Origin of the sequence: Ensifer sp. LC384 (assembly GCF_001695865.1) — a bacterium.
GTDB lineage: Bacteria > Pseudomonadota > Alphaproteobacteria > Rhizobiales > Rhizobiaceae > Ensifer.
In genome coordinates this window covers 1-112975 of record NZ_MBST01000014.1, presented here as the reverse complement: position 1 = coordinate 112975, position 112975 = coordinate 1, and the positions used below count along the sequence as shown (strand labels likewise).

Sequence of the window (112975 nt, the reverse complement as noted above, 5' to 3'; positions counted from 1 at the left end):
TGCAGTCATCGATTGAACGGGCTTCGACGTGCGGGAAATAGAACCCGTCGTCAGCTCCTTCTTCGGCTGATTGGCGCAGCCGGCCATGGACAGGGCGACTATCGCGATTGCGGCGCCTTGCAGCAGACGGCTGGCTTTTAGGGATGAGATCGTGCGTTTGGCCATCGGCGGTGTCCCCAGCATGCATTCGCGCACCAGAACTCCAAACAACATCGGCGCAACTTTCACTCCAGCAATAATCTGTTAACCCTAACAGAGCGTTAATTGCGCGAATCCATCACTGTCAGCCGAGGACTTCCATGGCCCCCTATCAATTCATCGAACGGCCGTCGCCGTTCAACACCAGCGCAGGCAAGACGCTGCCGATCTTCGCGGTCACGCCGGCGCATATCGAAACGGGAGCCATCGATCCGATCGCGCTTGATTGGGCGCGCAAGGCCGGTTTCAAGGCTGAATCGGGCGCTGTTCTTCTGATCCCTTCCGCCGATGGGCATCTGGGCGGCGCACTCTTCGGCCTGGGCGGCAACCCGTCCGAAGCGCCGTTCCTGACCGGCAAGCTGGCGCGCGCCCTGCCTGCGGGCAAGTGGCATATCGAAACGGCGCCGTTGACCGCCAACCGGCTGGCGCTCGGTTATGGTCTCGGCTCATACCGCTTCGAGCGCTACAAATCGGCAAAGGGCGAGCCGCCGACCTTGCTGATCCCGACCGATGCCGATGCTGCCGACATCAAGCGGCAGCTTGCCGGCGTGTTTCTTGCCCGCGACCTGATCAACACGCCGACCAACGACATGGGCCCAGAGGCGCTCGAGGCGGCATTCCGCGCGCTCGCGACGCACTACAAGGCGGATGTCTCGGTGATATCGGGCGAAGCCTTGCTGACACAGAACTTCCCGCTTGTGCACACCGTCGGCCGCGCGAGTGCCGAAGCCCCCCGCCTTCTCGAACTGCGCTGGGGCAAGAAGGGCCACAAGAAGGTAACGCTGGTCGGCAAGGGCGTCTGCTTCGACACCGGCGGCCTCGACATCAAGCCGGCTTCCTCCATGCTCCTGATGAAAAAGGACATGGGCGGTGCCGCCAACGTCATGGGCCTCGCGCTGATGATCATGGATGCGAAGCTCAAGGTCGATCTGCGGGTCATCATCCCGGTCGTCGAGAACTCGATCTCGGCCAACGCCTTTCGGCCCGGCGACATCTATCGCAGCCGCAAGGGCCTGACGGTACAGATCGACAACACCGACGCCGAAGGCCGGCTCATCCTCGCCGATGCGCTCGCCTATGCCGACGAGGAAAAGAACGACCTGCTCGTGGACATGGCAACGCTGACTGGTGCAGCCCGCGTCGCGCTCGGCCCCGACCTGCCGCCGTTCTTCACCGACGACGCCGAGCTGGCGCACGATCTCTTCGAGGCGAGCCTCAGCGTCGACGATCCGATGTGGCGCATGCCTCTGCACATGGGCTACGACAAGGATGTCTCCGCGCGCATCGCCGATCTGACGAACGCGCCTTCGGGCGGCATGGCAGGCTCGATCACCGCCGCACTCTTCCTCAAGCGCTTCGTCACCAACACCAAGAGCTGGGTGCATTTCGATATCTTCGGATGGGCGCAGTCCGAGCGGCCGCATTCGCCGGTCGGCGGCGAGGCCCAAGCCATTCGTGCGCTCTATCAGCACATTGGGCAGATCGCCAAGTAACGCTCGCACGAACACGGCCGGCGCTGACTACAGCGCCGGTCGCCAAAAAAAGAAACGCTTGCGTAACGGTGCGCAGCTATGGTGGCAAACGATCCACAGCGCCGGGCTTCCCTTGGAGGCGCATTGGTCGCTGTAGCCCTTTGGCTGTTTGCTTGAATCCTCGAACCGGAGAACGATCCGAGAATTCATGCGGTTGCGCAGGAGTTGTCATTGCCGGTCGAGCTTACGCCCTCTCAGGCCCTTGGGCTCTGGCACACGGTATCGCTGGAACAGGTGCGGGTCGACGGTCGCGACCTGACGCTGCGCCAGATGGCGATCCTCTTGCAGATCTATCTCGTGCCGCCACCCCACACCGTTCGTGGCCTTGCCGCCACGCTCGGCGTCACCAAGCCGGTGATCACGCGCGCGCTCGATACCATGGGAGCCCTCGGCCTCGTCGACCGCGCCCGCGATGATCGGGATCGACGCAACGTCGTCATCAAAAGAACGGTCGACGGTGCGCTTTATCTTGAAAAATTCGGCGATCTGATCATTGATCAGGGCCGTAAACAGCCTAAGTGAGTTGACATGTCGACACTTCCCGATCGCCGCCTGAATGCCTATAGGGCCGACCTCGCTGAGAGCCGCCTTCGCGGCGTCGTGGAGGCCGAACGCTATGTCGAGGGAAGCGTTGCACGCGTCTCGGTGCCGGTGGCGCCGCTCAGGGCAAAGCCCGACCTCGCCTGCGGTACCGATACCGAACTGCTGCTCGGCGAAACCGTTCGCGTGCTCGATACCAATGAGAGCTGGTGCTGGGTGAAGGCCGATCTCGACGGTTATGTCGGCTACCTCCCGGAATATTGCCTTGCGCCGGTGGTCAAGAGCCCGACGCATATCGTGTCAGTACCGCGCACCTTCGTCTATTCCGGTCATGATCTGCGTTTTCCGACGGTCTATCCGTTGTCGATGGGCAGCCGTCTGGCGGTCGTCGACGAGCGCGAGACCCGCGGCACCCGTTATTTCCTGCTCGACGGCGGCCAGGCGGTGATCGCCAATCATTGCATCGAGGTCGGCAGCGTCGTACCGGGCGATTATGTCTCGGTGGCCGCCCGGTTTGTCGAAACCCCCTATCTCTGGGGTGGACGTTCCGGTTTCGGCATTGATTGTTCCGGCCTTGTGCAGCTGTCGATGATGATGGTCGGCAAGCTCGCGCCGCGCGATTCCGACATGCAGGCTTCTGGTTTGGGAATGCCGATCGCACGTGAAGAGCTTAAACGCGGCGATCTCGTTTTCTGGAAGGGGCACGTCGCCTTGATGGAAGACGACGAGGCGTTGATCCACGCTAATGGCCACACGATGACCGTGGCGCGCGAGGGCCTGGAAGCTTCCATAAAGCGCATTGGTTGGCTCTACGACCAGCCGACGGGCTATCGCAGACCTTGATGGATCAGTAGCCGGCTAATTTGTCCACCACGTGCTGCAGCGGCAGGCCGCCTTCGAGGCGGGCGATCTGCTGCTCGACGTGGCTGAACAGGGCCTTGACGTCCGACGACGCGGCGACATGCGGCGTCACATAGACATTCGGCATTTGCCAGAAGCGGCTTTCCGGTAAAAGCGGCTCCTGCTCGAAAACATCGAGCGAAGCTGCGCCAAGCAAGCCGGAATCGAGTGCGCTGAGGATATCGGCCTCGACCTGGCTGCCGCCGCGGCCGCCGTTGATGAAGATGGGCGCGGCAAACGGGCCGTTGCGGCTCAATTTGGCAAAAAGCCCGGCATTGAAGATGCCTTTGGTATCCGGCGTCAGCGGCAAAAGGCCGACCAGGAAATCCGTGCGTGCCAGGAAGGTGTCCAGTTCGTCGCCGGCATAGGTCTCGATGCCGTCGACCGCCTTCTTGCTGCGCGACCAGCCGACGACGTTGAAGCCCAAGACCGAAAGCTTGCGTGCTGCATCCTGACCCAGCACACCCATGCCCATGATGCCGACGGTAAAGTCCGCCGCTTCGGGCTGGGAAAGATCCCGCCACTCCCGCTTTGCCGCAAGCACTTCGTAGGCTCGGTGCTGGCGCAGATGCATGAGGCATTGCATCACCACCCATTCGCTCATGCGTGTCGTCAGGCTGCGATCGACGAAACGAACAAGCGGCACGTCGGGCAGACCCGGCAATGTCAGAACGTGGTCGACGCCGGCGCCGCCGGAGAAAACCACCTTGAGATCCGGTGCCCTCTCGAAGAGGTCCGGTGCCGATTTCCACACCACCGCATAATCGATCCCTGAGAGATCGCGATTGTGATGGATGGTATCGGCGCGGTTGATCACCTCGCGATCCGGGAAGGCGCCTTTCAGTGCCGCTTCCACTTCTTCCGGAATGAACTTCAGATCGACGATGACGGGGCTTTTCGAGGGCATTGCGAGAACTCTACTGGCGGATGGCGGACAGGTTGACGGCTTCGAGATTGAACGCGGCCGCCATCAGGGCCTTGGTATAGTCTTCCAGCGGCGCATTGAAGATGCGCTCCGCCGGACCCTGCTCGACGACCTTGCCCATGCGCATTACGATCATCTCGTTGGCCAGCGCCCGCACGACCTTGAGATCGTGGCTGATGAAGAGATAGGCAAGGTCGTGCTTTTGCTGCAGGTCGCGCAAGAGGTCGACCACCTGCGCCTGGACGCTCATGTCGAGCGCCGAGGTCGGCTCGTCGAGCATCACGAATTTCGGCTTCAGCACCATTGCGCGCGCTATCGCGATGCGCTGGCGCTGGCCGCCGGAGAACTCGTGCGGGTAGCGCCAACGGGTGGCGGGGTCGAGCCCCACCTCCTCAAGCGCTGCGGCAACGCGTTGATCGCGCTCGTCGTCCGACAGCGCGCGCTCGTGGATCTTCAGCCCTTCGGCGATGATGTCGGCAACCGACATGCGCGGGCTCAGCGAACCGTAAGGATCCTGGAACACCACCTGCATCCGGTTTCGCAGCGGCCGCATCTCACGGAAGCTGTAGGCGGCGATGTCCTTGCCGACGAAGGCGATCCTGCCCTTGGAGGAGATCAGCCGCGTCAGCGCCAGGCCCAGCGTCGTCTTGCCGGAGCCTGATTCGCCGACGACGCCGAGCGTCTGGCCGGCGCGCAGCTTGAGATCGATACCGTCGACCGCCTTCACATGGTCGACGACCCTGCGCAGGAAGCCGGCCTTGATCGGAAACCACACCTTCACATCAGCCGCTTCCATGACGATCGGCTTGGAGGCGTCTGAGGGCGGCGGGTTGCCCCTTGGTTCGGACGCGAGCAGATGGCGGGTATAGGCATGCTGTGGATTGGCAAAGATCTCGGCGGTTGGCCCGGTCTCGACGATCTTGCCCTTGGTCATCACACAGACGCGATCGGCGATCTTGCGCACGATGCCGAGGTCATGGGTGATGAACAGCATCGACATGCCGTGCTGATCTTTCAGCGTTTTCAAGAGTTCGAGGATCTGGGCTTGCACGGTGACGTCGAGCGCCGTCGTCGGCTCATCGGCAATCAACAGCTCCGGTCGGTTGGCGAGCGCCATGGCGATCATCACGCGCTGGCGCTGGCCGCCGGAAAGCTCGTGCGGATAGGCGCCGAGCCGCTTCTCCGGCTCGCGGATGCCGACCTGGTTCAAGAGCTCGAGTATTCTCGCGCGCGCAGCAGTACCTTCGAGCCCTTGGTGCAGCTCGAGGATCTCGCCGATCTGCCGCTCGATCGGGTGCAGCGGGTTGAGCGACGTCATTGGCTCCTGGAAGATCATCGTGATGTCGTTGCCGCGCACATGCCGCAGCTCCGCATCGCTGGCCTTCAGGAGGTCCTTGCCGTTGAAGCGGATCTCGCCGCCCGGGTGGCTAGCCGAGGGGTAGGGCAGCAGCTTCAGGATGGAGTTGGCGGACACGGACTTGCCGGAGCCGGACTCGCCGACAAGCGCAACCGTTTCGCCTCGCTTGATGTCGAAGGAAATGCCGTCGACCGCAAGCGAGGTGTTGCCGCCCTGATGGAAGGCGACCGACAGATCGCGGACGGAAAGAATGGGATCGGTCATCGTCGCGCTCACCGGAATGTCTTTCTCGGGTCGAAGGCATCGCGGGTCGCCTCGCCGACGAAGATCAGCAGCGACAGCATCAGCGACATGACGCAAAAGGCCGTCAGCCCGAGCCAGGGCGCCTGCAGGTTGGATTTGCCCTGCGCGATCATTTCACCAAGGGAAGGCGACCCGGGCGGCATGCCGAAGCCGAGGAAGTCGAGCGAGGTCAGGGTGGTGATAGAGCCGGACAGGATGAACGGCAGGAATGTGAGGGTCGCCACCATCGCGTTCGGCAGCAGGTGACGGTACATGATCGTGCCGTTGCCGACGCCAAGGGCACGCGCGGCGTTCACATATTCGAAGTTGCGTGCCCGCAGAAACTCGGCGCGCACGACGCCGACGAAGCCGACCCAGGAAAACAAGAGCATGATGCCGAGCAGGATGAAGAAGCCGGGTGGCAGGATCGCGGCGATGATGAGCAGAATGTAGAGCACCGGCATCGACGACCAGATCTCGATGAAGCGCTGCATCAAAAGGTCGGTCCAGCCGCCGAAATAGCCCTGCACCGCGCCGGCCGTCACGCCGATGATCGCCGAGGCGATGGTGAGCACCAGCCCGAAGAGCACCGAGATGCGGAAACCGTAGATCATGCGCGCCGTTACGTCCCGCGCCTGGTCGTCGGTGCCGAGCCAGTTGAGGTTGCCGGCGATGCAGTTGCGGTCGGCGGTGCCTTCCGGATAGGCCGAGCAGCGCTCATCCTTGCTCATCAGCCAGAAGGGCTTTGTCGGTGCCGAATGCGGAATGTTCGAGTTGACCGTCTGGTAGGAGTAACGGATCGGCGGCCAGATCATCCAGCCGTTTGCCTCGATCTCGTCGCGGATGAAATCGGAGCGGTAGTCGGTCTCGGCAAGGAAGCCGCCGAACTTCTCTTCGGGATAGTTCACCACGACCGGGAACAGGATCTCGCCTTTGTAAGAGGCGACGATCGGCCTGTCATTGGCGATGAATTCGGCAAAGAGGCTCAGCGCGAACAGCAGGAGGAAAAGCCAGAGCGACCAGTAACCGCGCCGGTTCGCCCTAAAATTCTGCCAGCGCCGCTTGTTGACCGGCGACAGCCAGCCGCGCGGCGGGGCGGTAACCGGGGTGGGTGCGGTGGTGACGGTGCTCATCACACGTCCCTCCGCTCGAAATCGATGCGTGGATCGACCCAGGTGTAGATCAGGTCGGAAAGCAGGCTGACGAGCAGTCCCATCAGCGAGAAGATGAACAGCGTCGCAAAGACGATCGGATAGTCGCGCTTGACGACGGAATCATAACCGAGCCGCCCAAGGCCATCGAGCGAGAAGATGTATTCGATCAACAGCGAACCGGTGAAGAAGGCCGAGATGAAGGCGCTCGGGAAACCGGCAATGATGATCAACATCGCATTGCGGAAGACGTGGCCGTAGAGCACCTGGCGGTCCGTCAGGCCCTTGGCACGCGCCGTCGTCACATATTGCTTCTTGATCTCGTCGATGAACGAATTCTTGGTGAGCAGCGTCGTCGTCGCAAAGGCCGAAAGCAAAAGCGTGATCAGCGGCAGCGTCATGTGCCAGAAATAGTCGAGGATCTTCTGCCACCAGGGCAATTGCCAGAAATTGTCCGAGACGATGCCGCGCAGCGGAAACCAGTCGAGGAACGATCCGCCGGCAAAGACGACGATCAGCAGGATGCCGAAGAGGAAACTCGGAACGGCATAGCCGATGATGATGATGCCTGATGTCCACACGTCGAAGGCCGAGCCGTCCGATACCGCCTTCTTGATGCCGAGCGGGATCGAGATGGCGTAGGAAAACAGCAGGATCCAGAGGCCGAGCGAGATCGAGACCGGCATCTTCTCCTTGATGAGGTCGATGACCGAGGTGTTGCGGAAGAAGCTTTCGCCGAAGTCGAAGCGGATATAGTTCCACATCATCGTGCCGAAGCGCTCGAGCGGCGGCTTGTCGAAACCGAACTGCTTTTCGAGCTTGGCGATGAATTCCGGATCGAGCCCCTGGGCACCGCGGTACTGGCTGCCTTGTTCGCCACCGGCCTGCATGAGGTCGCCGCCGCTGCCGCTCAGGCGGTCGGAGCCGCCGGCGTTCGTCAGGTCCGAAATCACCTGTTCGACCGGTCCGCCCGGCGCGAACTGAATGACGGTGAAGGAAATCGCCATGATTCCGATGATCGTCGGGATCATCAGCAGCAGTCGTCGCAGGATATAGGCACCCATCAGGCCAGCCTCTCGATCGACGTGTTGCCGGTGGCCCGGACCCGCGAAGCGTCGGCGTGCGCCCTATGCTGTCTCAATCCTCACGTCTCCTTGCGGCTTTCAGGCCCAAGCCGGGCCTCTATTCGTTTTCAGTGATTCGGTTTTCTGCATTTGGAATCGAGACAGCATCGGAGTGCAAGGGCTTCATTTGGCCGTGGCTGCCTTCGACCACCAGATGTCGGGAAAGCCGATCGCGTATTTCGGTAGCTCTGCCGGTCGCTCGAACTTGTCCCAGTAGGCAATCGTCGCATTGTTCTTGTAGTAGAGCGGCACGACGTAGTGGTGCGCCAGCAGCACGCGGTCGAGCGCCTTGGTCGAGGCCACCAGTGTTTGCCGATCCTTCGCGAAGATCACCTTTTCGATCAGGGCGTCGATGCCAGGATCGGCAATGCCGGCATAGTTTCGCGAGCCCTGCTCCTTGGCCGCCTTGGAACCCCATAAATCCAGCTGCTCATTGCCGGGGCTGAGTGTCTGCCCCCAGACGATCCAGGTCATGTCATAGTCGAAGGCGCGCGTGCGGTTGGTATATTGCGAGGCATCGACCGTTCGGATGCGCGCCTCGATGCCGATCTTCTTGAGGTTTTGCGCGTAGGGCAGGGCCACGCGCTCGAGGGTGGCGCTGCTCAACAGGATTTCGAAGGAGAAGGGCTTTCCGGATTTGGCTTCGACCATCCGGTTGCCTTTCAGCTCGTAGCCGGCCTCCTTCATCAGAGCGATCGCCTTGCGCAGGTTGTCGCGTGACGTCTGCGGTGAGCCGCCGACCGGGTTGGCATAGGGTGTCGTGAAGACTTCAGCCGGGACCTTGTCCTTGATCCCCTCCAGGATCGCCAGCTCATCGCCCTGGGGCAGGCCCGAGGAAGCCAGCTCGGTGTTCCAGAAATAGCTGTCGATGCGGGTATACTGGTTGTAGAAGACCGTCCGGTTCATTTCCTCGAAGTCGAAGGCGTAGTTCAGGGCCTCGCGCACGCGCTCGTCGTTGAACGGCGCGCGCCGCGTGTTCGGAACCATTGCCTGCATGATGCCGGTCGCCCGGTAGGGGTTGGGCAGGCTCTCGCGCTTGATGCGACCGTCCTTCACCGCCGGAAAATCATAGCCTGTCGCCCAGCGGCTCGCCTGGTTCTCGGTCCAGTAGTCGGTGTTGCCCGACCGGAAGGATTCGAACTCGACATCGCGGTCGCCGAAGAGCGTGTAGCTGATCGCGCCAAAATTGTTCTGCCCGACATTGACGTTCAGCGTCTTGCCCCAATAGTCGTCACGCAGCTCGTATCGCAGCGTTGCTCCGGCCGAGAACGAGGCGATGCGATAGGCACCCGACCCCATCACCGGTTCCAGCGTCGTTCGCGTGATATCGCGAGACTTTCCGTCCGGACCTTGCCCCTCCCACCAATGTTTCGGCAGAACGAGGAACTGGCCGAGGATGTGCGGCAGTTCCCGATTGTTTTTCTGGTCGAAGTGGAAGGTGACGTCGCGCTCGCCAGTTTTTTCCGCCGAAGTTGCGTGCTTGTAATAGTTGGCATAGAGCGGATTGAGCTCCTTGACCTTGTCGAAGCTGAAGATGACGTCTTCCGGCGTTACCGGTTTTCCGTCCGCCCATTTTGCTTCCTGCCTCAGGCGGAAAGTGGCGGACGAAATATCGTCTGGGTATGACACGCCTTCGGCAAGCAGGCCGTAGGCGGTTGAAATCTCGTCGTCGGCCGATTTCATCAGGGTATCGAAGACAAGCGGCAGCCCGGCGGCTGCGTCGCCCTTGTCGAGGATCGGGTTGAAGGTGTTGAAGGTTCCGGTCTGCGAGAGTTTCAGTTCTCCGCCTTTCGGCGCATCCGGGTTGACATAGTCGTAGCGCTTAAAGCCGGGTGGGTATTTGGGCTCGCCGACGAGCGAGAGGCCGTTGCGGAAGACCAGCTGTTCCTGGGCGTAGACTGCAGGTGGGAGAAAAAGCGTCGCCGCCAGAAGTGAGGCCGCCAGCCGTGCTCTTGCAGTCCTGCCAACATCCAGCATCCAATCAGTACCCCTTATATTTCAATGTTCTTTTGCGAGAGAATAGGCGAAATCGGGCCAAATGACAGGCACTGCCGCAAATCAGGCGAAATTTTTGCGTCACATCCCGGTGATCCGCAAGGCTGAGGCAAAGGCAGCGCCTTAGGATCGGGGGATATCGGGCATCTCGCACCCATTGCCGGTGCGGTTCGCCGTCGGGGAATGAACGGAACGGAATTGGACATGGTTGCTGCAATACGACGCTGTGGCTCGGCGCTTCTGGCGCTTTTGCTCGGAACGAGCTTCTTGATCGCCGATGTTGCCAGGGCCGACGACACGCCGGCAAAGGCGCTCTTCGGCGCCAAGGCGCTGCCGGCGCAGATGGCGCCTTCGTCCTACGGTTTTTATGCGAAGGGCTGCCTTGCCGGCGGCGTGGCCATCCCGACGGATGGCCCCACCTGGCAGGCAATGCGATTGTCGCGCAACCGGCGCTGGGGCCATCCCCAGATGATCGCGCTGATCGAACAGTTCTCCCATGACGCTGCGGAAAAGATCGGCTGGCCCGGCCTGCTCCTCGGCGATATCTCGCAGCCGCGCGGCGGGCCGATGCTCTCCGGCCACGCCTCGCACCAGATCGGTCTCGATGCCGATATCTGGCTGACCCCGATGCCGCAAAGGACCCTGACGGGCCGGGAGCGCGAAGACATCTCCGCGACGTCGATGCTGCAGAAGAACAAGTTTCTGACCGTCGATCCGTCGATCTGGACGCCGGCGCATGCCCGGCTGATCATGCTCGCCGCCAGCTACCCTGAGGTCGAGCGGGTCTTCGTCAATCCGGCGATCAAGAAGAAGCTCTGCGACACCTGGAACGGCGACCGTTCGGCGCTTGGCAAGGTCCGGCCGATCTATGGTCACGACTACCATTTCCACATTCGCATCAAGTGCCCGGCCGGGTCGACGACCTGCAAGGATCAAGCTGCGGTTCCCGCCGGCGACGGCTGCGACAAATCGCTGGCCTGGTGGTTTACCGATGAGCCCTGGGCAAAGCCGAAGAAGAAGCCTGGCGAAAAGCCGGTGAAGCCCCGGTTGACGACGATGGCCGATCTGCCGAAGGCCTGCACGCTGGTGCTCAACGGACCGGCGCCCGCCTCCGAACAGGAGGCGACCTACGGCATGGCCTATCGCGCCGCCTCACCGGCGCCGGCCGAGCAGGGCATCGAACAGGTGATCGGCGATGCGGCGACCGATCTGCCGCCCGCCGACATTCCCGTTCCCTCGGCGCGCCCGACCCTGCAGTAACTGTCACGGCTTGCGCCTTTTCAATCTCGATAGGCTCATGTATACGGCCATCAAATCGATTTAAATTTGATGGCGGGGATACGGCATGGCGGATCGGAAATGCGTTGCCCTGATCGCTCACGATCAGAAGAAGGACGATCTCGCCGCCTTTGCCAAGGCCAACGAGGCGGTCTTTTCGCAGTGGAAGATCGTGGCCACCGGTACGACCGGCGGCCGCGTTCTCGATGTCTGCCCCGGTCTCGACATCACGCGGCTGAAAAGCGGCCCGCTTGGCGGCGACCAGCAGATCGGCGCGATGATCGCCACCGGCGACATCCAGCTTCTGATCTTCTTCGTCGATCCGCTGACGGCGATGCCGCATGATGTCGACGTCAAGGCCTTGATGCGGCTTGCGATCGTCTACGATATTCCGATGGCGCTCAATCGCGCCACGGCCGAGCAGTTGATCGACTTCAACCACAACTGCTACTGACTAATTCCTTAAGTCGGATCCGATCTCAAGGAATTATGCAGCAAGTTTAAGTGCTACAGCGTCCTTTGCGCGTCATATTTGACGCGCGGCGCTGTAGAGAATTCGAAACCTCACGGCGACGATCAGGATGGACAGTGTGATGCCCGGTGCGAGTGACAACAGCTTTTCCTTTCCGATCCTGATCGGCGATATCGGCGGCACCAATGCCCGCTTCGCCCTGCTGCTCGATGCCTTTGCCGAGCCGAAGCAGTTGCCGCCGATCAAGACAGGCGATTTCGAGACGATCGAGGAAGCGATGCAGAAGAGCATCCTCGACAAGACGTCCGTTCAGCCGCGCTCGGCAATCCTCGCCGTCGCCGGCCCGATCAGGGGCGACGAGATTCCGCTGACCAACGCCGGCTGGGTGATTCGCCCGAAGGACATGCTTTCCAGCCTTGGGCTGGAAGACGTCCTCATCATCAACGATTTCGAGGCACAGGCGCTGGCCGTCGCCGCCCCCGCGGCCGAAGATCTGGTCCAGATCGGTGGCGGCAGCGTTCGCCCGCTGACCTCCCGCGTCGTTCTCGGCCCGGGCACGGGCCTGGGCGTCGGCGGCCTGGTCTTTGCGCAGCACACCTGGTTTCCGGTGCCCGGCGAAGGCGGTCACGTGGATATCGGTCCACGCACCGAGCGCGACTACCAGATCTGGCCGTTCCTGGAGCCGATCGAGGGGCGCATGGCCGGCGAGCAGATCCTCTGCGGCCGCGGCATCATGAACCTTTATCGCGCCGTCTGCGCCGCCAGTGGCGAAGAGTCGGTCCTGAATGATCCGGCCGAGGTCACCACAGGTGCGCTTGCCGGCAACAATCCCGCTGCGGTGGAAACGATATCGCTGTTCTCGACCTATCTCGGCCGGGTTGCCGGCGACATGGCGCTGATCTTCATGGCGCGTGGCGGCGTGTTCCTGGCTGGCGGCATTTCGCAGAAGATCCTGCCGGCGTTGCAAAAACCGGAGTTCCGCGCCGCCTTTGAAGACAAGGCGCCGCATTCCGCGCTGATGAAGACCATCCCGACCTTCGCGGTCATCCATCCGATGGCGGCACTGTCCGGTTTGGCGGCTTTCGCGCGCACACCGAGAGACTTCGGTGTTGCTACGGAGGGACGTCGCTGGAGAAGCTGATGGCGGCGGCGCGCGCAAAGACTCGCCAAAGCCGCACCAAACCACTATAGAGCCCGGGAAAGGTAGTGTCGGCGTTCGACCTACCATGCAGGCTCAGGGAAGACAGGCTTTTTGAGCGCCAACGATAAAAAACAGCATGCTGTCGATTCCGACACCATCACCGGAATCTTGAAGCGGGTCATCGCAGAAAACGGCCGTGACCATATCCGTGGCTATCTCTTTGCCATTGCCTGTCTGGCCGTCGTCGCCGCGACGACCGGCTTTACTGCCTCGATCATGGAGACCGTGATCAATGAGGCATTTGCCAACAAGAACGCGAGCATCGTGCTTTTGGTCTGCGGCTCGATCTTTGGCGCCTTCGTCTTGCGCGGTTTTGCCACCTACGGCCAGGCCGTCGCCCTGTCGAAGATCGGCAACAATATCGTCGCACGCTATCAGAAGCGGCTTTACGCACATCTGATGGCGCTCAGCGTCGGCTACTTCAGCGAGACACGGTCGGCACAGCTTGCAGCCCAGATCAGCCAGAACGTCAGTGGCATCCGTGACGTCCTCAATCTAACCGTCACCTCGATTGCCCGCGATCTGTTGACCCTGATCGGTCTGATCGGCGTGATGTTCGTCAAGGACTGGCTGCTGTCGATCATTGTGTTTGTTACCGCGCCGCCGCTGTTGCTCGGCCTGCGCTATGTCTCCAAGCGGCTGCGCTCGGCAACGCGCGAGGCCATCGAGGTCAACAGCCGCGTTCTTGGCGCCATGCAGGAGACGATCCAGGGCATCTCCATCGTCAAGGCGTTCACGATGGAAAGTGAATTGCGCGGCAAGGTCGAGACGATCGTCAACCGGGCGGAAAACCGTGCCAACCGGATCGCGCGCTTGAGCGAACGCACGGCACCGATGACCGAGACCTTTGCCGGCCTCGCCATCTCCTGCGTACTCGCCTATTCCGCCTTCCGCGCGATCTACAACGATGTTCCGCCAGGTGCCTTCTTCGCTTTCGTTGTCGCCCTGTTGATGGCCTATGACCCGGCGCGACGTCTGGCGCGCCTGCAAGTGTCTCTGGAACGCGCTGCGGTCAACGCCCGCATGGTCTACGAGATTCTCGATACCGTTCCGCATCAGCGCGACAAACCTGATGCGAAGCAACTCACCTTTGACACTGCGACCGTGGAACTGCGCGACGTTCGTTTCCGCTACGCCAATGGCGACGAGATCCTGAAGGGCGTCAGCTTTGTCGCTGAAGGCGGCAAGACGACGGCGCTCGTCGGCCCGTCCGGCGCCGGAAAGTCGACCGTCATCAGCCTCGTTCCCCGGTTCTACGATCCGACCTCGGGCCAGATCCTGATCGACGGGCAGGACATAGCCGATGTCACCAAGCAGTCGCTGCGCAATGGCATCGCCTATGTCTCGCAGCAGCCCTATCTTTTCGAAGGCTCGATCCGCGACAATATCCGCTACGGCCGCCCGGATGCGACGGATGCGGAAATCGAGGAGGCCGCCCGCCTGGCCTATGCGCATGACTTCATTCTCGCCCAGCCGCAGGGTTATGACACCGCGGTCGGCGAGAACGGGGTAACGATGTCCGGCGGCCAGAGGCAGCGCCTGTCGATCGCCCGCGCGCTCGTGCGCAATGCACCGATCCTGCTGCTCGATGAGGCGACCTCGGCACTCGACACCGAATCGGAAGCCGCGGTGCAGAAGGCGCTGGATCAGGCGATGACCGGTCGCACCGTGATCGTCATCGCCCACCGTCTGTCCACGGTCGTCAACGCCGACAAGATCATCGTCATGAAGGATGGTCTCGTCGTCGAGGAAGGCACGCATGAGGGCCTTGCGCGCTTGCAGGACGGTCTCTACGCTCGCCTGCACAATCTCCAGGGCAAGGCCCCCGAGGCGCCGGTCGACGCCGAAATCTGAACATGAGCAGGAAGGAAAATCGCCGATGAGCACAACGGACATGAAGCTTGTGGTCGTCGGCGCGGCCGGTCGCATGGGTCAGACGCTGATCCGCATGGTTCATGGCATGGACGGCGTCCGCCTGCATGCGGCGATCGAACGTCCAGGCTCCCCCTTCATCGGCCGTGATGCGGGCGAACTGGCCGGGCTCGGACCGATCGGCATCGTTGTCGCCGACAAGCCGCTCGAAGCCTTTGTCGAAGCCGAAGGCGTGCTCGATTTCACCTCGCCAGCCGGCTCCGTCGAATTTGCCGGCCTTGCGGCCCAGGCGCGCATCGTGCATGTCATCGGCACGACCGGTTGCTCGGCAGACGACGACGCGAAAATCCGCGCGGCCGCACGCCACGCCCGCGTCGTCAAGTCGGGCAATATGAGCCTCGGCGTCAATCTTCTCGGCGTCCTGACAGAGAAGGCGGCGCGTGCCCTCGGCCCTGCCGCATGGGACATCGAAATCCTCGAAATGCACCATAAGCACAAGGTGGACGCCCCTTCCGGCACGGCACTGCTCCTCGGCGAAGCTGCGGCGAAGGGCCGAAGCATCGCTCTGTCGGAAAATTCGGTGCGCGTGCGCGACGGCCACACCGGCGCCCGGCCGCAAGGCACGATCGGTTTCGCGACGCTGCGCGGCGGCTCGGTGATCGGCGAACATTCGGTCATTTTCGCCGGCGAAGGGGAGCAGGTAACCCTTTCCCACAGTGCCGCCGACCGCTCCATCTTCGCGCGCGGTGCCGTCACCGCAGCGCTCTGGGCGCGCGACCGGAAACCCGGTTTCTACTCCATGCTCGATGTTCTCGGGCTCAACTGACACCATCTCTATCGTCTCAAGGGGAAATCATATGAGCGGCACCCTCGTCCTTGTCCGGCATGGCCAGAGCGACTGGAACCTGAAGAACCTGTTCACCGGCTGGCGTGATCCTGACCTGACCGAGCTTGGCGTCGAAGAGGCCAAGGCTGGTGGCAAGGCGCTCGCCGACTACGGCATCAAGTTCGACATCGCCTTCACCTCGTCGCTGATCCGCGCCCAGCGCACCTGCCAGTTCGTGCTCGATGCCGTCGGCCAGTCGTCGCTGGAGACCATCCGCGATCAGGCATTGAACGAGCGCGACTATGGCGACCTCTCCGGGCTCAACAAGGATGATGCCCGCGAGAAGTGGGGCGAAGAGCAGGTGCATGTCTGGCGCCGTTCCTACGACGTTCCACCGCCGGGCGGCGAAAGCCTGCGCGACACCGGCGCCCGCGTATGGCCCTACTACCTGACGGACATCCTGCCGCGCGTGCTTGCCGGCGAGAAGGTCCTCGTGGCCGCCCACGGCAATTCGCTGCGCGCGCTGGTCATGGTTCTCGACCGCTTGACCAAGGAACAGATCCTGAAGCTCAACCTCGCGACCGGCGTGCCGATGGTCTACAAGCTCAACGCCAATTCGACGGTCGCTTCCAAGGAAGTGCTGGGCGACATGTCGGCCGCGCACTAGGCTGAGCGTGCATCAATAAGCAAAAGGGGCGCCTGTCGCCCCTTTTTTCGTTCTCAGGCCTTGCCGGCTTCCCATCCGAGGATCGCGCGTTTGCGCGTCAGTCCCCAGTGATAGCCGGTGAGATCGCCGCTCTTGCCGAGCGCGCGGTGGCAGGGAACGACGAACGAGATCGGGTTGCTGCCGACCGCTGCCCCGACCGCGCGCGAGGCGGTTGGCTGGCCGATGTTGCCGGCAATCGTCGAATAGGTCGTGGCCCGGCCAAGCGGAATCTTCAACAGCGCCTGCCAGACACGGATCTGAAAATCGGTGCCGATCAGGAAGATGCGCAATGGCTCCGCCGCACACCAGCGCTCCGGATCGAAAATGCGGGCTGCGTAGCGGGCCGTTGCCGCGCTGTCTTCGACATAGCTGGCGTTCGGCCAGCGATGCGCCATGTCCTCGAAGCTCTCCTGCTCGCCGCCGCTATCGGCAAACGCAAGACCTGCCAGGCCCCGGTCGGTGATCATCACCAGCGCCGTGCCGAAGGGGGAGGGATGGTAGCCGTAGCGGATGGTAAGGCCCGCACCGCGCGCCTTCCATTCGCCCGGCGACATCGCCTCATGGGTGACGAAGAGGTCGTGCAGCCGGCTCGGGCCGGAAAGCCCGACCTCGATGCTGGTTTCCAGCAGCGGCATGTCTTCCTGGCGCAGGAGCCGTTTGGCGTGGTCGAGCGTCACCGCCTGCAGGAAGGCCTTCGGAGACAGGCCGGCCCAGCGGGTAAAGACCTTCTGCAATTGCGTCGGCGACTGTTTCAGCCTCCGGGCGATCGCTTCGAGCGAAGGCTGCTCGCGATACTCTTCGGTGAGCATTTCGATCACGCTTCTCACCGTGTCGTAATCGGTGCCCTTCGGCGTGATGTCGGTGGGCAGGGTTGTCGCTATGTTCATCGGTCATCTCCTGTCATGACACAGGTAACCATGCCGCCAGTGTCGTTGCCACCCGAAACTTGATTGGCCCCGTGTCAGCGGCGGCGCACCGTCGCAAGCGCTAGGGAAAACGCGGTGGCGAAGGTTTCGCGGTCGTCGCGATTGAGAAAGGAACCGACATCGGTCCGTTGGCCGCGGTCGCTGACGCTCATCGAGACGATGCCGATCTCCTGATGCCTGGCGATGCTGAAGCGCGCCCAGAATGGATTGAAGCGATGTTCGATCATCCGGCCCGACGGTGCGAACTTGCGGACCGACACGTCGGTTCGCGAAACGCGCACTTCTTCGCGCGAGCGCGCCGAGCGGTAGTTCAGCCAGAAAGCGCCGAACAGCAGGGCGAAGTCCAGTCCGAAGAAGAATACGATCGGCCAGGCACCGATCACCATGAACACGACCGCATGGACCAGGCTGAGCAGCCCGGCGATCAGGAAAAAGACCTTGAATCCCCTAAGGCCCAGGGATCGATAGGGGGTCAGTTCGGCGCTGAACACCGGCTCTTCGCCGCCAAGCGTCTGATCGTTGCCATTCGTCATGACCAATGACTATAGATGCATCATGAAAAACGTGAAGCCGAAATTGCCGAACAAGCCCGCGAAAACGACGTCGGCGGCAGGCCGCCGCACCCCGCGAACATCAGGTGTCTACAGCCGCGAAGACATCGCCGAGATCTTCCGGCGCTTCTCGATTCAGCGGCCGGAGCCGAAGGGGGAACTGGAACACGTCAATCCCTTCACCCTGGTGGTTGCCGTCGCCCTGTCGGCGCAGGCGACCGACGCCGGTGTCAACCGGGCGACCCGGGCGCTTTTCGCCGTCGCCGACACCCCGGAAAAGATGTTGGCGCTCGGCGAGGAGAAGGTGCGCGACTACATCAAGACCATTGGCCTCTTCCGCAACAAGGCCAAGAACGTCATCGCGCTCAGTGAGAAGCTGATCACCGATTTCGGCGGCGAGGTCCCGCGCACGCGCGAGGAGCTGGTAACGCTGCCGGGCGTCGGGCGAAAGACCGCCAACGTCGTGCTGTCGATGGCCTTCGGCCAGGCGACGATCGCCGTCGATACCCATATCCTTCGCATCGCCAACCGGCTCTGTCTGGCGCCGGGCAAGACCCCTGATGAGGTCGAGGCGAAGCTCGCGCGCATCATTCCTGATCAGTATCTCTACCACGCGCATCACTGGCTGATCCTGCATGGCCGCTATTGCTGCAAGGCGCGCAAGCCGGAATGTGAGCGCTGCGTCATTGCCGACATCTGCAAGGCACCGGAAAAGACCTGCGATATCCCGGCGCCTCTGGTCGAACTGCCGCAGCAGATCCTGCCTGTTGCCGGCTGATGCGCGCGGCCCAAACATCTGCGACGCGCGCGACCGGGCTGGGCTTGGCTCAGGCGCAGATCAATCGATCGATCAGGTGGCCGATCGCTTCGACGTAGAGGTCCGTCGGCGCGCCTTCGGCAATCTCCAATGCGGCGCGATCGAAAGCCGCTGACAGCAGCGTCGCCGTTGCCGTCAACGCGGCCTGATCATAGACCTTCGGCGCCATCGCTTCCGCCAGGCCCTCTTCCAGCGTTCTCTGGGCATTGGCCGCATCGATCGCGGCCATCGTTCGCGTGCCGAGCACGGCCGGACCGTCGAGCAGCAGAATGCGTATCCGGCCGGGCTCCGCCATGGCGTCGAAGAAGACGCGTGCCCCTGTTATGAGCGCCTCGCGCGGGGTCAGGCCGTCGAACGTCGCCGCTTCGATCCTCGCCGCCACCGCGCTGGCCTCCCGCTCGGCAACCGCGCGAAACAGCGCCTTCTTGTCTTCGAAGTGATGATAGAGCGCGCCGCGCGTCATGCCGGCGGCAGCCACGATGTCCGGCGTCGACGTCTCCGCATATCCCCTCGCGACAAAAAGGCCGTGAGCGGCGTCGAGGATCGCAGCACGCGTCGTGTCGGAACGCTCACGATTGGACCGGCGAGGGGATTTCAATTGCATGCATTCAGCCTGTATGTTAATTGGAAAATACATGCAGATTGTATGATAATGCGACCGTGAGGGAAAGCCATGAAATCGACGAGCTACTATCCAGTGATCATGACATCAGACGTTGCAGCAACCGCGGCATTCTACATCGACAACTTTCGCTTCCAGGCGCTGTTCACCAGCGATTGGTACGTGCATCTGCAGTCGACGGAATCCGAGACGGTGACGCTGGCCGTTCTCGATTATCGCCATGAAACGATCCCGGAAGAGGGCCGGGCGCCGGTCAGTGGCCTGCTCCTCAACTTCGAGGTCGAGGATCCCGATGCGGTCTATGCCGATTGCCAGGCGGCCGGGCTGCCGATCCTGAAGGCGATCTGCGACGAAGACTTCGGCCAGCGCCATTTTATCACCGCTGACCCCAATGGCGTGCTGATCGACGTCATCAAGCCGATCCCGCCGAGCGCCGAGTTTGCGGCCGCCTACGATGCAAGCGCCTTGCCGACGGAATGATCGCTGGCGTGCGTGTTTTGTCTTCCAAATGGCTGGAAAACCGCTATTAACGAACACCGGCCTTTAGGGAAACTGGACGGAGTTCATGACAAAATACGACGTGCTGACGATCGGCAATGCGATCGTGGATATCATTGCGCGCTGCGATGACGGCTTTCTGAGTGAGAATGGCATCATCAAGGGCGCGATGAACCTCATCGACGCCGACCGTGCGGAGCTGTTGTACTCGCGCATGGGTCCTGCGGTGGAAGCCTCCGGCGGCAGTGCCGGCAATACCGCGGCCGGCGTCGCCAGCCTTGGTGGACGCGCGGCCTATTTCGGCAAGACGACCAACGACCAGCTCGGCGAGATCTTCGCGCACGACATTCGCGCCCAGGGCGTCTATTTCCAGACCAGGCCGCTCGAAAGCGTGCCGCCGACGGCGCGCTCGATGATCTTCGTCACCGAGGACGGCGAGCGCTCGATGAACACCTATCTCGGCGCCTGTGTCGAGCTTGGCCCGGAGGATGTGGAAGCCGACGTCGTCGCCCAGTCCAAGGTCACCTATTTCGAAGGCTACCTCTGGGATCCGCCGCGCGCCAAGGATGCGATCCGCGAGGCCGCCAAGATCGCCCATGAAAACGGCCGCGAAACCGCAATGACCCTGTCGGACAGTTTCTGCGTCCACCGCTACCGCGACGAGTTTCTCGACCTGATGCGCTCCGGCACCGTCGACATCGTCTTTGCCAACAAGCAGGAAGCGCTGGCACTCTACGAGACCGAGAATTTCGATCTGGCGCTGGAAAAGCTGTCGAAGGACTGCAAGCTTGCAGCCGTCACCTTGAGCGAAGAAGGCTCCGTCGTCGTACGCGGCACAGAACGCGTCCGCGTCGGCGCGACACCGCTTGCGCAGGTGGTTGATACCACCGGGGCGGGCGATCTCTACGCCGCCGGCTTTCTCCACGGATATACGAGCGGGCGGTCGCTCGAAGATTGCAGCAAGCTTGGCAACCTTGCAGCCGGTATCGTCATTGGCCAGATCGGCCCGAGGCCGATGGTCTCGCTTGCCGCTGCCGCCAGGCAGGCCGAGCTCGCCTGAGGCGAGGGGGAGCATTTCCTGGAAAAGTGCGAAGCGGCTTTCCGTCAGGAATACGTAGAAAAAGAGATAGAGCGTTTCTGCGACTCCGTTCAAACCGGAAACGCTCTTGCCTTTTCTTCCTATGTTAGAGTGGGCTTACAGCGCCGCGCGTCAAATATGACGCGCTAAGGACGCTGTAACACTTTGAGTTGCTGCATAATTTTGTCCTTAAATCGATTCCGATTCAAGGAACTATGCAGCAGCCTTTATTTAAAGGCTTCGCCGGGATAGGCGCCCCAGATCTCGCTCTGGACGATCCAGCCTTCGACACCCTGGGTTTCGATGTGGCACCAGTCGCCGTTGCATTCACCGACGTGGATGACGACGCCGGGCTCCATGCGGGCAACGATGGCCGCCGTGCTCTGCGGTTCGCGGCGCAGATTGACGAAGACGCCTTCGCCCTTGCCGCGCATCCATGGCGCGGTGACGGCGGTGCGGTCGCCCGACAGAAGGGCCTGGTTCACCCAGCCTTCGGTGCCGTCCGCATCGCGGATGCGCCGCCAGTTATCGTATTCCTGGATGATCTCCACCGGCACGCCGGGCCTGAGGTAACGGAACGCCACCGCGTAATCGACGCTCGGGCCGATGCGCAGGTTGACGCTCTTGGCCTTCAGGCTGACGAATCGCGGCAGCGGCAATCCGCTGGCCCCTTTTGCGGCCTGGGCATGGGCGCCCGAAGCCGTGATGACCGCGCCGATGCAGGCGGCGATCAACGCTGACGAGAGTTTGGAAATGACGTGACGCATGACGAAGCTCATTTTCCGTGGCAACTTGCAGGCGCAATTCACCCAAGGCTCTTGGCCGGGGCGTAAATCGCGGGGACGACGCAGCGAGTTTTGTTTGTCTTCCCGACCGGGTCTGGTAGAAATTGCGGCTACAGGGAGAAAGTATCGCCCAACTTGGTTAAGGACCCGTCAACGAGGCCCATCGCAGCAATGACAAGCAAGAAGAAGCCCAAGGTCTACATCACCCGGAAATTGCCGGATATCGTCGAAACCAGAATGCGAGAGCTGTTCGACGCCGAGCTGAACATCGATGACACGCCGCGCAGCCAGCCGGAGCTTGTGGCGGCGGTGAAGCGCGCCGACGTACTCGTGCCAACGGTGACCGATCGCATCGACGCGGCGTTGATCGAGCAGGCCGGGCCGCAGCTGAAGCTGATTGCGAGCTTTTCCAACGGCGTCGACAACATCGACGTCGACGCGGCCGCACGCAAGGGTATCACCGTCACCAACACGCCGAACGTGTTGACCGAGGACACCGCCGACATGGCGATGGCGCTCATTCTCGCCGTGCCGCGTCGGCTTGCCGAAGGTGCACAGATCCTGACCGACCGCAAGGGCGAATGGGCCGGCTGGTCTCCGACCTGGATGCTTGGCCGGCGCATCGCCGGCAAGCGCATCGGTATCGTCGGCATGGGCCGCATCGGCACCGCGGTCGCGCGCCGCGCCAAGGCCTTCGGCCTGTCGATCCACTATCACAACCGGCATCGGGTCAAGGCCGAGACCGAGGAGATGCTGGAGGCGACCTACTGGGACAGCCTCGACCAGATGCTTGCCCGCGTCGATATCGTCTCGGTCAATTGCCCGTCGACGCCGGCGACCTATCATCTGCTTTCCGCCCGTCGCCTGGCGCTGATGCGCCCGGAAAGCTATATCGTCAACACCGCGCGCGGCGGCATCATCGATGAGACAGCGCTGATCAAGTGCCTGCGTGAAGGCAAGATCGCCGGTGCCGGTCTCGACGTCTTCGAGAACGAGCCTGCGGTCAATCCCAAGCTCATCAAGCTCGCGGGCGAGGGCAAGGTCGTGCTGTTGCCGCATATGAGTTCGGCGACGCTCGAGGGCCGCATCGACATGGGCGACAAGGTGGTGATCAATATCCGCACCTTCTTCGACGGTCACCGGCCACCCGACCGGGTGCTGCCCGGTCGCGATTGATCCGTGACTGATCAGAGCGTCTTGCGCATCTCGATGGTGGTGGGGCGGGTAAAGCCCGAGTGAGCAGTCCTGCCGGTTTCGACAAAGCCCCAGGCCGCGAACGTCCGGTGGTTCTCGATCAGTTCGATCCGGGTCTGCAGCCTCAGAGCCGGCAGGCGGCGGTTGCGCGCTGCTTCTTCGGCGCTTGCAAGCAGCAGCCGGCCGACGCCTTTTTTCTGGTAGGCTGCGGCGACCGCAAGCTTGCCGATATAGAGACAGTCGATCTCCGGCTTGCAGAAGATGCAGCCGGCAAGCACTGAGCCGTCGACGGCGACGAAGCCGATTTCTGCCGACGCTTTTTTCTTCAGCCCTTCATTTGTCAGCGCATGCGCCGAGGACGGCGGATCGATCCGCCCGTCCATATAGGCGAAGGCATGCAGGATCAGCGTCAGCAATTCATCGTAGCGATCGAAGGTCGCATCGATCCGGACGATCTGCATCAGTCCGCCCGCTCGCTCTTGCGCCGGTGATAGCGGATGGTGCTGAACTGCGCCGAAAGCGCGTCATACATCAACAGCCGGCCGACCAGCGGTTCGCCAATTCCTGCAATCACCTTGATGGCTTCCATAGCCTGCAATGTTCCGATAATGCCGGTGAGGGCGCCGATGATGCCTGCCTCGGCGCAGGAGGGGACGACGCCGGGCGGCGGAGCTTCCGGAAAGAGATCGCGATAGGAGGGGTTCGGTTCCCCATCCTTGCCCGCGCGATAGGGCATCAGCACAGTGAGCGAACCGTCGAAGCGGCCGACCGCACCGGTCACGAGCGGTATGCCGATGGCGGAGGCCGTATCGGTGGCGAGATAGCGCGTGTCGAAATTGTCCGATCCGTCGATCACCAGGTCATATTGACGAAACAGTGCCTCGGCATTGTCGGCCCCAAGGCGGAACGGATGCGTTTCGACGGTCACATGTGGATTGAGCGCACCAACGGCATCAGTGGCGCTTTCGACCTTCGACCGGCCGATATCGGCCGTCCGGTGGATCACCTGCCGCTGCAGGTTCGACAGGGAGACGACGTCATCATCGACAACGCCGAGCGTGCCGATGCCGGCGGCGGCAAGGTATTGAAGAACGGGAGCGCCGAGGCCGCCGGCGCCTATGACGAGAATGCGCGCCGCCTTGAGTTTCTGCTGCCCCGCACCGCCGAGTTCCGGCAGGATGATGTGGCGCGCATAGCGGGCAATTTCCGATGGGTCGAGGCTGGTGTTTGTCATGCGTGGATACTTTCCATGATCGGCTCCATCATCCCGAAACGCTTCCGTGCTCCACCGTCAGGAACCGGCCTCGATCGCCGAGCGCGTCGAACATCGCACGGTCCGTGCCGGTCATGAAGGCCTGGCCGCCGAGCCCGTCGACGAGATCGAAAAGGGCGGCGCGCCGGCCCATGTCGAGATGAGCGGCGATTTCGTCGAGCAGCAAAATGGGAGCATGGCCGGTCATGTCGCCGACAAGGCGCGCATGGGCGAGAACCAGGCCGACAAGCAGCGCCTTCTGTTCACCCGTCGAGCAGCGCTCGGCCTCCATGTCCTTTTCGCGGTGGCGGATCAAGAGGTCGGTGCGATGCGGCCCGTCCAGCGTGCGTCCGGCGGCTGCATCGCGGGGCCGACCCTCGCGCAGCATGGTGAGATATTGCTCCTCGAGGTCGAAGGCCGGCCTGTGGCTCTCCTCGTCGAGGAAACCCGCAAGCGCCAGGCGGGCGGACGGAAAGACGCTGTCGCCGGTGTTTCTTTCGACAAGCGCCGTCAGCAGGCCCAGCATCTCCTGCCGCGCCAGCGCCATCGACACGCCGAGCCCGGCCATCTCGCGTTCGATCGCGGTTAGCCAGGCAGGATCAGGGCGAAACTCACTCAAGAGCCGGTTGCGGCTGCGCATGGCGCGGTCGAATTCGCTGGCACGTCGCCCATGCTCGGGATCGAGCGAAAGCACGAGCCTATCGAGGAAGCGGCGGCGATCGGTCGATGGGCCGGTGAAGAGCCCGTCCATGGCCGGCGTCAGCCACAGCACGCGCAGATGGTCGGTCAGTTCGTCGACCGCACTCGCTGTCGTGCCGTTCAGCCGCAGGCGTCGCGACTGGCCCTCACCGGTGCCGGCGGTGCCGGTGCCGATCTCGACCGGGCCTTCCATGCCCATCACTTCGGCAAAGACCGAGAAGCCGTCGCTTGCGCCGACGCGGGCGACATCGGCATAGGCCGCACGCCTGAGGCCACGGCCGGGAGAGAGAAACGACACCGCTTCCATCAGATTGGTCTTGCCGGCGCCGTTCTCGCCGGTGAGCACGATGTGCCTCTCGTCGAGCGCCAGCGACAGCGCCGCATAATTGCGGAACTCGCTTAGCTTCAGGCGATTGAGAAAAACCTTTTGTGGCATTTCGGGTCCGGATTCGACTTCGGCGCCAGCTACAGCGCCGCGCGTCGAACAGGACGCGCAAGGGACACTGTAACACTTTAAACTCGCTGCATAATTTTCGCCTTAAATCGATGCCGATTTAAGGAACTATGCAGTAGGACGAAAGCGGTCGCCAAGGCAAGACGAAAGGCGGCCTGTGCCGTTGCCGGGCAAAATTGCTCCATATCGGCGGGGAAAGCCTTACGATCCCTGCAGTTCGGCGCTTTTCTTGATGGCTTGCGTACAATATGACAGCCGCATGACAATCCACGAACGGACATATTTGTGATGCTGGCTTGGTTCCGCAAACTCCTTCCCCGCGAAGACCGCTTCTTTGATCTCTTCGCACACCATTCGCGCACGGTCGTCGGTGCCGCCGACGCGCTCGACAAGCTTCTGGCCGGCGGCGACGACCTCGAGAAGCACTGCGACCGGATCGTCGCGCTCGAAGACGAGGCGGACAACATCACCCGCGACGTGCTTTTGGCCGTTCGCCGCTCCTTCATCACGCCGTTCGATCGTGGCGACATCAAGGATCTGATCCAGTCGATGGATGATGCCATCGACATGATGCACAAGACGGTCAAGACCATCCGGCTCTTTGAACAGAAGACCTTCGATCCGGGCATGAGGGAAATGGGCGCCATCGTCGTCCAGGCGGCGCATCTGATCGCAGAGGCCATCCCGCTGCTCGACCGCATCGGCGTCAACCACGGCCGGCTCATCGCCATTGCCGAGGAAATCACGCGCATCGAAGGCCGGTCCGACGAATTGCACGACCAGGGTCTGAAGGATCTCTTCCGCCGCCACGGCGCCAACAATGCCATGGCCTATATCATCGGCAGCGAGATCTACGGCGAGCTCGAGAAGGTCGTCGACCGCTTCGAGGACGTCGCCAACGAGATCAGCGGCATCGTGATCGAGAACGTCTGATGGACGCGACGCTCGCCCTGCCGCTGCTGATCGCACTGATCGCGATCGCACTGTTCTTCGATTTTCTCAACGGCCTGCACGACGCCGCCAACTCGATCGCAACCATCGTTTCGACCCGGGTGCTCCGGCCGCAATATGCGGTCATGTGGGCGGCGTTCTTCAATTTCATCGCCTTCCTGTTCTTCGGCCTGCATGTGGCCGAAACGTTGGGCAAAGGCATTATCGATCCCACCATCGTAACGCCGCTGGTGATCTTTTCGGCGCTGATCGGAGCGATCGTCTGGAACATCGCGACCTGGATCTTCGGCATCCCATCGAGCTCGTCGCACGCGCTGATCGGCGGCCTGGTCGGCGCCGGCCTGGCGCGCACCGGCGGTGATGCCATCGTCTGGACCGGCCTGTTGAAGACCGTTGGCGCCATCTTCATGTCGCCGATGATCGGCTTCTTCCTGGCGCTGTTGCTGATCCTCATCGTGTCCTGGCTGTTCGTCCGCCAGACGCCGTTTGCCGTCGACCGTACCTTCCGGGTGATGCAGTTCATCTCGGCCTCGCTCTATTCGCTCGGCCACGGCGGCAATGATGCGCAGAAGACCATGGGCATCATCGCCGTGCTCTTGTTTTCACAGGGCTATCTCGGTTCCGAGTTCTACGTGCCGTTCTGGGTGGTGATCACCTGCCAGGCAGCGATTGCGCTCGGTACGCTGTTTGGCGGCTGGCGCATCGTGCATACGATGGGCTCGAAGATCACCAAGCTCAATCCGATGCAGGGCTTCTGCGCGGAAACCGGCGGCGCCATCACGCTGTTTGCCGCCACCTGGCTCGGCATTCCGGTCTCGACCACCCACACGATCACCGGTGCCATCATCGGCGTGGGTGCCGCCAAGCGTGTCTCGGCGGTGCGTTGGGGCCTTGCCGGCAACATCGTCATCGCCTGGTTCGTGACCATGCCCGCCGCTGCGGCGATCTCGGCGCTCACCTACCTCGCAGTCGATCTGTTCCTGTGATCCTATCCGCCTCCGGCCGAATGCCGGGGGCGGAACACTTCTGAAATCGAGGCGCGTCAGTCGCTCACGCGCGGTGCCGGGCTGTCGTGCCCATTCTGATGCAGTGTCAGCCGCGCTGCGCGCGCACCGGCCGGTACCTCGAACGTCAACTGCGCATCGACCGACTTTGCAAAGAAGCGATGCTCTGCCTCCGGGAAGATTTCGACCCGCCCCTGGCCCGTTGCCTGCGCAAACAACCGATCGCCGTCGCGAAAAACCGTCAGATCGAAATCGGGCGCCAGCCGATAGGTGCCGACATAGCTATCGTAGGCCGCCGGCTCGAGCGAGATCGCGACGCGTCGAACCGGCGCGGGCGCAAGTGGCCTCTCTCTGTCGAGCAGATGCACGCCGATATCGTCGACGCCGACCTCCGTCGCCGTGTTTGACAGGACAACCACGCCGACGCCGGTCGCCGGACGGAAGCCGACGAACGATCGGTAGCCGCCGGTGCCGCCATTGTGCCAGACGATTTGTTTCTCGCCACGGCCGGAAATCAGCCAACCGAGCGCCTGCTCTGCGTTGCCGTCGCCAAGCGGCTGCCGTTCGGCGAGCATGGCGGTAAACGCGGGCGTCAGGGCTGAGGACTTCCTGCCGATCGCCGCCTGCAGGAAGACCAGCAGGTCGTTCGCTGTCGAGCGCAGCGCCCCGGCCCCCTGAAGCGCGCCGAGATCCCAATCGTTTGTCGGCTCCAGGCCAGCGTCATGGCCGGTCGCTCGCCGCCCCTTCCATTCCACGCGCGGGGTGATCGCGGTATCGGTCATGCTGAGGGGGACCGCGATGCGCTCGCTGACGAGCGCATCGTAGGCTAGGCCTGACTGCAATGCCAGCGCATGGCCAAGCAGACCATAACCGGGGTTGGAATATTCGTGCTGGACGCCGGGTTGCCGCGTCGGCTGGTGACCGGACAGGAAGGCATAGAGCTTGGCGATGTCATAGTCGGCATAGGGGTCGCTGTCGTCGGCCGGTACCAGATTGTCCGGCAGCCTCGGAAGGCCGGACATGTGCGTCGCCAGATGTTTCAGCGTGATGGGTGCGCCATCGGTGGATTTGATGGCTATGCTTTCCGGCAGCAGCTGCGATGCGGGCGTGTCGAGCCGGACAGATCCACGTTCGACCATGTCGGCAAGCAGCAGTGCTGTGAAGACCTTGGTCACCGAGCCGATCTCGAACACTGTGTTGCCATCGACGGGGCGCGGATCGTCCTTGGCCAGGCGGCCGTGCGCGACGACTCGTTGTCCGCTCGCATCGATAATGCCGACAACGATCCCGACCGACTGCTTCTGGTCGTCGATACGTTCGGCCAGTATCTCGCGAATTTCGTCGTCTCTTGCGGAAAGAGGCTCCGCTTGGGCGGTGGCGCCGAGCGTCATGAGCATGATCCAGGTGAGAAGGAAGTGTCGCATTGGGGGCGAGATAGGCATCCAATTTTGGGTTGCAAGGCGCGTCCGGCACATGTCACGCCTTGATGGTCGAGACTTGGTCAAGACCGGATCAAGATGTGGCGGAAGGTTGGGGGCGTTGGCTGTCACGCCCGAGATGCCCCGGCGGCTCACGGATCCCAGTGCGGAGGATCGCCAAAGGCCTTCTTCAGATGTTCGGCAATTGCCCGCAATTTGGTCGAGGTCCGCCGGCCCTCTGGATGGGCCATGTAGATGAACTCCGGTTCCGGGCGAAAACCGACATCGATCTCGCGCAGTCGACCGTCGCGCACCGCGGGACCACAGATGAAGGCCGGCAGCAGGCCAATGCCAAGCCCGGCGACGGCGGCGTCGTGGATCATGTCGCCATTGTTGATCCTGAGCGCCATGCGGGCGCGGATGACAGTCGAACCGGTCGGTCCCTCGAACCGCCAGTCGGAGGCGCCGCGGTTGGTGTAGAAGATGCCGCGGTGATCATTGAGTTCGGCAAGCGAGGCCGGCACGCCGTTGCGCTCGAGATAGTCGGGCGAGGCGACCAGCAGGCGCCGGCTCCTGGCAAGTTTCCAGACGATCAGTCGTGAATCGGCGATGACCCCGTGGCGCACGATGGCGTCATAACCTTCCGAGGCGACGTCGACGCGGCGGTCGTCGAGATCGAGCGTCAGTTCGATTTCGGGATGCGCCGCCAGAAACGGATAGAGCGCCGGCCCAAGATGCAGACGGCCGAAGCTGACGGGGGCGGCGATCCGCAGCGGCCCGGTCAGCGTTCCGCGGCGCTCGGCCAGATCGCTGGCGGCGGCCTGCACCTCGCCGACGATCCGCACCGCGCGCTCGCGAAAGGCGATGCCATCCTCGGTGAGCGTCAGCTTGCGCGTGGTGCGATGCAAGAGTGTTGCGTTCAGGCTGCGCTCCAGCTCGGCGACCCGTTCGCTGATCACGGATTTCGACAGCCGCAGCCGGCGTGCCGCCTCGCTGATCGAGCCGGCTTCCGCGACGGTGACAAAGGCAGCAATTCCTTCGATCTTCAGCATCGTTCGGCATTTCCGAATTCGAGTTCCATCATTGGCAGACTAATCCGAACGGCGATCTTCGGCCATATCTATCGGCATCGAAGGACAGCGGTCGATGGAAAGAAGACCGGTCCCAAGCCAAACCCAACAGAAGGAACTCCATCATGTCACGTTTGCAGAACAAGACCGCGCTCATCACCGGCGGTACCAGCGGCATCGGTCTCGAGACGGCGCGCCAGTTCATCGCCGAGGGTGCAAGGGTCGCGGTTACCGGCACCAATCCGAAGAACATCGCCGAAGCGCGCAAGGTGCTCGGAGACGGCGCCGTCATCATCGAGGCGGATGCCGGTAACGCCGCCGGACAGACCGGGGTTGCACAAGAGTTCAAGGCTGCCTCCGGCCATCTCGACATTCTTTTCGTCAACGCCGGTATCGCCAAGCTCCAGCCGCTCGAAAAATGGGATGAAGCCAGCTTCGACCAGACGCTGAACATCAACGTCAAGGGTCCGTTCTTCCTGATCCAGGCGTTGCTGCCGATCTTTTCCAAGCCGGCCTCGATCGTGCTCAACACCTCGATCAACGCCCATATCGGCATGCCCACCTCCAGCGTCTATGCACTCAGCAAGGCAGCGCTCCTGTCCCTCGCCAAGACGCTTTCGGGTGAACTCATCGGTCGCGGCATTCGCGTCAATGCCGTCAGCCCCGGCCCGATCCGGACGCCGCTGCACGACGGGCACGGTGCGACGCCGGCGGAGAACAAGGAGATTGTCGCGTCGATCGCCGCACAGATCCCGCTCGGCCGCTTCGGCGACGCCAGCGAGATCGCCAAGGCAATCGTCTTTCTCGCCTCCGACGAGGCCGCGTTTACGGTCGGCGCCGAACTGATCATCGACGGCGGCATGGCCACGCTCTGACCGTTGCTTGTCGCCGCCGCCCGCCGTTCAGCGTCGGGCGGCGGCGACGGCCGTCCCTGGCCGCAGGCACGCCGCCTCCGGCGTTGGCATAGGTCACCGACAAGAGTATATTTTTTTTCATTCTAATGAATTGCCGTGCATTCGAGGAGAATGAAACAGATCCCACACCGATCAGATCCCGGAGGAGACGATGACGAGTGTCAGATGGACGATCAAGGGGCGAGAATTCATTCATTGCAATTGCGCCTATGGCTGCCCCTGCCAGTTCAATGCGCGACCGACCCACGGCAATTGCAGCGCGGTCGGCGGGTTTGAAATCGAAAGCGGTCATCACGGGGAAACGCGCCTTGACGGGCTGAAATGCGGGATGATCGCCGCCTGGCCCGGCGCGATCCACGAGGGCAGGGGGCAGGTCGTGCCCATCGTCGACATCCGCGCCACGCCGGCGCAGCGCGAGTCCCTGCTGCGCATCATGAGCGGCCAGGATACGGAGCCGGGCGCGACGTTCTTCCAGGTGTTTGCCACCACCTTCGAAACTTTTCACGATCCCGTCTTTGCCGATATCGACTTCGACGTTGATGTGCGTGCACGGACAGCGACGCTGAATGTGCCCGGCTGGATCGAGGCGCGCGGCGAGCCGATCCTGAACCCGGTCACCGGCAATCCGCATCAGGCACGCATCAACCTTCCGCAGGGCTTCGAATATGATCTCTGCGAGGTCGGCCGCGGATGGGCCGATACGAAGGGGCCGCTGACGCTGTCCATCCCGGATTCGCACGCCCATTTCGCCAGCATGCATCTGACCGAAAGTGGCGTGGTTCACTGACGCCCATGGTCGACACCGCGCTCGAAACGCTTCTAAGGCGCGACCGCGTCATCGTCGCGGTCGCGCTGTTGGCACTGACCGGGGTTACCTGGCTCTATATCCTTTGGCTGGCAACCGGCATGGATGCCATGGCGGTCATGCCACCCTCAAGCGATGGCATGAGCGGCGTCATGACCATGGATATGGGCGCCGGTGACGACATGGGCATGGACATGTCGCCGGGTGCCATGGTCTCGATGGCCGACGTTAACCTCCGCCCCTGGAGCGCTTCGACCTTCGCCTATGCCTTTGTCATGTGGGCGATGATGATGGTGGGCATGATGACGCCTTCGGCGACGCCGATGATCCTGCTCTACGCCCATGTCGGGCGGCAGGCGGCGCTCGACGACAAGCCGTTTGCCGCCACCGGCTTCTTTGCCGGCGGCTATCTCTGTGCCTGGATCCTGTTCGCTCTGGCGGCAACGCTCGGGCAATGGCTGCTGGAGGCCGCCTTGCTGCTGACGCCGATGCTGGCCAGCGCCAGCCGCATTCTCAGCAGTGTCATCCTGATTTCGATCGGGCTGTTTCAATGGACACCGCTGAAGGACGCCTGCCTGCGGCAGTGCCAGGCGCCGCTCATGTTCATCCAGAACCATGGCGGTTTTCGCCGCGACGCGGGCGGCGCCTACCGGCTCGGACTTCTCCACGGTCTTTATTGCGTCGGCTGTTGCTGGGCGCTGATGGCGCTCCTGTTCATCGGCGGGGTGATGAACGTCCTGTGGATCGCGGCGATCGCCATTTTCGTGCTTGCGGAAAAGGTCGTGCCCGGCGGCCGCATACTGTCCCGCATCGCGGGCGCGCTGATCGTCATGGCCGGGCTGTGGCAGCTTGCGGCCATGACGTGATCTTGGGGTGACCGCTCGGCGTCAGTCGCTCAGCGTGTCGAAGAAATCCTTCATTCGGGCGAAGAAGCCGGCGGATTCCGGGTTGTTGTCCTTCGACGAGATCTGCTCGAATTCCTGCAGCAGCTCGCGCTGGCGCTTGGTCAGCTTCTGCGGCGTCTCGATCTGCATCTGGATGTAGAGATCGCCGGTCTGGCTGGAACGCAGCACCGGCATGCCCTTGCCCTTCAGGCGGAACTGCTTCCCGGCCTGGGTGCCTTCCGGCACGGTCACGCGCGACTTGGTGCCGTCGAGCGTGGTGACGTCGAACTTGCCGCCCAGCGCCGCCGTCGTCATCGAGATCGGCACGCTGCAATAGAGATCGGCGCCGTCGCGCTGGTAGAACTCGTGCGGCTTGACCGAGAGGAAGATGTAGAGATCGCCCGCCGGTCCGCCGCGCAGGCCCGCTTCCCCTTCGCCGGAGAGGCGAATGCGGGTGCCGTCTTCGATGCCGGCCGGAATGTTGACGGAGAGCGTGCGCTCCTCAGTGACGCGGCCGTGGCCGTGGCACTTGGTGCAGGGATCGGTGATCGTCTGGCCACGGCCGCCGCAGGTCGGGCAGGTGCGCTCGATCGAGAAGAAACCCTGGGCGGCGCGTACGCGGCCGGAGCCCTGACAGGTTCCGCAGGTCTTCGGGCTGGTCCCGGGCTTGGCGCCGGACCCGGTGCAGACATCGCAGGTGATCGAGGTCGGCACCCGGATCTGTGCGGTCTTGCCGGAATAGGCCTCTTCCAGCGAGATTTCCATGTTGTAGCGCAGATCGGCGCCGCGCTCGCGGCCACCCGACGAACGCCGCTGGCGCCCGCCACCCATCATCTCGCCAAAGATGTCTTCGAAGATGTCCGAGAAACCGCCGGCGCCGCCGGCGCCACCGCCGAAGCCGTTGCCCATGCCGCCTTGCTCGAAGGCCGCGTGGCCGTAGCGATCATAGGCCGCTCGCTTCTGCGGGTCCTTGAGCGTCTCGTAGGCTTGGTTGATTTCCTTGAAGGTCTTTTCCGAGGCGGCGTCGCCGGGGTTCTTGTCCGGATGATACTGCATCGCCAGTTTGCGGAAGGCGCTCTTCAGCTCCTTCTCATCCGCGTTCTTGGCAACGCCAAGCGTTTCGTAAAGATCACGTTTCATTCTTCAAAGATTGTCCTGTTGACAAGGCGTGCCAGCGCGGGGGCCCGGCGGCGGCCTGGTTACCTTGCCACTGGATTTAGTAAACCTTGAAGCGCGATACCATAGCCCATCGGGCCGCGGACGCGGTTTTTTGTCGGAAAAATGACGTTTGTGCCGGTCTTGCACCGTCTTGGCTCCATTTGGCAGCGCCCATGTCGGCGACATTGCCCTGTGGTGGCAGTCTCAGCAACGTGGATCGTCGGGGGCTGGTGCCCATCACAAGCCGCCTGGCGCGAGCTTGCGAGGGATGGGAGCAACAAAAAAGCCCGGGTCACCCCGGGCTTTTCCGTCTCTAGGAGAGAGCGACTTAGGCCGACCGCTTACGGTCGTCTTCGTCGTTGACTTCTTCATAGTCCGCATCGACGACATCGCCGTCGCGGGCGGCGTCAGCGGCGGCGTCCGCATGGGCGGCGTCCGTCTGCTGGGCCTCATAGATCGCCTGACCAAGCTTCATGGAGACTTCCATCAGCGTGTTGGTCTTGGCCTTGATGTCTTCGGCGTCCGGCTCGGAGGCCTCGACAGCGGTCTTCAGCGCGGCAATGGCCTCGGAGATCGCGTTGCGGTCGGTTTCCGAAACCTTGTCGCCATAGTCCTTCAGCGACTTTTCCGAAGAATGGATCAGGCTTTCGGCCTGGTTCTTCGCTTCCACGCCTTCGCGGCGCTTCTTGTCGGCTTCGGCATTGGCCTCGGCGTCCTTGACCATCTTCTCGATGTCGGCGTCGGACAGGCCACCGGATGCCTGGATGCGGATCTGGTGTTCCTTGCCCGTACCCTTGTCCTTGGCCGAGACCTGCACGATGCCGTTGGCGTCGATGTCGAAGGTCACTTCGATCTGCGGCATGCCGCGCGGTGCCGGCGGAATGCCGACGAGATCGAACTGGCCGAGCAGCTTGTTGTCGGCTGCCATTTCGCGCTCGCCCTGGGAGACGCGGATCGTCACGGCCGACTGGTTGTCGTCGGCGGTCGAGAAGGTCTGCGACTTCTTGGTCGGGATCGTCGTGTTGCGTTCGATCAGGCGGGTGAAGACGCCGCCGAGCGTTTCGATGCCGAGCGACAGCGGGGTCACGTCGAGCAGCAGGACGTCCTTGACGTCGCCCTGCAGGACGCCGGCCTGGATCGCAGCACCCATGGCCACGACTTCATCCGGGTTCACGCCCTTGTGCGGCTCCTTGCCGAACAGCTGCTTCACGGTTTCCTGGACCTTCGGCATGCGGCTCATGCCGCCGACGAGAACGACTTCGTCGATTTCGGCAGCCGAGACGCCGGCATCCTTGAGCGCGGCCTTGCACGGAGCAACGGTGCGCTGGATCAGGTCGTCGACAAGCGCTTCGAACTTGGCGCGGGTCAGCTTCATCGTCAGGTGCTTCGGACCGGAAGCGTCCGCCGTGATGAACGGCAGGTTGATTTCGGTCTGCTGCGACGAAGACAGCTCGATCTTGGCCTTTTCGGCAGCCTCCTTGAGGCGCTGAAGAGCGAGCTTGTCGTTCTTCAGGTCGATGCCCTGTTCCTTCTTGAACTCGCCGGCGAGATATTCGACGAGACGCATGTCGAAGTCTTCACCACCGAGGAAGGTGTCGCCGTTGGTCGACTTCACTTCGAAGACGCCGTCGCCGATTTCGAGAACCGAGATATCGAAGGTGCCGCCGCCAAGGTCGTAGACGGCGATCGTCTTGCCGTCCTTCTTGTCGAGGCCGTAGGCGAGCGCGGCAGCGGTCGGCTCGTTGATGATGCGCAGCACTTCAAGGCCAGCGATCTTGCCGGCATCCTTGGTTGCCTGGCGCTGGGCGTCGTTGAAGTAGGCCGGAACGGTGATGACGGCCTTCTCGACCTTTTCACCGAGGTAGGATTCGGCGGTTTCCTTCATCTTCTGAAGGATCATGGCGGAGATCTGCGACGGCGAATAGTCCGTGCCGTGCGCTTCGACCCAGGCGTCGCCATTGTCGGCCTTGGTAATCTTGTAAGGCACCATGGCCTTGTCTTTTTGCGTGGTCGGATCCTGGAAGGTGCGGCCGATCAGGCGCTTGATCGCAAAAAGCGTGTTTTCCGGATTGGTGACCGCCTGGCGCTTGGCCGGCTGGCCAACGAGACGTTCGCCGTCTTCGCTGAATGCCACCATCGAGGGGGTCGTGCGCGCGCCCTCGGCATTTTCGATCACCTTCGCGTCTTTTCCGTCCATGACGGCAACGCAGGAGTTGGTCGTTCCCAGGTCAATACCAATAACTTTAGCCATGTCGTTCTCTCCTTGCAGCGGACTGTCGGAACCCGGTCAGGCATTCGTGAGACAGCCCCTAACGGGATGGTCTTTGGATTTCTTCGCAGCGGTGGCTGCGCCGATGCGGCGTATATAAGGACCGGCGTTTCGGACTGCAAGGCATTCTGCGGGGCGATTGGGGGCAAAAGCAAGCCTGCGTTTTTGGAACGCGGCGCGCAACAGGCGCCCGGCCCGCCGCGGCGGCGGCTCCAAACCCGCAGGACGGCGCCGTTTGCGCCGCCTCAGCCGCCCGTCAGGATATCGAAAAGCGTCGTGCGCTTGGTGGCGCCGGTGGTCTCGCCGACATCGGCCGGCGGCACCATGCCGCCGTTACCTTCAGGCAAGGGCCGGGTCTGCTGTACAGCGATCGAGCCGTCGACTCCATCAGGCGGTTCCGGAAACGCGTTCGGATCGCCGGAAAGCATGTCTCCCGTCGCGGCAGGCGGCGCCCCGCCGTCGTCGAAGACCGGCTGCACCCCTGTGGTGCCGAACAGCGGCGAGGGCGAAAGCCCTTCATGCGCGGCCACCATAAAGTCGTGCCAGGCCCTGGCGGGCAGGCCGCCGCCGGTGACTTTTTTCATCGACTTACCGTCGTCATTGCCGAACCAGACGCCGGTGGTGAGGTTCGAGGTGTAGCCGACGAAGAGCGCATCGCGGAAGGATTGCGTCGTTCCGGTCTTGCCGGCCGCTTCCCAGCCCTTCAGATGCGCTTTCTTGCCGGTGCCGTTGGTCAGTACCCGCACCATCATCTGGTTCATTTCGCTGACGATCGCCGGGTCGAGCACCCGCGGCGGGTTGTCGTAGGTGTTTTCGTAGAGCACCGTGCCGTCGGCCTTCGAAATCCGGCGGATGACATGCGGCGTCGCCTTGAAGCCGCCGTTCATGAACGGCGCATAGGCCGAGGTCAGCTCGACGAGGCTCACTTCCGAGGTGCCGAGCGCGATCGAGGCATTGGCCTGCATCTCGGAATCGATGCCGAGGCGATGCGCCACCTTCACCACGTTCTGCGGGCCGACCTCCATCACCAGCTGCGCGGCGATGGTGTTCAGCGAATTGGCCAGCGCGTCGGCGAGTGTGACTTCGCCACGGTATTTCTGGTCGTAATTCTCGGGCGTCCAGTTGCCGATCCTGACCGGGCCGTCGTTGCGGATCGACATCGGCGTGCGGCCGATCTCGAGCGCTGCGGCATAGACGAAGGGCTTGAAGGCCGAGCCCGGTTGACGCTTCGCCTTGGAGGCGCGGTCGAACTGGCTCTCGGCGTAGTCCTTGCCCCCGACCAGCGCGCGGATCGCGCCGGTGCCGTCGATCGACACCAGGGCTGCCTGCGAGGCATCGAGCTTGGTGCCGTCAGCAGCAAGCGTGGCGCTGATCGCCTCCTCCGCCTTCTTTTCCAGATTGAGGTCGATGGTGGTGTCGACGATCAGGTCTTCTTTGACGTCGCCGATCATGCCGGGAAGCTGGTCCATCACCATGTCGGCAACATAGTGTTCGGCACCCGACCAGTAGCTCTTGGCCTTGGTCGGCGTCTGCGACATTGCCGTCTTGATTTCGCTGTCGGTGACGAAGCCTTCCTCGCGCATGGCGCCGAGAACGACCTGGGCGCGCGCTTCCGCAGCCTTCGGATCACGGGCGGGCGACAGGCGGGAGGGCGCCTTCAACAGGCCGGCCAGCAGCGCCGCTTCGCCGAGGTTCACGTCGCGCGCCGATTTGTTGAAGTAGCGTCTCGATGCCGCCTCGACGCCGTAGGCGTTCGAGCCGAAGAACACCCGGTTGAGATACATCGCCAGGATCTGGTCCTTGGAGTATTTCTGCTCCAGCCAGAAGGCGAGCAGCACTTCCTGAACCTTTCGCTCCAAGGTCCGCTCCGGCGACAGGAACAGGTTCTTGGCAAGCTGCTGGGTCAGCGTCGAGCCGCCCTGAACCATCCGGCCGGTGGTGACGTTCGTCAGCATGGCGCGGGCGAGGCCCAGCGGGTCGACGCCGAAATGCGAATAGAACCGGCGGTCCTCGATGGCGATCACCGCCTGCGGGATGTAGGGCGACATGTTTTCCAGCGACAGCGCTTCGCCGCCGGTCGTGCCGCGGTTGGCGATGATGTCGCCGTTGACGGAAAGGATCTTGACGTTGGGTGGACGCTCGGGGATCGACCAGCTTTCAGCGCTCGGCATGCGCGCGCCATAGTAGAGCACGAGACCGCCGACGCCCATCGCCCCCCATATGCCGAGCACGATGCACCAGTAAAACAACGTGCGCACGAGGCCGATGAAACCGCCACCATTGCCGGAGCCGCGTCGTGTTCCGCCGCGCTTGCTGCGCTGCGTCTTCTTCTTGGGCGCAGGAGCCGATTTGCCTCGGGCGGCCGGTTTGCGGCTGCCGCCGGTCACGCGATCGCTGGCCTCGATGCGAAAATCGTCATCGTCGTTGTCGGCACTGCCGCCGAACGAGGGTTCGATCCGTTGTCCTGACTTGCCGCTTGCTGCCATGCCGTTTGGATTTACCCCTCATGCCGCATCGCGGGCGCCCAGTCGTTCGCCCCAGCGGCGAACGCAATCTCAAAGGCGGGGGAGAGTTGATCGATCGACCCGCCACGGCGATGCGGTGAACTTTAAATGCGGCAATTTAAGGGGGGGTTAAAAACCGGTTTGTAAAATATGCATGGTCTTCAACAACTTGCCGGATTTGACCTCACGAGGCGTTTCCGCTTCGTTCGCCCAATGCCGCCCTTCCGGAATCCGCGAGTGGTTTGAGCGGGCGAGGCGCGTGGAAATAGATACCCAAGACCTATCGCGCGAAGCCACTCTCACACGGCGGCTTTTGGCATCTTCGGCAGCCACGCCATTCGGCCGAGCGAAGTCCGGGGTGTAAACGACACCGGCAGTTGCGGCGAGCTGGCTGCAGGAGCCGGCGTCGCGCTCGCGTCGATGTTGGGTCTACTCGGCGGTCTTTTCATCCTGAATTACGCGATCGGTCTTTTTCAAGAGCACCATTTCTTCGGATGCCGGCTGGCTTTCCGTCGTTATGCTGGCGGTCGTTGTTGCGGTGTCGATCGCTGCGTCGGTCTTGGCGTGATAGGCGCATTCGGCAAATGCCGCGGAGGCGGACAGGCCGGCGGCGGCCAGAGCCACTAGAAGCGTCTTCATGATCGTCTCCTTCTCGCTCACCGGCGAAATCCTAACCCGCAACGCGATCCGCCCGAAATCACGATTTTGTTTCGGGCGCGCTGCGTCGGGCGCGGGAGGTAGATCGTAGGCTGTTGTTCTACTCGATCGAACTCCGCAGCGGTGTTTCGCCGACGAGCTTCGCCTGCTTGCTGAGATCCGGATCGGTGTACTCGTAGAGCCACTGGCTGTAGGGCAGTTGCAGCAGGACGGTTTTTGCCAGCTTGTTGGTCGCGGTCGCATCGCAATCACGCGCCGGATGCGCCTGTCGAGTGCACATCGCCTGCGGACTATCGACCAGGCGATAGCCGTGGCCTTGAAAGACCAGCGCTGTCATCGCAGTCAACTTGTAAGAGCCGGGCGGCAGAACAACCAGGCGCAAGCTGGCAAGCCAGGTCGTCAGAATCAGGAGAACGATGACCGCGGTCGGGATCTGGAGCAATAATTTCATGAAAGGACCTGCAATTCCTAAGTGCAATGACATCTAAGGAACCACAGAACGGCTGCATGTCGAGGAAGATGTGCGTTCGCCGTTGGATTATCGTTGGTTGTGGTTTACAACCTTTAATATTAGTCTGTCTTAATGAACGCAACCGACAAGGGTCGGTTGGTGCAATTTTCGGACAGATTGTGCGACGCAGCAAATCTCCCCTTGAAAATATTGCGGCGCATGATTATCATATGACTTATCGAAGCGCTGCACCTCCTCCCGCGGCGCCCGATGCGGATCGGTGGCACTCCTCCTCCCAGTCACCGGTCAAGTTTGAGAGCCCCGTGCACCTCCTCCCGCGCGGGGCTCTTTTCATGTCCGGACCCTTGCGCCCCGAACAAATCCATCTGAACGGCGGCGATTCTGCTGGTCCTATAGCTCCTGCGGGTGTATCGGCGCGGTCATGGGCTCCAAGGCAAACGGTTATATCTACGCGCTCCTCGCCATCGTCATCTTTGCGATCCAGGACGGCATCTCCAAACATCTCGGCAGTATCTATCCGCCGGTCTTCGTGGCGATGATCCGCTATTGGGCCTTTGCCCTGTTTGCCGTGGCGCTGGCAGCTCGCGCGTCGGGCGGGCTCAAGGTCACGGCGACCACCAGGAGGCCGCTGCTGCAGGTGCTGCGCGGGCTGCTGCTGCCGCTGCAGATCGTCATGGTGATCACGTCTTTCACGCTGGTGGGACTGGCGCATTCCCAAGCGATCCTTGCCGCGACGCCGCTGTTTGTGGCCCTCCTGTCGATGCCGCTTCTCGGCGAGCGCGTCGGCTGGCGCCGATGGCTGGCGATCTCGGTCGGGCTTGCCGGCGTTCTCCTGATCCTGAAACCGGCCGAAGGCCTGTTCGAGATGGCATTCCTGTTGCCCTTGGCAGCAGCGCTCGTCTTTGCCCTCTATGTCATCGTCACCCGGCTGGTCAGCCGCGACGATCCGGCGATGACGAGCTTCTTCTATACCGGTGTCGTCGGTGCCCTGGCGATCAGCCTTGTCGGGCCGTTCTTCTGGACGACACTGTCGCCTCCGGATTGGGGCTGGATGCTGCTCTTATGCATCACCGGAACCTCGAGCCACTATTTTCTCATCCGCGCCTATGACGTTCTGGACGCGGTCGCCGTCCAGCCCCTGACCTACCTGCAACTGGTCTTCGCCTCGGCCATGGGCGTCAGCATTTTCGGTGAGACGCTGACCACCAACATGATTGCCGGCTCGGTGCTCGTGGTCGCGGCCGGCATCTTCACGGTTTGGCGCGAACGGGTCGTTGCCCGCCGCAAGGCCGGCCTGCCGCATGCCTGATCGGCGATATCGATATTTTGGCGAATCCTGCTATGGCTTCGCCTTGATGTTGTGCTCGGTTGGCTGCCGCAAAAGCCGATGTGGAGGAATGCCATGAAGTTTCCGTCCGCCGCCGCGCTGGTGCTTTCCACGCTCGCCGTGAATTCCGAAACTCTGGCGCAAGACAATGTCGGCTATATCGACGACCGCTCGGATGGTGCCGCCCTCGTTCGCTCGTTCTATAACGCCATCAACCGCAAGGAATATGCGCGCGCCTACGGCTATTTCGGCGAGACGAAACCCGTCGGCGGTTACAAGGTTTTCACGCGCGGTTATGACCGCACCGTTTCGGTCGAAGTCAGGCTCGGCAAGGTCAAGGCCGAGGCGGGCGCCGGCAGCATCTATTCGGCGGTACCGGTGGCGGTGAAGTCGATCGAGAAACGTTCGCGCGTGCGGTTCTTCGCCGGCTGTTATGTGACCCGCATCATCAACCCGTCGCTGCAGGTGCCGCCGTTCACGCCCTATCAGATCGAAGCCGCGCGCCTCAGGGAGGTGAAGGGACCACTGGAGACGGCGCTGCCAACTGTCTGCAACGCACCGTGACGACCCTACAGGGCGATTTTCACTGAATAGGCCCGCGCCGCTCGGCGAGGAACCGCGATCGCTCGAACACCAGGATCACGGCGAGCGCCATGACGAACGGAATGACGAGGTAGAGGATCCGGAAGATCGCCATCGCTGCCAGCACATCGGCCGGATCCATTTCCGGCAGTGCGGCGATGAAGACGAGCTCCAGCACGCCAAGCCCGCCTGGCGCGTGCGAAAGCAGCGCTGCCGAAAACGATGCCAGAAAGATCCCGAGAATGACGACGAAGCCCGGATTGCCGGCTTCCGGTAGTGCGAAATAGATGATCCCGGCTGCCCCGATCAGCTCGACCGGCGCAATGACCAGCTGCCGCAGCACGATCGACGGCTTGGGATAGTGCAGATGGAACCAGCGTGTGCGGATGGACGGGAAACCGACGAGGCTGCCGATGACATAGAGTGCGATCGCCAGCAGGATCAGCACGCCCGTCGTCAACGACATCTCGACCGGCAGGAATTCGGCGAACCGCTCGATGATCTCCGGTTTCACCAGAAGCACGATCGCCGAGAGCATCAGGGTGCCGAGCGTGAAGGTGAACGAGCAGAAGGCGACGAGCACACCGACTTCGCCGGCAGTCAGTCCTTTCGATCGGTAGGCCCGGTAGCGCACGACAGCCCCCGAAAAGACCGAGGCGCCGAGATTGTGCGAGAGCGCATAGGTGGTGAACGAGCAAACGGTGATGAACCAGAGCGAGATGCGGTGGCCGAGGTGATCCAGCGCCAGCCGGTCGTAGCCGGCAAGCGCTGCATAGGCGACCAGCGTCGCGCCGATCGCCAGAAGCCAGCTTTTCAGCGAAATCGCCGTGAAGCTGGCAAGGAATTCGTCCAGCGAGAGACCGCTCAGCTCGTGATAGAGCGCATGCACCGAAAAGATGATCGCGGCTAGCCCAACGATGGGCCAGAAATACGCGCGCAACCTGCTCATGCCGGCGTCGCGATCGCTGCCGCAAACCTGGCCGAAGGCTCCGTCGACGGCGTCGCCTTTATCTCGGGACGCATCTGTTCATGAACCTGGCCGCCATCGCGGCTCCCGCTCGTCACAGTTTCGCGTCCGCAACGCGACGTCTCGGTCCTCAGACTTGCCAATGATCCAATTTCCCATTCTGATTTGTTTTGCAAAAGGGAAGCATCTGAGGCCGGGCAGGTCAAGGATCGATGCCCCGGCAGAGGCCGGTGTCTGGTCAGGAAATCGGGAAGACGACACGGTAAAACGGAGGCGGGCAGATGCAGAACGACGAGGAAAAGCCGATCGAGCCGGTCTTTCGCAATGGAACCGTGACCGTCGTCGGCGTGGTGCTGTCGTTTTCGCTGGGCTTTCTCACCCAGTGGGCAGCCAATCCGGTGCCGTGGAATATGGGCGATCTTCCCGCCGCCATCCTGTTGGCGATCGCGTGATCGCCGTGGCGGGCTGACCCGCCACGGCCTCGTTCGTTATCAGGCGGCAAGCGCGTTCAGGATGCGGATCCAGGAACGAATGCCCTTGTGATAGGACTGCAGCTCGTATTTTTCGTTGGGCGAATGGATGCGGTCGTCCGAAAGGCCGAAGCCGACGAGCAGCGATTCCATGCCGAGCATCTTCTGGAAGTCGCCGACGATCGGGATCGAGCCGCCCATGCCGATGACCACCGCCGGCTTCGGCCACTCGTCGGAAAGGGCGAGCTTTGCCGTGTTGAGCAGGTTCGAATCGTAAGGCAGCTGGATGGCCGGCGAACCGCCATGGGCGTGGAATTCGACCGTGCAATCCGCCGGCACCTTCGAGCGCACATAGGCGCGGAAGGCTTCGCGGATCTTTTCCGGGTTCTGGTTGCCGACCAGGCGGAAGGAGACCTTGGCGGAGGCCTGCGCGGCGATCACCGTCTTGAAGCCTTCGCCGGTGTAGCCGCCGGTGATGCCGTTGATCTCGGCGGTGGGGCGGGCCCAGGTCAATTCGAGCACCGAGCGGTTCTTTTCGCCCGACGGGATCGAAAGACCGATTTCGCCGAGGAACTTTTCCGCGGTCTGGCCGAGGGTTTCCCATCCGGCCTTGATCTGGGCCGGCGTTTCCTCGACGCCTTCGTAGAAGCCTTCAAGCGTCACGCGGCTGTTTTCGTCGTGAAGCCCGGCGAGGATGCCGGTGAGGATACGGATCGGGTTGGCGGCAGCGCCGCCGAAATAGCCCGAATGCAGGTCGCGGTCGGCGGCCTTGATGATGACTTCCTCGCCGACAAGACCGCGCAGCCCCGCCGAGATCGCAGGCGTGTCCCGGTCCCACATACTGGTGTCGCAGACAAGCGCATAATCGGCTTTGAGTTCCGCCGCATTGGCTTCGAGGAACGGTTTCAGCGACGGCGAGCCGGACTCTTCCTCACCTTCGAACAGGATGGTGACACGGCAGGGCAGCGAGCCGTGGACTTCCTTGTAGGCGCGGGCCGCCTCGACGAAGGTCAGGAGCTGGCCCTTGTCGTCGGCGGTGCCGCGGCCGGTGATGACCTTGCGGCCGGGCTCCAGTTCCTTGACGCCCGGCTCGAACGGATCGGTATCCCACAGGTTCAAGGGATCGACCGGCTGGACGTCGTAATGTCCATAGAACAGCACATGCGGGGCATCGGCGGTGGCGCCGGCGTGATGGGCGACCACCATCGGATGTCCGGGGGTGTCGCGGATCGAGGCGGTGAAACCGAGACCGTTCAGTTCCGCGACCAGCCATTCGGCGGCCTTGCGGCAATCGGCCCTGAAGGCCGGATCGGTCGAGATCGACTTGATGCGCACGAGGTCGAAAAGCCTGTCCAGGCTCTTCGGCAGGTTTGCGTCTGCGCGCTCGAGAATGGGGGTGATATCTGCCATCATGCATATCCTTGCTTCAAGTTTTGCCGGAACCTACTGCATGACGTCGCAAATCGGAATCGATTTCAGCAGCGAAATTACGCAGGTCGTTCAACGGGCGGCAGTGGCTTTGGCGTGTCCGAACGAACCCGCTACTGCATAATTCCTTAAATCGGAATCGATTTAAGGAGAAAATTATGCAGCAAGTTTAGGGTGTTACAGCGTCCTTAGCGCGTCATATTTGACGCGCGGCGCTGTAAGGTTGCTTTAGAGCCTCAGGCGGATGGGTTTAAGCCAAATCTTTTGATGGAACGATCAGAGGGTGTTGCCCGCCTCATGCGGCGCCGCCATCGCGCGCGGCATGGGCAAGCGCCATGCGCATATATTCGAGCATGAGTTCGCGTTCGAATTGCCTAAGGCCCGATAGCAGCGACTGGTCGGCGGCAAGCGCCGCCTCCTTGGCCGCCGCCTCGATTTCCCTCGCCCTCTCGGTCAGGAAGATCTGTTGCGAACGCTTGTCCTGCGGATGTTTGCGCCGGACGATCAGCCCATCGCGTTCCATCCGCGCCAGCGTGTTAGCCATGGTCGCCTGTTCGATGTCGAGCCTGTCGAGAAGCTGCTTCTGGGTCAGGCCTTCCTCGGCCCATAATTCCAACAGGACAGGAAATTGACCGGGCGCGAAGCCGAGCTTCTGACCGCGCTCCTGAAGGGCACGCGAGAAACTTTTGGCCAGCAGGCTGGCCAAGTAGGTCGCAGATTCCATACGATTGAAGGCCATGCCCCAATGGGTACGCTCGAAGCGGCGCGAAGACAAGTTACAAAGCACGCGATGGACTTGAAAGCCTTGTCTCACAAGGATTTGACCCGACCAACGAGAAACCGCCGCGGCGCGGAGGCGGCGCCGTGGCGGTTCTCTGAAAACGGGACAAAGGCCCGGAGAGGGGGATAAGGCCTTTGTCCTCATCTGGTGCGGGCGGGGGACAGGCCAATCACCAGAAGACGGCATCACTCGGTGCCGTTGACTAAGATTTGAGGAGTCAAATGTGGCTTTTCAAGGATTGGGCCAAGGAATCGCACATTACAAATGCGTAACGTTTCCGTGAAGCTTATGGACGCATCCGAAGGCTTTGGCGCCGCATGCCGAGACCGAACAAGACGTGCGATCGCGAGCATCATCATAGCCTTGAACACCACGCACCGCATCGTTGCGCTGAGCCGATTTGTCGCCGCTTGAGATAGGCGCCGACCGCCCAACTCGCAGGCAGCGAGATCGGGCCCGGTCCGATCTTGAGGGTAGCCGAAGCACCGTGTGGTTCGTGCAAGGGCTGGCCGTCGTCGAGCGTGGCCGGATCCCGCGCAACAATGGGGTGAGAATGTCGTGCGTGCGGAAAACCGCAATGGACGTTTGGCTCACCCCGCGCTATCCATTTGCCCATGAAAAACGGTGATCACCTCTTCCTCGTCGACGGCTCTGGATTCATCTTCCGGGCGTTCCACGCCATCCCGCCGCTCAACCGCAAATCCGATGGCCTTCCGGTCAACGCGGTGTCCGGATTCTGCAACATGCTGTGGAAGTTGCTCACCGATGCGCGCGACACCTCCGTCGGCGTCACGCCGACGCATTTCGCCGTCATCTTCGACTATTCCTCGAAGACGTTCCGCAACGAACTCTACGACCTCTACAAGGCCAATCGGACGGCTCCACCGGAGGAGCTCATCCCGCAGTTCGGGCTGATCCGCCACGCCACGCGCGCCTTCAACCTGCCCTGCATCGAGAAGGAAGGGTTCGAGGCCGACGACCTGATCGCGACCTATGCGCGCCTTGCCGAAAAGGCGGGTGCCGGCGTCACCATCATCTCCTCCGACAAGGACCTGATGCAGCTCGTGACGCCGAACGTCTCGATGTACGACAGCATGAAGGACAAGCAGATCTCGATCCCGGAAGTGATCGAGAAATGGGGCGTGCCGCCGGAAAAGATGATCGATCTCCAGGCGATGACCGGCGATTCCACCGACAACGTGCCCGGCATTCCCGGCATCGGCCCGAAGACCGCGGCGCAACTGCTTGAGGAATACGGCGATCTCGATACGCTGCTGGCCCGCGCGGGCGAGATCAAGCAGGCCAAGCGCCGCGAAAACATCATTGCCAATGCCGACCTCGCCCGCCTGTCGCGTCAACTGGTGACGCTGCGCACCGACACGCCGCTCGACGTCCCTCTCGAAGACTTTCAGCTCGAACCGCAGGATGGACCGCGTCTCGTCGCCTTCCTGAAGGCGATGGAGTTTACGACGCTTACCCGTCGTGTGGCCGCTGCCACCGACACGGACGCCGATGCGGTCGAGCCGGCTACCGTGCCGGTCGAGTGGGGCGCGGATGCGCGCGGTCCGGATCTCGACAAGGCAGCGGTTGCCCCGGCGCCGTCCAGTGCCGGAGAGGCGGCACCTGCGGTCAGGGTCCAGCCAGTCTCCACGGGCGAGGCCGCCGAGGCGACGCCGGAGGCACTCGCGCAGTCACGCGCAGCCCTTTTCGCTAGCTCCGCCATCGACCATTCGCGCTATGTGGCGATCCGTGACCTGCCGACGCTCGACGCCTGGATTGCCGACGCGAAGGACGCGGGCCTCGTTGCCTTCGACACCGAAACGACGTCGCTCGACGCCATGCAGGCAGAGCTCGTCGGCTTCTCGCTCGCGCTTGCGGACTATGCCAAGGACCCCTCGGGAACGGTGATCCGTGCCGCCTATGTGCCGTTGATCCACAAAACAGGGGTTGGCGATCTTCTCGGCGGCGGCCATGCCGAAAACCAGATCCCGGTGCGCGAGGCGTTGAGCCGGCTGAAGGTGCTGCTCGAAGATCCGTCGGTGCTGAAGGTCGCCCAGAACCTGAAATACGATTATCTCGTCATGAAGCGGCACGGCATCACCGTGCAGGGCTTCGACGACACCATGCTGATGTCCTACGTCGTCGATGCCGGCAACGGCACGCACGGGATGGATGCGCTGTCGGAGCGTTGGCTCGGCCATAAGCCGATCGCCTACAAGGATATGACCGGCAGCGGCAAGTCGTCGGTGACCTTCGACTATGTCGATATCGACCGCGCCACCGCCTATGCCGCCGAGGATGCCGACGTCACGCTGCGGCTCTGGCACGTGCTGAAGCCGCGGCTCGCAGCCAAGGGGTTGGTGCGCGTCTATGAACGGCTGGAGCGCCCGCTCGTGCCGGTGCTGGCTCGCATGGAGGAGCGTGGCATCACCATCGATCGCCAGATCCTGTCGCGGCTTTCCGGCGAACTGGCGCAGGGTGCCGCTGCGCTGGAAGATGATATCTACAAGTTAGCCGGCGAAACGTTTACCGTCGGTTCGCCCAAGCAGCTTGGCGATATCCTCTTCGGCAAGATGGGGCTGCCCGGCGGCTCGAAGACCAAGACCGGCCAATGGTCGACCTCGGCGCAGGTGCTCGAGGACCTCGCCGCCGAGGGCCACGAGTTGCCGCGCAAGATCGTCGACTGGCGCCAGATGACGAAGCTGAAGTCGACCTATACCGACGCCTTGCCGGGTTTCGTCCATCCGGAAACCAAGCGCGTCCACACCTCCTATGCGCTGGCGGCGACGACCACGGGGCGTCTGTCCTCGTCCGACCCGAACCTGCAGAACATTCCGGTGCGCACCGCCGAAGGCCGCAAGATCCGCACGGCCTTCATCGCCACAGCAGGCCACAAGCTGGTTTCGGCCGACTACAGCCAGATCGAGCTGCGCGTGCTGGCCCATGTCGCCGACATCCCGCAGCTTCGCCAGGCCTTTGCCGACGGCGTCGACATTCACGCCATGACCGCCTCGGAGATGTTCGGCGTGCCGGTCGAGGGCATGCCGAGCGAAATCCGCCGGCGGGCGAAGGCCATCAACTTCGGCATCATCTACGGCATCTCCGCCTTTGGCCTTGCCAACCAGTTGTCGATCGAGCGCTCGGAAGCGAGCGACTACATCAAGAAATACTTCGAACGCTTCCCCGGCATTCGCGACTACATGGAAAACACCAAGGCCTTCGCCCGCGAGCATGGTTATGTCGAAACGATTTTTGGCCGGCGTGCCCACTATCCCGACATTCGCTCGTCGATCCCGTCGCATCGCGCCTTCAACGAACGCGCTTCGATCAATGCGCCGATCCAGGGGTCTGCCGCAGACATCATCCGCCGCGCCATGGTGAAGATCGAGCCGGCGCTGAGCGAGGCGAAGCTCTCCGCCCGCATGCTGCTGCAGGTGCACGACGAACTGATCTTCGAGGTCGAGGATGCCGAGGTCGAGCGCACCATTCCGATCGTCGTGTCGGTGATGGAGAATGCCGCGATGCCGGCGCTCGACATGCGCGTGCCCCTCAAGGTCGATGCCCGCGCCGCGATGAACTGGGACGAGGCGCACTGAGGTTTCTCTGAGGGATTCCATCAGTAGCCCTACATCGACAGCTGCGGTTATTCTTGCAGAAGGCGGCCAGCACGGCCGCCTTCTGCCTGTCTGCGTATCATGATGATAGAAAGCGCATGCCGACGCGGCCTCAATGGTTGCGGCCGCATTCGTCTCCCCCTAGGCAGCCACTGGAGGGGCGCAAGCGCGCCCGGCAGAGCCGCCAATCGGAGGAGACCATGGCCACCAACACCTTCATTCTTGTGCTGTCCTGCGATGACAAGCCCGGCATCGTTGCCGCCGTCACGACGGAGCTGGCCGGCCTTGGCGCCAACATCGCCGAGAGCAGTCAGTTCTGGGATCGGCACACCAACAGCTTCTTCATGCGCATCGCCTTCCAGGCGCCTGACGGCATGGCACGGGATGATGTCGAGAGGGCGTTGCAGCCGGCCGTCGACCGGTTCCAGATGCGTATCACGCTGACGGAAGCCGCGCGCAAGCCGAAGATCGTCATCCTGGTGTCGAAGTTCGACCATGCGCTTCTGCATCTGCTCTACCAGATCCGCGTCGGCTGGCTGAACGCCGAGGTCGTCGCCATCGTCTCCAATCACGAAGACAGCCGAAGGACGGCGGAGCTCGAGGCGATCCCCTATCATCATTGGCCGGTATCGAAGGCCAACAAAGCGGAGCAGGAGGAGAAGCTGTTGCGCCTCGCGCAGGAGACCGGCGCCGATCTGGTGATCCTGGCGCGCTACATGCAGGTCTTTTCAGACAATCTGTCGAAGCGCCTCTATGGCAAGGCGATCAATATCCATCACTCGTTCCTGCCGTCGTTCAAGGGGGCCAGGCCCTATCACCAGGCGCATGAGCGCGGCGTCAAGCTGATCGGTGCCACGGCCCACTACGTCACCTCGGATCTCGACGAGGGGCCGATTATTGAGCAGGAAACCGAACGCGTCAGTCACGCGCTGACGGCGGAAGACTTCGTCGCCAGCGGCCGCGACATCGAAAGCCGCGTGCTGGCTCGCGCCGTCAAGCTGCACCTGGAACGGCGCGTCATGCTCAACGGCCACAAGACCGTCGTTTTCAGCTGACGGTGGACAGGGTGGGACGGGCGGCGGACGGCGTGCGAAAGCTGGAAAACAGTCGCCTCAGCCCGTCACGCCCTTCCTGGACGATGTCGAAGCCGCGACCGAAGAGCAGCCACTGGGTGCACAGACCGAGCATCATCCAGTGAAGCGTGCGGGTCGCTGACGTGGGCGTCCAGCTGTCCTGCATGTAGCCCTTGGCAAGGGCGCGGGAAAAGGCCAGTTCGAGCAGGGCATTGTGGTGTTCGTCGAGCTCCTTGTGCCGGGTCAGGACCTCGCTCATGTCGCCGTCGTAGTTGGTGCGCAGCATGATGGTGAGAATGCGCTGGCGCTGCTCGTCGGCGGCCAGAATATCGATCCAGGCGCCCATCGCGTCCTCGACGATTGCCAGTGTATCGGCCGCCTCAGCCTCGATTTCCTGGGCGATCATGTCTTCCTGGGGCAGCGGCACGGCATCGTGCAGAGCCAGGAAAAGATCGGTCTTGTTGGCGAAGTGCCAGTAGATGGCGCCGCGGGTCACGCCCGCTTCCTTGGCCACTTCCTCCAGAGTGGTGTTTGAAACACCCTTTTCGTAGAACACGCGTTCGGCGGCGTTCAGGATCTTCTGCCGCGTTGCCTCCGCATCGGCTTTCGTTCTGCGCATTCATTCCTCCTTGCAGAACGGCCCGCCGTGAGGGCGGGCCGTCGATTGTCATCCTATTCGGCCGGCGTCGCGGTCTCGGTTGCGGCCGGTGTGGCTTCTGCCTTCTTGCGTCCGAACAGCTTCGCGACGAACACGAAGAACACCGGAACGAAGAAGATCGCTAGCACCGTTGCCGAGATCATGCCACCCATCACACCGGTGCCGATGGCGCGCTGGCTGCCGGAGCTTGCGCCCGTGGCGATCGCCAGCGGCAGAACGCCGAGCGTGAAGGCGAGCGACGTCATCAGGATCGGACGGAAGCGCAAGTGCGCTGCCTCCAACGTCGCATCGATCAGCGACTTGCCCTGCTCACGCAGCTCCTTGGCGAACTCGATGATCAGGATGGCGTTCTTCGCCGACAGGCCGATGATCGCGATCAGGCCGACCTTGAAGTACACGTCGTTCGGCATATCGCGCATGGTCACGGCGAGCACCGAACCGATGACGCCGAGCGGAACCACCATAATGACCGCCACCGGGATCGACCAGCTCTCATAGAGCGCGGCCAGGCACAGGAAGACGAGCAGGCACGACAGCGCGATCAAGAGAGGCGCCTGGGTACCCGACTGGATTTCCTGCAGGGACTGGCCCGTCCATTCGTAGCCGAAGCCAGCCGGCAGCTCGCCCGCGAGCCGCTGCATTTCGTTGATCGCGTCACCGGAGGAGTAACCCGGAGCCGCTTCACCGCTGATGCGCACCGACGGGTAGCCGTTGTAGCCGATCGTCTGGGTCGAGGCCTTGACCCACTCCACCGTCGCAAAGGCGGAGAGCGGGACCATGCCGCCATTGGTGTTGCGGACGTTGAGGTTCAACAGATCCGCCGTCTGCATGCGCTGACCCTCATCCGCCTGCACCGTCACGCGCTGCATGCGGCCGGCATTCGGGAAGTCGTTGACATAAGACGAGCCAAGGTTGGTCGAGATCGTCGAGTTGATGTCCGCGAAGGTCACGCCGAAGGTATTGGCCTTTTCGCGGTCGATGGTCACGCTGACCTGAGCCGCATCGGGCATGCCTTCGAAGCGAACCCCGGTGACGATCTTGCTCTCAGCCGCAAGGCCGAGAAGCTGGTCGCGCGCCTGGGAGAGCGCCGCTTCGCCGAGACCGCCGCGATCCTGCAGGCGGAACGAGAAGCCGCCGGTGGTGCCGAGGCCCTGGATTGCCGGCGGCGACAGCGCGAAGCTGATCGCATCCTTGATCTGGCTCATGGCCATGGTGGCACGCATTGCGATCGACTGGGCGGCGTTGTCGGCGTCGCGTTCCTTCCAGTCCTTCAGCGTCACGAAGGCGAGCGCTGCGTTCTGTCCGGTGCCGAAGAAGGAGAAGCCGTTGATCGCGATGATGCGTTCGACAGCCGGCTCCTGGCCGAAGATCTTTTCCGCCTGTTCCACCACCTCGGTCGTACGGTTGCCCGTCGCCTCGGAGGGGAGCTGCATCATGACGATCACGAAGCCCTGGTCTTCGTCCGGAAGGAACGACGACGGCAGCTTCATGAACAGCCAGCCGAGGCCGGCCAGCACGGCGATGTAGACGATCATGTAGCGACCGGTGCGGTGGACCAGGCGCTTCACGATGCCGCTATAGCCGTGCGAGGTCTTGTCGAAGCTGCGGTTGAACCAGCCGAAGAAGCCGCGCTTGGCGTGGTGGTGGCCCTTCGGAACCTGCTTCAGGAAGCTGGCGCACAGCGCCGGCGTCAGCGACAGCGCGAGCAACGCCGAGAACAGGATCGACACGACCATGGTCAGCGAGAACTGGCGATAGATCACACCGACGGCGCCCGGGAAGAAGGCCATCGGAATGAACACCGAAGCCAGCACCAGCGTGATGCCGATGACCGCACCGGTGATCTGCTTCATCGCGTTGCGGGTGGCGTCCTTCGGCGTCAGCCCCTCTTCGGACATGATGCGTTCGACGTTCTCGACGACGATGATCGCATCGTCGACGAGGATACCGATCGCCAGCACCATGCCGAACATGGTCAGAACGTTGATCGAAAAGCCCATCGCCAGCATGACCGCGCAGGTGCCCAGAAGAGCGACCGGCACGACGAGCGTCGGGATGATGGTGTAGCGGATGTTCTGCAGGAACAGGAACATCACGATGAAGACGAGCGCGACCGCTTCAACCAGCGTCGACAGCACCTTCTCGATGGAGACGGCAACGAACGGCGAGGTGTCGTAGGGAACCGAATATTCGAGCCCTTCAGGGAAGAACTTCGACAGTTCGTCCATGCGCTCCTTGATCGCCGCCGATGTCGACATCGCATTGCCGCTTGGCGACAGCTGGATGGCGATAGCCGCGGACGGCTTGCCGTTCAGGCGGGTCGAAAACGCGTAGCTTTCGCCGCCGATTTCGACGCGGGCGACATCGCGCAGACGAACGGAGGAGCCGTCCGGATTGGCGCGAAGCACGATGGCGCCGAATTCCTCGGCGCTCGACAGCTGACCCTTGACGACGACAGGCGCACTGATCTGCTGCGTGATCGGGTTCGGTTGCGCGCCGATCGAGCCGGATGCGATCTGGGCGTTCTGGGCCTGGACGGCATTCGTCACGTCGGCGGCCGTCAGGTTGAGGCCGAGCATCTTGTCCGGATCGAGCCAGACGCGCATCGAGCGTTCGGTCGCAAACAGCTGCGCACGGCCGACGCCGGGCACACGCTGGACTTCGTTCAGCACGTTGCGGCTGAGATAGTCGCCGAGACCGATGGCGTCCATCGAGCCGTCGGTCGAGGTGAGCGCGACGATCATCAGGAAGCCCGACCCCGCTTCATCGACCTGAACGCCCTGGCGCTTGACCGAATCGGGCAGGCGCGGTTCGACGCGGCGAACGCGGTTCTGGATGTCGACGGCCGCCTGTCCCGGATCGGTACCGGGCGCGAAGGTGGCGCTGATGTCGACCGAGCCGGAAGCGCTGGAGGTCGATTCGAAATAGAGCAGGCCTTCGACGCCGTTCAGCTCGTTTTCGATCAGGCGCGTGACGCTCTGATAGGTGTCCTGCGACGACGCGCCGGGGTAGCTCGTGTTGATGGAGATCTGCGGCGGTGCGACATCAGGATATTGCGATACCGGCAAGAGCGGTATCGCAATGATGCCGGCGAGCATGATGAAGATCGCCACCACCCAGGCAAAAATAGGCCTGTCGATGAAAAAACTAGGCATTAATCAGCACTCACTTTGTGGCTTCAGCGGGCTTTTCTTCGGCCGCCGCGGTCGTCTGGGCTGCTTCGGCCGCAGGCTTGGCGTTCGGGTCCCAGTCGGTCGGTTCCACCGGTGCACCGGGGCCGATCTTCTGGAAGCCTTCGACGATGATCTTTTCACCGGGCTTCAGCCCGGAGGTCACCTGCCAGCGGGTTCCGACAGTCCGTCCAAGCGTGACGTTGCGGAACTCGACCTTCTTGTCGGCGGCCACGACATAGACCTGCGACTGGCCGGCATTGTTACGCTGGACAGCCTGCTGCGGCACGGTGATCGCTTCCTTCTCGACGCCCTGCTGGACAAGCACGCGGACATACATGCCCGGCAGCAGGTCGCCGTCGGGGTTGGGGAATTCGCCGCGCAGCGTCACCTGTCCGGTGGTCGCGTCGACCGCCGCTTCCGAAAACAGGAGCTTGCCCTTGTGTTCGTAGGGCGTGCCGTCGTCGAGGATCAGTTGAACCTCGGCCTCCTGGTCGCCGCTCATCATCTGGCCATCCTCGAGCGCCTTGCGCAGGCGGATGAGATCGGTCGCCGACTGGGTAAAGTCGGCGTAGAGCGGATCGAGCTGCTGGATCGTGGCAAGGTTTTCCGAGTTGTTGGCGCTGACGAGTGCGCCTTCGGTAATCAATGCACGGCCAATCTGGCCGCTGATCGGCGCGGTCACGTTGGCATATTGCAGATCAAGCTTCGCCGCCGCGAGGCCCGCTTCGGCGATGGCAACGTCGGCGGCTGCGGCAGCATGCAGGGCGGCCGCATCGTCGAACTGTTGCGCGGCGACGACATTTGCCTTTTTCAGCGCATCCTGGCGGGCGGCCTTCTGCTCGGCCTGCAGGCGCACGGCGTTGGCGCGGCGTAGCGTCGCCTCGGCCTTCTCGACCTGAACCTGGAAGGGAGCCGGGTCGATGCGATAGAGCACGTCACCCTCCTTGACCTTCGAGCCCTGCTGGAAGACGCGTTCGACGACGATGCCGGAAACGCGCGGGCGAACTTCGGCGACGCGCGTCGCGGTGATGCGGCCAGGCAGTTCGTTGGTGATCGGCAGCGTCTCGGATGCTGTCGTGAAGACGGCGACGGCCGATGGCGGGAAGGCGGGGGCGGCCTGTTCTTCTTCTTTCTGGCAGCCGGAAAGGAGAATCACGGTTGCCAAGGCGGCGGCCAGTGTCGGTCGGTTCATGCGCATAGCGATGTCCATATTCGGTGACCGTGCGCAGCCAGTGCATATCGAAGGGCTGCGCGGTCCGGAAGTGAAGGGAAGCAAGACCAGTATCGGGATCGGAAAATACCGGAACGCTAATATACAAACACAAATGTATGTTAATTTGCGCCGCAGTGCAACACCGTGATGCAGCGCGTTCTTTCGATGAAAATAATCAGCCGCCGCAGTGCTTTCGGCACCACGGCGGCTGATCATCACGCAGGTGTGATCCGGCGATGTGCCGGATGGGTCGTATCAGGCGAGGATGCGATCGTCCGCGCCGAACCGGTGCATGCTGCCGACCATCGGCGTCGCATGGACGATGTCATCGGGGGCGTAGCGGTGCTCGCCGAACAGCCGAACGGTGATCAGGCCGACCTGATCGGACTCAATATAGACGATGGTGTCGGCCCCGAGGTGCTCGACATGCACGACCTTGCCCTTCCAGTCGCCGTTTTCGCGCGACAGGCCGATATGTTCCGGCCGGATGCCGATCGTCTTGGCGCGTGTATCGCCGAGGCGGGCGCCGTCGATGAAATTCATCTGCGGCGAGCCGATGAAGCCGGCGACGAAGACGTTGGCCGGCCGGTTATAGAGATCCATCGGCGAGCCGATCTGTTCGATCTGGCCGGCGTTCAGCACCACGATCTTGTCGGCAAGTGTCATCGCCTCGACCTGATCGTGGGTCACGTAGATCATCGTTGCCTTCAGGCTGCGATGCAGCCGGGCGATCTCGAGCCGGGTGTTGACGCGCAAGGCCGCGTCGAGGTTCGATAACGGCTCGTCGAAGAGGAACAGCTTCGGTTCGCGCACGATGGCGCGGCCGATGGCGACGCGCTGGCGCTGGCCGCCGGAAAGCTCCGCCGGACGCCGGGCGAGATAGGGGTCGAGCGACAGCATGTTGGCGGCCTTGCCGACCTTGTCTTCGATTTCCACCTTCGGCTTGCCCGTCTGCTTCAGGCCCAGGCCCATATTGTCCTTCACCGTCAGGTGCGGATAGAGCGCATAGGACTGGAACACCATGGCGATGCCGCGCTTGGCGGGCGCGACGTGCCCGACTTCGACGCCGTCGATCTGGACGCTGCCGGAGGTCGCGTCCTCGAGGCCGGCGATGGTGCGCAGCAATGTCGACTTGCCGCAGCCGGAGGGACCGACGAAGATGACGAACTCGCCGTCCTTCACTTCCAGGTCGATGCCCTTGAGAACCTCATGGCTGCCATAGGCCTTGCGGATGGATTTGAGTTGAAGTGATCCCACCTGATTGCCCCTCTTAAAGTTTGACCGGCTGGCCGGTGCGGACGCTTTCATCAGCCGCAAGGCAGATGCGCAGCGACTGGACGGCGTCGTTCATGTGGCGGTCGAGATTGATATCTTCGCGGATGGCCTTCAGCACATAGGCCTGCTCACGATCGCAGAGTTCCTGATGGCCCGGCTCTCCGTCCATTGTCAGGTCTTCGTCCGGCTTCAGGAAGCGGCCGTTGGGGCCGGTTTCCGCATTGTGCACGCGAATGACCGAAGTCTTGGTGTGGGTGTCGATATCGTCCGACTTGGCATTCGGATCCATGACGATCGATACGGAGCCCTTCGGCGACATCACGTCCTTCACGAAGAACGCGGTCTCCGAAATCATCGGACCCCAGCCGGCCTCGTACCAGCCGGCCGATCCGTCTTCGAAGATCACCTGCAGATGGCCGTAATTGTACATGTCCGAAGCAATTTCGTCGGAAAGACGCAGGCCCATGCCGCGTACTTCCACCGGCTTGGCATCGGTGATCTGGCACATGACGTCGACGTAATGCACGCCGCAGTCGACGATCGGCGGGGTCGTCTGCATCAGCGACTTGTGCGTTTCCCAGGTCGGGCCGCTCGACTGCTGGTTCAGGTTCATGCGGAAGACATAGGGACCGCCGAGCTTGCGGGCTTCGGCAATCAGGCGGATCCACGACGGATGATGGCGCAGGATATAGCCGATGATCAGCTTGCGGCCATGCTGCCTGGCGGCGGCGACGACCCGTTCGGCGTCGGCGACCGTCGTTGCCAGCGGCTTTTCCACGAAGACGTCGCAGCCGGCCTCAAAGGCCATGACCGCATAGTCCGCATGGCTGTCCGAATAGGTGCAGACCGAGCAGAGCTCGGGCTTCAACTCCGCAAGCGCTGCCTTGAAGTCCGGATGGATTTCGTAGCCGCGAAGCTCTTCCGGAAGTTCGACCTTGGAGCGATTGACCAGGCCGACGATCTCGAAGCCGGGATTGTTGTGGTAGGCCAGCGCATGGCTGCGGCCCATGTTGCCGAGACCCGCGACGAGGACCCGGACCGGTTTGCTGTCTGAATTCACTTGACTGCTCCTGCGGTGATGCCGCGGATCAGCTGCCGCGAGAAGATGACATAGAGGACGAGAACCGGGAGGATGGCGAGCGACAGGGCCGCAAGCACCGCATTCCAGTTGGTGACGAACTGCCCGATGAAGATCTGCGAGCCGAGCGTGACCGTCTTGGTGGTTTCCGCCGGCGCCAGGATCAGCGGGAACCACAGATCGTTCCAGATCGGGATCATCGTGAACACGGCAACGGTCGCCATCGCCGGCCGGATCAGCGGCAGCACAAGGCGGAAGAAGATCGAGTATTCCGACAGCCCGTCGATGCGGCCGGCATTCTTCAGGTCATCGGAAACCGTACGCATGAACTCCGACAGGATGAACACCGCCAGCGGCAAGCCCTGCGCCGTATAGACGAGGATCAGCGCCGTCAGCGTGTTGACGAGGTTGGTCGCGACCATGCCCTGAAGGATGGCGACGGTGCCGAGCCGTATCGGGATCATGATGCCGATCGCCAGATAGAGACCCATCAGCGTGTTACCGCGGAACCGATACTCGGAGAGTGCAAACGCGGCCATGGCACCGAACAAGAGCACCAGCGCGATCGCGACGATCGTGACGATGAAGCTGTTCTGGAAGTAGGTCGCGAAATCGCCCTGGCTAAGCACCGTCTGGTAGCCGATCAGGCTGAAGGTCTGGGGCGTGGGCACCGTCAACGGCGCCCGGAAGATCGCGTTGCGATCCTTGAACGAGTTGATGATCGTCAGGAACACCGGAAACAGCGAGATGAGCGTATAGGCGATCAGCGCGAGGTGGACGAAGCCGGTGCGGAAAATGGAATGGCGTGCTTGCATCTCGGCCTCCCTTAGAACTGATAGCGGCGCATGCGGCGCTGGATGACGAAGAGGTAGAGCGACACGCCGGCGAGGATGATCAGGAACATCACCGTCGCGATCGTCGCGCCCATCGAGCGGTCGCCGAGCTGCAGCTGGAAGCCGAAGAAGGTGCGGTAGAGCAGCGTGCCGAGAATGTCGGTCGAACCATCAGGGCCGGCAAGTGCGCCCTGCACCGTATAGACCAGGTCGAAGGCGTTGAAGTTGCCGACGAAGGTCAGGATCGAGATGATGCCGATGGCGGGCAGGATCAGCGGCAGCTTGATCTTCCAGAACTGGCTCCAGCCGGTGACGCCGTCGCATTCGGCGGCCTCGATCACCTCATCGGGAATGTTGAGCAGCGCGGCATAGATCAGCATCATCGGGATACCGACATATTGCCAGACCGAGATCAGCGACACGGCGACGAGCGCCGAGCCCGGCTTGCCGAGCCAGGGTGCAAACATCGACTTCAGGCCTACGAGGTCAAGCATCCCGGGCGCAACGCCCCATATCGGCGAAAGGATCAGCTTCCAGATGAAGCCGACGATGACGAAGGAAAGCAGCGTCGGCAGGAAGATCGCCGTGCGGTAGAAGGTGACGAAGCGCAGCTTCGGAATGGACAGCATCGCCGCCAGCGCGACGCCGATCGGGTTCTGCACGCACATGTGAATGATGAAGAAGATGACGTTGTTCTTCAGCGCGTTCCAGAAATCGTGCGCCCAGCGCTCGTCGCCGAACAGCACCTGGAAGTTTGCCAGGCCAACGAAGGTCGGCTGGCCATCGACCGTGTTGAACAGCGAGAGACGCAGCGTCTCGATCAGCGGCAGGATCATGACCGCCGTGTAGACCAGAAGGGCCGGCAGCAGAAAGACGAGGATGTGCCAGCGTTTCGGCCGTCTCACGGCCGGCTGTCCCTCTTGCAGTGAAGTGGCGTTGCTCATTGATCGTACCCGCTTGTTCGACCGATTCCCCAAGGCACCATGATGCACGTCGACGCCATACGGCCGGTCCTGCCGCATACCGCCTGCCCCGATCCGGGCTCATGACGAAGGTTAAGGCTATCGCGTTCTTTTGCAAACGACTGCGTCGGTGACCTCCCCATCACGGGGAGGTCGATGACGCTGCGGCTGGGGGAGTGCCTCCTTGGACAATGTCGCCCCGCCCGGCCCTTGCTGCATGTTTCCCTGGATCCTATCCGATTTAAGGGTCAGAACATGCAGCAATTCAAAGTGCTACAGCGACCTTTGTGCGTCCGACAAGACGCGCGGCGCCGTAGGGCCGACCCTCCCCGTGAGGGGAGGGAACCAGTTGCGCTTACTTTGCCGGCTTGTACCAGCCGTCGAGACCCTTCTGCAGCTTTTCAGCAGCCACTTCAGGCGTATCCGTGCCGTTGATGACGTTTGCAGATTCGACCCAGGTCTCATTTTCGAGGTTCGGCGTGCCGCGCGACAGGATCTGGTAGGTCGAGCGGATCGTCGGCTTGCACTTTTCGCGCCAGGAGACGAATTCCTGAGCGAGCGGATCGGCCATCTTCACGGCAGTCGAGTTCAGGCTGAAGAAGCCCGGCAGCGCGTTGGCATAGATGTCGGCGAATTCCGGCGACGAGATCCAGGTCAGGAGCTTCTTGGCTTCTTCGGCATGGGCGCTCTTGGCATTGAGGCCGACGCCGATGTCGTTGTGGTCGGAGATGTAGCAAGCGTCGCCGGCGTTCTTAACCGGAGGCGGGAAGGCACCCATCTTGAACTGGGCCTGGGTGTTGAACAGGCCGATTTCCCACGAGCCGGCCGGGTAGATCGCCGCGCGGCCGAGTGTAAACAGGTTCTGGCTGTCCGGGTAGGTCTGGGCTTCGAAACCGTCGCCGAGGTAGTCCTTCCACTTGGCCAGAACGCGGTAAGGCTCGACCCAGGCATCGTCGGTCAGCTTTTCTTCGCCCTTGATCAGCTTGGCGCGGCCTTCTTCACCCTTCCAGTAGGTCGGGCCGATGTTCTGGTAGCCCATGGTCGCGGCTTCCCAGAGGTCCTTGGTGCCCATCGCCATCGGGATGTAGTTGCCGTCGGCCTTGATCTTGTCGAGGGCCGCGAAGAACTCCGCTTCCGTCGTCGGGATCTGGATGCCGAGCTGGTCGAAGGCGTCCTTGTTGTAGATGAAGCCGTGGATGACTGAAGCCATCGGCACGCAGAAAGTGGCCGAGCCATCGTCCGTCGTCCAGGCGGACTTGGCGACCGGCGAGAAGTTCTCCATGCCCGGCAGCGCCGTCAGGTCGGCGAGGTGCTTCTTGTTGTAGAGTTCGAGCGAGGCGTCGAACGGGCGGCAAGTGATGAGGTCGCCAGCCGAACCGGCGTCGAGCTTGGCGTTCAGCGCCGCGTTGTATTCAGTCGGAGCGGTCGGAGCGAACTTGACCTTGATGCCGGGATGCTTGGCCTCGAAGGCCGGGATCAGCTTTTCCTGCCAGATCGCCAGGTCGTCGTTGCGCCAGCTTTCGATCGTGAGCGTCACGTCCTCCGCGTGGGCCAGGCCGGCCGAGCCGAGAATGCTCGACGCGAGCAGCAGGCCCTTGATAGTCGTACGGGTCATTTAGCTTCTCCCTCTTATATGCGCCGTTCTGGCGCGGTTTGAATCCCAGGTTTATGTCAGGCCGAGACGATGTCGATCGCCTGGCGCAAATTCTGTTTGGTCTGGTTGAGCGCCGCCTCGGCTGCCGCCACGTCCTTCGCGCCCGACGCCAAAAGGATGGCGATCTTGACCGAACCGGATGCGGCATTGATCAGTCGCCCGGCCTCGGACGCGCTGACGCCGGTAATGTCGGTGACGATGCGCACCGCGCGGCCGTGCAGCTTGATGTTGTCGGCGCGCAGGTTGACCATGTGGCCGTCGAGCACGTGGCCGAGATGGATGCCGACGAGCGTCGAGAACATGTTGAAGGCGATCTTCTGCGCCGTGCCTGCACCCATGCGCGTCGAGCCGGAAACGACTTCCGGCGGCGTCTGCAGCAGAATGGCCACGTCCGCGTCCTTGAACAGCGCGGCACCCGGATTGTTGGCGACGGCGATCACCTTGGCGCCGAGCTTGCGCGCCTCGTCGGCTGCGGCCAGCGCATAGGGGGTCGAGCCGCTGGCCGATACCGAAATCAGACAGTCGCCGGCGGTGATGCCGGCCTTGCGCACGTCTTCGCGCGCCAGGTCCATATCGTCTTCATAGCCGCCGGCGAGATCGGTGAGGCTGGCGGCGCCGCCTGCAAGCAGGATGACGATCTGGTCCTGGGGGATGCCGTAGGTGCCGGGAAGTTCCAGCGCATCGGCCATGGCCATCAGGCCCGAACTGCCGGCGCCGGCATAGGCGAGACGCTTGCCGGAGCCAAGCGCTTCTGCAGCCAGGCTTGCTGCGGCGGATATCGGTTCGATCGCGGCGTCCACGACCTTTGCTGCCGCCTGTTGCCCGGACGCGAGCAGCCGAAGCGCAAGCGCCGGATGCATGACATCCAGGCCTTTGGCGTTGTCGTGACGCTCTTCGGTCTTCACTGAAGGCATAGGTTGTGTCTCCTCTGAACGAATTAATGCCAAAAAAATACCAATTGTCTAGGAAAAATTACATTTTGGCGTCAGAAAAAAGCAAATGCTGAAATTATCCGTTGTTATTCAATGCATTATTTCAAAATTGGATGTCGAGACCAATTCGGACTTGGTTATTGGTATTTTTTTGGTATCTTCAATGGGCGGAGGTGCTCATGCCAAACTACCTGATAGGAATCGATGGCGGCGGAACAAGCTGCCGGGCGGCTGTGGCTGCGGGGGATGGACGTATTCTTGGCCGCGGCAAGGCCGGTGCAGCCAACATTCTGACGGATCCGGAAACGGCGCTCGCCAATATCGCCGGCGCAGCGCGGGCGGCATTTGAAGAAGCCGGTCTCGATCCATCCGGCATCGCCGAGGCACGCGCGATCGTCGGCGTCGCCGGGCACAACGCTGGCGACGCGGTGCACTATGTAAAGAGGCGCCTGCCGTTTGCGGCGGCCGACATCGAATCCGACGGCCTGATTGCCTTGCAGGGTGCCCTCGGCAACGAGGATGGCGCCGTCGCCATTCTCGGCACCGGCAGCATCTACATCCTGCGCCAGGGCGACACGATCAGCTATGTCGGCGGCTGGGGCTTTACGATCGGCGATCATGGCAGCGGCGCCCGCATCGGACACGCCCTACTGCAGGAGAGCCTGCTTGCCTTTGATGGCATCCACGAAGCTTCGCCGGTGACCGATAGCGTCATGGCTGAGTTCAGGAACGCTCCGAGTGATGTCGTCGATTTCGCGCGTCTGGCAAAGCCCGGCGAGTTCGGCCGCTATGCCCCGCGTGTCTTCGAAGCGGCGCAGGTGGGCGATCCCGTCGCCGTGCGTTTGCTGAAGACTGCGGCGATCACGGTCGACGAGGCGCTTGACGTCGTCGTCGCCCGGGGAGGGCGCAAGCTCTGCCTGCTCGGCGGCCTCGCGCCGCTCTACCGTCCCTGGCTTGCCGAACGCCACCAGCTGCTTTTCGTCGAAGCCGAGGCGGACGCGCTCACCGGTGCGGTCGCACTGGCCGCACAGCGCTTCGGCTCCCGCTCGGAGGTCGGCGCATGACGGATCATCTCGCCGCCATTCTGCCCCTCGAAGGCCTGCAGGCGGGCGGATCCGGTCCGCTCTATCTCAAGCTGCGGCAGTCGCTGGAAGACGCGATCCAATCGGGCAAGCTCAATCACGGCGACGCCCTGCCGCCGGAGCGCGACCTGGCCGACTACGCCAATATCAGCCGTGTCACCGTGCGCAAGGCGGTCGACGATCTCGTGCGCGACGGCTTGCTGGTTCGGCGCCACGGCTCCGGCACCTTTGTCGTCAAGCCGGTGTCCAAGGTGCAGCAATCGCTGTCGCGACTGACCTCGTTTACCGAGGACATGGCGCGCCGCGGCTTGAACACCCACGCCCGCTGGCTCGAGCGCGGCCTTTTCCATCCCTCACCGGATGAGATGATGGCGCTGGGCCTGCCGGCCGACGCGCTGGTGGCCAGACTCGGGCGCCTGCGTATCGCCGACGACCTGCCGCTGGCGATTGAGCGCGCGAGCATCTCGGCCGAATTCCTGCCGGATCCGCAGGCCGTCACGTCGTCGCTCTATACCGCGCTCGACAAGACCCGCTCCCGACCGGTGCGCGCCGTGCAGCGCATCTCCGCCTGCAACATCAAGGATCCGGACGCCTCCATGCTCGGCGTCGCCGTCGGCTCTGCCGGCCTTTCCATCGAACGCGTCTCCTATCTCGCATCGGGGCGCGTCGTCGAATTCACCCGCTCGCTCTACCGGGGTGACGCCTATGATTTTGTCGCGGAACTGACCCTGTCGGAATCCTGACCGACGCTCCGCAAGAAAGGAATTGACCATGCAGACCAACATGCGCCGAGAAATCGACGAGATCCCCGAAGCGGCGGCCCGGCTGCTCGACCGCTCGTCCGAAGCCCTGAAGCAGGCCGGCGCAGCGCTCCGTGCCAAGGACCCGGCTTTCCTGGTGACGATCGCGCGCGGTTCCTCGGACCATGCGGCGCTGTTCCTGAAATATGCGATCGAACTGCAGGCCGGACGTCCGGTCGCCTCGCTCGGACCGTCGCTGGCGTCGATCTACGGCGCCAAGCTGAAGCTCGGCGGCGCCGCGGCAATCGCTATTTCGCAATCCGGCAAGAGCCCTGACATTGTCGCGATGGCGCAGGCGGCAACCGACGCGGGCGCGGTATCGATCGCGCTCACCAACACCCTGCCGTCGCCGATCTCGAAGGCCTGCACCCATCCGCTCGACATTCTCGCCGGTCCGGAAATCGCCGTCGCTGCGACCAAGTCCTACGTCAACTCGATCGTCGCCGGTCTTGCCGTTCTTGGCGAATGGACCGGCGACGCAGCGTTGCAGCGCGCCGTTGCCGATCTGCCGAACCAGTTCGCCAAGGCGGTAAAGCTCGATTGGCACGAGTTCGCCGCCGATCTCGGCGAGGCCGAATCGCTCTATGTGCTCGGCCGCGGGCCGGCGCTGGCGATCGCAAGCGAAGCGGCGCTGAAGTTCAAGGAAACCTCGGGCATGCATGCGGAGGCCTATTCGGCAGCCGAAGTCCTGCACGGTCCGGTGGCGCTCGTCGGCGCCAAGTTCCCGGTGCTGACGCTTGCCGCGCGCGATGCGGCCGAAACCTCGGTCGCCGGCATCGCCGACGGTATGGCGGAAAAAGGCGCGGTGGTTCATGTTACTTCAAGCCGTGCCGGCAAGGCCAAGCGCCTGCCGTTCGTCGAGACGGGCCATCCGATCACGGACGCGCTGACCCTGATCCTGCCGTTCTACGGCTTCGTCGAAGCCTGGTCGCGCTCGCGCGGTCTCAATCCCGACGCACCGGCGAGCCTCAAGAAGGTAACGGAGACGAGATGACCGAGAAAAAGGCAATCATCGGCGCCCGGCTGTTCGATGGTATCGAATGGCACGACGGCGCCGCCCTCCTGATCGAGGCGGGTCGTGTCAAGGCTATCGTGGCAGCCGGTGATGTGCCGGCCGGTGCCACCGTCGTCGATGCCCACGGCATGCTGCTGGTGCCGGGTTTCGTCGATCTGCAGGTGAATGGCGGCGGCGGTGCGCTTCTCAACGAAGAGCCGAGCGTCGAGGGCATCCGGCAGATCTGTACGGCGCACGCCAAGTTCGGCACCACGGCGCTCCTGCCGACGCTGATCACCGATACGCGCGAGGTCAGAAGCGCCACGATCCACGCCGGCCTTCAGGCCAAGGCCGCTGGCGTGCCTGGCTTCCTCGGGCTGCACCTCGAAGGCCCGCATCTGTCGGTGGCGCGCAAGGGTGCCCATGATCCGTCGCTGATCCGCCCGATGGATGACGCGGATCTTGCGGAAATGCTCGATTGCGCCAAAGCGCTGGGCGTGTTGATGGTGACCGTGGCGCCGGAAAACGCCACGAAGGAACAGGTGCGGGCGCTGGCCGATGCCGGCGTCGTCGTCAGCCTCGGCCATACGGATGTCGGCTACGATACCGCCGTGTCCTACGCCAAGGCCGGCGCGAGGACGGTGACGCATCTCTTCAACGCCATGAGCGGTCTCGGTCACCGTGAGCCGGGCGTGGTCGGTGCAGCCCTTGCAACCGGAACCCTGCATGCGGGCCTGATCGCCGATGGCTACCATGTCGACCCCGCCTCGATGGGCGTGGCGCTCAGAGCCAAGACCGGCCCGGGCCAGATCTTCCTGGTGACCGACGCGATGTCGCCGATCGGCACGGATATGACGAGCTTCGAGCTCAATGGCCGCGAGATCCTGCGCCACGGCGGCCGGCTGACGCTTGCCGACGGCACGCTTGCCGGCGCCGATATCGATATGCTCTCGTCGGTACGCTTCGTGCACGAGAAGCTCGGGCTTCCGGTCGAGGAGGCGCTTCGCATGGCATCGGCCTATCCCGCCGACGCCATGGGCATCTCCTCGCACAAGGGGCGTCTGTTGCCCGGTTCGGACGCCGATTTCGTGTTGCTGACGCCGGAGCTTGCCATGGGATCGACCTGGATCGGCGGCGACAAGGTCTACGCCGCCTGATCGCGGAACGATCGGAAACGCAAAACAGAGAAAAGGCCCGACGATCGGCAAGGATCGTCGGGCGTTTTCTTTGAGGTGAAACAAAGGAGCGAGCGGTCTGTTTATTGCGCAGAAAGCCGTGCTTTCATCGCCTGAACCGTCGCCATGTCCGTGCGACGCCTATCCTCCGACACGAAACCCATCGCGACCAGTCGCGGATCGTGAGCCGGCTCACGGATCGAGCAGGATGAGTGCACTTCGCTGACGGGTAGTCGCGCAAGCAGCGCGTCGACGCTGTCGAGTGTCACGCCGGAGCCTGGCATGATCGAAAGGCGCCCGGCGGCGAGCTCGACAAGTTCTGCAAGTCTTTCAATTGCCTGCGGCGCGCTTCTGGCGCCGCCCGACGTCAGGATCCGTTCGAAGCCGAGTTCGACAGCAAGTTCGATCGCGTCAGTGAAATCCGGCACCAGGTCGAAGGCGCGGTGCAGCGTGAGGCCGAGGCCGGCGGCATGGCCGGTGAGCTTTCTGAGCAGGGGTGCATCGAGCTGGCCATCGGCGAGCGATGCGCCAAGCACAACACCGGCAAGACCGGCCTCGCGTGCCGCATCGATATCCCGGCGCATCATGTCGAGATCGGCGGCGCCGAAGACGAAGTCGCCCGGCCGCGGCCGGATCATGACATAGACGGGTACCCGTGGCGGTCCGGCAAGGGCCATCAACCCGGCCGTCGGTGTCAGCCCACCGACGGAAAGTGCTGCGCAGAGTTCGATCCGATCCGCTCCGCCCGCGATCGCTGCGGCAAGCCCGTCGGCGTCATCGACGCAAACCTCAAGTCCGATGCCATTCATGCCTTTTCTCCTCCAAGGCCGAGCAGCGCGGCGCCGATCAGCCCCGGCTCGACCTGACATTCGCCGCGCACGACAAGTGGCCGCTTGAACTGCCGCAGGACCCGGCTACGAACCGCCCGATCGATCTCGTCGAGCAGCGGTTCGACATTGGAAAGGCCGCCGCCGACCGGCACGATCGTTGCCCCGGTGATGTTGATCACGAGCGCCAAAGGCGAGCTGACGAGGTCGACAAGGATCTCGACGGTGCGCTTCGCTTCCGTATCGCCGGTGAGCCACGCCTCGATGATCTCGTGGCTCGACAGGGTCTTGCCGTGCACCGTGTCATGCAGCCGTTCGAGCCCGCGCGCGCCGCCGACTGTGTCGACGCAGCGCTGCTGGCCACAGCCGCAGGCATAGGCGGGGATGGCAATCGGCGGCTCGCCCGCCTGCGCGGCAAGTGCCGGTCCATGGCCCCATTCGCCGGCAAAGCCGCCATCGGCGTTGATCAACTGGCCGTCGACCACAAGCCCGCCACCGACACCGGTGCCGAGAATCGCCCCGAAGACGATGCGGTGGCCCCGGCCGGCGCCGGCGCCGGCCTCGGCAAGCGCGAAACAGTCGGCATCATTGGCGATCCTGACCGGCAGGTGCAACGCGCTCTCGAGCTCTGCAACCAGTTCTCGGCCGTCGATGCAGGGGATGTTGGCGCATTTGATCCGGCGGGTCTCCGGGTCGATGACGCCGGTGATCGAGATCGCCACGCATTCCGGATGGCCGCCGGCCTCGTCGAGCACGGATTCAAGCGTCTGCACGAACTGACGAAAATTGTTGAGCGGCGTCGTGCGGCGCGGCAGCGGAAAGATCCGTTCGCGCGAATGGACGATCGCGCCCTTGATCGCCGATCCGCCGATATCGAAACAGACGATCATGCAGCGCCCCGGATCACGGCTTCGGCGGCAAGGGCGATGGACAGCAACCGGTCGTCCTGATGGTGCGGCGCTGCCAGCTGCAGGCCGACCGGCATTTCACCGGCGCCGATGCCGCAGGGGATCGAGATGCCGCAGAAATCGAGGAAGTTGCCGATCAAGGTGTTGCGCAGCGTCTTGGCATTGGTCCTAAAGAACAGGTCGTCGTCGGCAAGCAACGGCGCCAGCGGCGGTGCGACATGCGGCAACGTCGGATGGACGATGAGTTCGCCCGGCTTCAGGCTCTCGACTGTCTCGTGGATCAACTGGTCGCGCGCATCGAGAAGCGCGATATAGTCGGGCATGGTGATCTTCTCGCCGAGCCTTGTGCGCGCGACGACGCGCGGATCGATGCGTTCGGCTTCGGGACCGGCCAGGCGCTCCCGGTGAAGTGCAAATGCCTCGGCGGTGACAAGCGCGCCGTGGCGCGCCATCACGTCGAACACTGCCTTGAACGTCGGGAAGGCGCGCCGCGTGACTGTGGCACCGGCCTTTTCCAGCCGCTTCACCGCATCCTCGAAGGCTTCGACGACTTCGCTTTCGGCTTCGTCAAAAACCACCGTTTCAGGGATGACGATCGACAGTCCTGCGATCTCGCCGCGGCGCACCACCGGGGCGGTCAGTCCATGCATGGCCGCATCGAGCCAGACCGCATCCTGCACCGTATGGCAGAGGGGGCCAAGCGAATCGAGGCTTTCGGCAAGCGGAAAGACGCCCTTCATCGAATAGCGCCCGCGCGTCGCCTTGTAGCCGACGATACCGGTCATTGCCGCCGGGATGCGGACGGAGCCGCCGGTATCGGTGCCGATCGCCGCCGGCACGAGGCCGGCCGCGACCGCCGCCGCCGAGCCCGACGAGGAGCCGCCCGGGATGCGCTCGACATCGGTCGAGGCCGGATTGTGCGGCGTGCCGTAATGCGGATTGATGCCGAGGCCGGAGAAGGCGAACTCGCTCATATTGGTTCGCCCGACGTTGACCATGCCGGCGCCGGCAACAGCGCCAACCACAACGGCGTCGTTGCCGGCGGGCGGATCTTCCCGCAGGACCACGGAACCGGCTGTGGTCACGCTGCCTTTGACGTTGAAGAGGTCCTTCCAGGCGACCGGAAGGCCATCGAGCAGGCCGAGCGACCGGCCCGCGCGGAGCCGGGCGGAGGCGGCCGCCGCTTCCTTCAGCGCACGTTCGCGGGTGATGCCGACGAAGATCGTCTGATCGCCGTGCGCCTCGATGCCGGCAAGCGTTTCTTCGGCAAGCGTGACCGGGTCGAGCTTGCCTTCCTGGACGAGTACCGAAAGCCCGGCGAGCGTTTTCTGTCTGGTCATTTTCTCCCCTTGTCCGCCTGCCGTCCGTGGGCGGCTCGTCTGTCCGGCCGGTCCGCGTGGGCAGGCCCTTGTTCTAGCATATCGCTCCCCATCGCGTTTGCCACGGTTCGTCCGTCTTCATCGCAGGAATTTTGCCGAAAGCAGACGCTGCCGGTCGCCCTGCCTTGTCGATGCGAACGCGTTTGCCTACATGCCCCATCGTACCCTGCCCGGCACTGGAGACATTTGATGATATTGGACGCGGCGCGGCTTTCCCTGGCCAATCTTTTTGCACCGGAGACCCGTTCGGTGTTCTGGAAGGTGCTCGGCCTGACGCTCCTGGCGTTGGCCGCGCTGTGGTTCGGGCTGCGCGAACTCTTCGTCTGGCTCGCCCTGCCATGGCTTGATGCCCTGATGCCCGGCACGCCCGCCTGGGCCGGCTGGCTCACCTTCGTGCTTGGCATCTTCGCGAGCCTCGGGCTGGCGCTGGCGCTGGCCTTGCTGCTGGCGCCGGTGACGGCGCTGATCGCCGGCTTCTTCCTCGATGATGTCGCCGACGTGGTCGAAGCGCGCGATTATCCGAACGAGCCGGCCGGCCGGCCCTTGCCGCTCGCAGAGGCGATCGTGGGCTCGGCCAAGTTTCTCGGCGTCGTCATTCTCGGCAACATATTGGCGCTATTCCTGCTCCTGGTGCCCGGCGTCAATCTGATCGCCTTCTTCCTCGTCAACGGTTACCTCCTGGGACGGGAGTTCTTCGAATTTGCCGCCATGCGCTACCGCTCGCCGGCCGAAGCGCGGCTCTTCCGTGCCAAGCACCGCTCGACCGTGTTCCTGGCCGGGTTGATCCTGGCGGCGTTTCTGGCCGTGCCGTTGCTCAACCTGCTGACGCCGCTCTTTGCCGCCGGCATGATGGTGCACCTGCACAAGAGGCTGTCGGCCAGCGACCCGGCATTTTCGCTGCAGCGCCGCGCGCCGGATATGGCGCGCTAAAGGTGCTGCGACACCTTGAACCTGTGGCTCGGCCGCGAAGGCCCGAACCGCAATCTTCTTGACAGCGGGCATCCGCTGGCCAATCTGCCGGCAAATCCCCATGGTGTCGCGCGCCCGAATGGCCGCGACAGGACGGAGCAGCAGCAATGAACAACGCCGAAGACCGCGTCACCCGCCTTGAAGAGACGGTGGCTCACCAGGCCAAGACGATCGAAGAGCTTTCCGATCAGCTCGCCGAGCAATGGAAGGTCGTCGAGCAGACGCGGGCAAAGCTCGACCGGCTGACGGAACGCTTCCTCAGCCTCGAGGAGCAATCGATCGATGCGCCTCCGGTCACCCGCCCGCCGCACTACTGAGGCGCCATATCAGCGCAGGCTGGTATCAGGGCAGAAAAACAAAAAGGCCGCCGGTTCTTGCGAACGGCGGCCTTTCTGATGTCAGGCGGAAGCCTTTAGTAGGGGCAGGCTTCGTCGCTCATGTAGTCGTGAACCTGGACCTTGCCGGCGATGATCTCGGCCTTCACCTTTTCGACCGCGTCGAGCATTTCCGGGGTGATCAGGGCCTTGTTGTTGTCGTCGAGCGCGTAGCCGACGCCATCTTCCTTGAGGCCGAGGTTGGAAATGCCGAACTCGAACTTGTCGTTCTTGGCAGCGGTGAAGGCTTCGTAGACGGCCACGTCGACGCGCTTCAGCATCGAGGTCAGGACCTTGCCCGGCTGCAGGCCGTTCTGGTTGGAGTCGACGCCGATGCCGAGCTTGCCGGCATCCGCAGCGGCCTGCAGGACGCCGACGCCGGTGCCGCCGGCTGCGTGGTAGACCACGTCCGAACCCTGGTCCATCTGCGACTTGGCAATTTCGCCGCCCTTGACCGGGTCGTTCCAGGCGTCCGGCGTCGTGCCGGTGTAGGCTTCAAGAACCTTCACGTCAGCGCCGGTCGACTTCGCGCCGCCGACATAGCCGCAGGCGAACTTGTGGATGAGCGGAACGTCCATGCCGCCGATGAAGCTGACGGTCTTCGACTTCGAAGCGAGACCAGCGAGCACGCCGACGAGGTAGGAGCCTTCCTGTTCCTTGAACACAATCGACTTCACGTTCGGCTTGTCGAGCACCATGTCGATGATCGCAAACTTGGTGTCCGGATATTCGCCGGCGATCTTTTCGAGCGGTGCCGCCCAGTTGAAGCCGGCCATGACGATCGGGTTGTTGCCGTCGCTGGCGAAGCGGCGCAGGGCCTGCTCGCGCTGTGCGTCATTGGCGATTTCGAATTCGCGGTATTCGACGCCCGATTCGGTTTTGAATTTTTCGGCGCCGTTAAAGGCCGCTTCGTTGAACGATTTGTCGAACTTGCCGCCCAGATCGTAAATGATGGCCGGCTTGATGTCGGCGGCCAGAGCCGTCGCGGACATCATGGAAAAGGCAAAGAGACCGAGAATGGTTTTTTTCATCGTGCAGCCCTGTTGTCGCTATTGATCTTTATCGGGTCCTCCCGCGGGCCCCGGATGGAGCCTGTCTGCGGAACCCGCCCCTCTCGCGGGGGCTAGGGTGGCCGCATCCTTGCACGGTCACGGCAAAAAAACACTCAAAATTTTTCGGATGGTAAAAATGTCGACCGACATTCACAGGCATCGTTAAAATGCCGGTTCCCTTGACCTTTTTGGATCGGCAGGGGGACGCCGCGCGCCGGGCGCGCGGCGTAAAGGGACTAGCCACCGATCGGGCAGCTGACGCCGGTGCCGCGCAGGCCGCAATAACCATCGGGGTTCTTCGCCAGATACTGCTGGTGGTAGTCCTCGGCAAAGTACAACGGGCCGGCCTTTTCGATTTCGGTGGTGATCTTGCCGGTATGACCCGATCGCTTCAGGGCCGCCTGGAAGGCGTCGCGCGCGGCCTTCGCCTCTTTCAGCTGCGCATCGTCATAGGCATAGATGGCGGAGCGATAGGTCGTGCCGATATCGTTGCCCTGGCGCATGCCCTGGGTCGGGTCGTGCTGCTCGAAGAAGGTCTTGAGCAGGCGCGACAAAGGAACCACCTTCGGATCGTAGACCACCAGCACCACCTCGGTGTGGCCGGTGAGCCCCGTGGTGGTTTCCTGGTAGGTGGGGTTCGGCGTCAGGCCGCCGGAATAGCCGGCCGCCGTGACATAGACGCCCGGTATGCTCCAAAGCAGCCGTTCGGCGCCCCAGAAGCAGCCCATGCCGAGCAGGATCTTCTCCGTGCCGTCGGGATAGGGGCCTTTCAGCGGGTGTCCCGAGACGAAGTGTGTCACGGCAGTCGGAATGGCATCCTCGCGCCCGGGCAGCGCCGTCTGAGCATCGGGCAGGATGGTCTTCTTGTTGAACATGTCGATCAGGAACATCACTAAAACTCCTTGTCGTCGACGCGGGGCAGCGCCCCGGCATGATCAGGCGGCGAAGCGGCCGGCTGCCGGCCGCTTCTTGTATCCGGCCATCCACAGAAGAAGGGCCAGAAGCGCCAGCACCGCAAAGGCGGGTTGCATCAAGAGCCAGTGCAGCATCGAGTGCCAGAGGGCCGGCCCGGTATCGGTCCGCTGAGCAAACTGAACCCAGCTGGCCGTGTCGGCGCCCAACGCTTCGAGATCGTCGCCGAGCGACGTCATCATCAGCTCTGATGCGGCGACGGACTGGATGGCATCGACAGCACCTGCAAGGACGGCCGCAAGCAGCACCACAAAGCTCGCCAGTCTCAGCACGAAACGCATCGGTCCCTCATTCCTCAAGTTTCATCAGGCCAGACCGGGCCGTCACTTTCGTTTTCCGGCATCAGCGCGCCTTTCGGAGCAAAGCCGATGAGGTTGGAGAGCGTGGCAATCCGAGCTGGCGCAGCGTCCGGGCGGTCTCCGAAGGGAGGCGCCGAGCAACTCTGCGGCAAGAGATAGGCCCGGTCGGCGACGAGCGCAATGGCAAGCGTTGCCTGCCAAGTTACACAAGATGTCAACAATCTGTCAGAAAGCAGTTGATCCCGCGCAAATCATCGGTATATATCCCGCCCGTCCGCCGGTTCGCGCCGGATGACACGAAGGGCCTCGCCCTTCCCATCCAGCCGCATGACCATCGGCTGTTGACGGATGGACAGGTGGCCGAGTGGTTGAAGGCGCACGCCTGGAACGCGTGTATACGTGAAAGCGTATCGAGGGTTCGAATCCCTCTCTGTCCGCCATACTTCCTGATTCTATTTCCGATTTTCAGCCACTGGCACTGTGATTGTTTAAGTGTGGCAGAATGCTGAACCAACTTTAGTTGGCGGCCGAGGGGTAGCCCCTCGGCCGCGCGATCGATTGGCTCGTTCATTCGGCCATCTGCGCGACCGCTCCTCAATTTTGGGCAAGCATGACAGTATGACGAGCGGGCGGTGAGGTGGCGTTACGAGCCTCAGCGCTTGCGTGAAAGGTCGCAACAGGCGCGAGCCCGCCGATCATCGAGACGTGTTCCAGCACCACGGTCATGTCCCGGCGCGTCGGGGACGGGGCGGCTAAATAGTTATCCATTGCGCTAAGTGTTTTGTTGTGATACTTAGCCCTATGGAACAGTATTCGAGCCCTCTGGACGGAATTTTTCAGGCTCTCGCTGACCCCACGCGCCGCGCCGTGCTGGCGAGGCTCGGCAGCGGGCCTGCCAGCATCAGCGATCTGGCAAGGCCGTTCGACATGGCGCTGCCGTCGTTCATGAAGCACATCCACTTTCTCGAAGGCAGTGGCCTGATCCGCACGGAGAAGCAGGGCAGGGTGCGCACATGCACCATCGAGAAAGCGCAGTTTGCCGCCATCGAAGCGTGGATGTCGGCGCAGCGCGCGCTTTGGGAAGGCCGCACGGATCGGCTGGAGCAGTTCGTGACATCCGCTGAGAACAAGGAGAAATGACATGATCCGATCTCCCGATCCCGATCTCGACCTGACGATCTCCCGCCTGATCAAAGCGCCGCGCTCGGTGATCTGGAATGCCTGGACCGATCCTGCCAGCTTCGAGCAATGGTGGGTTCCGGCGCCGGCCAGATGCAAGGTGGTCGAGATGGATGTGCGGCCGGGCGGTGCCTTCGTCACCCGGATCAGCGAAGGCGGCGACGCGTTCACGCCGCATCTGGACGCGTGCTTCCTGGCGGTCGACGACCTCCAGCGCATTGTCTTCACCAATTCGCTGGTGGCGGGATGGCGTCCGGCCGAAAACCCTTTCATGACGGCGGTCATCACGCTCCAGGATCATCCTGAGGGCACGGACTATGCCGCCCACGTCATGCACAAGAGCAATGCCGACCGAAACATGCACGAGGAGATGGGTTTCCACGATGGCTGGGGCACGGTCATCGAGCAGCTCGCCCGGCTCGTGGAGGGCAGAACCCAGTAGAGGAGGCGTGCGCATGCGCAAGATTGTCCTGCAGATGATGACGACGCTCAACGGGCGCCTCGACGATCCGCTGGCCTGGATGGGCAGCGTCGGCGACGACCAGTACCGGGCGATCGATCGGCTCTACGCCACCTACGACACCGTGCTCGTCGGGCGCGTGACCTACGAGGAAATGGCATCCTATTGGCCCGGCGCCCTGTCCGAGGACGTCGGAACCGAAACCAACCGCAAGATGGCCCGCCGGATGAACGACTATCGCAAGCTGGTCTTTACGCGCTCAGGGTCTCAGAAGCTGACCGAATGGAACAATGTCGAGCAGGTCGTCGTTGCCGATGACGAAGCGCTGGCCGCCCATCTCCTTGAGCTGAAAGCGCGGCCGGGCGGTGATATTCACCTCTCCGGCGGCGCCAGCCTCGCCCAGACTGTCATCGGACTTGGCCTCGTGGATGCGTTCCACTTCTTCGTCTATCCCGTCACGTCCCCCGGTGCCACCTGGTTCGGTGCGCTTCCAGGCAAGTATGATCTGCGGTTGATGGGCGCGGAAACCTATGACAACGGCGTCGTCGGCTTGCACTACGAACCGCTCGAACGCGAGAACGCGGAGCGGGCTGGCAGCTTTTCCGAGCTGCTCGTCTAACCACCTGCCTAACCGCCTGCCTAACCATGGGAGCCGCCACCCGCCGGCCGCCGCCGGAGCGGCGGTTGATCGGATGTCAACCGCCGTGCTCCAGCGCCGCCTTCAGTCGGTCGTAGGTCGGAGCAAGCGCGCGCAAGGCGGCCGCAGCGACCGCATCCTTGCGCACGACCAGCGGATGCTGCATCGCGCCGATCAGCCGTGCCTGTTCGTCGGCGAGGCGGGCCGCCTCCTTGTACCCCGCCCGTGCGAGGCAGGCGGCCGCATCGGCTGCCCGTCTGGCGCCGACACGGACGGCGAAGTGGATCAGGTGCGCGCGCATTCCCTTGTCGCAACCGGTCTTGATGCGTGCGGCAAGCGTTTCGGCGGCTTCGGCGTTGCCGAGGCTCCCAGGTGGGACGGGCAGGTCCGTCTCCATCGACAACCAATGAATGGCCGCCGGGATCGATGCCCGTATCGTCTCGATCTCCGACATCTCGGCGACACGGACAAAGTCGGTCCGCATCGTATAGGCATCACCATAGCTCAGCGTGTCGGCGCGCCAGGCGGCCATGAAGTTGGCGATCGGCAGGCGCGCATAGGGGTAGCCCTGCGGGTCGTGCATCAGCACGCTTTCCTCGTCCATGTCGAGCACCACGACATAGTGGTCGGCATCGATCGGTCCGCTCATGCCCGGCTGATGCCGGAGATGCCCCATCTCCACGGGACCGATCCAGACCGGCCCGTCCTTGAGGCTTGAGCGCAGGCGGGAAAGCGCGTCGTCCGCATCGCCGCCCTTGCTGACTGTCGACGTCCAGCCGAGCGCCGCAAGGGCGCCGTCGAATCCGGCTTCCGGATCCCAGCCATAGGGATCGAAGAACGGCAGGGTGCCGCCAATCAGCTGCATGCCGAACGGGCTGCCGGTGGCAAATTCGATCACTGCGGTGGAGGGCGCCTGCGCGCCGAACATCATGGCAAACGAGTTGGCGTAGCAATAGGGGCCGGAGCCCGTATAGGCGAAATGCATCATGATCGTCTGTCCTGTTAGATTATGGGTAGCTGATCCAGGCTATGGGGTAGGCGACATCGAAGGAGGCGCCGTGGCTGCCGGGATAGATTTCGTAGGGGCTGCCGACGCAATGGATGTCGCTTCGCGCATCCAGCCAGGTTTCGATGGCGTCGTAGACGCGCAAGATCAGCGGGAAGTTCTGGCAGGCGGCCGGCACGGGTAGAAAAACCTCGCGCCGTGCGGGCTGAAGGCGGATGCGCAGATCGTCGACCGGCTCGATGCTGCCTTCATAGGCAATGGCGACTTCCACCAGTCCCTCGCTGTCGCGGCTCACGGTCTCGTGGAAATGCACGGTCATTGCGCCGTCGCCGGCGATCCCGCCGCGGCGGAGGTGACCACGGATATCCGCCTCGGCGCTCGCCATGAATGGATCGAGCGCTTCGATATCGAGCTGCCGCTGGCAGGTGATCAGCTTGCAGGCTTTCACCTCGCGTATGGCAATTTTCGAGATCAGCTCAGTATCACGACCGTCGGTCTGCCGCGCGATCGCCTCCACCAGCTCTGTCTGCTCGGTCAGCCGCTCGCATTGGGCGTCGAGCCAGGACCGCAATTCGACAAGGCGGCTCTCCGCATCGAGCTCTACCAGTTGCGCGACCCGCGCCACCGGAAGGCCGAGGCGCCGCAGCCGCGCGATCATCCGCGCCCGGGCGGCTTGCTCCGGCGCATAGTAGCGATAGCCCGTGGCCGGATCGGTATAGGCAGGCACCAGCAGGCCCTGTTCGGCGTAAAGCCGCAGCGCCTTCGGGGATAGTCGCGTGGCCGCGCCGAAACGGCCGGCAAGAAGATAAGAATCACTCATGGCAGGGACTGTGGGGCTTGCCCCTGGGGCGAGGTCAAGGGGCAATCGCCGCTGCTGCGCTTGGCTCACATACGCCTTCCTGCCGGTCGCGCTGCCTGCGATGGAGGAGCGGTGCCGCAAGGCGCGCTGTGCCGCAAGGCGCGCTGATGGGCTCTGCGCGCCTTGCGGCGTTTTTACTGCATGTTTCCTTAAATCCTATCCAATTTAAGGATAAAAACATGCAGCAACTCAAAGTGCTACAGCGACCTTTGCGCGTCTGATAAGACGCGCGGCGCTGTAGCGGATCAGGCTTCTGCCCCGCGCCGCCTCGTCAGCAGAGCGAGGGCGGTCAGCGTAACGCGATGCGCCGAGCGCCTGCAGGAGCCGAAGGGCGAGGAAGGCCGGAGCCGACGCGGTGGCGGCCATGAAAAGCGATGCGGCCGTAAACAGCAGCGCACCGCCGATGAGCACCGGACGCCGTCCGATGCGATCGGAAACCGGTCCGAAGGCGATCTGACCGAGGCCGAGGATGACCATGTATAGGCTTAACGTCAGCTGGATGATCGCCGGCGTCGTGGCAAGAATGCCGGGCATGTCAGGCACGACGGGCAGATAGATGTCCATCGCCAGCGAGGCGAGGATGTCGAACGGGGCCATCAGCAAAAGTGCTGCCGGCACCGAATGCTTCCAGGTTGGTGATCTATGATTGGGCACGATTGAACATCCGCTCAAATGAATGACATTCGGCGGCGCTCTGCCTTCTTATCGGTGGTGTGAAATGACCGGACAGACGCCGCAACAACGATCGGGTTGTTGCGGCTTATCTCGCTGCTGACTTGGTCGTCCCCATTCCGGTCTCCATGGAAAACTCAAGGCGCTGTGGTTGGCGCCGTGTCCATTTACCAGTCCAAGCAGCGGACGACAACCGACTACGGCCAGTCCGTGACGATCGACAGCGGAGCCATCTTTGCTCATGAGAGCTATGATTGCTGGCCCGGCTTCACCGTCAGGCGGTTCTCGACGCTGGTAACGCCGATCACCGATCTTGCCGCGTCGCCGGCGCAAGCCACGTCGGAATCGCTCAGGACATGGCCTGACAGCACGACCATTTCGCCGAGCGCCATCACCGAAATATCGGTGGTGTCGACGAAGGTGGCATAACGGATGAAGCGCAGAACCTTGCCCGCCAGATCGTCATCCTTCAGATGAGGATCGTCGTCCTGATGGGAGTAGATGGGCTTCTCTGTTGGCATCGTCGTTTTCCCGGTCCTGTTCGGGAACGCCCCGCGCAGTGGAATGTTCCGGTCTTTTTGCCTTTGGCTGCCGTTTCGCCAAGGGCGTGCGACTGGTCTTGCAACCTTGCGGCGGTCGCCGGAACGGGGCTATTCCTATCTGACCGATCCCAAGGCTGACGCATGTCCGATATCTTCCTGAACGTTCTGCCCATCTTCATCCTGATCCTGACCGGCTGGCTGATCGTCAGGCTCGGCTACCTGAAACCCACCGTCGGCGAAGGGCTCGGCGATTTCGTTTTCCGCGTCGCGGTGCCGGTTCTTCTGTTTCGCACGATCGCCGAGGCGGATTTTCGCGATGGCTCGCCCTGGCCGCTTTGGGTCGCCTACTTTTCCGGCGTCGCCGTCACCTGGACTATCGGCCATCTGGTGGCGACGCTCGCCTTCGGCCGCGATGCGCGCATGGGGGTGCTGGCCGGTGTTTCCTCGGCCTTCGCCAACACGGTCTTTATCGGCCTGCCGCTCGTGTCACGCATCGTCGGCGAGGAAGGGATCGTGGCGCTGTCGATCCTGCTGTCCGTCCATCTGCCGGTGATGATGATCTCCGGCACGGTGCTGATGGAGCGCGCCGAGCGCAAGGTCAGCGGCAGGCCGGGGCAAAGCCCGCTGAAGCTTTTGGCTGGCGTTGCCCGCAACCTGCTGCGCAATCCGCTGGTCATCGGCCTTGCCTTCGGCGCTGGCTTCCATCTGCTCGGTCAGCCGCTCGATGGGCCGGTCAAGAGTGTTATCGATCAGCTTGCCGCCACCGCCGCGCCGGCCGCGCTGGTCTCGATCGGCATGGCACTCGACAAATACGGCCTTGCCGGCAATCTCGGACTGGCCACGGTGACGAGCCTGCTGAAGCTTGTGGTTCTGCCGGGTGTCGTCTTTGCCGCCTGCCATCTGCTCGGCCTCAACGACAACTGGACGACCGCGCTCGTGCTGACCGCGGCGGTGCCGACCGGCGTCAACGCATGGCTGATCGCCAATCACTTCAACGTCGGCCATGCGCTGGCATCCTCGACCATTACACTGACGACGGCGCTTGGCGTCGTCAGCGTTTCGGTCTGGGCTTACCTCCTGATGTAAATCAGCCTGACCTGAACGAGCCTGGCCTGGTTCCAGACAGCAAAAAGCCCGGCGCACTGGCCGGGCTTCTCGAAATCAGATCGTTGAAACGCTTGGGCTTAATGAGCCGGCGCGGGCTGACCTTCCGGAGCAGCCTGGCCTTCGGCCGGCTTGGCTTCCGTTGCCGGCGCTTCGGCCGGCTTCTCGGCGGCACCTTCGGTCGCGGCAGCCGGCGCGGCTTCTGCAGCCGCTGCATCCGGGAGAGCGGCCGGAGCATCGGCCTGTTCGCGGAGATATGCGATCAGGTTGGCGCGTTCGTCAGGCTTCTTGACGCCGGCAAAGCCCATCGCGGTACCCGGGACGTGCTTCTTCGGCGCTTCGATGAAGAAGCTGAGGTGGTCGTAGTCCCAAACGACCTTGCCGCCTTCGGAGAAGGTCTTCATGCCAGCCGAGTAGCTGAAGCCTTCATGCGAGGCGATCGGGCGGTTGACGAGACTCCAGAGGTTGGGGCCGACCTTGTTGGCCCCTCCCTTATCCACGGTGTGACAGCTTGCGCATTTCTTGAACACGGTTTGGCCGGCTGCGGCGTCTGCCTTCAGGAGCAGGGGCTTGATGTCGACTTCAGCCGCTTCCTGGGCGCCGCCGCCAGCCTCGGACGTGCCTTCTTCGGCGACGATCGCGAAGCCTTCCTTCTCGGGAGCCTCGGAATGGAAAATGCCTTCCGACGCAATGGATACGGACATCAGAACGAAAACCGTACCCAGAAAGGCACCCACGCCCATGTTCACATATGAGTTCATCTGCAAACGCTCCCTTTGCCACCGGCGTAAACAAAAACCCGGCCCATCTTGAAATCGCGCGGAACCTATGTCTTTTGGCTCTGCGTTGCAACAGAGATTATAGGCCCCTAACTGAGACTTTTTGACACTTTGGGCGGGGTTTTTGAAGGCCACATCATGAATCGCGAAAATTCAGGCAAAGCCATCGTGCTCATTCCGGCGCGCATGGCCTCCACCCGTCTGCCGGGCAAGCCGCTCGCCGACATTTGCGGCCTGCCGATGATCGTCCAGGTTGCCAAGCGTGCGGCGGAAGCCGATGTCGGGCGCGTCGTCGTCGCCGTCGACGACCAGAGTGTTTTCGATGTCGTTCGCGGCGCCGGTTTCGAGGCGATCATGACGCGGGTCGACCACCAGTCCGGATCCGACCGGATCTACGAGGCGCTGCTGAAGGCCGATCCGCATGGCGAGGCGGAGTTCGTCATCAACGTGCAGGGCGACCTGCCGACGATCGAGCCCGCACCGATTCGTGCCTCGCTGAAGCCGCTCGTCGAAAATGCCTCGACCGATATTGCGACCTTGACGGTGGCGATCACCGACGAAGAGGAAAAAAAGAGCCCCAACATCGTCAAGATCGTCGGCTCACCGCTGTCGGAGACGCGCCTGCGTGCGCTTTATTTTACGCGCGCGACCGCGCCCTACGGACAGGGGCCGCTCTACCACCACATCGGTCTTTATGCCTACCGCCGCCCGGCGCTCGAAAAATTCGTCGCTCTGAAGCCGTCGACGCTGGAGAAGCGCGAATCGCTCGAGCAGCTCAGGGCGCTTGAAGCCGGCATGCGCATCGATGTCGAAATCGTCGATACCGTGCCGCTCGGCGTCGATACGCCGGTCGAGCTGGAAAAAGCCCGCCGCATCCTTTCCGAAAAAGCCTGAGAAGGAAGACAGTGTGACCACCAAGACCAACAGGATCTCCTTCCAGGGCGATTACGGCGCCAATTCCGACATGGCCTGCCGCGACATGTTTCCGTCGATGGAGCCGCTGCCCTGCCAGACGTTCGAAGACGCCTTCGTGGCGGTCGAGAACGGTGAGGCGGATCTGGCGATGATCCCGATCGAGAACACCATCGCCGGCCGCGTCGCCGATATTCACCATCTGCTGCCCGAATCGCGTCTTCATATCGTCGGCGAATATTTCATGCCGATCCGCTTCCAGCTGATGGTGCTGCCGGGCGTCACGCGCGATGAGATCCGCACCGTCCACAGCCATATCCACGCGCTCGGGCAGTGCCGCAAGATCGTGCGCGCCAATGGCTGGAAGCCGGTGGTTGCCGGCGACACCGCAGGGGCTGCGAAACTGGTATCGGAAAAGGGGGATCGCTCGATGGCGGCGCTCGCGCCGCGGCTTGCCGCCGATCTCTACGGCCTCGAGATCGTCGCGGAGAATGTCGAGGACACCGAAAGCAATGTGACGCGCTTCGTGGTGCTGTCGCGCGAGGAACAGCGGCTTGCCCGCAGCGCCGATGACGAAGTGATCATCACCACCTTCGTCTTCAATGTGCGCAACATCCCGGCCGCGCTCTACAAGGCGATGGGCGGTTTTGCCACCAACGGCATCAACATGACGAAGCTCGAAAGCTACCAGCTCGGCGGCAAGTTCGTGGCCACGCAGTTCTACGCCGATATCGAAGGTCATCCGGACGACACGCCCGTGCGCCACGCCATGGAGGAGCTGCGCTTCTTCTCGGAGAAGGTCCGCATTCTCGGCACCTACAAGGCGCATCCGATGCGCGGCGTGCTTTAGACCTTTCCAGGAAAAGTGCGAAGTGGTTTTCCGTCAGGAAATGCGCGGAAATAAAGAGACGGAGCGTTTCTGTAACTCCGTCTAAACCGGAGACGCTCTGGCCGTTTCCGTCCGCACGGCAGATCAGGCTTACCAATGCGTTAACCCGTTACGCGTCTGGTGCATGCCTAATCTGCAATCGCGGCGGTACCTAAATAATGTGCAAATGCCTATTTGACGCTCGTTCACATATGGAGTGTCAAAAATGAAGATCCGTCAGAAGATCGTTGAATATGCAAAAATGCGCCGTGCGATCCGCGAGCTGAATTCGCTCGACGACCACGCCCTGAGCGATATCGGCATTTCCCGTTCGCAGATCCAGGCCGCCGTTTACGGCCGCTAATCAGCACCATTCGCCATATCCCGCCACCGAAGCTGGCGGGATACGCGCAATGCTCTACAGCGCCGCGCGTCAGATATGACGCGCAAAGGACGCTGCAGCACTTTGAACCCGCTGCATAATTTTATCCTTAAATCGGAACCATGAAGCCGGGCTTCAGGACATAGCCCAGCCCCGGCTCGCCCTCGATAGGGGCGCCCTGTGCCTGCAGGCTGGCAATATCGCGGTAGAGCGTTCTCAGGCTGACGCCGGTTTCCTCCGTCAGTCGCCGCCCGCTTACCGGCTGGCGGCAGCGGCGCAGCACCTGCAGAAGATCGAGCAACCGTTCGAAGCGGGACAAGGCCGGCCTCCTCTTGATCGAAGCCCGAGCGCTCTTACGCCCGCTCGCCCCAGGCGAGCCAGTCGCGCATCAGTTGGTGGGCGATCGCGCCTTTCGGCGGCGGAATGTGCTCATCGCCGGTGTCGGCGACGCCGGTCGACCTTTCGAGCATCGCGATGGTTTCCTCGCGTGTGAACCAGCGCACGTCCTCCAGTTCCTGTTCGTCGCGCTTGATGACAGTCGATTTTGCCTCGGCATAGCAGCCGATCATCAGCGAGTGCGGCAGCGGCCAGGGCTGCGAGGCGTGATAGCGCACGCGGCCGATGTGGATGCCGGATTCCTCATGGGTTTCGCGGCGCACGGCGTTTTCAATGGTTTCGCCCGGTTCGACGAAGCCGGCAAGGCACGAATACATGCCCGGCGCGAAATGCGGGCTGCGGCCGAGCAGGCAGAGATCGCGCTCCAGGTCGATGGTCATCATGATGACGACGGGATCGGTGCGGGGGAAAACCATGTGGCCGCAGGCGGTGCAGACGCGGCGATAGCCGCCGGCCTTGCCTTCCATCGGTCCGGCGCAACGGCCGCAGAAGCGGTTGTTGGCGTTCCAGACGATGAGGCTCGACCCCTGGGCGAACTGACCAAGCAGTTCTTCCGGCAGCATCTGCTGGCGGTAGAGCGTCCGTCCGTCGGCGATCTTGAAAGGTTCGGCGATGTTCTCCTCGGTAAGGCCGGTCGGCACGGCGAGCCGCGGCTCGCCGTTCGGCAGGTAGCCGAGCAGGATCGTTTCGTCGAGTACCGGCTCGAGCCCGTCGAGCTCATAGGGTGCAAACAGCGGATCGATGATCTTCTCGTCGTGTTTGACGATCAGCTTCGGCCCGGAAAAGGCAAGGAAATGGGCGCCCGGATGCTTGAGCGCGACTTCGACGCAATCGTCGGCGCGGTGCTCGGACTGACGATCCAGGTGGTTCTCGGAAAAGGCGACGAGGGTGCTCGGCTCCGGATGGGGGCTTCGAAGGTCAAAGATCGATTTCGTCATGTTCAGAGATTTTCCAGAATGCGGGCTGCAAATGCCTGATGGTCTTTCTCACCCCAGGGCTCCGGCTTGCCGAAGCCCCAGACGGGTCCGGGCCAGTTCGGGTCGCCGTCGCTGCGGGCGATGATATGCACATGGAGCTGCCGGACGATGTTGCCGAGCGCCCCGACATTGATCTTCTCGGCACCCGTGACCTTTTTCAAGGCGGTCGCCACCATGTTGGTTTCGAAGGTCAGCATCGTCTGGTCGAGCGGTGTGAGATCGAAGATCTCGGAAATGCCCCCACGTTGGGGAATGAGGACCAGCCAGGGCCAGCGGCGATCGTTCATCAGCCGCATCTGGCAGAGGCCGATCGAGGCGATCGGTATGCCGTCGCGTTCAAGCCGCTCGTCGAGGGTGAATGTCGTCAAGAAGGTCTCCTTGGGTCGGGAGCGGATTCGCCTTGTTTTGCATATCGATATCAGTTTTTTGACGGCTTGGCTTGCATTTGCTTGCGATATTGCCGATATGGGAGCCGGGAGGTTGGTGGTGGACGAGCCACTCGCCAACCGGGTCAGGTCCGGAAGGAAGCAGCCCTAACGAGCCCCGGCACGGGTCATCGTGCCAGCCTCCCACCTGCATGATTGCTGAGATCGAAACCGCTCTCAGCAATCATGCAGCGCCACAGAATGTTACGGTATCAAGACGCATCCGATGCGACGCGCGGTGCCGTAAGTCCGTCCTGTCGGGACATGAGTTCAAGCAGCGGCAGGGTCGATGAGCGACGAAACGTCCATTTCATCAGAACAGAAACCAGCCGCCTACCGCGTTCTGGCGCGCAAGTATCGCCCCAAGGATTTCTCCGACCTGATGGTCGGCCAGGAGCCGATGGTGCGCACGCTGACCAACGCGTTCGAAACCGGCCGCATCGCTCAAGCCTACATGCTGACCGGCGTGCGCGGCGTGGGCAAGACCACCACCGCCCGCATTCTCGCCCGTGCCCTGAACTACAAGACAGCAGACGTCGATCAGCCGACGATCGACCTGCGCGTCCCCGGCGAGCATTGCCAGGCGATCATGGACGGGCGCCATGTCGACGTCATCGAGATGGACGCCGCCTCCCATACCGGCATCGACGACATCCGCGAGATCATCGAGCAGGTGCGCTACCGCCCGGTCTCGGCGCGCTACAAAGTCTACATCATCGACGAAGTGCACATGCTGTCGACGCAGGCCTTCAACGGCCTGTTGAAGACGCTCGAAGAGCCGCCGGAGCATGTGAAATTCATCTTCGCCACCACCGAAATCCGCAAGGTGCCGATCACCGTTCTGTCGCGCTGCCAGCGGTTTGATCTCAGGCGCATCAGCGGCTCCGATCTCGTCGGCCTGTTTTCGACCATTCTCGGCAAGGAAGGTGTTCGTTTCGACCCGGAAGCGCTGGCGCTGGTTGCGCGTGCCGCCGAAGGTTCGGCCCGTGACGGCCTGTCGCTGCTCGATCAGGCGATCGCCCATGGCGGCGGTTCGGTCGAGGTCGAGACCGTGCGCTCCATGCTCGGCCTTGCCGATCGCGCCCGCATCGTCGATCTGTTCGAGCATATCGTCAGGGGCGACGTTGCTGCAGCGCTTGGAGAATTCGCGGCACAATACGAGGCCGGCGCCAACCCGACCGTGGTCCTGACCGATCTTGCCGATTTCACCCATCTCGTAACCCGGCTGAAATACGTACCTGACGCTGCCAATGACCAGTCCTTGAGCGAGATCGAGCGCACGCGCGGTGCCGAATTTGCCGGCAATGTCGCCGTCAGTACGCTGTCGCGCATCTGGCAGATGCTGCTGAAGGGCATTCCCGAGGCCGAAAGCTCGTCGCGCCCGGCGGGTGCTGCCGAAATGGTGTTGATTCGGCTTGCCCACGCGGCCCATCTTCCGCCGCCCGAAGACGCGGCGAGACGTGTGCTCGAACTGTCCGGCAGCGACAATGGCGGTGCCCGTCCGGCACCAGGTGGTGGCAATGGCGGCGGCATGCAGGCGTCAGTCGGTGCCCCCTTGCAGGCGCAGGCCGCCCAGTCGACATCGATGGGACGACCGACCGGCAACGGCGCGACGATGTTGCGCGCGGTTCCCGATGTCAGCCCGCAGCCGATCAGCGTCGGACATATCGAGGAGCGGCCGGCAGCCGCGCCTGCAGCCAAGGCGCAGCCAGCGGTGCCGGTCAATTCGGTCAGCGATATCGCCGACCTCTGTGCGAAGAACAAGGACATCAAGCTGAAGACGCTGGTGCGCGGCTTCGTGCGGCTGGTGCGCATCGAGCCCGGTCGTCTTGATGTCAACGTCCCCGACGATGCGCCGAAGACCCTGCTCGGCGAACTCGCCGTCAAGCTCAAGGAATGGACCGGCATTCACTGGATCGTCAGCTATAGCCGCGAGCCCGGCGAGCCGACGATGATCGAAGCCGAGCAGCGGGCCCAGGAGCAGCGTGTCAGCGACGCGCGCCAGGACCCGGATGTGGCCGCCATTCTCGCCCGCTTTCCGGGCGCCAAGATCACCGACGTGCGTATTCGCGCCGTCGAGGAGGAAGAGGCCGAGAGCGTTGCTCCGGCCACAGCCGAATCTGCCGATGGCGATATCGTCCCTGGCGACGATATCGAATAGTCCGTCGGAACGAACGACCGGACATTTTTTTAAGAACAGGAGACGACGATGCGCGACATCATGGGGATGATGGGCAAGGTCAAGGAAATGCAGGCCAAGATGGAGAAGATGCAGGCGGAAATCGCCGCACTCGAAGTCGATGGCACCTCTGGCGGCGGCCTCGTCACCGTCCGTCTCGATGGCAAGGGCACCCTGAAGAGCCTGAAGATCGACCCGTCGCTGTTTAAGGAAGACGACGTCGAGATCCTCGAAGACCTGATCGTTGCCGCCCACAAGGACGCCAAGGACAAGGCCGAGGCCGTGCAGGCCGAAAAGACCCGCGAACTCACCGCCGGCCTGCCGATCCCGCCCGGCATGAAGCTACCGTTCTGATCGGCCGTTCTTCGCTGCTATGAATCGGGCGGCGGTGCCGGAACGATCGGCTTCGCCGGGCTGGCGCCACGCGGATTGGTGTCCATGCTTGCGGTGATGCGCAGATCGGCTTTCTGTGTGGAGGCCGGCGGTATCGGTCGTTGATCGAGGGCCGCGCCGATTTCAGCGAGCCTCGAGGCGAAATCGTTGAGCGCCGCGCGTTCGGCCTTGGACGACCCCACCAATCCGGTCGGGTCGTGGTTCGTCAGGATCGTTGGATAGTCGGAGGTGCTGTCCGTCGGCGGCGCATAGTAGCGTGCCGAGAGCTTTCGCAGCGATTCCGCCAGCGTCGGCAGCATCGTCAACGCACGCCGCCAACGGTGTTCGTTGAAGTCGAAATCGGCAAGAATCGTCTCACCGGCCTTTCCGCCGAGGGCGCTGAGATAGGCGACCGTTTCGCGATCCATATCCAGATTGAGCCCACCCTCCTTGTCATCGTCGAGCCTGACTTCGACGATCCGCTCGCTGTAACCGTGCAACTGGCTCTGCAGCGTGTCCTGCCAATTGCGCGCCGTGTCGAGGATGGCGCCGACAAGGCCGAACAGCCCGTCGACCGGGTAGATGGGGGCGACCTTGCCTTCGGACGTCTTGCGCGGAAGATTGACGCGGCTTGCCGTTTCCGCGTCATCACCGTGCCGTCGCCGATCGTAGCTGGTCAGCGAGATGCCGAAGGTCGGTCGTCCGGGCAGAAGGCCGTCGAAAAGATGGATCGGAAAGTTGCTGGTGATACCGCCGTCGGAAAACAGACAGCGGATGTGCGCGGCGGGATCGCGTCGTACGCTGCTTTTCAGCGAGTAGTCGTAGCGGTAAAGCGGCACGGCGCGGATCAACCCGGGAAAGCTCAGGCTCATACGGGCGATGATGGCCACGGGCAGCTTGCTTGCCGGCGGAAGCTGGTAGAAATCCTTCGATCCATCGGCGGCGGCGATGTCGCGGGGTTTGCTCTCCTTGAGCAGGTACGCCATGATCGAGGGCGGAAACAATGCCTCGAACTCCGATTTGCGATAGTTATGGACCCGGTCGCCGAATGGCAACTCATAGGGACGGCGCGAGGATAGGTCGGTGGTCACGCTTCTAAGTGTGATGTCATGTGCCTCAAGGTCGCCAATGGTCAACGGCCTGTCCGAACCATCCTGCCGGAGCGGGCCGGCTATCGCCTCTATTCTTTCCGCGATCCAGTTGGTGAAAGCCGGGTTCTTCGTGCCCGGCTGGGTCAGGCCGCTGCATAGACCGAAATCGTTGGCCGGCAGGGACACTGCTACCGCCCGGTAGAATTGATAGAGGATCATCAGGATTGCGCCGATCAAGGCGATAACGATGCCAAGCAGCAGTGTCGCGACGCCGAGGCTGAGCACACCGGCAACAGAGATCAAAATGCCGGGTGCTGCGCCAAGCAGCGCCGGCACGGCAAAGACCCGCAGCGTCTCCAAGGCGCAGGCCCTGGCCCTGCTGCGCTGCGTGCGAACGGCTGCCATGCCGATGCGAAAGAGAGGGGCGGTGTCGGACGAGGGCTGAAAGAAGGTTTTGAGGCTTGCCGCCAGCTCGTCGGGCATGGTGTCGATGAGAGCAAAGCCAGCATTCTTCTCTTCCGCCGTCGCGCCGGTTTGCCGCCGGTACTCTGCGGCCGCCGTCACAACGGCGGCGATTGCGCCGGCCGAAGTTCCGCCAATGTGCATGAAGCGGTAACGGGTCGCCAGCTCAGTGATGGCGCGTGGAAACACCACGCCGGAGGTGATACCGCCCTTCATGATAAGGTCGCACTCTTCGCTGGGCTTGGCGTAGCGGAAAGTCGTGTCGTTCATCGCACCCTCCATCTCCGAAGAACAACATTAGATTGTGTTGATGTTACTGCATAATTCCTTAAATCGGATCCGATTTAAGGATAAAATTATGCAGCAAGTTTAAAGCGTTACAGCGCCGCGCGTCATGTTTGACGCGCGGCGCTGTAGAAGCACGCTATTTCGCGCTGGCGGAAGGCTGGTGCCGTCGGTAAAGCATGGTAGGTTGCCGCCTGCCGAGGAGGATCGCGCATGACTATGACGTCCCTGCTTATGTTTGCCGGCGCATTGCTGGTTGCGGCCGGCTCGCCGGGCCCGAGCGTCGCGGCGCTTGTGGCGCGCGTGCTGTCGAAGGGCGCCAGCGACGTGCTGCCCTTCCTGGTGGCGCTCTGGATTGGCGAGGCCATCTGGCTGTCGTTTGCGGTGGCGGGCCTGGCGGCGATCGCCGAAAGCTTCCATCTGCTGTTCGTTGCCATCAAGTGGCTGGGCGTCGCCTACCTGCTCTATCTCGCCTGGAAAATGTGGATGGCCGAACCGGATCTGCCCGGTGACAGTCTGCCGCCGTTGCGGTCGGCTCCCAAGCTGTTCTTCGCCGGCCTGACCGTGACGCTCGGCAATCCCAAGGTGATGATGTTCTACGTCGCGCTGTTGCCCTCGATCATCGACCTGCGCTCGGTCACCTTGATCGGCTGGATGGAGCTGGTCGCGACCATGCTGGTGGTTCTGGTCGTGGTCGATCTGGGCTGGGTCACCATGGCCGCCAATGCCCGCAAGCTCCTCAAAAGCAAGCGCGCCGTGCGCATCGCCAATCGCGCCAGTGCCGGAACCATTGCCGGGGCGGCCGTCGTCATCGCCACCCGTTGAGTTCTGCTCCCACGCGTCCGTGGGCTGCTGCTCTGTTGAGGGCAGGCACGGCGTCATATTCCGGTTAATCGATTCCGTTTGTCGGCGATATGAGCTAAAAGCGCCGCATGGCAAAGCGAGTCACCGGTCCCGAAATCGAAAAATTGATCCAGCTGCTGGCAAAGGTGCCGGGGCTGGGGCCGCGTTCGGCGCGGCGCGCGGCACTGCATCTGGTCAAGAAGAAGGACCAGCTGCTCGGCCCGCTGGCGGAAGCCATGGGCGAGGCCCATCGCAAGGTGCGCATCTGCTCGTGCTGCGGCAATGTCGATACGATCGACCCCTGCACGGTCTGCGCCGATGAACGCCGCGACCAGTCGGTGATCATCGTCGTCGAGGATGTCGCCGATCTCTGGGCGCTGGAACGCGCTGCGGCGCTGAACGCCGCCTATCACGTGCTTGGCGGCACGCTGTCGCCGCTCGACGGCGTCGGCCCCGACGATCTCAACATCAAGGGGCTGGTGCAACGCGTTGCCAATGGCGGTGTGCGCGAACTGATCATCGCCGTCAATGCCACGGTCGAGGGTCAGACCACCGCACACTACATCACCGACCAGCTCGAGGGCATGGAGGTGAAGATCACCCGGCTTGCCCATGGTGTGCCGGTCGGCGGCGAGCTCGACTATCTCGACGAGGGAACGCTGGCGGCCGCCCTTCGCGCCCGCACCTCGATCTGAGCGGACCTGCCGCTCCACCCGCCTGCGATCCAACCAATAGGGAAGCCGGATGCTGAGATTTCTATCACTGTCGACATTGCTGTTCTGCGTTTTCGCGGGGCTAGCCCAGGCGGCCTCCAAGGCGGATGTCGAGAACCAGTTTCGCCTGTGGCTTGAGCGCGATCTCTGGCCGGAAGCCGAGAAGTCGGGCGTTTCGGCGCGATCGTTCAAGGCCGCATTTGCCGGCGTCAAACTGAACTGGGACCTGCCCGATCTGGCGCCGCCCGGTTTCCCCAAGCCGAAGGAGCAGAAGCAGAGCCAGGCGGAGTTTTCCTCGCCCGGCAGCTACTTCTCCGAAAAGCGCCTGCAGGGACTGGCGGCAACGGGGCGAAGCCTTGCCTCCACCCACGCCGCCACCTTGAAGCGGATCGAGAAGGCCTATGGCGTTCCGGCATCGGTGATCGTTGCGATCTGGGGCCGTGAATCCGGTTTCGGCCGCGCGAAAATTCCCTATCCGGTCGTCGACGTGCTGGCGACAAAGGCCTTCATGTCGACCCGGCCGGACCTGTTCCGGCGCGAACTGATCGCCGCCTTGCACATACTGGAAAGCGGCGACGTCGAGGAGGCGTCGATGCGCGGTTCCTGGGCCGGCGCCATGGGACAGCCGCAGTTCATGCCATCGAGCTTCCTGCAATATGCCGTCGATTTCGACGGCGACGGTCGCCGTGACATCTGGACCTCGGTTCCCGACAGCCTGGCCTCGATCGCCAACTATCTCGTCAAGAAGGGCTGGCAGCGCGGCCGCGACTGGGGCTTCGAGGTGTCGATCCCGGCCGGCGTCTCCTGTTCGCAGGAAGGTCCGGATCTTGCCCGGCCGATGTCCGACTGGGCGGCCAACGGCATCGCCCGCATTTCCGGAAAGGCGTTCCCGTCGCATGAGCTTTCGGCACCCTCGATGATGCTGGTTCCGGCCGGCACGCATGGGCCGGAGTTCATCGTCACGCCGAATTTCTACGTGCTCAAGGAATACAACAACTCCGACCTCTACGCGCTGTTCATCGGCAATCTTGCCGACCGCATCGGCTCCGGTGGCGGCACCTTCCGTGGCACCTGGGGCGATGTCGGCAACATGCTGCGCTCCGATGTGCTGGCGATGCAGAAGGCCCTGGTTGCCAAGGGCTACGATGTCGGCAAGGCCGATGGCCTCGCCGGCTACAAGACACGCCGCTCGCTCGGCGACTGGCAGGCCAAGAATGGCTTGGCGCCGACCTGTTTTCCCGACGCTTCGCTGAAGGCGAAGCTTCGGTAATTTTCCGCCCAGCGGCGCCCCGGGTTTGTCGCCATTCCCGACGGGGCCGCTTGTCTCATGGCATCGGGCGCTATGCGCCCTCGCGGGACGGCGCGTCAATGCATGTCGACGTTCACCTGTCGCTTGTAGCGCTCGTAATGGGTGGGAACGATCGTCTGCCGCTCGATCATGCGGTGCACCCGCGGTGGTGCTGCGCCGCGATGCAGCGCCGTCAGCTTGTCGCCGACCGAGGCGTCGGCCTGCGTGCGGCGCTGGTTATGGCGCACATACTCCACCCAGGTCGGCACATGATAGGTTTCCGTCCAGGTCGTCGGAATTTCCAGATCGCGCATCAGCGCCCAATGGCCGGCGCCGTCGCGGATGCGGATGCGCCGCCGCTCGGCCATGGTCTCGAGGAATTCCGGTATGTCGGCGTCGTCGATCTCGTAATCGATCATGATGACGATCGGACCGCTGCGGGGCTTCAGGTCCAGCTCGAGCGGCGGCTCGTTGAACCGGTTGAGCGGGTCGAGATTGAGCGACTTGAACTCCGGCAAGGGCAGGCGCAGGCCGACGGCCGCACCCGCCAGCATCAGCAGACAGGAGACGGTAAGCGCATTGGTGGCGCCATAGAGATCGGCCGTGGTGCCCCAGAGCCAGCTGCCGCCGGCGATGCCGCCGAAGGTCATGGTCTGGTAGAGCGACAGCGCCCGACCCACGACCCAGCGCGGCGCCGAAAGCTGGACGGTCGTATTGAACAGCGACAGCGCCAGAACCCAGGATGCGCCGGAGACCAAGAGCATGAGACAGCTCAGCCAGGCGTAGGGGCTGAATGCAATGACGAGCGTGCTCAAGGCAAAGCCGCCAAAGGCCAGGCGGACGATCGCCTCGCTCGACATCATTTCGCGCAGTCTTGCGCTGAGCAATGCGCCGCCGATCGCCCCAAGGCCGAAGGCGCCGAGCATCAGGCCGTAGGTGAGCGGACCGCCCTGGACAAGATCGCGCGCCACCAGCGGCAGAAGCGCGAGAATGGCGCTTGCTGACAGGCCGAACAGGAAGCCACGCACCAGTACCTTGCCGATATTGGGCGACATGACGACATAACGCAGGCCCGCCGTGATCGCCCGGCCGAGCGTTTCGCGCGGCAGCGGGCTCATGGTCACCTCGCGCCGCCAGCGCACGAGCGCAAAGAGGATGGCGAAGTAGCTGAGTGAATTGGCGGCGAAGGCCGCCGCCGCACCCGCCGTCGCGACGATCACGCCGCCGATCGCCGGGCCGACGCTGCGGGTGATGTTGAAGCCCATGCTGTTGAGCGCAACTGCCGCCGGCAGGTCGTCGCGCGGAACCATGTCGCCGACCGAGGCCTGCCAGGAGGGATTGTTGAGAGCGGTACCGCAGCCAATCAGGAAGGTGAAGAGCAGAAGCAGCCAGGGCGTGATGATGCCGAGATAGGCGCAGACGGTCAGAAGCACCGACACCGTCAGCATGAAACACTGCGCCACCAGCATGATCCGTCGCCGGTCGAAATTGTCGGCCAGCGCCCCGGAAACCAGCGAGAACATCATGATGGGAAGCGAGGTCGACGCCTGCACCAGCGCGACCATATTGGCCGACGAGGAAATCGAGGTCATCAGCCAGGCGGCGCCGACTGTCTGGATCAGGCCGCCGAAGTTGGATGCGAGGCTCGCGATCCAGATCGTGCGGAAGATGTCGTGCTTGAAGGGGGCCAGTGGCGAGATTCGGGTGGGCACCTCGTCTTCTCTCTCGTGTCTTTTGATTGCGGTATCGAAGCGGTTCGTTGCCTGTTATAAACCTCGAAGGTCGAAGTGCCAGCCGCTGAAACTTGCCGTCGCATCGATTGCCTGCCGCCCGCATCTCTCTGGCGGCTTCGGCCGCCGCCGGTCGAACACCTTGCAATTTGCGGCAACGAGGCGTATATGGGCCTCAAATTCTTGATCGGTAGATGAAGAGTGGGCCCGTCAGGACCCGCTCTTTTTTATTAGCCGGTCCCATGAGGAGACATCGTTTGTCCGATCCGACAACGGCTGAAAATGAATATGAACCCCGCCTGATCACCGAGACCGGGCTCGATCAGCGCATCGCCGACATCATCGAGCCGGTGCTGACGCCGATGGGCTACCGCCTGGTGCGCGTGCGCATGTCCGGCCAGAACGGCTTGACGCTGCAGATCATGGCCGAGCGCAACGACGGCACCATGACCGTCGACGATTGCGAAGCGATCTCGATGGCCATTTCCCCGGTTCTCGATGTGGAAGATCCGGTCGACAAGGCGTATCATCTGGAAGTGTCGTCGCCCGGCATCGACCGCCCGATGGTTCGCAAGTCGGATTTCTTCCGCTGGCAGGGTCACCTGCTGAAATGCGAGACCTCGGTGTTGGTCGAAGGCCGCAAGCGTTTCCGCGGCAAGATCGTGTCGGTGGATGCGGATGGTTTCCAGCTCGAGCGCGATCAGCCGGCCTATGGCGAGGAAGCGACGGTGGTCATTCCTTTCACGACGCTTGCGGAAGCGCGGTTGATCCTGACCGACGACCTGATCCGCGACGCCCTGACAGCCGACAAGAAGGCCAAGGCAGCGCGCGCCGCGAACGAGAATTTTGAAGACGAAGATTCACCTATCGACGAATAAAAGCCGGGCGGTGCTTGAGGCCCCCTGCAACCAGACGGAGACATGAGATGGCAGTCAGTGCTAACCGGCTCGAGCTTCTGCAGATCGCAGATGCAGTGGCACGCGAAAAGGTGATCGACCGCGAGATCGTTCTGGCCGCGATGGCCGATGCGATCCAGAAGGCCGCGCGCTCCCGCTATGGTTCGGAATCGAACATCCGCGCCGACATCAATTCCAAGACCGGCGAAATCCGCCTGCAGCGTCTCCTGGAAGTGGTCGAGAAGGCGGAAGACTATTCCACCCAGATCCCGCTCGAGCTGGCCCGCGACCGCAACCCGGACGCCAAGCTTGGCGACTTCATCGCCGACCCGCTGCCGCCGATGGATTTCGGCCGTATCGCCGCCCAGTCGGCCAAGCAGGTCATCGTGCAGAAGGTTCGCGAAGCCGAGCGTGACCGCCAGTTCGACGAATTCAAGGATCGCGTCGGCGAGATCGTCAACGGCACTGTCAAGCGCGTCGAATACGGCAACGTCATCGTCGACCTCGGCCGTGGCGAAGGCATCATCCGCCGCGACGAGATGATCCCGCGCGAAAACATGCGTTACGGCGACCGCGTCCGCGCCTTCGTCTACGACGTTCGCCGCGAACAGCGCGGCCCGCAGATCTTCCTGTCACGTACGCATCCGCAGTTCATGGTTAAGCTCTTCACCATGGAAGTGCCGGAAATCTACGACGGCATCATCCAGATCAAGTCGGTTGCCCGTGATCCGGGTTCGCGCGCCAAGATCGCCGTGATCTCGAACGATAGCTCGATCGATCCGGTCGGCGCCTGCGTCGGTATGCGCGGTTCGCGCGTTCAGGCCGTCGTCGGCGAACTGCAGGGCGAAAAGATCGATATCATTCCGTGGTCGCAGGACCCGGCCTCGTTCATCGTCAACGCGCTGCAGCCGGCGGAAGTCGCCAAGGTCGTTCTCGACGAAGACGCGGAGCGCATCGAAGTGGTGGTTCCGGACGAGCAGCTGTCGCTCGCCATCGGCCGCCGCGGCCAGAACGTTCGCCTCGCTTCGCAGCTGACCGGCTGGGACATCGACATCCTCACCGAGCAGGAAGAAAGCGAACGTCGCCAGAAGGAATTCAACGAGCGCACCAACCTGTTCATGGACTCGCTCGACGTCGACGAGATGGTCGGCCAGGTTCTGGCTTCCGAAGGCTTCGCGGCCGTCGAGGAGCTGGCCTATGTCGATCTCGACGAAATCGCCTCGATCGACGGCTTCGACGACGAAACGGCCACCGAAATCCAGACCCGCGCCCGCGAGTATCTGGACAGGCTGGAAGCCGAGATGGACGCCAAGCGCAAGGAACTCGGCGTTGCCGACGAACTGCGCACGATCAACGGCTTGACCAGCCCGATGCTGGTCGCGCTCGGCGAAGAAGGCATCAAGACCATCGAGGACTTTGCCGGTTGCGCCGCCGACGACCTGGTCGGCTGGAGCGAACGCAAGGACGGCGAGACCAAGCGCTTCGAGGGTACCTTCTCGAAGTTCGAGGTTTCGCGTGCCGAAGCTGAAGCCATGATCGTTCAGGCCCGCCTTGCTGCCGGCTGGATCACGGAAGACGACCTTGCCGTCGAGCAGGAAGAAGACGAGGCGATCGAGGTTGCCGAAGGCGCGGAACAGGACGCCTGATGGCGACCACCGCATCGACTGACGCTGACGCTCTGCCTTCGGACAAGGGTCCGAAGGACAAGAGCGGCAGCACCCGGACTTGCATCGTCACGCGCGAGAGTGGCTCGCCCGACGATCTGATCCGCTTCGTCGCCGGACCCGACGGCCGCATCGTTCCCGATCTGAAGCGTCAGCTTCCGGGACGCGGCTGCTGGATCAAGGCGGAGCGGGCGCTGGTCGAAAAGGCCATGGCGAAGAAACTTTTCGCCCGGGCCTTGAAGGCCGACGTCAAGGTCGATGCGACGCTCGCCGACGACGTCGACAGGCTGCTCGTCGAGCAGCTTGCCGGCATGATGAACATGGCGCGCAAGGCGGCCCAGTTCATCTCCGGCGCGACGAAGACGGAGCAGGCTGTTCGTGGATTGGCGGCACTCGCCGTCTTCCACGCGAGTGATGCGGCAGCCGACGGCGTCCGCAAGATTGACCAGGCCCGCAAGGCGATGAGCTTTGTGGTTGAAGATGAAACGGAAATACCCGCGTTCCGCCCCTTCACGGCGGCGGAAATGGAGGGCCTTTTGGGAAGTAATGCTTTTATCCATGCCGCAACGCTTGCAGGGCAGGCGGGTGAGGGTGTAGTGAAGCGCGCAATCATGCTCGAAAAGTACCGTGGATCCGTCCCGGTCCGGGCCGAAGGCGGCGCTGGCAAGCCACAGCAATGACCCGCGTCACCGGCAAAGTCCGGCATCGCGTACATTGTTTGAGACAATTTGGAAGACAGGGTCAGGTGATACGCATCCGGCCCTGATCGCTAGGAACGGAACGGAATGACCGACAACAACGACGACAAGACAGGCAGCGCAGCAGGCAAGAAGACGCTGACCCTGAAGCCCTCCGGGGTTTCGCAGGGGACCGTGCGTCAGGACATGGGCCGTGGCCGCACCAAGGCGGTCGTGGTCGAAACCAAGAAACGCCCCTTCCACCGCCCCAAGGATGAGCGTCCGATCACGCCGGTGGCCGCGGCTCCCGCCGCACGGCCGGTCGAACAGCGCCCGGCTCATCCGCAGCCTTCCGGCCGCCCGGCCCCGCAGCCGCAGCAGCACCAGACGCGCCAGGAAGCCAACCAGGCGAACCGTCCGCGCGTCGGCGTCGTTCTGAACCAGCTTTCCGCCGGTGAGATCGACGCGCGCCGCCGTGCTCTGGCCGAAGCGCAGATCCGCGAAGCCGAAGAAGCGGTCATCCGCGCCGAGAATGAAGCACGCCGCAAGCGTGAGGAAGAAGCCCGTCTCCTTCAGGAGAAGGAAGAAGCCGCACGCCGCGCCGCCGAGGAAGCAGCCCGCCCGGCTGTCGAGCCCGAAGCCAAGGCCGAAGAGGTTGTCGAAGAGCGCCCCGTGGCTGCTCGCGCACCTGCAGCCGCTGAGCGTCGCGTCGACAATCGCCCGCAGGCCGGACGGCCCGCTGCCCCGGCAGCAGCCATTCCGACGCCGGCACCGGCCGGTGCTCTGCGCGGCCGCAAGGTTGACAACGAAAAGGATGACGATCGTGGCCCGCGCCCCGGCGCAGGTCCGGTTCGTGGCAAGGTCGTGCGTCCGGAGCCGGCAAAGCCGGTAACGCGCCCGAAGGGTGACGATGGTCGCCGCCAGGGCAAGCTGACGCTGACCACCGCTGCCGACGAGGATGCCGGCCAGCGCGCCCGTTCGCTGTCGGCGATGCGTCGCCGTCAGGAAAAGTTCAAGCGCAGCCAGATGCAGGAGACCCGCGAGAAGATTTCGCGTGAAGTCGTTCTGCCGGAAACCATCACGATTCAGGAACTGTCGCAGCGCATGTCCGAACGCGCCGTCGACGTCATCAAGTACCTGATGAAGGAAGGCCAGATGATGAAGCCCGGCGATCTGATCGACGCCGACCTGGCTGAACTCATCGCCGGCGAATTCGGCCACACCGTGAAGCGTGTTTCCGAGTCCGACGTCGAAGAAGGCATCTTCAACGTGTCCGACATCGAGGAAGAGCTGGTTTCGCGTCCGCCGATCGTCACGATCATGGGTCACGTCGACCACGGCAAGACCTCGTTGCTCGACGCCATCCGTCATGCCAACGTGGTTGCCGGCGAAGCGGGTGGTATCACCCAGCACATCGGCGCCTACCAGGTAGAGCAGAACGGCAACAAGATCACCTTCATCGACACCCCCGGCCACGCGGCGTTCACCGCCATGCGTGCCCGCGGTGCGCAGGCGACCGACATTGCCATTCTGGTGGTGGCGGCCGACGACAGCGTGATGCCGCAGACGATCGAATCCATCAACCACGCCAAGGCGGCTGGTGTTCCGATCATCGTGGCGATCAACAAGATCGACAAGCCGACGGCCAATGCCCAGAAGGTTCGCACCGAACTTCTGCAGCATGAAGTCTTCGTCGAATCCATGGGCGGTGAAGTTCTCGACGTCGAAGTGTCGGCGAAGAACGGCACCAACCTCGACAAGCTCCTCGAAGCGATCCTGCTCCAGGCGGAAATCCTCGACCTCAAGGCCAATCCGAACCGGACGGCCGAGGGTACGGTGGTTGAAGCCGAACTCGACCGTGGTCGCGGCGCCGTCGCAACCGTGCTCGTTCAGAAGGGCACGCTGCGTCCGGGCCAGATCATCGTTGCCGGCGATCAGTGGGGCCGCGTGCGCGCTCTGGTCAACGACAAGGGTGAACACGTCAAGGAAGCGGGTCCGTCGATGCCGGTCGAAGTTCTCGGCCTTTCGGGCACGCCGGCAGCGGGCGACAAGTTCGCCGTCGTCGAAAACGAAAGCCGCGCTCGCGAGATCTCGGAATACCGTCTGCGGCTCGCCCGCGACAAGGCGGTCGCCCGTCAGTCCGGTTCGCGCGGTTCGCTCGAGCAGATGATGACCCAGCTTCAGAGCTCCGGTCTCAAGGAGTTCCCGCTCGTCATCAAGGGCGACGTGCAGGGTTCGATCGAAGCGATCGCCGGTGCGCTGGAGAAGCTCGGAACCGACGAAGTGCGTGCGCGCATCGTCCATTCGGGCGCCGGTGGTATCACCGAGTCGGATATCTCGCTGGCCGAAGCATCGAATGCCGCCATCATCGGCTTCAACGTTCGTGCCAACAACCAGGCCCGTTCGGCAGCCGAGCGTGCAGGCATCGAAATCCGCTACTACAACATCATCTACGATCTGGTGGATGACGTTAAGGCGGCGATGTCCGGTCTGCTTTCGCCCGAGCGTCGTGAAACCTTCCTCGGCAACGCCGAGATCCTGGAGGTGTTCAACATCACCAAGGTCGGCAAGGTCGCGGGTTGCCGCGTCACCGAAGGCAAGGTCGAGCGTGGCGTCGGCGTCCGTCTGGTTCGCGACAACGTCGTTATCCACGAAGGCAAGCTCAAGACGCTCAAGCGCTTCAAGGACGAAGTCTCGGAAGTCAACGTCGGTCAGGAATGCGGTATGGCGTTCGAGAACTACGAAGACATCCGCGCAGGCGACACGATCGAGTGCTTCCGCGTCGAACACATCACGCGGACGCTGTAAGATCCGTCCGATTAGAAATTGTGCGGGCGCCGGGTTATCCTTCGGCGCTCGCATTTTTTTGAGGTATTGACCAATGACCAGAGCCACATCCTCTGCCCCATCCCAGCGCATGCTGCGCATCGGTGAACAGGTGCGCGCCGCGATCACGCAGGTTCTGCAGCGTGGCGAAGTCCGCGATCCCGTCATCGAGAAGACGCTGATCGCGATCTCCGAAGTGCGCATGTCGCCCGACCTGAAGATTGCGACCGCCTATGTGACGCCGCTCGGCGTTCCCAACCATGCGGAAGTCATCGACGCACTGAACCGCAATGCCAAGTACATTCGCGGCCGGCTCGGACCCCAGCTTCGCCAGATGAAGTACATGCCCGACGTTCGTTTCCGCGACGATACGAGCTTCGACAACTACAAGAAGATCGACGCCCTCCTTCGCTCACCCGAGGTGAGCCGCGATCTCGATCCGAATACCGACGACGAAGAATAGAAGAGTTCATGTCCAAACCGCGTAAACCCAAGGGCCGCCCGATTTCCGGCTGGCTGATCCTCGACAAGCCGCTCGATTTCGGCTCGACCGAAGCCGTTTCCAAGATCAAGTGGCTGTTCAAGGCACAGAAGGCCGGCCATGCCGGCACGCTCGATCCGCTGGCTTCCGGCATGCTGCCGATCGCCCTTGGTGACGCGACCAAGACCGTTCCCTATGTCATGGACGGCCGCAAGATCTACGAATTTACCGTCGCCTGGGGCGAAGAACGCTCGACCGACGACCTCGAAGGGCAGGTGACCCATTCCTCGGCCGAACGCCCGACGGAAGAGGCGATCCGCGCCCTGTTGCCGAACTATACCGGCGTCATCAGCCAGGTGCCGCCGCAGTTCTCGGCGATCAAGATCGACGGTGAGCGTGCCTATGATCTCGCCCGCGACGGCGAGACCGTCGATATTCCGGCGCGCGAAGTCGAGGTGTTCCGCTTGACACTGCTCGGTGCCACGCCCAATCTCGCCCAGTTCGAGATCGAATGCGGCAAGGGCACCTATGTCCGCTCGCTCGCCCGCGACATGGGCCGCGATCTCGGCTGTTTCGGACACATCGCTTCGCTGCGGCGCACCTTCGTGGCGCCGTTCGGTGAAGACGACATGGTACCGCTTGCCGATCTGGTCGCGCTGGAAAAGATCGAAAGCGACGAGGAGCGACTGGCGGCGCTTGATGCCTTTGTGATCGAAACCGGCGAAGCGCTGTCCAGCCTGCCGCATATCGCCGTCAACGACGACCAGGCGCACCGGCTGAAGATGGGTAATCCGATTATCCTTCGTGGTCGCGATGCGCCTTTGGCAACGCCCGAAGCCTATGCCACGGCTCGCGGCAAGCTGATCGCCATCGGCGAAATCGCCGAGGGCGAGTTCCGTCCGAAGCGCGTCTTTGCCGTCGGCTGATCTCTTCGGTTCCAGGATTTGCGTTTGCCGCATCGCTGACGCATGATCCCGCCCAAGGGCTTGCTTGCGGCCGTTTCGAAACGATCTCGTTTCCCGGTCGCAGGCGGCGTTCGCCTGCGATCCCTCCGGCCGCTCCGATGACGGCCGCCTCGGCGGTCGTCAGAACTGCGCGTCCTGCTCGATGCGCGGCGCGGTAGTTGAGAGGCGGTGCAGTTGGCGCAGGTTTCGCAAGAGGGAAGGAAGCGTACCGTGGGTCGCGTGGCGGCAGCTCTCGATCTCATTCGCCACCGCCTGACGCGGCCTTTCCGCTTCTACCTGACATCGCTGCTGCTGATCGCGATCGTTCCCGCATTCATCTTTTCACTCGTGGTGCTGAAACGAAGCGTCGACGCGCAGGAGCAGGTCATCACGGCGCTGCTGCAGGCTTCGACCGGCTCGGTGACCCGCATCGTCGAGCGCGATGTCGAGGGCATGCTGACGACGCTGAAGGTGCTGTCGACCGCGCCAGCGATGGAGGGCGGCGACATGGAGGCCTTCTATCGCAGGGCTTCGACGGCGCTCGCCGACACCGACTCCTACCTGATCGTCATCGACCGCAAGCACAATCAGCGCATGAACACGCGGGTGCCCCTCGGCACGCCGCTCGCCAAGGCCTCCGATCCCGCCTCCGTCGAGCGGGCTTTCACCAACAATGGCGCGCCGCTGGTGTCGAACGTGTTCTTTGGCCAGACGGCCGAAAAATGGGTCTTCAACGTTTATTTGCCGGCGAAACTTCCAACCGGTGAGGAATATCTGCTCACCCTGACGCGGAACGCCGAGAGCATGGCAAAGGCCGTGAACCGCGAAACCCTGTCGCCGGGGTGGAATGCCGCTCTGGTCGACGGCAACGGCAAGGTCATCATTTCATCGGATGCCGGGGTCAAGGCGGGTGAACCGTTCTTCCTCGACAAGGTGCCGGCGATCAGCATCGGCGTGCGCAACATTACCGAGAACGGTACCGCCTATCGGGTGGCAACGGAGTTTTCCGTCGTGACCGGCTGGCGGATCATCGCCTGGGCGCCCCGCGCCGCGGTCGATGCGCCGGCCGTCTGGTCGTTTCTGTGGCTGTCGCTCGGCGGCATCATCTTTGCCGGCATTGCCATTGCGGGCTCGCTGGCAATCGCACGGCTGCTGTCGCAAGGGGTCAAGCTCGTTGAACTCGACGCACGCCGCCTCGGCGCCGGCGAGCGCATCGAGCCGCGCCCGCATATGATCGCCGAAGTCGAAACCGTATCCGCCGCACTTGCCAAGGCCGCGGCGTCGCGCACCAAAGCCGAGAGCGAGATCCGCTTCCTCATGCGCGAGGTTGCCCATCGCTCGAAGAATCAGCTGACGGTGATCCAGTCGATGCTGAACCAGTCGGTGCATTCGGCCGAAAGCGTTGCCGACTTCGCGGAATCCTTCCGCAGGCGCATTGCCGGCCTTGCCCGCTCGACCGATCTGATGATCGCCAACGCGGCCCAGGGCGTCGACTTCCGGGAACTCGCGCAGAACCAGTTGCAGCCCTTCACGCCGGATGATCCCAAGCGCGTCGTCCTGTCGGGTCCCGCGTTGCGACTGGACACCCAGATCGCCCAGACGCTCGGCATGGCACTGCATGAGCTGGCGACGAACGCCACAAAATATGGCGCGCTTGCCAATACCACCGGCGTCGTCAAGCTCAGCTGGTCGCTGTCCGACGAGGGCATAGCCATTCGCTGGCGGGAGGAGGGCGCCGACATCTCCACCGCGACGACCCCGAGCCGCAAGGGATTTGGAACTCTGGTGCTGGAACGCATGCTCGGCATGGCGTTGAAAGCCGAGCTTGAACGGATCATCCATCCTGACGGCATCGAGTGGCGGATCAACATCCCCAGGGATGCGAAGGACGGCGACGACGCAGAGCCTTGAGGGTCATACGGGTTCGTTTTTCAAAAGGAGCGGAAATGCAGGTACGGACAGTTCGCATCGGCATTCTCTCAGGCGTGTTGAGCCTGATGGCCGTCGCCCCCGCCGCCGGCGGGGACATCGCCTGTGTCGTCGCAGATCCGACCGGCACGCCGCTCAATGTCCGAACGGAGCCGAATGGCCGGATCGTCATGACTTTGGCCAATGGCAGCAAGGTTCGCCGCGTCGGCGAACGTCGGCATGGGGGCAAGGGCTGGGCGCTTGTTTCGAGCGACGCCGGAGAACTCGGCTGGGTGTTTGCCGCCTATCTCGACTGTGTTCCGATCGACGGCGACCAGCTGAAGTCGGCGCCGATGCGGCCACGACCGTCAGGTAATTGAGAGGCGCCCGGCCATCGCCCCGGGGCCATTTTCATGACCCTTTCCTTTTTGATCCAATTCGGTTATAGGCACGCCAGCAAAAGGCGCATGCCCGTTGCATTCACGGCCGCAGCTGGACGACATCCCGGCTGAAGGCGTCCCTAAATCCTCGAAATCGAAAGGATCATCCGATGTCGATTGCTGCAGAGCGTAAGGCTCAGCTCATCAAGGAATATGCAACCGTTGAAGGCGACACCGGTTCTCCGGAAGTCCAGGTTGCTATCCTGACGGAACGGATCAACAACCTGACCGAACACTTCAAGGGCCACAAGAAGGATAACCATTCCCGCCGTGGTCTTCTCGCGATGGTTTCCAGCCGTCGTTCGCTCCTCGACTATCTGAAGAAGAAAGACGAAGCGCGCTACACCAAGCTGATCGGTGCCCTCGGCATCCGTCGCTAAGCGACTTGCCCGGCGGACCGCTTGCGGTCCGCCGGCTTTTTTTATTATGGGGCGCAGAGCGCTCAGGAAATGAACTCTCCAAAAGCGCACTAGGCGCACACAAGGAGAGGTATCCAGCGGGCCGGATGGGCCGGATCCGCGGATCAACCGATGGCCCGTCATGGGGCAGGATTGCAGGATGCTTCGGCGCCTGCTTGCAGAACCCGCTGCGGGGCAGCCAGGTTTTGCAAAGCGGAAAGCGGCCGGTCTCTTTTGAAGCCTCCCGTTGTCTTGCCCGTGATGCGCCATACCAGGCGGTTTTCCGACCACCCGCGCTGCAACAGCCGCGGAAAGGTCTGCCGCACACGAAGGACAGAACATGTTCGATACCCATAAGGTTGAAATCGAATGGGCTGGGCGTCCGCTCAAGCTCGAAACCGGCAAGGTCGCCCGTCAGGCTGACGGCGCCGTTCTTGCCACTTACGGCGAAACCGTCGTTCTCGCCACCGTCGTTTCGGCCAAGTCGCCGAAGCCGGGCCAGGACTTCTTCCCGCTGACCGTCAACTACCAGGAAAAGACCTACGCTGCCGGCAAGATCCCGGGTGGCTACTTCAAGCGCGAAGGTCGTCCGAGCGAAAACGAAACGCTGGTTTCGCGTCTGATCGACCGCCCGATCCGCCCGCTTTTCCCCGATGGCTACAAGAACGACACCCAGGTCATCGTCACGGTCATGCAGCATGACCTCGAAAACAATCCCGACATCCTGTCGATGGTTGCAGCTTCCGCTGCGCTGACGCTGTCCGGCATCCCGTTCATGGGTCCGATCGGCGGCGCGCGCGTCGGCTACATCAACGGCCAGTACGTTCTCAACCCGCATCTCGACGAGATGGACGAATCGACCCTTGACCTCGTCGTCGCCGGCACGCAGGAAGCCGTGCTGATGGTCGAGTCGGAAGCCAAGGAACTGGGCGAAGACGTCATGCTCGGCGCCGTCGTGTTCGGCCAGAAGGGTTTCCAGCCGGTCATCGACGCCATCATCAAGCTGGCTGAGGTTGCCGCCAAGGAGCCGCGCGAATTCGAACCGGAAGATCATTCCGCGCTTGAAGCCGAAATGCTCGGCATGGCCGAAGCCGAACTGCGCGATGCCTACAAGATCACCGAGAAGGCTGCCCGCTACGCTGCCGTCGATGCCGTCAAGGCAAAGGTGAAGGCACACTTCTTCCCGGAAGGCGCAGAGCCCAAGCACACGGCTGAAGTCATCGGTGCCGTCTTCAAGCACCTCCAGGCCAAGATCGTTCGCTGGAACATCCTCGACACCAAGAGCCGCATCGACGGCCGCGATCTCGAAACCGTTCGCCCGATCGTCTCGGAAGTCGGCCTTCTGCCGCGCACCCACGGTTCGGCGCTCTTCACCCGCGGTGAAACGCAGGCGATCGTCGTTGCCACGCTCGGCACCGGCGAAGACGAACAGTATGTCGACAGCCTGACCGGCATGTACAAAGAACGCTTCATGCTGCACTACAACTTCCCGCCCTTCTCGGTCGGCGAAACCGGCCGCATGGGCTCCCCGGGCCGCCGCGAAATCGGTCACGGCAAGCTCGCCTGGCGCGCTATCCGCCCGATGCTGCCGGAAGCCGAGCAGTTCCCCTACACGCTGCGCGTCGTTTCCGAGATCACCGAATCCAACGGCTCGTCGTCGATGGCGACGGTCTGCGGCACGTCGCTTGCTCTCATGGATGCAGGCGTTCCGTTGGCAAAGCCGGTTGCCGGTATTGCCATGGGCCTGATCAAGGAAGATGAGCGCTTCGCCGTTCTCTCCGACATCCTCGGCGACGAAGACCACCTCGGCGACATGGACTTCAAGGTTGCCGGCACCGACGCCGGCATCACCTCGCTCCAGATGGACATCAAGATCGAGGGCATCACCGAAGAGATCATGGGCATCGCGCTCAACCAGGCCAAGGGTGGCCGTCTCCACATCCTCGGCGAAATGGCGAAGGCCATCTCCGAAAGCCGCGGCCAGCTGGGCGAGTTCGCACCGCGCATCGAAGTCATGAACATCCCGGTCGACAAGATCCGTGAAGTCATCGGCTCCGGCGGCAAGGTGATCCGCGAAATCGTCGAGAAGACCGGCGCCAAGATCAACATCGAAGACGACGGCACCGTGAAGATCGCCTCGTCGTCGGGCAAGGAAATCGAAGCGGCCCGCAAGTGGATCCACTCGATCGTTGCCGAGCCGGAAGTCGGCCAGGTCTACGAAGGCACGGTCGTCAAGACCGCCGACTTCGGCGCCTTCGTCAACTTCTTCGGCGCCCGCGACGGCCTCGTCCATATTTCGCAGCTCGCCTCCGAGCGCGTTGCCAAGACCACCGACGTCGTCAAGGAAGGCGACAAGGTCTGGGTCAAGCTGATGGGCTTCGACGAGCGCGGCAAGGTTCGCCTTTCCATGAAGGTCGTCGACCAGGCGACCGGCAAGGAAGTTGCTGCAGAAAAGAAGGGTGACGGCGAAGCCGCTGAATAAGCGGCCTCTGCCCGAACGCATTCGGGGCGCGGAGCGGATCGCTCCGCGCCCTTTTCTTGTACGAAGATCGACGGAAGAAACCGATGAGCCGAGACGCATTGAAGACCCTGTTCCACCCGTTCGAAACCGGGGTTATCGACCCGCCGGGCGAGGGCGAGCGTGTGCTCTTCCTCGGCGCTGAGGCGGGCTACAGGCTGCCTGAGGGCTTCGGGGCGTCGATCGCTGCCGTCCAGCCGCTAAGGCCGCTCTATCGCGCCCTGGAGGCTATGCGCGCCGACGTGGCGCCTGCGGTCACGGGTGAGGACTATGATGTCGCCCTGATACTGTGCGGCAAGCACAAGGGCGAAAACGAAGACCGTATCGCCGAGGCGCTGAAGCGCACCCGCGATGGCGCGCTCATCGTCGTTGCCGGCGGCAAGGAGGATGGCATCCAGTCGCTGAGAAAGCGCATCGCCAAGTTCGAATGGGATGGCGATCACCTGCCGAAGTATCACGGCGTCGCCTTCTGGTTCACGCGGCCCGACGACGTCACCGACGCCGTGCAGAAGCTTGCCAAGGTGCCGGTTCGCGTCGACGGCCTGTTCGAGGCTTCGCCTGGCATGTTCTCGCACGACCGCATCGATGCCGGCTCTGAACTGCTCGCCTCGCGCCTGCCGCGCGATTTCAACGGCCATGCCGCCGATTTCGGCGCCGGCTGGGGCTATCTCGCGGTCAAGCTTGCCGAAGCGTCGCCCGGCACGAAGGGTATCGACCTCTTCGAGGCCGATCACGATGCGCTTGAGGCGGCCCGCGTCAACATGATGGCGAACGCTCCGCGCATGCCGGCGCGCTTCTACTGGTTCGACCTGACGAGCGAAGACCCGCGCGACAAATACGACCTGATCGTCATGAACCCGCCGTTCCACGAGGGCCATGCCGCCGAACCGGCACTGGGCGTGGCGATCATCAAGGCGGCCCACAAGGCGCTCAAGCAGGGCGGCAAGGTCATGCTGGTCGCCAATCGCGGCCTGCAGTACGAGCAGGTCTTGGCCGAGACCTTCAAGGAATATGGCGAGACGTGCCGCAACGCGCGCTTCAAGGTTCTCTGGGGCAAGCGCTGAGCGCACATCTACTCCCCTGATCAAGTAAAGAGGCCGGGCCAAGCGCTCGGCCTTTTGCATTTCTGCGGGCGGCGGGATCGGCAGCCTACCCTCGAAATGCCGTTGCCATCGGTCGCGAACAGGCACACGATAAGGCATCAGTCGGTATTTCCTATCGGAGGTGCGGTGCTATGCCATTCGGGCCAGGAAGGTCACCTTTGACCGAGGACGTGGCGGAGGTGATCGCCAGGGACATCAAGCAGGCGGAGGGACATAGTGCGACCTCGGAAGTGCCGATGCCGTTTCTGAAAAGCCTCTATCGCTTGCCGCTGATGCCGAATCCCATTCGAAAGACGCACGCCTGCTTGATGTTCGGCGTGGCCGCCGCCGGCCTTGTTGCCGTCCTGCTGCTGTCGGGATTGCTGACGGTCTGACGAAGACCCATGAAAAAAGCCCATGGACCGGATGACCCATGGGCTTTGATGATTGCCGTGGCCGGTGGGTACTATTCGGCGTCGGCGGTCCTGAGCGCGTCAAGTGCCGGCATGGAGGTGATGTTGTAGCCGGAGTCCACATAGTGGATTTCGCCGGTGACGCCGCGCGACAGCTCGGAAAGCAGGTAGAGCGCCGAGTTACCGACATCGTCGATGGTGACGGTGCGTCGAAGCGGCGAATTCTTCTGCTGCCAGGAGAGCATGGCCCGGGCATCGGAAATGCCGGCGCCTGCAAGCGTGCGGATCGGGCCGGCGGAAATCGCGTTGACGCGGATGCCGCGCACGCCGTAGTCGGCCGCAAGGTAGCGCACGGAGGCTTCCAGCGCCGCCTTGGCAACGCCCATGACGTTGTAGTTCGGCATGACCCGAACGGAACCGCCATAGGTCAAGGTCAGCATCGAGCCGCCGTCGTTCATCAGTTCGGCCGCGCGCCTGGCGATCTCGGTGAAGGAGAAGCAGGAGATCACCATGGTGCGGCTGAAGTTGTCGCGGCTGGTGTCTGCGTAGAGGCCCTTCAGCTCGTTCTTGTCGGAGAAGCCGATGGCATGGACGATGAAGTCGAGCTTGCCCCAGCGCTCCTTGATCGCCGAGATGACCGCATCGACAGAGGCGATGTCCTCGACGTCGCAAGGCAGCAGGAAGTCGGAGCCGACTTCGGCTGCCAGCGGCTTCACGCGCTTGCCGAGCGCTTCACCCTGGTAGGTGAAGGCAAGTTCCGCGCCCTGCGCTGCCAAGGCCTTGGAGATGCCCCAGGCAATGGAGTGGTTGTTGGCCACACCCATGATGAGGCCACGCTTTCCGTTCATCAGTCCCGTCATCGTGTTATCCGTTGTAGCGCTGGAAGACGAGCGTCGCGTTGGTGCCGCCGAAGCCGAACGAGTTGGACAGAACCGTATCGATCTTGGCGTTGTCGATGCGCTTGCGCACGATCGGCACACCGTCAAATTCCGGGTCGAGTTCGCTGATATGGGCGCTCTCGCCAATGAAGCCACCCTGCATCATCAGGAGACCGTAGATCGATTCCTGGACGCCGGCAGCGCCGAGCGAGTGGCCGGTGAGCGACTTCGTCGACTGGATGTGCGGGATCTTGGAGCCGAACACTTCGCGGATGGCGCCGATTTCCTTGCTGTCGCCGACCGGGGTCGAAGTGCCGTGCGTGTTGATGTAGTCGACGTCGCCCTTCACGCTCGACAGCGCCTGGCGCATGCAGCGGATCGCGCCTTCGCCTGATGGGGCGACCATGTCGTAGCCATCGGACGTTGCGCCGTAGCCGACGATTTCGGCGTAGATCTTGGCGCCGCGCGCCTTGGCATGTTCCAGCTCTTCGAGCACCAGTACGCCGGCGCCGCCGGCAATGACGAAGCCGTCGCGGCTGACGTCATAGGCGCGCGAGGCGGTCGACGGCGTGTCGTTGTACTTGGAGGACATCGCGCCCATGGCGTCGAACAGGTTGGACATCGTCCAGTCCAGGTCCTCGTGGCCGCCGGCGAACATCACGTCCTGCTTGCCCCACTGGATCATCTCCGCGGCATTGCCGATGCAATGGGCAGACGTCGAGCAGGCCGACGAGATCGAGTAGTTGACGCCGTGGATCTGGAACCAGGTCGCAAGCGTGGCCGACGCCGTCGACGACATCGCCTTCGGCACGGCAAACGGGCCGATGCGCTTGGGGCTCACGTTCTTGCGGGTAACATCCGCCGCCTCGACGATGGTGCGGGTGGACGGACCGCCCGAGCCCATGATGATGCCGGTGCGCTCGTTGCGGGAAATGACCGCTTCCTCGAGACCGGAATCGGCGATCGCCTGCTTCATCGCCACGTGGTTCCAGGCGCCGCCCTGCGACAGGAAGCGCATGGCGCGCCGGTCGACGAGATCGGTCGGATCGAGCGTCGGTGCGCCCCAGACCTGGCACTTGAAGCCGTTTTCGGCGAAATCGGGAGAAAATGTGATGCCCGATTTGGCGTCGCGCAGCGATGCCGTGACTTCGTCGGCATTGTTCCCGATCGAGGAAACGATCCCGAGGCCCGTGACAACAACCCGTCTCATGGTAATGACCTTTTCTTTATCTCATTCGGTGCGGGAGTACCCGCGGCTTAGTCGGTCTTTTCTTTCGACAGACCGACACGCAGGTCGGTTGCCTGGTAGATGGTTTCGCCGTCCGCCTTCAGCCAGCCGTCGGCAGTGCCGAGGACGAGGCGGCCGCGCATCACCCGCTTGAAGTCGATTCCGTATTCGAGCAGCTTGGTATGGGGGCGAACCATGCCCTTGAACTTCACTTCGCCGGTCGACAGAGCCATGCCGCGGCCCGGTTCGCCGAGCCAGCCGAGGAAGAAGCCCGTCAATTGCCACATGCCGTCGAGACCGAGGCAGCCGGGCATGATCGGGTTGCCCTGGAAATGGCAGGGGAAGTACCAGTCGTCCGGACTGACGTCATATTCAGCGCGAATGAAGCCCTTGTCGTAGGCGCCGCCGGTTTCGGAGATTTCCGTGATGCGATGGACCATGAGCATCGGCGGCAGCGGCAGCTGGGCGTTGCCGGGGCCAAACAGTTCGCCTCGGCCGCAGGTCAGGATTTCCTCATAGCTGAAGCTCGATTGTCTGGTCGTCATCAATGGTTGTTTCCCCGAGTAACATAAAGTGTTGTCAGACCTGCTTTAGAGCAAGTTCGCTGTGAAATGAAGCGTGCCGATGGCCGTTTTCGATGTTTCCGACGTCGGCGTCGCCCATTCTGATGGCGATATCGTTCCGCCGTCGCTTACAGGATCAATGTGGGTCCGACCAGAGTTAAATACCAGCCTTCCCCGAAATAGGCCGGTTTTTCAGGCATTCCAAGTGTGTCGCACCTTAGAATCTATTGAAAGAGCAGCGCGCAAAAGTTATATCGCAACGGAAGTATTGTAAATTTTATGGGATCCATGGAACGCTCCTTGATGACGAAAGCAACCGAAGTGAGTTCGGAAGAGAGATTGCGCAGCTCGGGTCTGCGCCCGACGCGTCAGCGTGTCGCCCTTGCCGATCTGATCTTCGCCAAGGGCGACCGTCACCTGACTGTTGAAGAACTGCATGAAGAGGCGGTCGTCGCCGGAGTGCCGGTTTCACTGGCAACCGTCTACAACACACTGCATCAGTTCACCGAGGCCGGCATGATCCGCGTGCTCGCGGTGGAGAGCGCCAAGACCTATTTCGACACCAACGTGTCCGACCATCACCATTTCTTCGTCGAAGGCCAGAACGAGGTCCTCGATATCCCGGTGAGCAATATCGAGATCGGCAATCTGCCGGAGCCGCCTGAAGGCATGGAGATTGCCCATGTCGACGTGGTCATTCGTCTTCGCCGCAAGCGCGAGCGGTCGTAACAACCTGTTCCTACATCACATCGTCGGGGTCGCGGCCGGGGCTTGCCTTGCCGATCGGCAGCGTCCAGCCGTATTTGAGCGCGCCGGCGCGTACGGTGAAGGCTGAGATCACGCCGAGCGTCGAGGTCGCCGCCAGCGGCAGTCCGATCATCGTCGCGACGACGAAGACGCCGGAGCCGACGAGAGCAGCCGTCACATAGACTTCCGGACGCAGCAGCACCGAAGGCTCTCCCGCCAGGAGGTCGCGCAGGACGCCGCCGAAGGTTGCCGTCAGCATGCCGGTGACGAGGGCGACCCCCGGCGAGCCTGTTGCCGCCAGCCCCTTGGCCGCGCCCATGACGCAATAGGCCGACAGGCCGATCGCATCGAGCCAGACCAGCACCCGGTAACGTGAACCGAACAGGTGCGCCGTGAAGAACAGGATGACGGCCACCGAGGCGCAGACCAGAAGATAGTTCGGGTTGAGCACCCAGAACACCGGCGTTGCACCAAGGACGACGTCGCGCATCGTTCCGCCGCCGATGCCGGTGACCGAGGCAAGGAACAGGTAGCCGATGATATCGAGCTGCTTGCGCGAAGCCGAGAGCGCACCTGTCGCTGCGAAAACGGCGACGCCAGCGTAATCGAGGATTTCCAGGATCGTCATGGCCGCTCCGTTGAAAGGCGTATCGCTGTTGTCGGTCGCATTGCAAGCTGGAGCATCCGGGCCTGCCGCGTCAACGGGGTGAGGCGCTGGGAAGCAGGCTGTCGGTGCGACCGCCGAAGTAATAGGCGGTGAGGCCGATCCATTCGCGCACTGCCGTCGTCGTCAGCTGGGCATTGAGCGAGGGCTGGGTAAAGTCGAAGCTGGGCGTGACCGTGCCGCTGGTGCGGTAGTCCGTCGGCCAGGGAGTGACCTCCAGGCCGAGCTCGTGGAAAAGCCCGACCGAACGCGGCATATGGAAGGCCGAGGTGACCAGTGCGCAGTTTGAAAGCCCGTTTGCGGCCAGCAGCGCCTTAGTGTTGCGGGCATTCTCGAAGGTTGTTCTCGATTGCTCCTCGCGGATCAGCCGCTCGGGGCCGATGCCGAAGGCGGCAAAGAAGGCTTCCGACGCCTTGGCGTCGCCCTCATAGGCGCCGCTGAACGAACCGTCGCCGCCGGAAACCAGGATGCGCACTTCAGGGTAGCGCTTCGCCAGCATGGCCGTCTCGATGAAGCGGTCGGCCGCCTGGTTGAACTCGATGCCGCCGCGGCTCGCCATCACCTCGTTCTCGAAGGCGCCGCCGAGCACGATGATGCAGGAGAGGGTTGCGGGCGGCGCGGTCGGCCGCGGGAAGCGATCCTCGAGCATCTGCAGGAAATAGGATCCTGATGTCGTGAACAGGCTGACGAAGAGCACCAGCGCGCCGAGCAGGCCGAAGGCGACGCCGGTGCGCCGGAGGCCGACCGCCGTCAATAGCAGCCCTGCAAGGGCGGCGAAGAACGCCAGGGAAAGGGGCTGCGCGACGAGCCAGAAGATCTTGGAAAGCAGAAACATCAGGCCGGTGTTCTTCGCTACGATCCCTTAATATTTCGCAAAGACGTGGCTCGGGCGTCTAAAGCCACGCCGTTGGTCAGGCGGTCACGCCGCCGGACATCGGTTTCGCCTTGCCGGCGCGGAGATAGCCGATGCCGAAGGCAATGAGCGCGCCGACCGCGATGATCGCCAACGACAACAGCGGCCGATAGGCAAACCAGGCGGTGGCGATGACCACGGGGCCGATGATGAGCGTCAGGATCGCCGCGATGATGCCGGTGCCGAATGCGACCACCGAACCCAGCACCGGAATGACGTCGGCAATGATGGAAATGAGCGACAGCATCAGCGTGAAGCCGATGAACAGGCCGATCAGTCCGCCCACCCGAACCAGCCAGGTGATCAGCGTGTTCTGGCTCTGGGCAGCGTCGAACATTTCGGCAGCAGTGCCCAGGCCAGCCGAGCTCAGGAACAGGTCGCGGCCGTTCGTCGTACGGTAGGGGGCAAGGCTGCCGCCCTTCTGCGCTGCGACGAAGCTTGCCGTTTCCGTGTCTTCGCGGGTAAAGCCGATGCGCAGATCGCCGACCTCAGGGTTCTGGCGATCGGCGGAGACGAAGATCGTCTGGCCGTCGGTCTTGACGGGGTGATCGGTGCCGAGCGCCTCGGCGAGGCGTTGCAGGTCGGCATCCGCCATCGGCACCGGACTGTCGCTGCCAAGATCGGCAACGACCCTGCCGTCGACGGAAAGCGCGCCGAGCATCGCCCGATCGACGGTGAAGCGCTCGCTGGAGATCGGCATCTCCGGGTTCTGATGCCCGTTGCCGTCGCGGAAATCGGCCGAATCGGCGCGATCGCTGCGCCACTCCTTGGCGTAGGAATAGGTGGTGACCGTTTCCTCGCCGCCGCCGAGCGTCTTGCGTGTCTCGCTCTTCTTTTCCTCGACCCATTGGTACATCTCGACCGAACGGCGCAGGCCGGCAGCGCCTTTCGCGGAGATCCCGAGCAGGCTATCGGCCGGTGTGCCGACAGGCTCGACCCGACCGGCGATGTGAACCAGCTTGCCCTCGTTGCCAGCCTCGACTGCACCGCTGTCGATGTCGATCACAGCGCCGGCGCCCTCGACCAGAGCGCGATAGGTCTTGACCGAGCGGCCCTCGTTCCAGGCAAGCAGCCAGATCATGCCGAAGACCAGCAGCAGCCCGATGAAGATGCCGATGACACCGTTCTTGAGGCGTGCAAACCACGACGTTCTGGTCGTTTCGGTAAAACTCATCTGATCCCTCGGCACGTGCTTCGATCCGGCTTCGCAAGCGAACCGTTCGATTTTCCCGTTGGTAACAGAAAAAAAGCGGAAAGGAATATACCGTGAAGAGTTTCGGGCGCCGGCAGGCGTACGAAAGTCCCCGAGGAAGGAACCCGCGGGCCACAGTCGAAGGCTATGGAGATTTCGCTCTACGGCTGATTGGTGCGGTGGCGCGAGC

At 62.9% G+C, this 112975-nt stretch carries 107 protein-coding genes, 1 tRNA gene, 1 other RNA gene and 2 pseudogenes (1 of these 111 cut by a window edge); 56 read left to right on the top strand and 55 right to left on the bottom strand.

Annotated elements, in window-relative coordinates; genetic code table 11:
* Positions 1-165 carry the 5' end (the start) of a tetratricopeptide repeat protein gene (locus BC363_RS13150; protein WP_065784901.1) on the bottom strand. It extends 657 nt beyond the left edge of the window, so the window shows 165 of its 822 coding nt (coding positions 1-165); it begins with the start codon at positions 163-165; the stop codon falls past the left edge of the window.
* Positions 166-299: 134 nt separating this feature from the next.
* Here BC363_RS13150 and BC363_RS13145 point away from each other — a divergent pair, with 134 nt between their 5' ends.
* The 3 genes from BC363_RS13145 (at position 300) to BC363_RS13135 (ending at position 3113) form a co-directional block, all read left to right on the top strand.
* Complete coding sequence (locus tag BC363_RS13145; protein WP_065784808.1) at positions 300-1691, top strand: M17 family metallopeptidase; 1392 nt, start codon at positions 300-302, stop codon at positions 1689-1691.
* Positions 1692-1901: 210 nt separating this feature from the next.
* Positions 1902-2252, top strand: coding sequence for a MarR family winged helix-turn-helix transcriptional regulator (locus BC363_RS13140; protein WP_065784902.1), 351 nt, complete (start codon positions 1902-1904; stop codon positions 2250-2252).
* 6 nt (positions 2253-2258) lie between these two features.
* Complete coding sequence (locus tag BC363_RS13135; protein ID WP_065784809.1) at positions 2259-3113, top strand: NlpC/P60 family protein; 855 nt, start codon at positions 2259-2261, stop codon at positions 3111-3113.
* 4 nt (positions 3114-3117) lie between these two features.
* Here the strand turns inward: BC363_RS13135 and BC363_RS13130 are convergent, their stop codons facing one another.
* The 5 genes from BC363_RS13130 to BC363_RS13110 all read right to left on the bottom strand — a co-directional run bounded on the left by BC363_RS13130 (position 3118) and on the right by BC363_RS13110 (position 9986).
* Positions 3118-4077, bottom strand: a complete 960-nt coding sequence (locus tag BC363_RS13130) for a glyoxylate/hydroxypyruvate reductase A (RefSeq protein WP_065784810.1) — start codon at positions 4075-4077, stop codon at positions 3118-3120.
* Positions 4078-4087: 10 nt separating this feature from the next.
* Positions 4088-5716 (bottom strand): ABC transporter ATP-binding protein, encoded by a 1629-nt coding sequence (locus BC363_RS13125; RefSeq protein WP_065784903.1) that lies wholly within the window; start codon positions 5714-5716, stop codon positions 4088-4090.
* Positions 5717-5724: 8 nt separating this feature from the next.
* A complete protein-coding gene (locus BC363_RS13120) occupies positions 5725-6867 on the bottom strand; it encodes an ABC transporter permease (RefSeq protein ID WP_065784811.1) in 1143 nt (380 codons plus the stop codon).
* Positions 6867-7949 (bottom strand): microcin C ABC transporter permease YejB, encoded by a 1083-nt coding sequence (locus BC363_RS13115; RefSeq protein WP_065784812.1) that lies wholly within the window; start codon positions 7947-7949, stop codon positions 6867-6869. The genes BC363_RS13120 and BC363_RS13115 overlap by 1 nt, the downstream gene beginning before the upstream one ends.
* Positions 7950-8132: 183 nt before the next feature.
* Positions 8133-9986: an extracellular solute-binding protein gene (locus tag BC363_RS13110; protein ID WP_065784813.1), complete on the bottom strand. Its 1854-nt coding sequence runs from the start codon at positions 9984-9986 to the stop codon at positions 8133-8135.
* A gap of 222 nt (positions 9987-10208) precedes the next feature.
* On the opposite strand from BC363_RS13110, the gene mepA reads away from it, so the two are divergent.
* From mepA to BC363_RS13080, 6 genes are all read left to right on the top strand, one after another.
* Positions 10209-11264 (top strand): penicillin-insensitive murein endopeptidase, encoded by a 1056-nt coding sequence (gene mepA, locus BC363_RS13105; protein WP_161952457.1) that lies wholly within the window; start codon positions 10209-10211, stop codon positions 11262-11264.
* An 85-nt stretch (positions 11265-11349) separates the two neighbouring features.
* Positions 11350-11736: a methylglyoxal synthase gene (locus tag BC363_RS13100; protein WP_065784815.1), complete on the top strand. Its 387-nt coding sequence runs from the start codon at positions 11350-11352 to the stop codon at positions 11734-11736.
* 139 nt (positions 11737-11875) lie between these two features.
* Complete coding sequence (locus BC363_RS13095) at positions 11876-12895, top strand: glucokinase (RefSeq protein WP_065784816.1); 1020 nt, start codon at positions 11876-11878, stop codon at positions 12893-12895.
* 111 nt (positions 12896-13006) lie between these two features.
* Positions 13007-14809 (top strand): ABC transporter ATP-binding protein, encoded by a 1803-nt coding sequence (locus tag BC363_RS13090; RefSeq protein WP_065784817.1) that lies wholly within the window; start codon positions 13007-13009, stop codon positions 14807-14809.
* Positions 14810-14834: 25 nt separating this feature from the next.
* Positions 14835-15653, top strand: coding sequence for a 4-hydroxy-tetrahydrodipicolinate reductase (dapB, locus tag BC363_RS13085; RefSeq protein WP_065784818.1), 819 nt, complete (start codon positions 14835-14837; stop codon positions 15651-15653).
* 31 nt (positions 15654-15684) lie between these two features.
* The gene (locus tag BC363_RS13080) at positions 15685-16320 is read left to right on the top strand and encodes a 2,3-bisphosphoglycerate-dependent phosphoglycerate mutase (RefSeq protein ID WP_065784819.1); all 636 of its coding nucleotides are present in this window, start codon (positions 15685-15687) and stop codon (positions 16318-16320) included.
* 53 nt (positions 16321-16373) lie between these two features.
* On the opposite strand, the gene BC363_RS13075 is transcribed toward BC363_RS13080, so the two are convergent.
* Positions 16374-17246 (bottom strand): bifunctional helix-turn-helix domain-containing protein/methylated-DNA--[protein]-cysteine S-methyltransferase, encoded by an 873-nt coding sequence (locus BC363_RS13075; RefSeq protein ID WP_065784820.1) that lies wholly within the window; start codon positions 17244-17246, stop codon positions 16374-16376.
* A 74-nt stretch (positions 17247-17320) separates the two neighbouring features.
* Positions 17321-17818 carry a DUF2244 domain-containing protein gene (locus BC363_RS13070; RefSeq protein WP_065784821.1) on the bottom strand — a complete coding sequence of 166 codons (498 nt, stop codon included), beginning with the start codon at positions 17816-17818 and terminating at the stop codon, positions 17321-17323.
* A gap of 22 nt (positions 17819-17840) precedes the next feature.
* On the opposite strand from BC363_RS13070, the gene nth reads away from it, so the two are divergent.
* Positions 17841-18614: an endonuclease III gene (gene nth, locus BC363_RS13065; protein ID WP_065784904.1), complete on the top strand. Its 774-nt coding sequence runs from the start codon at positions 17841-17843 to the stop codon at positions 18612-18614.
* Positions 18615-18663: 49 nt separating this feature from the next.
* Here the strand turns inward: nth and BC363_RS13060 are convergent, their stop codons facing one another.
* Positions 18664-19257, bottom strand: a complete 594-nt coding sequence (locus tag BC363_RS13060; protein WP_065784822.1) for a TetR/AcrR family transcriptional regulator — start codon at positions 19255-19257, stop codon at positions 18664-18666.
* A gap of 69 nt (positions 19258-19326) precedes the next feature.
* Between BC363_RS13060 and BC363_RS13055 the strand changes: the two genes are divergently transcribed.
* Together BC363_RS13055 and BC363_RS13050 are read left to right on the top strand one after the other, a co-directional pair.
* Positions 19327-19755: a VOC family protein gene (locus tag BC363_RS13055; RefSeq protein ID WP_065784823.1), complete on the top strand. Its 429-nt coding sequence runs from the start codon at positions 19327-19329 to the stop codon at positions 19753-19755.
* An 85-nt stretch (positions 19756-19840) separates the two neighbouring features.
* Complete coding sequence (locus tag BC363_RS13050) at positions 19841-20833, top strand: adenosine kinase (RefSeq protein ID WP_065784824.1); 993 nt, start codon at positions 19841-19843, stop codon at positions 20831-20833.
* 245 nt (positions 20834-21078) lie between these two features.
* Here BC363_RS13050 and BC363_RS13045 read toward each other — a convergent pair whose 3' ends face one another.
* The gene (locus BC363_RS13045; protein WP_139110162.1) at positions 21079-21630 is read right to left on the bottom strand and encodes an SH3 domain-containing protein; all 552 of its coding nucleotides are present in this window, start codon (positions 21628-21630) and stop codon (positions 21079-21081) included.
* A 177-nt stretch (positions 21631-21807) separates the two neighbouring features.
* Here BC363_RS13045 and BC363_RS13040 point away from each other — a divergent pair, with 177 nt between their 5' ends.
* Entirely contained in the window at positions 21808-22812 is a 1005-nt protein-coding gene (locus BC363_RS13040; RefSeq protein ID WP_053252511.1) for a D-glycerate dehydrogenase, read from the top strand.
* An 11-nt stretch (positions 22813-22823) separates the two neighbouring features.
* Here the strand turns inward: BC363_RS13040 and BC363_RS13035 are convergent, their stop codons facing one another.
* The 3 genes from BC363_RS13035 to recF are packed head-to-tail and all read right to left on the bottom strand — an operon-like array spanning position 22824 to position 25217.
* Positions 22824-23291: a GNAT family N-acetyltransferase gene (locus BC363_RS13035; protein ID WP_065784825.1), complete on the bottom strand. Its 468-nt coding sequence runs from the start codon at positions 23289-23291 to the stop codon at positions 22824-22826.
* Positions 23291-24064, bottom strand: a complete 774-nt coding sequence (locus BC363_RS13030; protein WP_065784826.1) for a molybdopterin-synthase adenylyltransferase MoeB — start codon at positions 24062-24064, stop codon at positions 23291-23293. The genes BC363_RS13035 and BC363_RS13030 overlap by 1 nt, the downstream gene beginning before the upstream one ends.
* Before the next feature lie 28 nt (positions 24065-24092).
* Positions 24093-25217 carry a DNA replication/repair protein RecF gene (gene recF, locus BC363_RS13025; RefSeq protein WP_065784827.1) on the bottom strand — a complete coding sequence of 375 codons (1125 nt, stop codon included), beginning with the start codon at positions 25215-25217 and terminating at the stop codon, positions 24093-24095.
* Positions 25218-25523: 306 nt separating this feature from the next.
* Between recF and BC363_RS13020 the strand changes: the two genes are divergently transcribed.
* Both BC363_RS13020 and BC363_RS13015 read left to right on the top strand, forming a co-directional pair.
* Positions 25524-26168, top strand: coding sequence for a DUF47 domain-containing protein (locus BC363_RS13020; protein ID WP_065784828.1), 645 nt, complete (start codon positions 25524-25526; stop codon positions 26166-26168).
* Complete coding sequence (locus BC363_RS13015; RefSeq protein WP_065784829.1) at positions 26168-27172, top strand: inorganic phosphate transporter; 1005 nt, start codon at positions 26168-26170, stop codon at positions 27170-27172. Before BC363_RS13020 ends, BC363_RS13015 begins: the two co-directional genes overlap by 1 nt.
* 56 nt (positions 27173-27228) lie before the next feature.
* Here BC363_RS13015 and BC363_RS13010 read toward each other — a convergent pair whose 3' ends face one another.
* Positions 27229-28581 carry a serine hydrolase gene (locus BC363_RS13010; protein WP_083223585.1) on the bottom strand — a complete coding sequence of 451 codons (1353 nt, stop codon included), beginning with the start codon at positions 28579-28581 and terminating at the stop codon, positions 27229-27231.
* Between the two features lie 179 nt (positions 28582-28760).
* Positions 28761-29660, bottom strand: a complete 900-nt coding sequence (locus BC363_RS13005; protein ID WP_065784831.1) for a LysR family transcriptional regulator — start codon at positions 29658-29660, stop codon at positions 28761-28763.
* A gap of 143 nt (positions 29661-29803) precedes the next feature.
* On the opposite strand from BC363_RS13005, the gene BC363_RS13000 reads away from it, so the two are divergent.
* From BC363_RS13000 to BC363_RS12990, 3 genes are all read left to right on the top strand, one after another.
* The gene (locus BC363_RS13000; RefSeq protein WP_065784832.1) at positions 29804-30553 is read left to right on the top strand and encodes an SDR family oxidoreductase; all 750 of its coding nucleotides are present in this window, start codon (positions 29804-29806) and stop codon (positions 30551-30553) included.
* A gap of 190 nt (positions 30554-30743) precedes the next feature.
* The gene (locus tag BC363_RS12995) at positions 30744-31379 is read left to right on the top strand and encodes a DUF1326 domain-containing protein (protein WP_065784833.1); all 636 of its coding nucleotides are present in this window, start codon (positions 30744-30746) and stop codon (positions 31377-31379) included.
* Between the two features lie 5 nt (positions 31380-31384).
* Entirely contained in the window at positions 31385-32263 is an 879-nt protein-coding gene (locus BC363_RS12990) for a DUF2182 domain-containing protein (protein ID WP_141690295.1), read from the top strand.
* 21 nt (positions 32264-32284) lie between these two features.
* Here the strand turns inward: BC363_RS12990 and dnaJ are convergent, their stop codons facing one another.
* From dnaJ to BC363_RS12965, 5 genes are all read right to left on the bottom strand, one after another.
* Positions 32285-33421, bottom strand: coding sequence for a molecular chaperone DnaJ (gene dnaJ / locus BC363_RS12985; protein ID WP_065784834.1), 1137 nt, complete (start codon positions 33419-33421; stop codon positions 32285-32287).
* 346 nt (positions 33422-33767) lie between these two features.
* Complete coding sequence (gene dnaK / locus BC363_RS12980; protein WP_065784835.1) at positions 33768-35690, bottom strand: molecular chaperone DnaK; 1923 nt, start codon at positions 35688-35690, stop codon at positions 33768-33770.
* 263 nt (positions 35691-35953) lie between these two features.
* Entirely contained in the window at positions 35954-38194 is a 2241-nt protein-coding gene (locus BC363_RS12975; RefSeq protein WP_065784836.1) for a transglycosylase domain-containing protein, read from the bottom strand.
* Between the two features lie 447 nt (positions 38195-38641).
* Entirely contained in the window at positions 38642-38851 is a 210-nt protein-coding gene (locus BC363_RS12970; protein WP_065784837.1) for a hypothetical protein, read from the bottom strand.
* A 118-nt stretch (positions 38852-38969) separates the two neighbouring features.
* Entirely contained in the window at positions 38970-39320 is a 351-nt protein-coding gene (locus BC363_RS12965; RefSeq protein WP_141690294.1) for a hypothetical protein, read from the bottom strand.
* Between the two features lie 442 nt (positions 39321-39762).
* Here BC363_RS12965 and BC363_RS12960 point away from each other — a divergent pair, with 442 nt between their 5' ends.
* Positions 39763-40650: a DMT family transporter gene (locus BC363_RS12960; RefSeq protein WP_065784839.1), complete on the top strand. Its 888-nt coding sequence runs from the start codon at positions 39763-39765 to the stop codon at positions 40648-40650.
* 93 nt (positions 40651-40743) lie between these two features.
* Positions 40744-41232: a hypothetical protein gene (locus BC363_RS12955; RefSeq protein ID WP_065784840.1), complete on the top strand. Its 489-nt coding sequence runs from the start codon at positions 40744-40746 to the stop codon at positions 41230-41232.
* Positions 41233-41251: 19 nt separating this feature from the next.
* Here the strand turns inward: BC363_RS12955 and BC363_RS12950 are convergent, their stop codons facing one another.
* Entirely contained in the window at positions 41252-42199 is a 948-nt protein-coding gene (locus tag BC363_RS12950) for a YbhN family protein (protein WP_065784841.1), read from the bottom strand.
* Positions 42200-42498: 299 nt separating this feature from the next.
* Between BC363_RS12950 and BC363_RS35420 the strand changes: the two genes are divergently transcribed.
* Positions 42499-42669, top strand: a complete 171-nt coding sequence (locus BC363_RS35420) for a hypothetical protein (protein WP_202618567.1) — start codon at positions 42499-42501, stop codon at positions 42667-42669.
* A gap of 39 nt (positions 42670-42708) precedes the next feature.
* On the opposite strand, the gene BC363_RS12945 is transcribed toward BC363_RS35420, so the two are convergent.
* Both BC363_RS12945 and BC363_RS12940 read right to left on the bottom strand, forming a co-directional pair.
* On the bottom strand, positions 42709-44100 hold the full coding sequence (locus BC363_RS12945; protein WP_139110165.1) for a M20/M25/M40 family metallo-hydrolase: 1392 nt from the start codon (positions 44098-44100) through the stop codon (positions 42709-42711).
* Between the two features lie 310 nt (positions 44101-44410).
* Positions 44411-44854, bottom strand: coding sequence for a MarR family transcriptional regulator (locus BC363_RS12940; protein ID WP_025425440.1), 444 nt, complete (start codon positions 44852-44854; stop codon positions 44411-44413).
* A gap of 656 nt (positions 44855-45510) precedes the next feature.
* Here BC363_RS12940 and polA point away from each other — a divergent pair.
* Positions 45511-48492, top strand: coding sequence for a DNA polymerase I (polA, locus tag BC363_RS12935; protein ID WP_065784842.1), 2982 nt, complete (start codon positions 45511-45513; stop codon positions 48490-48492).
* A 218-nt stretch (positions 48493-48710) separates the two neighbouring features.
* Positions 48711-49565: a formyltetrahydrofolate deformylase gene (gene purU / locus BC363_RS12930; RefSeq protein ID WP_065784843.1), complete on the top strand. Its 855-nt coding sequence runs from the start codon at positions 48711-48713 to the stop codon at positions 49563-49565.
* Here purU and BC363_RS12925 read toward each other — a convergent pair.
* The 9 genes from BC363_RS12925 to BC363_RS12885 form a co-directional block, all read right to left on the bottom strand.
* The gene (locus BC363_RS12925; protein WP_065784844.1) at positions 49558-50202 is read right to left on the bottom strand and encodes a TetR family transcriptional regulator; all 645 of its coding nucleotides are present in this window, start codon (positions 50200-50202) and stop codon (positions 49558-49560) included. The two genes, purU and BC363_RS12925, sit on opposite strands and share 8 nt — an antisense overlap.
* A 53-nt stretch (positions 50203-50255) precedes the next feature.
* A complete protein-coding gene (locus BC363_RS12920) occupies positions 50256-53396 on the bottom strand; it encodes an efflux RND transporter permease subunit (RefSeq protein WP_065784845.1) in 3141 nt (1046 codons plus the stop codon).
* Positions 53397-53406: 10 nt separating this feature from the next.
* Complete coding sequence (locus BC363_RS12915; protein ID WP_065784846.1) at positions 53407-54624, bottom strand: efflux RND transporter periplasmic adaptor subunit; 1218 nt, start codon at positions 54622-54624, stop codon at positions 53407-53409.
* 258 nt (positions 54625-54882) lie between these two features.
* Positions 54883-55884 (bottom strand): ATP-binding cassette domain-containing protein, encoded by a 1002-nt coding sequence (locus BC363_RS12910; RefSeq protein WP_065784847.1) that lies wholly within the window; start codon positions 55882-55884, stop codon positions 54883-54885.
* 13 nt (positions 55885-55897) lie between these two features.
* A complete protein-coding gene (locus BC363_RS12905) occupies positions 55898-56962 on the bottom strand; it encodes a Gfo/Idh/MocA family oxidoreductase (RefSeq protein ID WP_065784848.1) in 1065 nt (354 codons plus the stop codon).
* Positions 56959-57795: a carbohydrate ABC transporter permease gene (locus tag BC363_RS12900; protein ID WP_065784849.1), complete on the bottom strand. Its 837-nt coding sequence runs from the start codon at positions 57793-57795 to the stop codon at positions 56959-56961. The genes BC363_RS12905 and BC363_RS12900 overlap by 4 nt, the downstream gene beginning before the upstream one ends.
* A gap of 11 nt (positions 57796-57806) precedes the next feature.
* The gene (locus BC363_RS12895) at positions 57807-58757 is read right to left on the bottom strand and encodes a sugar ABC transporter permease (protein WP_065784850.1); all 951 of its coding nucleotides are present in this window, start codon (positions 58755-58757) and stop codon (positions 57807-57809) included.
* 373 nt (positions 58758-59130) lie between these two features.
* Entirely contained in the window at positions 59131-60390 is a 1260-nt protein-coding gene (locus tag BC363_RS12890) for an ABC transporter substrate-binding protein (RefSeq protein WP_065784851.1), read from the bottom strand.
* 56 nt (positions 60391-60446) lie between these two features.
* Positions 60447-61343 (bottom strand): N-acetylmuramic acid 6-phosphate etherase, encoded by an 897-nt coding sequence (locus tag BC363_RS12885; RefSeq protein WP_065784852.1) that lies wholly within the window; start codon positions 61341-61343, stop codon positions 60447-60449.
* Positions 61344-61540: 197 nt separating this feature from the next.
* On the opposite strand from BC363_RS12885, the gene BC363_RS12880 reads away from it, so the two are divergent.
* Genes BC363_RS12880 through nagA form a run of 4 tightly spaced genes read left to right on the top strand, consistent with a single transcriptional unit; the run spans position 61541 to position 65394 of the window.
* Positions 61541-62425 carry an N-acetylglucosamine kinase gene (locus BC363_RS12880; RefSeq protein WP_065784853.1) on the top strand — a complete coding sequence of 295 codons (885 nt, stop codon included), beginning with the start codon at positions 61541-61543 and terminating at the stop codon, positions 62423-62425.
* Complete coding sequence (locus tag BC363_RS12875) at positions 62422-63186, top strand: GntR family transcriptional regulator (protein ID WP_065784854.1); 765 nt, start codon at positions 62422-62424, stop codon at positions 63184-63186. Before BC363_RS12880 ends, BC363_RS12875 begins: the two co-directional genes overlap by 4 nt.
* A gap of 28 nt (positions 63187-63214) precedes the next feature.
* On the top strand, positions 63215-64237 hold the full coding sequence (locus BC363_RS12870) for an SIS domain-containing protein (protein WP_065784855.1): 1023 nt from the start codon (positions 63215-63217) through the stop codon (positions 64235-64237).
* Positions 64234-65394 carry an N-acetylglucosamine-6-phosphate deacetylase gene (nagA, locus tag BC363_RS12865; RefSeq protein WP_065784856.1) on the top strand — a complete coding sequence of 387 codons (1161 nt, stop codon included), beginning with the start codon at positions 64234-64236 and terminating at the stop codon, positions 65392-65394. Before BC363_RS12870 ends, nagA begins: the two co-directional genes overlap by 4 nt.
* Before the next feature lie 101 nt (positions 65395-65495).
* Here nagA and BC363_RS12860 read toward each other — a convergent pair whose 3' ends face one another.
* The 3 genes from BC363_RS12860 to BC363_RS12850 are packed head-to-tail and all read right to left on the bottom strand — an operon-like array spanning position 65496 to position 68487.
* On the bottom strand, positions 65496-66221 hold the full coding sequence (locus tag BC363_RS12860) for a copper homeostasis protein CutC (protein ID WP_065784857.1): 726 nt from the start codon (positions 66219-66221) through the stop codon (positions 65496-65498).
* On the bottom strand, positions 66218-67129 hold the full coding sequence (locus BC363_RS12855; RefSeq protein ID WP_065784858.1) for an ROK family protein: 912 nt from the start codon (positions 67127-67129) through the stop codon (positions 66218-66220). Before BC363_RS12855 ends, BC363_RS12860 begins: the two co-directional genes overlap by 4 nt.
* A complete protein-coding gene (locus tag BC363_RS12850; protein WP_065784859.1) occupies positions 67126-68487 on the bottom strand; it encodes an amidase in 1362 nt (453 codons plus the stop codon). Before BC363_RS12850 ends, BC363_RS12855 begins: the two co-directional genes overlap by 4 nt.
* 228 nt (positions 68488-68715) lie before the next feature.
* On the opposite strand from BC363_RS12850, the gene BC363_RS12845 reads away from it, so the two are divergent.
* Together BC363_RS12845 and BC363_RS12840 are read left to right on the top strand one after the other, a co-directional pair.
* Positions 68716-69456, top strand: a complete 741-nt coding sequence (locus BC363_RS12845; RefSeq protein WP_065784860.1) for a sulfate transporter family protein — start codon at positions 68716-68718, stop codon at positions 69454-69456.
* Between the two features lie 146 nt (positions 69457-69602).
* Positions 69603-69812, top strand: a complete 210-nt coding sequence (locus tag BC363_RS12840) for a SlyX family protein (protein ID WP_065784861.1) — start codon at positions 69603-69605, stop codon at positions 69810-69812.
* Between the two features lie 95 nt (positions 69813-69907).
* On the opposite strand, the gene BC363_RS12835 is transcribed toward BC363_RS12840, so the two are convergent.
* From BC363_RS12835 to BC363_RS34360, 4 genes are all read right to left on the bottom strand, one after another.
* Positions 69908-70900, bottom strand: a complete 993-nt coding sequence (locus tag BC363_RS12835; RefSeq protein WP_065784862.1) for a BMP family ABC transporter substrate-binding protein — start codon at positions 70898-70900, stop codon at positions 69908-69910.
* 257 nt (positions 70901-71157) lie between these two features.
* The gene (msrA, locus tag BC363_RS12830) at positions 71158-71811 is read right to left on the bottom strand and encodes a peptide-methionine (S)-S-oxide reductase MsrA (protein ID WP_065784863.1); all 654 of its coding nucleotides are present in this window, start codon (positions 71809-71811) and stop codon (positions 71158-71160) included.
* A 45-nt stretch (positions 71812-71856) separates the two neighbouring features.
* Positions 71857-72174: a hypothetical protein gene (locus tag BC363_RS12825; protein ID WP_065784864.1), complete on the bottom strand. Its 318-nt coding sequence runs from the start codon at positions 72172-72174 to the stop codon at positions 71857-71859.
* Between the two features lie 14 nt (positions 72175-72188).
* Positions 72189-72410 carry a hypothetical protein gene (locus tag BC363_RS34360; RefSeq protein WP_141690292.1) on the bottom strand — a complete coding sequence of 74 codons (222 nt, stop codon included), beginning with the start codon at positions 72408-72410 and terminating at the stop codon, positions 72189-72191.
* Between the two features lie 132 nt (positions 72411-72542).
* Between BC363_RS34360 and BC363_RS12820 the strand changes: the two genes are divergently transcribed.
* The 4 genes from BC363_RS12820 (at position 72543) to BC363_RS12805 (ending at position 74450) form a co-directional block, all read left to right on the top strand.
* Positions 72543-72632: transfer RNA gene (locus BC363_RS12820), tRNA-Ser, on the top strand.
* Positions 72633-72993: 361 nt separating this feature from the next.
* Positions 72994-73332: a metalloregulator ArsR/SmtB family transcription factor gene (locus BC363_RS12815; RefSeq protein WP_065784865.1), complete on the top strand. Its 339-nt coding sequence runs from the start codon at positions 72994-72996 to the stop codon at positions 73330-73332.
* A 1-nt stretch (position 73333) separates the two neighbouring features.
* Positions 73334-73813: an SRPBCC family protein gene (locus tag BC363_RS12810; protein WP_065784866.1), complete on the top strand. Its 480-nt coding sequence runs from the start codon at positions 73334-73336 to the stop codon at positions 73811-73813.
* A 13-nt stretch (positions 73814-73826) separates the two neighbouring features.
* Positions 73827-74450, top strand: coding sequence for a dihydrofolate reductase family protein (locus BC363_RS12805; protein ID WP_065784867.1), 624 nt, complete (start codon positions 73827-73829; stop codon positions 74448-74450).
* Between the two features lie 76 nt (positions 74451-74526).
* On the opposite strand, the gene BC363_RS12800 is transcribed toward BC363_RS12805, so the two are convergent.
* From BC363_RS12800 to BC363_RS12785, 4 genes and pseudogenes are all read right to left on the bottom strand, one after another.
* Positions 74527-75456 carry a hypothetical protein gene (locus BC363_RS12800; RefSeq protein ID WP_065784868.1) on the bottom strand — a complete coding sequence of 310 codons (930 nt, stop codon included), beginning with the start codon at positions 75454-75456 and terminating at the stop codon, positions 74527-74529.
* A gap of 19 nt (positions 75457-75475) precedes the next feature.
* The gene (locus tag BC363_RS12795; RefSeq protein ID WP_065784869.1) at positions 75476-76294 is read right to left on the bottom strand and encodes a MerR family transcriptional regulator; all 819 of its coding nucleotides are present in this window, start codon (positions 76292-76294) and stop codon (positions 75476-75478) included.
* A 339-nt stretch (positions 76295-76633) separates the two neighbouring features.
* Positions 76634-76987 (bottom strand): annotated as a pseudogene (locus BC363_RS12790) (MFS transporter); the annotation flags it as partial.
* 266 nt (positions 76988-77253) lie between these two features.
* Complete coding sequence (locus BC363_RS12785) at positions 77254-77526, bottom strand: BON domain-containing protein (RefSeq protein WP_065784870.1); 273 nt, start codon at positions 77524-77526, stop codon at positions 77254-77256.
* 162 nt (positions 77527-77688) lie between these two features.
* On the opposite strand from BC363_RS12785, the gene BC363_RS12780 reads away from it, so the two are divergent.
* Positions 77689-78633: an AEC family transporter gene (locus BC363_RS12780; protein WP_065784871.1), complete on the top strand. Its 945-nt coding sequence runs from the start codon at positions 77689-77691 to the stop codon at positions 78631-78633.
* Between the two features lie 98 nt (positions 78634-78731).
* Here the strand turns inward: BC363_RS12780 and BC363_RS12775 are convergent, their stop codons facing one another.
* The gene (locus tag BC363_RS12775; RefSeq protein ID WP_065784872.1) at positions 78732-79412 is read right to left on the bottom strand and encodes a cytochrome c family protein; all 681 of its coding nucleotides are present in this window, start codon (positions 79410-79412) and stop codon (positions 78732-78734) included.
* A gap of 156 nt (positions 79413-79568) precedes the next feature.
* Here BC363_RS12775 and BC363_RS12770 point away from each other — a divergent pair, with 156 nt between their 5' ends.
* The 3 genes from BC363_RS12770 to BC363_RS12760 all read left to right on the top strand — a co-directional run bounded on the left by BC363_RS12770 (position 79569) and on the right by BC363_RS12760 (position 81574).
* Positions 79569-80324 carry a 3-deoxy-manno-octulosonate cytidylyltransferase gene (locus BC363_RS12770; RefSeq protein WP_065784873.1) on the top strand — a complete coding sequence of 252 codons (756 nt, stop codon included), beginning with the start codon at positions 79569-79571 and terminating at the stop codon, positions 80322-80324.
* A 13-nt stretch (positions 80325-80337) separates the two neighbouring features.
* A complete protein-coding gene (locus tag BC363_RS12765) occupies positions 80338-81192 on the top strand; it encodes a prephenate dehydratase (protein WP_083222695.1) in 855 nt (284 codons plus the stop codon).
* Positions 81193-81436: 244 nt separating this feature from the next.
* Complete coding sequence (locus BC363_RS12760; RefSeq protein ID WP_065784874.1) at positions 81437-81574, top strand: DUF1127 domain-containing protein; 138 nt, start codon at positions 81437-81439, stop codon at positions 81572-81574.
* Positions 81575-81707: 133 nt separating this feature from the next.
* Here BC363_RS12760 and BC363_RS12755 read toward each other — a convergent pair.
* The 3 genes and pseudogenes from BC363_RS12755 to BC363_RS12745 all read right to left on the bottom strand — a co-directional run.
* Positions 81708-81911: pseudogene (locus tag BC363_RS12755) on the bottom strand (HTH domain-containing protein); the annotation flags it as partial.
* Positions 81912-81945: 34 nt separating this feature from the next.
* Positions 81946-82926 carry an NAD(+) diphosphatase gene (gene nudC / locus BC363_RS12750; protein WP_065784876.1) on the bottom strand — a complete coding sequence of 327 codons (981 nt, stop codon included), beginning with the start codon at positions 82924-82926 and terminating at the stop codon, positions 81946-81948.
* 2 nt (positions 82927-82928) lie between these two features.
* Positions 82929-83333, bottom strand: a complete 405-nt coding sequence (locus BC363_RS12745) for an HIT family protein (protein WP_083222696.1) — start codon at positions 83331-83333, stop codon at positions 82929-82931.
* A gap of 107 nt (positions 83334-83440) precedes the next feature.
* On the opposite strand from BC363_RS12745, the gene ffs reads away from it, so the two are divergent.
* From ffs to BC363_RS12730, 3 genes are all read left to right on the top strand, one after another.
* Positions 83441-83538: signal recognition particle sRNA small type (ffs, locus tag BC363_RS12740), an RNA gene on the top strand.
* A gap of 141 nt (positions 83539-83679) precedes the next feature.
* On the top strand, positions 83680-85551 hold the full coding sequence (locus tag BC363_RS12735; RefSeq protein ID WP_065784877.1) for a DNA polymerase III subunit gamma/tau: 1872 nt from the start codon (positions 83680-83682) through the stop codon (positions 85549-85551).
* A 48-nt stretch (positions 85552-85599) separates the two neighbouring features.
* On the top strand, positions 85600-85923 hold the full coding sequence (locus BC363_RS12730; RefSeq protein ID WP_029742357.1) for a YbaB/EbfC family nucleoid-associated protein: 324 nt from the start codon (positions 85600-85602) through the stop codon (positions 85921-85923).
* A 17-nt stretch (positions 85924-85940) separates the two neighbouring features.
* Here BC363_RS12730 and BC363_RS12725 read toward each other — a convergent pair whose 3' ends face one another.
* The gene (locus tag BC363_RS12725) at positions 85941-87764 is read right to left on the bottom strand and encodes a patatin-like phospholipase family protein (protein ID WP_065784878.1); all 1824 of its coding nucleotides are present in this window, start codon (positions 87762-87764) and stop codon (positions 85941-85943) included.
* Positions 87765-87992: 228 nt separating this feature from the next.
* Here BC363_RS12725 and BC363_RS12720 point away from each other — a divergent pair, with 228 nt between their 5' ends.
* The 3 genes from BC363_RS12720 to BC363_RS12710 all read left to right on the top strand — a co-directional run bounded on the left by BC363_RS12720 (position 87993) and on the right by BC363_RS12710 (position 90605).
* A complete protein-coding gene (locus BC363_RS12720) occupies positions 87993-88604 on the top strand; it encodes a LysE family translocator (protein WP_065784879.1) in 612 nt (203 codons plus the stop codon).
* 107 nt (positions 88605-88711) lie between these two features.
* A complete protein-coding gene (gene recR / locus BC363_RS12715) occupies positions 88712-89317 on the top strand; it encodes a recombination mediator RecR (RefSeq protein ID WP_065784880.1) in 606 nt (201 codons plus the stop codon).
* A gap of 49 nt (positions 89318-89366) precedes the next feature.
* Positions 89367-90605, top strand: coding sequence for a lytic murein transglycosylase (locus BC363_RS12710; RefSeq protein WP_065784881.1), 1239 nt, complete (start codon positions 89367-89369; stop codon positions 90603-90605).
* A 95-nt stretch (positions 90606-90700) separates the two neighbouring features.
* Here BC363_RS12710 and BC363_RS12705 read toward each other — a convergent pair whose 3' ends face one another.
* The gene (locus tag BC363_RS12705) at positions 90701-92335 is read right to left on the bottom strand and encodes an MFS transporter (RefSeq protein WP_065784882.1); all 1635 of its coding nucleotides are present in this window, start codon (positions 92333-92335) and stop codon (positions 90701-90703) included.
* Positions 92336-92610: 275 nt separating this feature from the next.
* Here BC363_RS12705 and rimP point away from each other — a divergent pair, with 275 nt between their 5' ends.
* The 12 genes from rimP to BC363_RS12645 all read left to right on the top strand — a co-directional run bounded on the left by rimP (position 92611) and on the right by BC363_RS12645 (position 106582).
* Complete coding sequence (gene rimP, locus BC363_RS12700) at positions 92611-93231, top strand: ribosome maturation factor RimP (protein ID WP_065784883.1); 621 nt, start codon at positions 92611-92613, stop codon at positions 93229-93231.
* 47 nt (positions 93232-93278) lie between these two features.
* The gene (gene nusA, locus BC363_RS12695; protein ID WP_065784884.1) at positions 93279-94895 is read left to right on the top strand and encodes a transcription termination factor NusA; all 1617 of its coding nucleotides are present in this window, start codon (positions 93279-93281) and stop codon (positions 94893-94895) included.
* Positions 94895-95593, top strand: a complete 699-nt coding sequence (locus tag BC363_RS12690; protein ID WP_065784885.1) for an RNA-binding protein — start codon at positions 94895-94897, stop codon at positions 95591-95593. The genes nusA and BC363_RS12690 overlap by 1 nt, the downstream gene beginning before the upstream one ends.
* 105 nt (positions 95594-95698) lie before the next feature.
* Positions 95699-98398, top strand: coding sequence for a translation initiation factor IF-2 (gene infB / locus BC363_RS12685; protein WP_065784886.1), 2700 nt, complete (start codon positions 95699-95701; stop codon positions 98396-98398).
* 73 nt (positions 98399-98471) lie between these two features.
* Positions 98472-98879 (top strand): 30S ribosome-binding factor RbfA, encoded by a 408-nt coding sequence (rbfA, locus tag BC363_RS12680; RefSeq protein ID WP_065784887.1) that lies wholly within the window; start codon positions 98472-98474, stop codon positions 98877-98879.
* 8 nt (positions 98880-98887) lie between these two features.
* Entirely contained in the window at positions 98888-99823 is a 936-nt protein-coding gene (truB, locus tag BC363_RS12675) for a tRNA pseudouridine(55) synthase TruB (RefSeq protein WP_053251873.1), read from the top strand.
* 213 nt (positions 99824-100036) lie between these two features.
* Positions 100037-101752, top strand: a complete 1716-nt coding sequence (locus tag BC363_RS12670) for a sensor histidine kinase (RefSeq protein WP_065784888.1) — start codon at positions 100037-100039, stop codon at positions 101750-101752.
* A gap of 35 nt (positions 101753-101787) precedes the next feature.
* Positions 101788-102129, top strand: coding sequence for an SH3 domain-containing protein (locus tag BC363_RS12665; protein WP_065784889.1), 342 nt, complete (start codon positions 101788-101790; stop codon positions 102127-102129).
* 170 nt (positions 102130-102299) lie between these two features.
* Positions 102300-102569, top strand: coding sequence for a 30S ribosomal protein S15 (rpsO, locus tag BC363_RS12660; protein WP_025425494.1), 270 nt, complete (start codon positions 102300-102302; stop codon positions 102567-102569).
* 358 nt (positions 102570-102927) lie between these two features.
* The gene (gene pnp, locus BC363_RS12655) at positions 102928-105069 is read left to right on the top strand and encodes a polyribonucleotide nucleotidyltransferase (protein WP_065784890.1); all 2142 of its coding nucleotides are present in this window, start codon (positions 102928-102930) and stop codon (positions 105067-105069) included.
* Between the two features lie 83 nt (positions 105070-105152).
* Entirely contained in the window at positions 105153-106169 is a 1017-nt protein-coding gene (locus BC363_RS12650) for a class I SAM-dependent methyltransferase (protein WP_065784891.1), read from the top strand.
* Between the two features lie 197 nt (positions 106170-106366).
* The gene (locus BC363_RS12645; protein ID WP_244519866.1) at positions 106367-106582 is read left to right on the top strand and encodes a hypothetical protein; all 216 of its coding nucleotides are present in this window, start codon (positions 106367-106369) and stop codon (positions 106580-106582) included.
* A gap of 71 nt (positions 106583-106653) precedes the next feature.
* Here the strand turns inward: BC363_RS12645 and fabI are convergent, their stop codons facing one another.
* From fabI to fabA, 3 genes are read right to left on the bottom strand one after another with little or no spacing between them, the layout of a single operon-like run.
* A complete protein-coding gene (gene fabI / locus BC363_RS12640; protein ID WP_065784893.1) occupies positions 106654-107460 on the bottom strand; it encodes an enoyl-ACP reductase FabI in 807 nt (268 codons plus the stop codon).
* 4 nt (positions 107461-107464) lie between these two features.
* Positions 107465-108688 (bottom strand): beta-ketoacyl-ACP synthase I, encoded by a 1224-nt coding sequence (fabB, locus tag BC363_RS12635; RefSeq protein ID WP_053251880.1) that lies wholly within the window; start codon positions 108686-108688, stop codon positions 107465-107467.
* A gap of 47 nt (positions 108689-108735) precedes the next feature.
* Positions 108736-109251, bottom strand: coding sequence for a 3-hydroxyacyl-[acyl-carrier-protein] dehydratase FabA (gene fabA / locus BC363_RS12630; protein WP_065784894.1), 516 nt, complete (start codon positions 109249-109251; stop codon positions 108736-108738).
* A 321-nt stretch (positions 109252-109572) separates the two neighbouring features.
* Here fabA and irrA point away from each other — a divergent pair, with 321 nt between their 5' ends.
* A complete protein-coding gene (gene irrA / locus BC363_RS12625) occupies positions 109573-109998 on the top strand; it encodes an iron response transcriptional regulator IrrA (protein WP_065784909.1) in 426 nt (141 codons plus the stop codon).
* Positions 109999-110008: 10 nt separating this feature from the next.
* Here the strand turns inward: irrA and BC363_RS12620 are convergent, their stop codons facing one another.
* The 3 genes from BC363_RS12620 to BC363_RS12610 form a co-directional block, all read right to left on the bottom strand.
* Positions 110009-110644, bottom strand: coding sequence for a trimeric intracellular cation channel family protein (locus BC363_RS12620; RefSeq protein ID WP_065784895.1), 636 nt, complete (start codon positions 110642-110644; stop codon positions 110009-110011).
* 70 nt (positions 110645-110714) lie between these two features.
* A complete protein-coding gene (locus tag BC363_RS12615) occupies positions 110715-111515 on the bottom strand; it encodes a YdcF family protein (RefSeq protein ID WP_065784896.1) in 801 nt (266 codons plus the stop codon).
* A 76-nt stretch (positions 111516-111591) separates the two neighbouring features.
* Positions 111592-112767, bottom strand: a complete 1176-nt coding sequence (locus BC363_RS12610) for a TMEM43 family protein (RefSeq protein WP_065784897.1) — start codon at positions 112765-112767, stop codon at positions 111592-111594.
* Between the last annotated feature and the right edge of the window lie 208 nt (positions 112768-112975).

Coding starts and splice junctions, on each gene's coding strand:
- BC363_RS12825 (WP_065784864.1), bottom strand. CDS start 72,174: ATGCGTTTCGTGCTGAGACTGGCGAGCTTTGTGGTGCTGCTTGCGGCC.
- BC363_RS12850 (WP_065784859.1), bottom strand. CDS start 68,487: ATGACCAGACAGAAAACGCTCGCCGGGCTTTCGGTACTCGTCCAGGAA.
- BC363_RS13115 (WP_065784812.1), bottom strand. CDS start 7,949: ATGGGTGCCTATATCCTGCGACGACTGCTGCTGATGATCCCGACGATC.
- polA (WP_065784842.1), top strand. CDS start 45,511: ATGAAAAACGGTGATCACCTCTTCCTCGTCGACGGCTCTGGATTCATC.
- msrA (WP_065784863.1), bottom strand. CDS start 71,811: ATGTTCCTGATCGACATGTTCAACAAGAAGACCATCCTGCCCGATGCT.
- truB (WP_053251873.1), top strand. CDS start 98,888: ATGTCCAAACCGCGTAAACCCAAGGGCCGCCCGATTTCCGGCTGGCTG.
- pnp (WP_065784890.1), top strand. CDS start 102,928: ATGTTCGATACCCATAAGGTTGAAATCGAATGGGCTGGGCGTCCGCTC.
- BC363_RS13120 (WP_065784811.1), bottom strand. CDS start 6,867: ATGAGCACCGTCACCACCGCACCCACCCCGGTTACCGCCCCGCCGCGC.
- nusA (WP_065784884.1), top strand. CDS start 93,279: ATGGCAGTCAGTGCTAACCGGCTCGAGCTTCTGCAGATCGCAGATGCA.
- BC363_RS12810 (WP_065784866.1), top strand. CDS start 73,334: ATGATCCGATCTCCCGATCCCGATCTCGACCTGACGATCTCCCGCCTG.
- mepA (WP_161952457.1), top strand. CDS start 10,209: ATGGTTGCTGCAATACGACGCTGTGGCTCGGCGCTTCTGGCGCTTTTG.
- BC363_RS12730 (WP_029742357.1), top strand. CDS start 85,600: ATGCGCGACATCATGGGGATGATGGGCAAGGTCAAGGAAATGCAGGCC.
- BC363_RS12995 (WP_065784833.1), top strand. CDS start 30,744: ATGACGAGTGTCAGATGGACGATCAAGGGGCGAGAATTCATTCATTGC.
- BC363_RS12855 (WP_065784858.1), bottom strand. CDS start 67,129: ATGATCGTCTGTTTCGATATCGGCGGATCGGCGATCAAGGGCGCGATC.
- BC363_RS12805 (WP_065784867.1), top strand. CDS start 73,827: ATGCGCAAGATTGTCCTGCAGATGATGACGACGCTCAACGGGCGCCTC.
- BC363_RS13055 (WP_065784823.1), top strand. CDS start 19,327: ATGAAATCGACGAGCTACTATCCAGTGATCATGACATCAGACGTTGCA.
- BC363_RS12815 (WP_065784865.1), top strand. CDS start 72,994: ATGGAACAGTATTCGAGCCCTCTGGACGGAATTTTTCAGGCTCTCGCT.
- fabI (WP_065784893.1), bottom strand. CDS start 107,460: ATGACGGGACTGATGAACGGAAAGCGTGGCCTCATCATGGGTGTGGCC.
- BC363_RS13125 (WP_065784903.1), bottom strand. CDS start 5,716: ATGACCGATCCCATTCTTTCCGTCCGCGATCTGTCGGTCGCCTTCCAT.
- BC363_RS13100 (WP_065784815.1), top strand. CDS start 11,350: ATGGCGGATCGGAAATGCGTTGCCCTGATCGCTCACGATCAGAAGAAG.
- BC363_RS12875 (WP_065784854.1), top strand. CDS start 62,422: ATGACGGATCATCTCGCCGCCATTCTGCCCCTCGAAGGCCTGCAGGCG.
- BC363_RS12885 (WP_065784852.1), bottom strand. CDS start 61,343: ATGCCTTCAGTGAAGACCGAAGAGCGTCACGACAACGCCAAAGGCCTG.
- BC363_RS12960 (WP_065784839.1), top strand. CDS start 39,763: ATGGGCTCCAAGGCAAACGGTTATATCTACGCGCTCCTCGCCATCGTC.
- BC363_RS12650 (WP_065784891.1), top strand. CDS start 105,153: ATGAGCCGAGACGCATTGAAGACCCTGTTCCACCCGTTCGAAACCGGG.
- BC363_RS13045 (WP_139110162.1), bottom strand. CDS start 21,630: ATGAGCTTCGTCATGCGTCACGTCATTTCCAAACTCTCGTCAGCGTTG.
- recR (WP_065784880.1), top strand. CDS start 88,712: ATGGCAAAGCGAGTCACCGGTCCCGAAATCGAAAAATTGATCCAGCTG.
- BC363_RS13015 (WP_065784829.1), top strand. CDS start 26,168: ATGGACGCGACGCTCGCCCTGCCGCTGCTGATCGCACTGATCGCGATC.
- BC363_RS12610 (WP_065784897.1), bottom strand. CDS start 112,767: ATGAGTTTTACCGAAACGACCAGAACGTCGTGGTTTGCACGCCTCAAG.
- BC363_RS12955 (WP_065784840.1), top strand. CDS start 40,744: ATGAAGTTTCCGTCCGCCGCCGCGCTGGTGCTTTCCACGCTCGCCGTG.
- BC363_RS13060 (WP_065784822.1), bottom strand. CDS start 19,257: ATGCAATTGAAATCCCCTCGCCGGTCCAATCGTGAGCGTTCCGACACG.
- BC363_RS13070 (WP_065784821.1), bottom strand. CDS start 17,818: ATGACGAATGGCAACGATCAGACGCTTGGCGGCGAAGAGCCGGTGTTC.
- fabA (WP_065784894.1), bottom strand. CDS start 109,251: ATGACGACCAGACAATCGAGCTTCAGCTATGAGGAAATCCTGACCTGC.
- rpsO (WP_025425494.1), top strand. CDS start 102,300: ATGTCGATTGCTGCAGAGCGTAAGGCTCAGCTCATCAAGGAATATGCA.
- BC363_RS12940 (WP_025425440.1), bottom strand. CDS start 44,854: ATGGCCTTCAATCGTATGGAATCTGCGACCTACTTGGCCAGCCTGCTG.
- BC363_RS35420 (WP_202618567.1), top strand. CDS start 42,499: ATGCAGAACGACGAGGAAAAGCCGATCGAGCCGGTCTTTCGCAATGGA.
- BC363_RS13075 (WP_065784820.1), bottom strand. CDS start 17,246: ATGAACATAGCGACAACCCTGCCCACCGACATCACGCCGAAGGGCACC.
- BC363_RS12725 (WP_065784878.1), bottom strand. CDS start 87,764: ATGAACGACACGACTTTCCGCTACGCCAAGCCCAGCGAAGAGTGCGAC.
- purU (WP_065784843.1), top strand. CDS start 48,711: ATGGCCACCAACACCTTCATTCTTGTGCTGTCCTGCGATGACAAGCCC.
- BC363_RS12950 (WP_065784841.1), bottom strand. CDS start 42,199: ATGAGCAGGTTGCGCGCGTATTTCTGGCCCATCGTTGGGCTAGCCGCG.
- BC363_RS12945 (WP_139110165.1), bottom strand. CDS start 44,100: ATGATGGCAGATATCACCCCCATTCTCGAGCGCGCAGACGCAAACCTG.
- BC363_RS13110 (WP_065784813.1), bottom strand. CDS start 9,986: ATGCTGGATGTTGGCAGGACTGCAAGAGCACGGCTGGCGGCCTCACTT.
- BC363_RS12780 (WP_065784871.1), top strand. CDS start 77,689: ATGTCCGATATCTTCCTGAACGTTCTGCCCATCTTCATCCTGATCCTG.
- BC363_RS12975 (WP_065784836.1), bottom strand. CDS start 38,194: ATGGCAGCAAGCGGCAAGTCAGGACAACGGATCGAACCCTCGTTCGGC.
- BC363_RS12735 (WP_065784877.1), top strand. CDS start 83,680: ATGAGCGACGAAACGTCCATTTCATCAGAACAGAAACCAGCCGCCTAC.
- recF (WP_065784827.1), bottom strand. CDS start 25,217: ATGCCACAAAAGGTTTTTCTCAATCGCCTGAAGCTAAGCGAGTTCCGC.
- BC363_RS12965 (WP_141690294.1), bottom strand. CDS start 39,320: ATGAAATTATTGCTCCAGATCCCGACCGCGGTCATCGTTCTCCTGATT.
- BC363_RS12890 (WP_065784851.1), bottom strand. CDS start 60,390: ATGACCCGTACGACTATCAAGGGCCTGCTGCTCGCGTCGAGCATTCTC.
- BC363_RS13145 (WP_065784808.1), top strand. CDS start 300: ATGGCCCCCTATCAATTCATCGAACGGCCGTCGCCGTTCAACACCAGC.
- BC363_RS13035 (WP_065784825.1), bottom strand. CDS start 23,291: ATGCAGATCGTCCGGATCGATGCGACCTTCGATCGCTACGATGAATTG.
- BC363_RS12920 (WP_065784845.1), bottom strand. CDS start 53,396: ATGCCTAGTTTTTTCATCGACAGGCCTATTTTTGCCTGGGTGGTGGCG.
- BC363_RS12720 (WP_065784879.1), top strand. CDS start 87,993: ATGACTATGACGTCCCTGCTTATGTTTGCCGGCGCATTGCTGGTTGCG.
- BC363_RS12925 (WP_065784844.1), bottom strand. CDS start 50,202: ATGCGCAGAACGAAAGCCGATGCGGAGGCAACGCGGCAGAAGATCCTG.
- BC363_RS13135 (WP_065784809.1), top strand. CDS start 2,259: ATGTCGACACTTCCCGATCGCCGCCTGAATGCCTATAGGGCCGACCTC.
- BC363_RS13020 (WP_065784828.1), top strand. CDS start 25,524: ATGCTGGCTTGGTTCCGCAAACTCCTTCCCCGCGAAGACCGCTTCTTT.
- BC363_RS13095 (WP_065784816.1), top strand. CDS start 11,876: ATGCCCGGTGCGAGTGACAACAGCTTTTCCTTTCCGATCCTGATCGGC.
- BC363_RS12915 (WP_065784846.1), bottom strand. CDS start 54,624: ATGGACATCGCTATGCGCATGAACCGACCGACACTGGCCGCCGCCTTG.
- BC363_RS12840 (WP_065784861.1), top strand. CDS start 69,603: ATGAACAACGCCGAAGACCGCGTCACCCGCCTTGAAGAGACGGTGGCT.
- BC363_RS12770 (WP_065784873.1), top strand. CDS start 79,569: ATGAATCGCGAAAATTCAGGCAAAGCCATCGTGCTCATTCCGGCGCGC.
- rbfA (WP_065784887.1), top strand. CDS start 98,472: ATGACCAGAGCCACATCCTCTGCCCCATCCCAGCGCATGCTGCGCATC.
- BC363_RS12620 (WP_065784895.1), bottom strand. CDS start 110,644: ATGACGATCCTGGAAATCCTCGATTACGCTGGCGTCGCCGTTTTCGCA.
- nagA (WP_065784856.1), top strand. CDS start 64,234: ATGACCGAGAAAAAGGCAATCATCGGCGCCCGGCTGTTCGATGGTATC.
- BC363_RS12895 (WP_065784850.1), bottom strand. CDS start 58,757: ATGAGCAACGCCACTTCACTGCAAGAGGGACAGCCGGCCGTGAGACGG.
- dnaJ (WP_065784834.1), bottom strand. CDS start 33,421: ATGAAACGTGATCTTTACGAAACGCTTGGCGTTGCCAAGAACGCGGAT.
- BC363_RS13080 (WP_065784819.1), top strand. CDS start 15,685: ATGAGCGGCACCCTCGTCCTTGTCCGGCATGGCCAGAGCGACTGGAAC.
- BC363_RS12760 (WP_065784874.1), top strand. CDS start 81,437: ATGAAGATCCGTCAGAAGATCGTTGAATATGCAAAAATGCGCCGTGCG.
- infB (WP_065784886.1), top strand. CDS start 95,699: ATGACCGACAACAACGACGACAAGACAGGCAGCGCAGCAGGCAAGAAG.
- nth (WP_065784904.1), top strand. CDS start 17,841: ATGAAAAACGTGAAGCCGAAATTGCCGAACAAGCCCGCGAAAACGACG.
- BC363_RS13000 (WP_065784832.1), top strand. CDS start 29,804: ATGTCACGTTTGCAGAACAAGACCGCGCTCATCACCGGCGGTACCAGC.
- BC363_RS12665 (WP_065784889.1), top strand. CDS start 101,788: ATGCAGGTACGGACAGTTCGCATCGGCATTCTCTCAGGCGTGTTGAGC.
- BC363_RS12835 (WP_065784862.1), bottom strand. CDS start 70,900: ATGAAAAAAACCATTCTCGGTCTCTTTGCCTTTTCCATGATGTCCGCG.
- BC363_RS13010 (WP_083223585.1), bottom strand. CDS start 28,581: ATGACGCTCGGCGCCACCGCCCAAGCGGAGCCTCTTTCCGCAAGAGAC.
- BC363_RS13050 (WP_065784824.1), top strand. CDS start 19,841: ATGACAAAATACGACGTGCTGACGATCGGCAATGCGATCGTGGATATC.
- BC363_RS13005 (WP_065784831.1), bottom strand. CDS start 29,660: ATGCTGAAGATCGAAGGAATTGCTGCCTTTGTCACCGTCGCGGAAGCC.
- BC363_RS12775 (WP_065784872.1), bottom strand. CDS start 79,412: ATGAACTCATATGTGAACATGGGCGTGGGTGCCTTTCTGGGTACGGTT.
- BC363_RS12900 (WP_065784849.1), bottom strand. CDS start 57,795: ATGCAAGCACGCCATTCCATTTTCCGCACCGGCTTCGTCCACCTCGCG.
- irrA (WP_065784909.1), top strand. CDS start 109,573: ATGACGAAAGCAACCGAAGTGAGTTCGGAAGAGAGATTGCGCAGCTCG.
- BC363_RS12710 (WP_065784881.1), top strand. CDS start 89,367: ATGCTGAGATTTCTATCACTGTCGACATTGCTGTTCTGCGTTTTCGCG.
- BC363_RS12690 (WP_065784885.1), top strand. CDS start 94,895: ATGGCGACCACCGCATCGACTGACGCTGACGCTCTGCCTTCGGACAAG.
- dnaK (WP_065784835.1), bottom strand. CDS start 35,690: ATGGCTAAAGTTATTGGTATTGACCTGGGAACGACCAACTCCTGCGTT.
- BC363_RS12860 (WP_065784857.1), bottom strand. CDS start 66,221: ATGAATGGCATCGGACTTGAGGTTTGCGTCGATGACGCCGACGGGCTT.
- nudC (WP_065784876.1), bottom strand. CDS start 82,926: ATGACGAAATCGATCTTTGACCTTCGAAGCCCCCATCCGGAGCCGAGC.
- BC363_RS13040 (WP_053252511.1), top strand. CDS start 21,808: ATGACAAGCAAGAAGAAGCCCAAGGTCTACATCACCCGGAAATTGCCG.
- BC363_RS12845 (WP_065784860.1), top strand. CDS start 68,716: ATGATATTGGACGCGGCGCGGCTTTCCCTGGCCAATCTTTTTGCACCG.
- BC363_RS12800 (WP_065784868.1), bottom strand. CDS start 75,456: ATGATGCATTTCGCCTATACGGGCTCCGGCCCCTATTGCTACGCCAAC.
- dapB (WP_065784818.1), top strand. CDS start 14,835: ATGAGCACAACGGACATGAAGCTTGTGGTCGTCGGCGCGGCCGGTCGC.
- fabB (WP_053251880.1), bottom strand. CDS start 108,688: ATGAGACGGGTTGTTGTCACGGGCCTCGGGATCGTTTCCTCGATCGGG.
- BC363_RS12880 (WP_065784853.1), top strand. CDS start 61,541: ATGCCAAACTACCTGATAGGAATCGATGGCGGCGGAACAAGCTGCCGG.
- BC363_RS12970 (WP_065784837.1), bottom strand. CDS start 38,851: ATGAAGACGCTTCTAGTGGCTCTGGCCGCCGCCGGCCTGTCCGCCTCC.
- BC363_RS12870 (WP_065784855.1), top strand. CDS start 63,215: ATGCAGACCAACATGCGCCGAGAAATCGACGAGATCCCCGAAGCGGCG.
- BC363_RS12795 (WP_065784869.1), bottom strand. CDS start 76,294: ATGAGTGATTCTTATCTTCTTGCCGGCCGTTTCGGCGCGGCCACGCGA.
- BC363_RS12990 (WP_141690295.1), top strand. CDS start 31,385: ATGGTCGACACCGCGCTCGAAACGCTTCTAAGGCGCGACCGCGTCATC.
- BC363_RS12785 (WP_065784870.1), bottom strand. CDS start 77,526: ATGCCAACAGAGAAGCCCATCTACTCCCATCAGGACGACGATCCTCAT.
- BC363_RS13030 (WP_065784826.1), bottom strand. CDS start 24,064: ATGACAAACACCAGCCTCGACCCATCGGAAATTGCCCGCTATGCGCGC.
- BC363_RS12615 (WP_065784896.1), bottom strand. CDS start 111,515: ATGTTTCTGCTTTCCAAGATCTTCTGGCTCGTCGCGCAGCCCCTTTCC.
- BC363_RS13130 (WP_065784810.1), bottom strand. CDS start 4,077: ATGCCCTCGAAAAGCCCCGTCATCGTCGATCTGAAGTTCATTCCGGAA.